This is a genomic window from Acidovorax sp. Leaf160 (genome assembly GCF_001424265.1).
Classification (GTDB): domain Bacteria; phylum Pseudomonadota; class Gammaproteobacteria; order Burkholderiales; family Burkholderiaceae_C; genus Paracidovorax.
In genome coordinates, this window is the sequence record NZ_LMOV01000026.1 from 56,030 (window position 1) to 171,372 (window position 115,343).

Below are 115,343 nucleotides of genomic sequence, written 5' to 3' on the forward strand. Positions count from 1 at the left end.
GGCGAGGACGGCCCCACCCACCAGTCGATCGAGCACGTCGCCAGCCTGCGGCTGATCCCGAACCTGGACGTCTGGCGCCCGGGCGACACGGCCGAGACCGCCGTGGCCTGGAGCGTGGCCCTGTCCAACCGCGACCGGCCCACCGTGCTGGCCCTGTCGCGCCAGAACCTGGCCTATGCCCCCAAGCGCGACCTGGGCGACATCTCGCGCGGCGCGTATGTGCTGAGCGAGCCGGCCGACGTGGGCATCAAGAAGAAGCCCCAGGCCGTCCTCATCGCCACCGGCTCCGAAGTGCAGCTGGCCCTGGCCGCGCAGAAGCTGCTGGCCACGATGAAGATCGCCGTGCGCGTGGTCTCCATGCCCAGCACCACCACCTTCGACCGCGAAGACGCCAAGTACAAGGCCAGCGTGCTGCCGGCCGGCGTGCCGCGCGTCGCCGTGGAAATGGGCTCGTCGGACGGTTGGTGGAAGTACGGCTGCGCCGCCGTGGTCGGCATCGACACCTTCGGCGAATCGGCCCCGGCCCCGGTGCTGTTCAAGCACTTCGGCTTCACGCCCGAGAACGTGGCCGACACGGTGCGCGTGGCCATCGGCGCGGCCCGGCTGAAGAAGCAACCGGCCGCCAAGAAGGCATCCGCCTGAGATCCCTCGTGCCCGCCGCGCCCGCCACGCAGCGGGCCGGCGTGGCTGTCCCCGGTTTTCAATTTGCAACTTTGGAGAGACACACCATGACGATCAAGATCGGTATCAACGGCTTCGGCCGCATCGGCCGCAACGTGCTGCGCTCGGCGGTGCAGAACTTCAGCGACATCGAAGTCGTGGGCATCAACGACCTGCTGGAGCCCGACTACCTGGCCTACATGCTGCAGTACGACAGCGTGCACGGCCGCTTCGAGGGCACCATCGCGGTCGAGGGCAACACCCTGGTCGTCAACGGCAAGAAGATCCGCCTGACGCAGGAACGCGACCCCGCCAACCTGAAGTGGAACGAAGTCGGCGCCGACATCGTCATCGAATCCACCGGCCTGTTCCTGGACAAGACCACCGCGCAGAAGCACATCGACGCCGGCGCCAAGAAGGTGCTTCTGTCGGCCCCCTCCAAGGACGACACGCCCATGTTCGTCTATGGCGTGAACCACCAGACCTACGCCGGCCAGGCCATCGTCTCCAACGCTTCGTGCACCACCAACTGCCTGGCCCCGCTGGCCAAGGTGCTCAACGACAAGTGGGGCATCAAGCGCGGCCTGATGACCACCGTGCACGCCGCCACCGCCACGCAGAAGACGGTGGACGGCCCGTCCAACAAGGACTGGCGCGGCGGCCGCGGCATCCTGGAGAACATCATTCCCTCCAGCACCGGCGCAGCCAAGGCCGTGGGCGTGGTCATTCCTGAGCTGAACAAGAAGCTGACCGGCATGTCCTTCCGCGTGCCCACCTCCGACGTGTCGGTAGTGGACCTGACGGTGGAGCTGGAAAAGGAAGCCAGCTACGACGAGATCAAGGCCGAGATGAAGGCCCAGTCCGAAGGCGCGCTGAAGGGCGTGCTGGGCTACACGGAAGACAAGGTCGTCGCCACCGACTTCCGCGGCGACACCCGCACCTCCATCTTCGACGCCGACGCCGGCATCGCCCTGGACAAGACCTTCGTCAAGCTGGTGTCCTGGTACGACAACGAGTGGGGCTACTCCAACAAGTGCCTGGAAATGGTGCGCGTGATCGCGGCCAAGTAAGCGCCTGCGCCACCCCAAGAGAAAGCCCGGAGCCGCCAAGGCCCCGGGCTTTTTTCCATGGCGCCGCTGCGCGCTGCGCGCTGCGTACTGCGTCAGAAGGACGCGTTCACCCCCAACCACAGCCGGCGGCCGTAGCTGGTCTTGTCGTAGGTGGCCGCATCCAGTTGCTTGTCGCCCAGGTTGTAGAGCGCGGCGTTGAGCGTGATGGACGGGCTCCACTGGTAGTTCACGCCCAGGTCCATGAAGGTGTAGGCCGGCACGGTCCCGGCGTTCACGGTCGAGGTGCTCTCCTTGCCGTAGTAGTGGGCCGCGCTCCACCAGGTCGTGCGCTGCGAAGCCTTCCATTCGGCGCGCAGGTTGGCCGTGTGCTGGGGCGTCAGCGTCAGCGGGGCGCCCTGGTTGGGGCCGCTCTTCTGCTCCGAATCCAGATAGGTGTAGTTGGCCTTGAAGGCCAGCGCCCGCGTGGCCTGCCAGTGGCCACTCAGCTCCAGCCCGGCGATGCGCGCCTTGTCGATGTTCACGCGGTCCATGCGGATGAAGCCGTTCCAGCGCTGGTCGGTGGTGACCGTGGACAGCTTGTTCTGGAAGTCGTTGTAGAACACCGTGGCGCCGCCCGACAGGTTGCTGCGGTTGGACCAGAGCGCGCCGATCTCGTAGTTGGTGCTGGTCTCTGGCTTCAGGTCCGGGTTGCCCAGCATGACGAAGCGGTTGCGGCGCAGGTAGGCGTAGCCCGGGATGACGGCGCGGATCTCCGGCGTCTTGAAGCCCCGCGAGACGCCGCCCTTGAGCGTCCACTGGTCGCTCGCCTGCCAGTTGGCGTACAGGCGCGGACTGCTGTGGGTGCCGTACCGGTCGTGGTGGTCCACGCGCAGGCCGCCGGTCAGGCGCAGCTTGTCGGTCAGCGACCATTCGTCTTCCACGAACACGGCCTTCTGCGTCACGTCGAACGTGCGCCGCACGCGGTCGTTGAGGCCCTCGTTCCAGTCTTCGAGCTGCGTGTGGTTCCACTGCACGCCGCCAGTCACGATGTGCGCGCCGCCCACCGGGGCGACCAGCTTGGCGTCGAAGACGCGGTTGCTGACCTCGGGCTGGCGCTCGGCGAATGCGCGCTGGGCCGCCGAGGTACCGTCGCTCAGGCCCCAGCGCGAGCCCCGCTCCCAGGCCAGCGACACTTCGGACGAAGCCCAGCCCCAGCGGCCCTTGTGGGTGACGGAGGCATGGTCGCGGTCGTTCTCCTGCTCGCGCGTGGCCCAGTTGGCGCTGGGGCCGTCGCCGTTCTTCAGGCGGGTGACGCCGCCTTCGACAAGGATCTCCTGCTGCGCAGACGGCGTGACCGCCAGCCGCGCCGTCAGGTCGCTGTGGCGCGCGCGGGTGAAGCCTTCCGTGCGCTGCACGTCGTCGTCGGCCTGCCGGTTCAGCTGGCGGCCCCAGAGCTGCAGCCCCAGCACGTCGGCCTTGAGCGGGCCGGCCAGATAGAACTGGCCCTGCGCGGCGTTGCCGAATTCGCTGTGCTGCTGCGCGGTGTAGTCCAGCCCCACCGAGCCGCCCCAGGCCTTGGGCACCTTGCGCGTGATGATGTTGATCACGCCGCCGATGGCGTCGGAGCCGTAGAGCGACGACATCGGCCCTCGCACGACCTCGATACGCTCGATGGCCGCGGCCGGCGGGATGAAGCTCTGCTCGTAGCCGCGGTTGCCGTTCACACGCGCATCGCGCAGGCCCTGGCGCTTGCCGTCCACCAGGATCAGCGTGTAGTCGCCCGGCATGCCGCGAATGGAGATGTCGGTCTCGTTGCTGCTGCCGTTGACGACCACGCCCTCCACATCGCGCAGCGCATCGGTCAGGTCGCGGAACGAGCGCTGGCGCAACGCCTCGCCCGGAATCACGCTGATGGAGGCCGGCGCCTCCTCGATCGCCTGCTCGAAGCCGGTGGCCGTCACCACCACCGCACCCAGCGTGGCCCCATCGCGCCCGTCCAGCGTCTCCGCGCCCTGGGCGGAGGCCAGTCCCGCCAGCGATGCGGCGGCCAATGCCCCTGCGATCACCTGGCGCCCTGTCGATACCTTGCGCATGAAAACTCCCTCGCTCTTGTGTTAGAAAATGAGAATCGTAATCATCAGCAACTACTGGTTTTGGACAGTTTGTGACAGCCGTTTCCGTGCCTTCCGCCCTTGCTGCAGACAGCCCGGCACCACCCCGCCTTCGTGTGCTGGTGGTGGACGACCATCCCCGCATCCGGGAACCGCTGGCCGCGTTCCTGCGCCGCCAGGGGCTGGAGGTCCACACGGCCGGTGATGCCCGCTCGGTGCCCGCGCTGCTCCAGATGCACCGATTCGACGCGGTGGTGCTGGACGTGATGCTTCCCGACGGGGACGGCAGCCGCCTGTGTCCGCAGCTGCAGGCCGAGCACGGCGTGCCAGTGCTGCTGCTGACGGCGCGTTCCGCCATCGACGACCGCATCAGGGGGCTGGAACAGGGCGCCGACGATTACGTGACCAAACCGTTCGATCCGCGCGAGCTGCTGGCGCGCATCCGCGCAGTGGTTCGCCGGCGCCAGCACCCCGGCGGCGCCCGGCCCGCGCCGGTCACAGAGCGCACTACCCTCGGCCACGCGCAGCGGTGTTTCGTCTTCGCCGGCTGGCGCTTCGATGCCGCACGCGCCAGCCTGCGCTCCCCGTCAGGTGCGCTCCGGCAGCTGGCCCACACGGAGGCCCGACTGCTGGAGGTGCTGCTGCACCACGCAAACACGGTGCTCAGCCGCGATCAGCTGCTGGACCTGACCCGCACGCAAGGCCGCCAGGGCGATGCGGCGTTCGACCGCACCATCGACCGGCAGATCAGCCGTCTGCGCGCCCGGCTGCAGGCCCCCGAGGAGGCCGACGCCCCGCTGTTGCTGCTGACCGTGCGGGGCGGCGGCTACGCGCTGATGGCGTCCGTGGAGCGCGTGGACCCGGCCCGGGGTGCCGCATGCGCCGAAAGCGCGGCGGGCCCGCATGCCTGAGCTTTCCCGGGGCGGCCCCTCGGGCTGGCGCGGGCCCGCCGCCGGGGCCGAGGCGCGCGGGGGCCCCGGCCTCGTCTGGCAATATGGCCTGCTGCTGCTCGGTGCGTTGCTCGCGTCGCACCTGATCACCATGGCGCTGCTGCAGCGCACCGGCGCCTTGATCCACCCCGTCTCCCGCGAACAGGCGCTGGCGCTGCTGGCGACCGGCTACGCCCTGGCGGCCGATCAGGCCGCGGAACACCGAACAGCGAACCGCCCGGCCCCGGGACAGCCCGGGGAGCAGCCCACCCAGAGCTCGCCGGGCACGCAGTTCTGGCAGAGCGGCATGCCTGCCGTCGCGCCCTTTGCCATGAAGCCCGAAGAGCAGCGGCTGGCCAGCGAATTGCGCAGGCGCATCGGCCTGCCGGAGACGGCGGGGGTGTGGCTGCAATTGGAGCGCGCCTCGGGCGAGGACGCCCGCGCCGGCCTGTGGAGCCTGGCGGCCTGGAAGCCGCTGCACCTGCGCTCCAGCCTGGAGCTGCCCGCACGCAGCGCGGGTGCTGGCGCAGGCGCCGACCGCGCCCACGGCGGCTGGGTCAATGCCGATCTGCGCCTGCAAGGGCGCTACGACGCGTCCACCACGCTGCTCCTCGCGCTGCCGGCCAGCATCCTGCCCGTGCTGGCCGCCGCCCTGTGGCTGGCCTGGTGGCTGGTGCGCCCGCTGCGCCAGCTGATGGCCGCCGCCGCCCGCGTGGAGTACGGACGAGCGCAGTCCCCGCTGCCGGTGCACGGCCCGCGCGAGGCGCGCGAGCTTACGCGGCAGTTCAATGCCATGCAGCAGCGCATCGCCCGCCATCGCGACACACGCACCCAGATGCTGGCAGCCATCAGCCACGACCTGCGCACGCCCGTCACCGAACTGCGCCTGCAGTCCGAACTGGTGGATGACCCGGCACTGCGCGCCGGGCTGCTGGCAAGCGTCGCCGAGTTGGAGGCGCTGGTGTCGTCCACCCTGGACTTCGCCCGCGCCGACGCGCGGGCCGAGCCTGCCGCGCCCACCGACATCGCGGCGTTGCTTCGGGAGCTGGCGCTGCGCTATCAGCGGCAGGGCCATGCGGTGACGGTGCGCGCCTGCCCGGCCGAATGGGTCTGGCCCTGCCATCCGCTGGCGCTGCGCCGCGCGCTGGCCAACCTGATCGAGAACGCCCTGCAGCATGCGGGCACCCCGGTGGAAATCTCGGCGATTCCCCAGGACCGCCCCATGCTGATGCTGCTGGTGGAAGACAGCGGCCCGGGCATTCCGCCGGCCGCCATCGGCCGTGTGCTGGAACCGTTCGGCCAGTTGGACACGGCCCGGGGCCCGGGTCGGGGCGGGGTGGGCCTCGGGCTGGCCATCGCCCGGCAGTGCGTGCATTCGCAGGGCGGCACGCTGGTGCTCGGCAACCGGCCGCAAGGGGGCCTGCGCGCGACCGTGCACCTTGCCGGCACGCCCCGCTGCGAGGACGCCGCGGCCCAAGGCGGCACGCAGCAGCGCGCGTGAATGCAGGAGTAGCAGCCCCGCAGAAAGCCGTTCCGCCCATTCGTAACCGTAAGAAACGGCCCACGGCGGGCGGGGGGCAGGGCCTACGGATATGGCTTTTTCCGGTGCCGACAATCCATCACCAACCCTGCCGCGCTCCCGTCCTCTCCCTGGTGAGAAAACGTTGGCGCTGCAGTCCGCCATATCGACATCGATTCAGGAGCCCTTCCCATGCAGACTGCCACCTTCCTCCGAACCTCTTGCGCCGTGCTGGCCCTGGGGGCGCTCGCGGCGTGCTCTTCCACGCCGCCGCCGGTGGACCAACTGGCCGTGAGCCGCTCCACCGTGAACCGCGTGGGCGCCGAGGCGAATGTGGTGGCCAATGCGCCGGTCGAGTTGCAGCGCGCCCGTGACAAGGTGGCGATGGCCGAGAAAGCCATGAACGACAAGAACTACGACATCGCCCGCCGCTACGCCGCCGAAGCCGAAGCCGACGCCCGCGTGGCCGAAACCAAGGCCGATGCCGCCAACAACGCCAACACGCTGCAGCAAGTGCAGACCAGCATCCGTGGCCTGCAGACCGAGATCGACCGCCGCGCGCCGGTCGTGGCTCCGGTGCCGCCCGCCCCAGGTGCCATGGCCGCGCCTGGCGCCATGCCCGCTCCCGCAGCGCCGATGGCACCGCCCGCTCCACCCGCACCGCCTGCTCCCATGGCCGCACCCATGGCACCCGCCGCTCCGATGGCGCCCGTCCGCTGAGGCGTTTCGCCCCAGCCCGCCGCACGCCTCGCTGCCTGCCCTTCACCTCTTTTGCCTAGAACACCATGCATCCACAACTTCGCCGCACTCCCCTGCTCGCCGCCGCCCTGCTGGCCGCCGGTCTGATGGCCGGCTGCGCCACCCGCCAGCCGCTCAACTCGGTGGAAGACGCCCGCACCGTCGTCACCCGCACCGCCAACAACCCCGACGTGGTGCGCCTGGCCCCGCTGGAGCTGAAGGCCGCGACCGACACGCTGGCCCGCGCCGACCGCGTCTGGACGGATGACAACGACGCCGCCGAAGCCAACCATCTGGCCTACCTGGCATCGCAGCGCGCCGAGATCGCCAGCAACACCGCCCGCGCCCGCCAGCTGGAAGCCGACATCAAGAAAGCGGGCACCGACGCCGAGCGCCTGCGCCTGACCCGCGAAGCCGACCGCGCCCGCATGCAGGCCGACGCCAATGCGCGCACCGCCCAGGCCGCGCAGGCGCAGGCCATGAGCGCCGAGCAGCGCGCCGCGCAGAACGAAGCCCGCGTGCGTGCCCTGGAAGCGCAACTGCGCGACATCGAGGCGCAGCAGACCGAGCGCGGCCTGCTGGTCACCCTGGGCGACGTGCTGTTCGCCTTCAACAAGGCCGAGCTGTCGCCGCAGGCGGGCCCGCGCCTGGACAAGCTGGCCAATTTCCTGCGCCAGTTCCCCGACCGCAAGCTGATCATCGAAGGCCACACCGACAGCGTCGGCGGCGACGCGTACAACCAGGAGCTGTCCGACCGCCGTGCCCAGGCCGTGCAGGGCGCCCTGGTGCAGCGCGGCGTGGCGCCCGACCGCATCACCGCCCGTGGCTACGGCAAGACCTATCCGGTGGCGGAGAACGCATCGCCCGAAGGCCGTGCGATGAACCGCCGCGTGGAAATCGTGATCGCCGACGAAAAGGGCAACCTGCGCGGCCGCTGATCGAACCCATCGCCCCGCGCGAAGCCCGTCCGGCGCCCTGCCGGGCGGGCTTTTTTTCCGGGCGCTTGCCATACTCGTCGCCATGACCCAACGCACCGACCACACCTCCACTTCCGCCTCCACCTCCGCCTCCGCCACCCCGGGGGCCCACCGGCCCGAAGCAGCCGGGCACGGCACCGCTGCCGATGTCCTGCGGTTCTGGTTCGACGAATCGACCCCGGCGCAGTGGTTCCAGAAGGACGACGCCTTCGACGCGGCCATCCGTGGACGCTTCGGCGCCCTGCTGCGCCGCGCGGCCCAGGGCGAGCTGGCCCACTGGCGTACCGGTGCGGACGGCCGGCTGGCCGAGGTGATCGTGCTCGACCAGTTCTCGCGCAACGTGCTGCGGGGCGAGCGGGCCGCCTTCGCCCAGGACGGCATGGCGCTGGTGCTGGCGCAGGAAGCCATCGCCCAGGGGCTGGACGCCGCGCTGCCGCCCGAGCGCCGGGCGTTTCTCTACATGCCCTTCATGCACAGCGAATCGGCGCAGGTGCAGGCCGAGTCGGTGCGGCTCTTCACCGCCCTGGGCAACGCCAACAACCTGGACTTCGCCCAGCGCCACCAGGTGATCGTGGAGCGATTCGGCCGCTTTCCGCACCGCAACGCGGTCCTGGGACGATCCTCCACCGCCGAGGAAATCGCCTTCCTGCAGGAGCCCGGCAGTTCCTTCTGAGGGCCGCAGGGCGTACCCGCGCGGGTTTTTCAGCCAAAACCAGTCCCCGCGCAGGCTGGATGGACATCTATTGCTATTATTTTAATAGCAAATAGACGGCACCGGCACCAGGGCCTTGCCCTGCAGGAAACGTGAAAACACTGTAAATTACTACAGTGCTCACCGAATCCAAACTCGCCATCCTCGCCGACGCCGCCAAGTACGACGCCTCGTGCGCTTCCAGCGGCACGTCGTCGCGCAACTCCGTGGGCGGGCGCGGCATCGGCTCCACCGAGGGCGCGGGCATCTGCCACAGCTACGCGCCCGACGGGCGTTGCATCTCGCTGCTGAAGATCCTGCTCACCAACTACTGCCAGTACGACTGCCTCTACTGCGTGAACCGGGTCAGCAGCAACGTGCCACGGGCGCGCTTTTCCGTGCAGGAGGTGGTGGATCTCACGCTCGACTTCTACCGCCGCAACTGCATCGAGGGGCTGTTCCTCTCTAGCGGCATCATCCAGACGCCCGACTACACGATGGAGCGGGTGGTGGAAGTGGCCCGCGTGCTGCGCGAGGAGCACGACTTCCGTGGCTACATCCACCTGAAGACGATTCCCGATGCATCGCCCGAGCTGCTGCTGCGCGCCGGCCGCTATGCCGACCGGCTCAGCATCAACATCGAGCTGCCGACCTCGGACGGGCTCGCGGCGCTGGCGCCCGAGAAGGACGGCGCGGCCATCCAGCGCTCGATGGGCCGGCTGGCCACGCACATCGACGATGCCCGCCAGGCCCGCGCCCAGCAGCAGCCGCGCGGCGTCGCCCCGCAGATCGTCTCGATGCCCGGGCGCACGCGCCGCGCCGAGGCGCCCCGGTTCGCGCCGGGCGGTCAGAGCACGCAGATGATCGTGGGCGCCGATGCCGCCGACGACCGCACCATCCTCGCCACCAGCGCCCGGCTCTACGGCGGCTACGGCCTGCGCCGGGTGTACTACTCGGCCTTCAGCCCCATCCCCGACGCCTCGCGCTCGCTACCGCTGTCGGCGCCCCCGCTGGTGCGCGAACACCGGCTCTACCAGGCCGACTGGCTGATGCGCTTCTACGGCTTCACGCACGACGAGATCGTGCCGCCCGCTGCGGCATCCGGTGGCGATGCCAACGCAGCGGCCGGCATGCTGTCGCTGGACATGGACCCGAAGCTGGCCTGGGCCGTCGCCCACCCCGAGCTGTTCCCCGTCGACCTGAACACCGCCCCCCGCGAGCGCCTGCTGCGCGTGCCGGGCCTGGGCGTGCGCACGGTGGACAAGCTGCTGTCGGCCCGCCGCGTGCGGCGGCTGCGCCATGCCGACCTGGGCCAGCTGCATGTGCCGCTGGGCAAGGTGCTGCCCTTCGTCACCGTGACCGACCACCGCCCCGCCGACCGGCTGCGCGACCCGGCCCGCCTGCGCGCGCACCTCGCTCCACCGCCGGTGCAGGCGTCGCTCTTTGCCTGACGCAGGCAGCCAGGCATGCCGCACGCCGTCACGCTGAGCCATGCGGCCGACTGGCCCGGTTTTCGCGAGGCCGCGCGCAGCTGCCTGCAGGCGGGCCTCGAACCGGATGCAGTGCACTGGGAGGTGGCCGGCGCGGCGGAAGGTGATCTGTTCGGCGGGTTGGCGGAGGGCATGCCGGCAGCGGACGGCCCAGCGGACGCCCCGGAGAACGATGCAGCCGGCGGGGTCGCACCGGTCCACCCTGAGCCTCCGGCGGATGGGGCGCCCGAAGCGGCCGCAGGCTCCGGGCCCGAATCGACCACCGCAGCGCTGCGCGTGCCCCGCGCTTTCGTCACGCTGGGCGGCCATGTGGCGCTGCACAGCGACGCCGACCGCTACGCCCTGCTCTACCGCGCCCTGTGGCGCCTGGTGCACGACCCGGCATTGCGGCACGATGCGCTCGACCCCGACCTGGCGCGCATGCAGCGCATGGCGGCGGCGGTGCGGCGCGACATGCACAAGATGCGCGCCTTCGTGCGGTTCCGGGCAGTGGACGACGGCGAGGCCGAGCCGCTGCACGTGGCCTGGTTCGAGCCCGACCACCACATCGCGCAGGCGAACGCGGCATTCTTCGTGCAGCGCTTCACGCAGATGCGCTGGGCCATCCTGACGCCCGAATGCAGCCTGCGCTGGGATGGCGGCACGCTGCGGGTCGGCCCGGGCGCCACGCGCGCCGATGCGCCGCCGCCCGATGCGGGCGAGGCGCTATGGCTGACCTACTACCAGCACACGTTCAACCCTGCCCGCCTGAAGCTGGCGATGATGCGGCGCGAAATGCCGACGCGCTACTGGAAGAACCTGCCCGAGGCGACGCTGATCGATTCGCTCGCCCGGGGCGCGCACCAACGCAGCGTGCGCATGGTGGACGCCGGGGGCACGGTGCCCCAGCGGCGCATACCGAAGACGCCCTGATGCCGCTCAAGGGGCGCCAGGGTCGCCCCATCTAGGCGCGTCCTCAGGGCAGGGCGCCGTCCACCGTGCGGATGGTCTCGCGTCCGGCCTTGTCCTTGAGGCGCCCCAGATCGTTGTCCAGCGCGCGCACCAGCTTGTCGACGGCGGCGGTAAAGGCTTCCGGTACCTTGCCGGCGTCGGCGTTCACCGCCAGGGGCGGACGGCCGGCGGCGCGGGCCTCGATGTTGCAGCGCTTGTCCGCACCGTTCGAGCGGCCGGCGTCCAGATCGGAGAAATGCACCTCCACCCGGGTCAGGTGGTCGCGGAACCGGGAGAGGCGGGCATTGGCTTCGTCCTGGATCCAGCGGTTCATGGCCTCGCTGCCATCGATGTGGTCGTCGGTCTGTACCTGTACTTGCATGGGCGGCTCCTTGTGGTTGGAACCTGCACAGTGGGGCCTGGTCCCCGCTCTTCAATTGCCGCCGGGCGACCGTTGCGTTTGCTTGCCGACCGTTGCCTTTCGCCGCAATGTCGCCCGGGGTGCCAGCCCCACGGCAGCGGCGTAACTGGCCAGCACCGCGAGGGCCGGGAAGAGCGGCGGCCACCAGAGCCCGCGCTGGAACAGCAGCCAGGAGGCCACCACCATGGCGCCGGCACCGGCCAGCGCGAACGCTCCGGCGGCGCCGGGCCAGCGCCAGCCGCCCGCCAGCAGCAGCGGCAGGCCGAGCATCAGCACGACCGGGGACCAGCCGCTGTCCACGCTGCGCAGCCGCGCGCCGGTGAGCTGGTTGTCGATCAAGGTGGCCTGCAGCTCCACGGCCGGGAAGTGCCGTTCGCCGGCCCCCAGAGCGAACGGCGAGGCGAAGAGGCCGCCGGGCACTGCGCTGCTCCGGTCTGCCGGCAGGGTGTGGCCGACGAGCACGATCTTGCCGCGGAAGAAGCCGGGCGGCAGCACGCCGGGCTCCAGCGCCTCGCGCCAGGGCCGGGTGTCGAACGTGCCCGGCGGGCCGCGGTACACGACGAATTCCGAGGGCGCTGCTGCGCGGTGCGTGCGGGCCGCACGCGCATCGGCCAGCGCGGCCAGCTTGCCGGCGAAGCTGTTGATGTGGGCATTGGCCCGGCGCACGACCCCATCGCCATCCGGCCGCACCTGGGCGTCGCCGGGCACGGCACCTGCCGCCAGAAAACGCTGCAGCGGCAGGGCGGCGGCCTGGGCGAGGGCATCCTGAGGCGCCGCCGCTGGCGCGAAGGCCAGCACCACCGACGAGGCGGCCGCGACCGACCGCTCGAAAGCGGCGTCTTCCGCAGCACCGGCGGGCTGATCGAACGCCAGGTCGAAGCCCACTGCCGCCGCGCCATCGGCCTGCAGCCGGTCCAGCAGGCGCGCATGCAGACTGCGCGTGGTGGGCGCACCGCCCGCTTCCTGGGCCGCGGTGGCCGGGTCGATGCTCAGCACCGCCACGGGCACCGCGCTGCGGCCCGGGGCGGCGAGCGCGGTGAAGGCGTCGAACACCTTCATTTCCAGACGATCCCAGGGTGAAGTCAGGCTGGCGGCCCACACCAGCAGCAAGGCCGCAGCGCCTGCTGCCACGGTGGCGCTCAGCGAGGGCAGGCGCCGCTGTCCGTCGCGCCGGGGCCGGCCCGCGCGCCCGAGGGCAGCGAGAAGGTGCATCGAGCCAGGCATGCGCACAGTATCGCGGCGCGCGCTGCAGGCCTCGCTTCGTTTTGCAACCGACGCGCCGGGTCGCCGCGCTCCTACAGGATGGATCGGCTGCGGCGGTTACAAACGACCCATGCCTTCAGTCTTGCGCAACCCCGCGCCCGGTCACCCCAGCGCTCCTGGGAGACATGCCCGCCCCTGCGGAATGCCACGCCCATGACGTCGTCGAAACGCCTCAAGATCGGCCTGTCGGCCTGCTTCTCGCACGCCGACCCGGCCCGGTCGCTCTTCACCAACAAGACGCTCCAGTACGTGGAGCAAACCATCGCGCACTGGATCATGTCGGCCGGCGCGATGGTGGTGATGGTGCCCTGCCCCACCGGTGAAACCGCGCGCGGCGACGTGACGCTGGCGCACTACGCCGAATGGCTGGACGGGGTGGTGATGCATGGCGGCGCCGACGTGTGGCCGGGCAGCTACGGCGAGGTGCCGCTGAAGGACGCCTGGCTGGGCGACCGCATCCGCGACCTGTACGACCTGGCGGTGGTGGAGGCCTTCGAGCAGGCCGGCAAGCCGATCTTCGGCGTGTGCCGCGGCCTGCAGCTCATCAACGTGGCGTTCGGCGGCACGCTCTACCAGGACATCGAGACCCAGCACCCCGGCGCGCAGCAGCACCGCAACGCCGTCACCTACGACCAGCATTTCCACGAGATCGATCTCGTCCCGGGCACGCGGCTGTCCGCGATGTACCCGCGCCAGCAGCGCGTGGTGGTCAACAGCATCCATCACCAGGGCATCAAGAACCTGGCGCCGGGCTTCGACGTGGAAGCCTGGAGCCATCCGGACGGCGTGCCCGAAGCGATCCGCCGCCGCCCCAGCCGAGGCAAGGGCTACATCGCGGCAACGCAGTGGCACCCCGAATTCCGCGCCAAGGACGCGGTGGCGCTGGACGACACGCCCATCCTGCAGGACTTCCTGGATGCGTGTTCGTTCGCCAAGCTGCGGCCGGCACCGGGCCACAGCCCGTTCCAGATTCGCAATCGTGCATCTCGGCTGCTGCGGCAGGCCCTTTTGCTCAAGCGTTGAGATATAAAAGTCGTTGAGATATAAAGCAAAGACCGCGTAGTCGGAACGGCAAGTCGTCTTGCCGACATCAAAAGGCCGAGGCAGGGTTTCCACTGTTTTTGCGACCAACGCTCGCCGAGCGGGCGTGGACGCAAGATGGCAGTCAGCCAGCGCGCAAAGCGTGGGTGGCGAGAGGATCCGTTGCTCGGTCGTGCCAGGGCAGTCTTTGCCCGAAGGTTCACCCACTGTCCTCTTCGCCAAACGCCCCGCCTTGCTGCAGGGAGCTGCTGTCGACGGCGGAAAGGCACGGGCCGAAGGGCCCGTGGGCGTAGACCGGGCCCACCCGTTCACGCTCGGCGCCTTCCGGTTTTCTTTCATCAGCCAGGAGACAGCGATGCGAGCCAGCCCGGATTCCCACTCCCCCCAACCCTCGGCCCTGGAGCCGACCCCGTCCACCCCCCTCCGCCTGCGACGCTGCGCGGCAGCGCTCACCCTCGGCGCCCTGAGCCTGGGCCTGGCGGCGCCGGCAGCGGCCATCACCGGCCAGCTCAATGCGCAGATCACGCTCACTTCGGGCTGCATCATCTTCGGTGGGCCAGGCACCGTGAGCGGCGCCAACTTCGGCACGCTCGACTTCGGCGTGCGGCCCTCCACCTTCGTCGGCACCGCCACCGCCGTGGCCACCGGCGGTGAAGGCGGCGGCACCACGCAGGTGGTGTGCTCGCCCGAGGTGTCCGCCATCAACATCGCCGTCAGTCCCGGCAACCATGCCGGACAGGGCACGTCGGGCGTGGGCCAGCGCGCCATGAGCAACGGCAGCGCCTTCCTGGCCTATGACGTCTACCAGGACCCGGGCCACACCACGCCGTATCCGCTGTCGTCCGCCGTCACCGGCATTGCCGTGCCCATCACCGGCTCCGCCTTCGTGCTGCCCATCTACGGCCTGGTCAACAAGACCACCCCCAACGCCCTGCCGGCCGGCACCTACACCGACCAGCTGCAGGTCACGCTCACCTTCTGACGCGGGGGGCGCCATGTCGAGAAGTCCTCTTGCGGACGGGAATGCGCACGCCCGTACCGCCCCCCGCCGCCCTCGCCACCTGCGCGGTCGATGGCTCGGCGCCGCGCTGCTGGCAGCGCCCGCACTGGCCGTGCCGGCCTCCATTCCCACGACGGCGCCGATGCTGGTGACGGCCTCGGTCGTGCGGGGCTGCATCGTCTCGGGCGCACCGCAGCAGACCGCCAACTTGCCGTTCGGTCGGATCGACTTCGGCACCCATCCCGCCGTGGGCGCGGCCAGCATCACCGCGCTGGCGGGCGGCGGCGGCCTGCAGGCCCGCATCGAATGCACGCCGGGCACGCAGGCCAGCATCAGTGCCAACGCCGGCCTGCACGCGCAGGGCACGCAGCGGCGCCTGTCCAACAACGCCGGGCAGTTCATTCCCTACGCGCTGGCGCTGGCCGGCGCGGCCACGGCGCCGCTGCCACCGAACACCGTGGTGGACCTGCCCCTGGGCGCCACCGCCACGGCGCTGCCCATCGTGGGCACCGCGTCGCTGCCGGGCAGCGGCTTGGCCGCCGGGCTCTACACCGACACCGTGCAGGTGACGCTGACATGGTGAGCCGCGCCACCTTTCTGGGCGGCTGGCTGCTGGCGGCCTGCGCCGGGCTGGGGGCCTGGGCGCCGCCAGCGCACGCCGCCGCTCCGCTCATGATCTGGCCGGTCGATCCGATGATCGCCGGCGGCCAGCGCGCCGTCGCCCTGTGGATCGAGAACCGGGGCGAGGAGCCGGTCAGCGTGCAGGTGCGGGTGATGGGCTGGACGCAGGACCAGGGCGACGACCAGTTCGATGCGCAAAAGGACGTCATCCCCAGCCCGCCCATCGCCGACATCGCGCCCGGTGCGCGCCAGCTGGTCCGGCTGATGGCCTTGGTGCCGGCCTCTCCGCTCTCGGAAGATGCCTACCGCGTGATCGTGGACGAACTGCCCCGGCCCGCGGGCGCAGCGCAGTCCGCCGGTGGTCCGGCGCCTGCTCCGGCGCTGGGCGTGCAGTTGCAGGTGCGCTATGCCATCCCGCTGTTCGTCTACGGCGCCGGTGCGGCGGGCCCCCGCATGTCGGCCACCGCGCTGGCCGCCCTGAATGGCGAGGCCGCGCAGCCGCTGGAGGCAAACCTGTCCTGGCGCATCGCCAGCGATGGCGACACGCACCGGCTGGTGCTGCGCAACGCCGGCCGCGCCCACGCGCGGCTCACCGCCGTTAGCTGGCAGGCGGCCGATGCTGCCCGCGAAACCGCGATCAACCCCGGCCTGCTGGGCTATGTACTGCCCGGCAGCGAACGGCAGTGGGAACTGCCCGCCCCGCCCGCAGGTCCCCTGCTGCTGAAGGCCTCCGTCAACGGGCGGCCTGCCCTGGTTCCCCGTGCAGCGCCATGACCACCCCTCCCCCCTGCTGCGCACCGCCGGCTGGCTGGTGCTGCTGGGCTGCCTGCCGCATGCGCTGGGGGCAGGCGCCCTGCCGGCGGCGGCCGCGCCGCCTGCAGCGGCCCAAGGCACCGACCCACGCGGGCCGGTCACGCTGTACCTGGAGGTCACCCTCAACGGCCAACCCGCGGGCGAGCTGATCGAAGTGACCCGGCACGGCCCCGGCCACCACGCCATCGACGCGGCCGTGCTGCGGCAGTGGCACCTGCCCGCCGACGCGCCTGACGGCACGCCGGTGGTGCTGGAAAGCCTGCCCGGCGTGTCGACGCGGTACGACGCGGCCGCGCAGCAGCTGGCCGTGCAGGTGCCGCCCGCCTGGCTGCCGGCGCAGCGGCTGCAGCCCGAGGACCGCGAGCCCCTGCAGCTGTTCGCCGGCAGCGGCTGGCTGCTGAACTACGACGTCTACGCCCAGCGGTCGCGTACCGGCCCGGTGAACGCGACCACCGCCTCCGTCTGGTCGGAGCAGCGCTATTTCGGCCCGCTCGGCATCGGCTCGAACACGGGAATCCTGCGCCATGCGGACAGCGGAGGCGGGACTTCCGGCTACCTGCGCTACGACACCCGCTGGACTCGCACCGACCCGGTGGCCGCCACCGAATGGACGGTGGGCGACATGGTGACCGGCTCCCTCCCTTGGTCCACGCCGGTGCGCCTGGGCGGTGTGCAGTGGTCGCGCAACTTCTCCACCCGGCCCGACCTGGTGACCTACCCGCTGCCGGAATTCGCCGGCCAGGCCGCCGTGCCCTCCGCCGTGGATGTGTTCGTCAACGGGTTCCGCGCCACGCGCCAGAACGTGCAGCCCGGGCCCTTCACCCTGGGCGGCCTGCCCACGGTGTCGGGCAGCGGCATCGCGTCCGTCATCACCACCGACGCGCTGGGCCGGCGCGTGAGCACCGAGGTGCCGTTCTACGTCAGCAGCCAGCTGCTGCGGCCCGGCTGGACGGACTATTCGCTGTCGCTGGGCGCCCTGCGGCGGGACTTCGGCATCCGCAACCTCGCCTACGGTCAGGCGCTGGGTTCAGGCGTGTACCGGCGCGGCATCACCGACCGCTGGACGCTGGAGGGCCAGGCCCAGGCCGGGCGCGACCTGGCGGTGCTCGGCCTGGGCACGGTGAACCGGCTGGGGCAATGGGGCGTGGCGTCGGCGTCGGCCACCCGCGGACAGGTGCGCGGCACGGATGCTGGAATAGTTACGGGAAACGGTGGGGGCTGGCAGTACAGCCTGGGCTACCAGTACGAATCGGCGCTGGGCGGCATCTCGGCACAGCAGCTGGGGCGCACGGCGGGGTACGGCGATGCCAGCACCGCCGCGCGCGACGGCTTCCGGCTGCAGCGGCGCAGCCGGCAGATCAACGCGCACCTGAACACCCGCGTGGGCAGCTTCAACCTGGGCTGGGTGGATCTGCGCGGCGCGCTGAACGAGCGCAACCGGCTGGCCTACGCCAGCTTCAGCACGTCGCTGCAGCGTGACCTGTTCCTGTCGCTGACGGCCGGCCGCACGGTGGACACGGGCGATACGCAACTGCGGATGCAGCTGACCTACCTGTTGGGCGACGACACCTCGGCGCAGGTCGCCTTCTCGCACACCGGCGGGCGCAACCAGGCGCAGGCGAGCTACCAGCGAAGCGTTCCGACCGAGGGGGGCTGGGGCTGGAATGCCAGCCGGTCGATCACCAGCGAGCGCGAGGGCCGCTACACGCAGGCCGCGGTGCAGCACCGCAGCCGCGCGCTGCTGGCCCAGGCCGGCGTGTTCGGCACGCCCGGCGCACCATCGCAGTGGGCGGGCGCTGCGGGCTCCCTGGGGTGGATGGACGGCTATGCCTTCGCCGCCAACCGCATCACCGACAGCTTCGCGCTGGTCTCCACCGAAGGCGTGCCCGACGTGGAGGTGACATATGACAACCAGCCCATGGGCCGAACGGACGAGCGCGGCTATCTGCTGGTGCCGGGCGTGACCTCGTACTACAACGGCCGCTTCGCCCTGAATGCGCTGGAAATGCCGGCCGACATGCATGTGCCGGCGCTGGAAAAGAAGGTCGCGGTGCCGCGCGGCATGGGCGCTTTCGTTTCGCTGCCGGTGCTGAAGATGCGTACCGCCACCATCACGCTGCTGGACGCCGGGGGCCGGCCGCTGCCGCCCGGCAGCGCCGTGCTGCATGAACAGGGGCAGGTGCCTTCGGTGGTGGGCTGGGACGGGGTCGTCTACCTCACGCGGCTGCACCCGCGCAACACGCTGGTGGCGCAGCCACCGGGCGGGGCGCCGCCCTGCCGGGCGGAGTTCGACGAGGCCGCCTATGCCGCCGCGCGGGATCTGCTCGTGACCTGCCTCACCGAAGCGGAAGGTGCGGGCCGCGCTGGGCCGGCCGCACCGGGGCAGCGCACATGACGAGAAGGAAGATGCAGCGGGGCGCGTGGCTTGCAGCCTGCGCCGGCGCGCTGATGGCCGGCCTGCCGGCGGCGCAGGCCGCGTGCGTGACGGCGGAAACCGGCGGCTCGCTGGGCACGGCATCGTCGTTCCGGGTGCGGCAGGGCCCGGCCATCACCACGTCGGCCCAGTTCACGCTGGGCTGCGGAGGCATCGTGCTGTCGGCGCTGGGCACGCCCACGGTGCGCGCGAAGATCACCTCGCCCACCACGGGCCTGACGCTCAAGAACGGCGCGCGGCAGATCCCCTATCGCATCACCGACCTGGGCGGGGCTTCGTACACGCAAGGCCTGCTGGTCATCAACGCGTCCGGTGCCGCCGTGCTCGGCCTGCTGAGCAACAACACGGCCAACCTGCCGCTGCGCATCGCCACCACCCTCGGCGCGAACGTGCCCGCCGGCACCTACACAGACACCATCACGGTGAACTGGGAATACGCCAACCTCTGCGAAGGTTTGCTGGGCCTGGGCAACATCTGCGTGGGCATGCCGCGCAACGGCAACGTGGACCGGACACTGACCGTGCAGCTGGTGGTGACCAACGACTGCGCCATCACCGCGCCCGACCTGCATTTCGGTTCGGCGCCGCTGCCGGGGGCCTTCAGCTCCGTCACGCAGAACCTGACGCTGACCTGCACGCAGGGACTGAACTACACGGTGGGTATCACGGCCGGTGGGGCGCCGCAGGGCGGCCGGCGGCACATGAGCTCGGGCAACAACCGGTTGGCCTACGACATCTTCCGGCCCGGCGGCGGCGTCTGGGGCACCGAGGGCGCGGCCCGCGTCGCGGGCACCGGCGTGGCCGACGGCCTCACGCCGCAGACGCTGCCCTACACCGCCACCATCTACCCCGACCAGCCGGCCGTGCCGCCCGGGCTCTACCAGGACAGCCTGCAGGTCGAGGTGCAGTTCTGAAGCGGAGGGGCCGCGCCCGGCTCAGGCGCTGGAGCCGCACACGCGCACCACGTCCGCGCCATAGGCTTCGAGCTTCTTGGCGCCCATGCCGGTGATGCCCTGCAGGTCGTCCAGCGAAGAGGGATCGCGCTCGGCGATGGCCGCCAGCGTGGCGTCGTGGAAGATCACGTAGGCCGGCAGGTTGTGCTCGCGCGCCACCTCCGCGCGCCAGGCCTTGAGGTTGATGAAGCGCGCCTGCGCATCCGGCCCCAGGTTGGCGGCGGCGGCCGGCGGCGCGGTGCTGCGGCGGGTGCGCCTGGCCGGCGTGCTGGCGGTGGATTCCCGCAGCTGCACGGCCGTCTGGCCCTTGAGCACCGGGCGGGAGCCGTCGGTCAGCACCAGCGTGTCGAAGCTGTGGCCGCTCTCCAGCATCACCTTGTGCAGGCCCACCGCGCCCGTGGCGAGCAGCTGGCGCAGCACGCCGCGCAGCTGCGGCTCGGTGTATTCCTTGCCCACGCCGAAGGTGGAGAGCTTGTCGTGGCCGAACTGCCGGATCTTCTCCGTGTCCTTGCCGCGCACGATGTCCATGATGTGCCCGGTGCCGAAGGTCAGGCCGCTCGCTTCGTGCACGCGGTAGATGGTGGACAGCAGCTTGCGCGCCGCATCCGTGCCGTCCCACACCGCGGGCGGGTTCAGGCAGTTGTCGCAGTTGCCGCAGGGCTCGGACGCCTCGCCGAAGTACCCCAGCAGCCGCACGCGCCGGCAGTCGGTGGCCTCGGCCAGGCCCAGCAGCGCGTCGAGCTTGCCGCGCATCACCTGCTTGAACTCCTCGCCCGCCGGGCTCTCGTCGATCATGCGGCGCTGGTTGACCACGTCCTGCAGGCCGTAGGCCATCCAGGCATCGGCGGGCAGGCCGTCGCGGCCGGCGCGGCCGGTCTCCTGGTAGTAGCCCTCGATGTTCTTGGGCATGTCCACGTGGGCCACGAAGCGCACGTCCGGCTTGTCGATGCCCATGCCGAAGGCGATGGTGGCCACCATCACGATGCCTTCCTCGCGCAGGAAGCGGTCCTGGTTCTCCTGGCGCACCTCGGGCGGCAGGCCTGCGTGGTAGGGCAGCGACTTCAACCCCGCATCGACCAGCGCGGCGGACATCTCCTCCACGCGCTTCCTCGACTGGCAATAGACCACGCCCGCGTCTTCCGGGTGCTCGCGCTCGATGAAGCGCAGCAGCTGGGCCAGCGGCTCCTTCTTCTCCTCGATGCGGTAGCGGATGTTCGGCCGGTCGAAGCTGCTGACGAAGTGCTGCGCATCTTCCAGCTGCAGGCGCTCGACGATGTCGGCGCGCGTCAGCTCGTCGGCCGTGGCGGTGAGCGCGATGCGCGGCACGCCGGCATAGCGCTCGTGCAGCACGGTGAGCGCGCGGTACTCGGGCCGGAAATCGTGGCCCCACTGGCTCACGCAGTGCGCCTCGTCGATGGCGAACATGGAGAGCTGCCCGCGCTGGTGCAGGCCGTCCAGCAGCTCCAGGAAGCGCGGCGTGGTCAGCCGCTCGGGCGCCGCATAGAGCATGGTGATGTCGCCGCGCGCCACCCGCCGCTCCAGATCCTGCGTCTGCTGCCAGTCGAGCGTGGAATTGAGATAGGCCGCATCCACGCCCGCCTCGTGCAGGGCACCCACCTGGTCGTGCATCAGCGCGATCAGCGGCGACACGACGATGGCCACACCCTTGCCCGCGTCGCGCCGCACGATGGCCGGCACCTGGTAGCACAGCGACTTGCCGCCGCCGGTGGGCATGAGCACCAGCGCATCGCCGCCGGTGATCACGTGCTCGACGATGGCCTCCTGCGGGCCGCGGAACTGGTCATAGCCGAAAACGTCGTGCAGGACGAAATGCGCGGGGGACAAACTAAAACACTCTCTTTTTGATAGCAATCGGCCTTGAATACATAAGCGCCGAAGGCCGATTTGGCTTGAAATCCATGGGCTTGCGACTGGGTGGATGGCCGCAGGCACGCGAGGGCGCTATTGTGCGCGCCGCGCCCGCGCTCGCCACCCCTGCGCTGGTGCCGCCAACGATTCGCAACGCCAATGGGTCGGTCCGATTATTCAATTGGACGCGTATGACTGCTGCCTCCAAGATGGATCTCAGCCCCGGCACAGGGGTACCGACGGACCTGTCAGGAGACAACGAACATGCAGCGATTCCTTCGCGCCACCCTGGCGGCCTGCGGCGTGCTGGCGGCCAGCCTGCCGGCAACAGCCCAGCAGCCTTATCCCAGCGCGCCGGTCACTCTGGTGGTGCCCTTTGCGGCGGGAAGCGGCACCGACGCCGTCGCCCGCACCGTGGGCCAGAAGCTGGCGGACCGCCTCAGGCAGCCGGTGCTGGTGGACAACAAGCCCGGCGCCAACGGCCAGGTCGCCGCGCAACTGGTGTCCAAGGCCAAGCCGGACGGCTACACGCTGTTCATGACGACCAACACCACGCACTCCGCCAACCCGGCGCTGTACGCCAACCTGAAGTACGACCCCATCAAGGACTTCACGCCCGTGGCCCGCACGGGCGAGCTGCCCTTCGCGCTGATCGTGCATCCCAGCGTGCCGGCCAGGACGATGGCGGAGTTCATCGACTACGCCCGCGCCCACCCGGGCAAGCTGAGCTACGCCACGCCCAACAGCACCTCCCTGGTGGCCATGGAGAGCATCAAGCACATCGCCCGGGTGGATCTTCTCGGCGTGCCGTACAAGTCCAGTCCGCAGGCGCTGACCGACCTGCTGGGCGGCCAGGTGCTGGCCTATGTGGTGGACCTGGGATCGGGCAAGAGCATGCTCACGGGAGACAAGGTGCGCACGCTGGGCATCACCACGGCCCAGCCGTCGCCGCTGCTGCCGGGCGTGGCCCCCATCGGGCAGACGGTCAAGGGGTTCGACCTCACGTCCTGGAACGGCATCTTCGGCCCTGCCGGCATGCCCCCTGCCGTGGTCACGCGCATCAACACCGAACTGCAAGCCGTGCTGGCCGACAAGGACACGCAGGACAAGCTGGCGCAGATCGGCTTCCAGGTCTGGCCCACCAAGACACCGGAAGAGTTCAGCCAGTACGTCGCCCAGCAGCTCACGCACTGGGGCGCGCTCATCCGGCAGGCGGGCATCCAGCCGGAATGACGAGCCCCCTTGAGCGGCGGGCCGCGTCGTGCCCCCGGCCGACGGCCGGTCGCTCCAAGAGGGCGCCCAAAGGACACACGACATGACAGATGACGCTTCCTCCACGCCCTGCGCACCACGCACCGGCCCGCTGGCCGGGGTGCGCGTGCTCGACCTCACCTCGGTCATCATGGGCCCGTTCGCGACGCAGATCCTGGCGCAGCTGGGCGCCGACGTCATCAAGGTGGAGACGCCCGAGGGCGACAACATGCGGCACGTGGGCCCGATGCGGCATGCCGGCATGGGACACATCTTCCTGCATGCGAACGCGGGCAAGCAGAGCATCGCGCTCGACCTGAAGCAACCGGAGGGGAGCGAAGCGGCGCTGCGGCTGGCCGAGGGCTGCGACGTGCTCATCAGCAACGTGCGGCCGCAGGCGTTGGCCCGGCTCGGGCTGGATTACGAGGCGGTGTGCGCACGCAACCCGCGCATCGTCCACGTAAGCTGCTGCGGCTTCGACCAGGAGGGGCCGGACGCCGCGCGCCCCGCCTACGACGACCTGATCCAGGGCGCCACCGGCATCCCGTGGCTCATGCAGCGCTACGGCGCGCCGGAGCCGTCGTATGCGCCCACCACCCTGTCGGACCGGGTCACCGGGCTGCACGCCGTCTATGCCGTGACGGCGGCGCTCTACGCCCGCGAAAAGACGGGCCGGGGGCAGGCGGTGGTCGTGCCCATGTTCGAGGCCATGGCGCAGTTCGTGCTGGGCGACCACATGGCGGGCCTCACCTTCGAGCCGCCGCTGGGCGAGCCCGGCTACGCGCGCCTGCTCACCGCCCACCGCAAGCCCTACGCCACGGCCGACGGCATGCTCTGCGTGCTGATCTACAACGACAAGCACTGGCGCAGCTTCTTCGCCGCCATCGGCGAGACAGAGGGGCTGGCCCACGATCCCCGCTTCGCCACGCACGGAGCGCGCGCCGCCCACATCGACGCCGTCTATGCCGAGGTGGCGCGCATCCTGCGCACCCGCACCACCGCCGCATGGCAGGCGCTGCTGGACGCCGCCGACGTGCCCAACATGCCGATGAACTCGCCGGCCGACCTGCTGACCAACCCGCAGCTGCGCGCCACCGGCTTCCTGCACGACACGGTGCACCCCACCGAAGGGCCCGTGCACGCCATGGGCCACCCCACACGCTGGTCGGCCACGCCGCCCGCGCGCGATCTGCCCGCGGCACCGCGGCTGGGCCAGCACACCCGCGCGCTGCTGGCGCAAGCCGGCTACACGCCGGCCCAGATCGACGCCCTGCTGTCGCAGGGCATCTGCCGCACATCCGACGGAGAACCCGCATGACCCTCCCCACCTCCCGCTACCTGGTGCGCCAGGCCCAGGTGCCCGGCTACCAGCCGGCCAATCACCACCACACCGTGAACCAGCGCCTGATCGGCCCCGAGACCGTGGGCGCGCGGCAGATGGAAGTGCTGCTCGGCACCCTGCACCAGGGCGGCGGCGCGCTGCCGCATGCGCACCCGGGCATCGAGCAGGCCTGCTACCTGCTGGAGGGCACCGCCCGCGCCGAGGTGGAGGGAGAGGCCTTCGACATGGTGCCGGGCGACATGTGCTTCTTCCCGGCCGACCGCATGCACGTGTTCACCGTGACCAGCGACACGCCGGTGAAGCTGCTGGTGATCTACAGCCCGCCCTACGGCGAATCGCCCGACAAGGTGATCCGCCCGGCTGCGAAAGGCGCGTGATGGATTTCGCCCTTTCCCCCGAACAGGAGCAGATCCAGGGTGCCATCGAGCGCGTATGCGCCCCCTTCGATGCCGACTACTGGCTCGCGAAGGACCGGGAGGGCGGCTTTCCGCACGACTTCCACCAGGCGTTGGCCGATGCCGGCTGGCTGGGCATCGCCATGCCCGAAGCGTACGGCGGCGCGGGCCTGGGCATCAGCGAGGCGGCACTGATGATGCACACGATCTCCGCCACGGGCGCGGGCCTGTCGGGTGCCTCGGCCGTGCACATGAACATCTTCGGCCTGCATCCGGTGGTGGTGTTCGGCACCGAGGAACAGAAGGCGCGTTGGCTGCCGCCGCTGATCCAGGGCCGCGACAAGGCCTGCTTCGGCGTGACCGAGCCCAACACGGGCCTGAACACCCTCAAGCTCAAGACCCGCGCCGTGCGGCAGGGCGACCATTACGTGGTGCACGGCCAGAAGGTGTGGATCAGCACGGCGCAGGTGGCCAGCAAGATCCTGCTGCTGGCGCGCACCACGCCGCTGGAGGAATGCCGCGGCACCGAAGGCCTGAGCCTCTTCTACACCGACCTGGACCGCAGCACCGTGGAGGTGCGGGAGATCGAGAAGCTCGGCCGCAAGTGCGTGGACTCCAACCAGGTGTTCATCGACGGCCTGCGCATTCCCGTGGAGGACCGCGTGGGCGAGGAAGGCAAGGGCTTCCAGTACATCCTGCACGGCCTCAACCCCGAACGCATCCTGATCGCGAGCGAAGCCGTGGGACTGGGCCGCGCGGCGTTGGCGCGTGCGGCCGGCTACGCGCAGGAGCGCGAGGTGTTTGGCCGCCCGATCGGGCAGAACCAGGGCATCCAGCACCCGCTGGCGCAATCGTGGATGGAACTGGAGGCCGCGCACCTCATGGTGCAGAAGGCCGCCTGGCTCTACGACCGGCACCAACCCTGCGGCGCCGAGGCCAACGCCGCCAAGTACCTCGCGGCCGAAGCCTGCTACCACGCCTGCGAGCGCGCCATCCTGACCCACGGCGGCATGGGCTACGCCAAGGAATACCACGTGGAGCGCTACATGCGCGAATCGTGGATCCCACGCCTTGCGCCCGTCAGCCCGCAGCTGATCCTGTGCTTCATCGCCGAGAAGGTGCTGGGCTTGCGGAAATCGTATTGACATCCCCTTGAGCGGCTGGCGTGACCGGCTCTGCGGCCATTTGAGGAGATGCCATAGGCCGGTGGGGTTCCGCGCACCGGATCGCCGGACTCACAGCGGCTGGCATGATTCCCGGCATGAAACTGCACCTGCTGCGCTACTTCGCCGTGTTGGCCGAGGAGTTGCATTTCGGCCGCGCGGCGGAGCGGCTTGCCATCACCCAGCCGCCGCTCAGCTCGGGCATCAAGGCGCTGGAAGACGGGCTGGGCGTGAAGCTGTTCGACCGCAGCAGCAAGCACGTGGCGCTCACGCCTGCGGGCCAGGCCTACCTGGCCGAGGTGCGCGTGGTGCTCGACCGCGTGGCACGCGCGGGCGACACGGCGCGCGCAGTGGCTGCGGGCCAGCGGGGGCGGCTGGACATCGGCTTCACTGGTTCGATGGTCTACCGCGACATGCCGGCCATCGTGCGGGCCTTCGGCGAACGCGCGCCGGGCATCGAGGTCCACCTGCGCGAGATGTCCTCGGGCGAGCAGATCGAGGCGCTGCTGCACCGGCAGCTGCACGCCGGCTTCATCAACGCCACCGTGGTGCCGGTGCCGCTGCGCAGCCTGCCGCTGGCGCCGGACCATTTCGTGGCCTGCCTGCCGCACGACCACGCACTGGCCGGCGCGGCCCAGGTGGACCTGCGCGCCCTGGCCGATGAGACCTTCGTGATGTTCGCTCGCGACGTGGCGCCGGCCAACCACGACAACGTGATCGCCCTCTTCCACCGCGCCGGCATCCATCCGCACACGCGCCACGTCACGCGCCAGTGGCTGACCGTGGTGGCCCTGGTGGCCATGCGCATGGGCGTGGCGCTGGTACCGGCCACGATGGCGCAGGCCGCCGTGCAGGGCGTGCGCTTCGTGCCCATCGCGCATCTGGAGCATCCCACCGTGGGGGTGCTGGCGTGGCACGAGGCGGCGCTGAATCCCGCGCTGCAGACGTTTCTGGACGTGGCGGCCGCCGCCTCGCCAAGCTCGGGCTGATCCTCACACCCCCTTAAACGAGCGGCCATTGCGGCCCGCCCGTCACCCGCGCCCGTGCTGGCCGTCCGTCAGCCGCCAGAGGCCCAGCGGGTTGGCCTGCTGCAGCGCTTCGGGCAGCAGGGCGTCCGGCAGGTCCTGGTAGCACACGGGCCGCAGGAAGCGGTCGATGGCGGAGGCACCCACCGAGGTGAACATGGCGTTCGACGTGGACGGGAAGGGGCCGCCATGCACCATGGCATGGCAGACCTCCACGCCGGTCGGGAAGCCGTTGGCCAGCAGCCGGCCGGCCTTGCGCTCCAGCACCGGCAGCAGGCGGCGGGCGAGCGGATGGTCCGCCGCTTCCAGGTGCAGGGTGGCGGTGAGCTGGCCTTCCAGCCGCTCGGCCAGGGCGATCAGCTCGTCCATGTCCTTCGCGCGCACCACCAGCGATGCCGGGCCGAAGACTTCGGACGACAGCGCATGCTGCTCCATCCAGGTGCGCGCATCGGTGGTGAACAGTGCGGCCTGCGCAGCGTTGTGCAGCCCGTCCGCAGCCTGGCCCTCGGCCACCCGCTGCACGCTGGGCGTGGCGGCCACGGCCTCCACGCCGCTGCGGTAGGCGCCATGGATGCCGGCGGTGAGCATGGTCTGTGCGTTCTTGCCCGCCAGCGCCTGGGCTGCAGCCTGCACGAAGCGGTCCAGGTCCGGTCCGTCGATGCCCAGCACCAGGCCGGGGTTGGTACAGAACTGGCCCGCGCCCATGGCGAGCGAGTCGGCGAAGCCGTGGCCGATGGCTTCGGCGCGTTGCGCCAGGGCGGCGGGCAGCAGGAAGACCGGGTTGATGGCGCTCATCTCGGCATACACGGGAATCGGCTCGGGGCGGCGGTTGGCGATGGCCACCAGCGCCAGGCCGCCCTGGCGCGACCCGGTGAAGCCCACGGCCTGGATGGCGGGGTGGGCGACCAGCGCCTCGCCGATGCTGCGGCCGGCGCCGATCAGCAGCGAGAACACGCCCTCGGGCAAGCCCTGCTCGCGCACCGCCTGCTGGATGGCGCGGCCCACCAGCTCGGACGTGCCCAGGTGGGCGCCGTGTGCCTTCACCACCACCGGCGCGCCGGCAGCGAGGGCCGAGGCCGTGTCGCCACCGGCCACCGAGAAGGCGAGCGGGAAGTTGCTGGCGCCGAACACGGCCACGGGGCCCAGCGGCACCCGGGCCAGCCGCAGGTCGGCGCGCGGCAGCGGCTGGCGCTGCGGCTGGGCGGGGTCGATGGTGGCGTGGAGGAAGTGGCCGTCCCGCACCACGCTGGCGAAAAGGCGCAGCTGACCCACGGTGCGGCCGCGCTCGCCCGTCAGGCGCGCCATCGGCAGGCCGGTTTCGGCATGGGCGCGCTCCAGCAGCGCATCGCCCAGCGCCATGATCTGGTCGGCAATGGCTTCCAGGAAGGCGGCGCGGCGCGCGAGCGGCAGCGCACGGTATTCGTCGAAAGCCGCCGCGGCCAGGCGGGCGGCACGGTCCACGTCAGCGGCCGTGCCGAAGCCGAAGACAGGCTCGGCGATCTCGGCATTCGTGGCGGGGTTGAAGGCCCCCTGGCCTCCGTCGGTGCCGGCAACCGCAGAGGCGCCGATCAGCATTTCGCCCGTCAGGGTGGTGGTAGTCATGGCTGGAACGTCATCGAAAAGGAAGGAAAGGGAGAGCCACTGGGGCATGCCGGTGGCGGCGGCACGGCCCGCGCCGGCATCTGCGTGCGGCGGGCCGGGATTCTGTGCTGGTCACATCGCCGCTTCGAGCAGCCGCGCGTAGTCGTCCGCGCTGGCCTCGCGCGGGTTGGTCTTGTGGCTGTGGTCGGCCAGCGCGCCGGTGACGATGCGCGGCGTCAGGTCGGCCGTCACCCCCATCGCGCCCAGGCCAGCGGGCAGCTGGAGCCTGCGGGACATGTCCTGGATGGCGTCCTCCACCCCCACGTGCGCCGGCAGGCCCATGGCCTGGGCCAGGCGGTCGATCTTCTCGTCGCGCACCACGGTGTCGGATGCGCGGTTGAAGCGGATCACCGCCGGCAGCAGCACCGCGTTGAGGGTGCCGTGGTGCAGGCGCGGGTCGATGCCGCCCAGCGAATGGCTCAGGCTGTGCACGCAGCCCAGGCCCTTCTGGAAGGCCAGCGCGCCTTGCAGCGACGCGCTCATCATGTTGCTGCGGGCGTCGATATTGCTCGGCTCGTGGAAGGCGGTCTCGATGTTCTTCCAGGCGCGGCGCAGGCCGTCCAGGGCGATGCCTTCGGCCGGCGGGTTGAAGCTGGGCGCTAAAAAGGTTTCGATGCAGTGCGCCACGGCGTCCATGCCGGTAGCGGCCGTCAGGCCGGGCGGCAGGCCCACGGTGAGGGAGGGGTCGCAGAGGGCGACCTTCGGGATGACGTAGGGCGAGATGATGCCGACCTTGCGGCCATCGTCCAGGATGATGATGGCGCCGCGCCCGACCTCGCTGCCCGTGCCTGCGGTGGTGGGGATCGCCACCACCGGCACCGTGGCCGCGGTGATGCGGGCCAGGCCCCCTTCGATCAGCGCGAACTGGCGCAGCGGCCCCGGGTGGCGCGCCGACACGGACACAGCCTTGGCCAGGTCGATGGACGAGCCGCCGCCCACGGCGACGATGCCGTCGCAGCCTGCCTCATGGAAGCTGGCCACGCCTTCGCGCGCCGCGGCCTCGGTGGGGTTCGACGGCGTGCCATCGAACACATGGAACTGCGGCAGGTCGTTCGCGGCGAGGATGCGCTCGATCAGCCCGGCCGCGACCACGCCCTTGTCGGTGATGAAGAGCGGCTTCTGGAAACCCAGTGTCTGGCACACCTGGGCCAGCTCGGCCGCGCTGCCCGGGCCGAAGCGGATTTCCGTCACGTAGTTGATCATCGCCATCGCTTATCTCCTGCTATCAAGATTTCTCATATTCAATTGCCGCCACCGAAAGTCTATGAATGTCTGAACGCCGAATAAACTGACTGTTATCGATACAGCTATAACTCCAAGGCAATGCAAAGCCCTTACAACCTCAATTCGGTGATGTCACGCCTGCATGCCCGGCAGCTGCGGCTGCTGATCGCCGTGGCCGAGCACGGCTCGCTGCTGGCGGCGGCGGACCACGTGGGGCTGACGCAACCTGGTGCCAGCAAGGCGCTCAAGGAGCTGGAAGCCACGCTGAACGCGCCGCTCTTCACGCGCACCAACCGCGGCCTGGTGCCCACGGAGGCCGGAACCTGCGCGGTGCGCTTCGCGCGGCTGATCCAGTCCGACATCAGCCACCTGCAACAGGAGCTGAGCGCGATCGCCAGCGGCGCGGGCGGCCGCATCGCGGTGGGCACCATCATGGGCGCGGTGCCGCTGCTCACGCGGGCGGTGTCGCAGCTGCTGGATCAGCAGCCCGACCTCTCGGTCGAGATCGTGGAGGACACCAGCGCCAGCCTGCTGGCGCTCATCGACCAGGGGCGGCTGGACGCGGCGATCTGCCGCTCCTCCGTCAGCCCCAAGCCCCATCTGTACGACTCCATCGTGATCAAGGACGAATCCCTGGCCGTGGTCGCGCACCGGGCGCACCCGGCGGCGGGCCTGCCGTCGATCACGCTGCAGGATCTGTCGGCCAGCCGCTGGGTGATGTACCGTGCCCACATGCCTATGCGCCGCACGCTGGAGCGCGAGTTCTTCGAAGAGAACCTGTTTTTTCCCACGCACCTGATCGAAACGACTTCCGCGCTCGCCACGCTCTCGCTGCTGAGCCACAACGCCAATCTGGTGGCCCTGGTGTCCGACGACGTGGCCGACTATGTCTGCCAGCACGGCATGGTCGCCCGGCTGCCGCTGCAGCTCAAATCGCGCAGCGAACCCTATGAGTTGATCGCGCGGCGCAATGCGCACCGCCATCCGGCGCTGGCGCTGCTGATCGATGCGTTGCTGGCGTTGCGCCCGCCCGCCGAAGAAGCCTTTGTGCCCGCGTGAGCCGCCGCGGTTCTTACAATTCGCCGATGCATCCGATCACCTACACCCGCGCCCAGCAACTCCCCGCCATCCTGGCCGAACGCATCGCCATCCTCGACGGCGCGATGGGCACCATGATCCAGCGCTTCAAGCTGGGCGAGGCGCAGTACCGGGGCGAGGGCTACAGCGGCCCGGACGGCGCGGGCGACCGGTTCAAGGACTTTGCGCGCGACGTGAAGGGCAATAACGAACTGCTCTCGCTCACCCGGCCGGACGTGATCCGCGACATCCACGAACGCTACCTGGCGGCCGGCGCCGACCTGATCGAGACCAACACCTTCGGCGCGACCACCATCGCGCAGGAGGACTACCACATGGCCGATCTGGCGCGCGAGATGAACCTGCAGTCCGCCCGGCTGGCCCGCGCCGCGTGCGACAAATATTCCACGCCGGACAAGCCCCGTTTCGTGGCCGGCGCCCTGGGCCCCACACCCAAGACGGCGAGCATCAGCCCCGACGTGAACGACCCGGGCGCGCGCAACGTCGATTTCGAGCAACTGCGCGCCGCCTATTACGAGCAGACCGAAGCACTGGTCGAAGGCGGCGCGGACGTGCTGCTGGTCGAAACCATCTTCGACACGCTCAATGCCAAGGCCGCGCTCTTCGCCATCGACGAGTTTTTCGAGCAGAGCGGCGAACGCCTGCCGCTCATCATCAGCGGCACCGTCACCGACGCCTCGGGACGCATCCTGTCGGGCCAGACCGTGACGGCCTTCTGGCACAGCGTGCGGCACTCGCGGCCGCTGGCCATCGGCCTCAATTGCGCCCTGGGTGCCACGCTGATGCGCCCCTACATCCAGGAGCTGAACCGGGTGGCGGAAGACACCTTCATCAGCTGCTACCCCAACGCCGGCCTGCCCAACCCGATGAGCGACACCGGCTTCGACGAGACGCCCGAGGTCACCAGCCGGCTTGTCCACGAATTCGCCGCCGAGGGCCTGGTGAACATCGTGGGCGGCTGCTGCGGCACTACGCCGGACCACATCGCCGCCATCGGCCGCGCCGTGGCGCCCGTGCCCGCGCGCCGGCTTTTCTACCCGGAAGCCGCCTGACCGGCCACTGAACGCGCCGGCTGCGGCTTCCGGTTCGGTCGGCCGGCCGGCCGGCCGCAGCGTCGGACAAACGCGCTGACCGGGAACGGCGCACTTCCTACTGCCCGCCTTGGCCGGTGGCATTACGATCCGCCGTCTTCCACTTCGGCGGCCTCCCGTGCGGTCCTTGCGCGTTCAACTGTTTCTGTTCTGGGGCTTTCTGCTGGCCGCGTGCGCCCTGGTCGCCGCCGTGATCGTGGTGCTCTACCAGACCGGCTCGGGCGCGCAGGTGGCGGCCAGCCAGTCCCACGCCACCCGGGCCTGCGAGGACATCGCTACGCGCTATGCCAAGTCGGTGCCGGCGGCAGCGGCCGACACACCCCAGGTCGATCTGCTGCGCGTGCTGCTGCATGTGGTGCTGCTGGAGGTGCCGCAGGTGGAAGGCGGCGTGTGGCGCGCCAGCAGCGGCATGCTGGCCTATGCCTACCCCACTTATGAAGGCAGCAGCGCCAAGGTGGACGTGCCCGCGGCGGAAGAGCCGCTGATCGTGCAGACGGCGCGCGAGGCCGCGGGCGCCGCGCGCCCCACCGTGAACCTGGTGCGCGGCAGCCGCGAGGTGCTGATCGTCGCCGCCTGCCCGCTTGCGGCGCACCCCGGCACCGCCGTCTGGACCATGACGCGCGCGCATTCCGGCGCCATCGCCGCGCAGAAAAGCCTGCGCATCGGCATTGCCGTGCTGGCGCTGCTGGTGGTGGCCTCGGGCGCCTGGCTGGGCTGGATGCTGCTGCGCGGCCTGCGGCAGGTGCGCCAGCTGGAGAGTGCTTTCGCCAACGCCCAGGAAGACACCGTGCCACGGCTGGAGCGCACCGGCATCCGCGAGCTGGACCGCATCGTCGACGGGTTCAACGGCTACGGCGTGCGTTTGCAGGACGCCCGCGCCCGCCTGAAGGAAGCCATGGCGCAACGCCACCGCGACCTGCGCCTGACCGCGCTGGGCCGCATGACGGCCTCCGTCGCGCACGAGATCCGCAACCCCATCGCGGCCATGCGGCTGAAGGCCGAGAACGCACTGGCCGCACCCCCCGCCCGCCATGCCGACGCCCTGGCCGCCATGGTCACGCAGATCGACCGGCTGGAAGGACTGGTGCAAAGCCTGCTGGCGCTGGTGCAGCCGCTCCACCTGCAACCCCGCCGCGTGGCGCTGGGCGACTGGCTGCGCGAGCGGCTGGAGACGGCCGGCCCTGCGGCCCAGGCGCGTGGCGTGCGGCTGGCGTGGCACGGCGACGTGTCCGGCGAGGCCGTCTTCGACCCCGTGCATGCGGCCCGCGCCATCGACAACCTGCTGGACAACGCCGTGCGACATGCCCCGGACGGGGGCGAAGTCGTGCTGTCGGCCGCGGTGGATGCCGCCCGCTGCTGCTGCACGCTGACAGTGGAGGACGATGGCCCGGGCGTTCCCGAAGCCCTGCGCCCGCAACTGTTCGAGCCCTTCGCCACCGGCCGCGCCGACGGCAACGGCCTGGGCCTGGCGCTGGCGCGCGAGGTGGCGCTGGCCCATGGCGGCGATCTGCACTACGCGCCCCGCCATGCCGACGGCAGCGGCGGCGCCCGTTTCATTTTGGAGCTGCCATGGCGTGCCTCTTAGTCGTCGACGACGATGCGGCCTTCCGCGATTCGCTGGTCGAAACCCTTCACAGCCTGGGCCACGAAGTCCATGCCGCGAGCAGCGGCGCCGAGGCCCTGCGCCGGGTGGAAAGCCACCGTTACGGCGCCATCTTCCTGGACCACCGCATGCCCGGCATGGACGGGCTGCAGACGCTGGAGGCGCTGGCCGCCCGCGTGGCGCAGCTGCCGCCGGTGCTGGTGCTGACGGCCTATGCCAGCGGCTCGGGCACCATCGAAGCCATGCGCCTGGGAGCCTTCGACCACCTGACCAAGCCGGTGAGCCGGGCAACGGTGGTGCAGGTGCTGGAACGTGCGCTGCGCTCGCATGCCGAGGCCGATGGGTCCGCCGCGCCGGCAGCCGCCCCGGCCGGCGCGGCCGATGACGGCGAGCTGATCGGCATCAGCGAAGCCATGCGCGAGGTGCACAAGCGCATCGGCCTGGCCGCCGCCAGCGAAGCACCGGTGCTGATCGAAGGCGAGACGGGCACCGGCAAGGAACTGGTGGCCCGGGCCCTGCACCGCCATTCCCGGCGTGCCCGCCAGCCGTTCGTGGCGCTCAACTGCGCCGCCATCCCGAAGGAGCTGCTGGAAAGCGAACTCTTCGGCCATGTGAAGGGCGCCTTCACCGGGGCGGTGGCCGACCGGCCCGGGTGCTTCCGGGCAGCCGACGGCGGCGTGCTGCTGCTCGACGAGATCGGCGACATGGCGCTGGACGTGCAGGCCAAGCTGCTGCGGGCGCTGCAGGAAGGCGAGGTCACGCCGCTGGGCAGCCACCGGCCGGTGCGGGTGGACGTGCGCGTGCTGGCCGCCACCCACCGCGACCTGGCCGCCGCCGTGCGCGACGGACGGTTCCGGGAAGACCTGCGGTTTCGGCTGGACGTGCTGCACATCGTGCTGCCGCCGCTGCGCGAGCGGCTGGCCGACATCGTGCCGCTGGCCGAGCACTTCCTGCGCCGCGCCGCCGCGCCGCAGACGCCCCAGCGCCTGTCGGCCGACGCGGCCCGCGCGCTGCTGGACCATCCCTGGCCCGGCAATGTGCGCGAGCTGCGCAACGCCATGGAGCGCTGCCACGCCCTGCACCGCGGGCCGGTGGTGTCCGCCGCCGATCTGGACCTGCGAGACGCTCCCGCGTTCGCCGAGCCGGCAAGCGGCGGGACGGGCGCCCTGCCCGCGAGCTGGCTGGACGGGTCCCTGCCCGAGGCCGTCGCGCGCCTGGAGCGGCTGATGCTGGAGCACGCGCTGAAACAGGCCGAGGGCAACCGCTCGCTGGCCGCGCGCCAGCTCGGCATTCATCGCCAGCTGCTCTACAGCAAGCTGACGCAATACGGGCTGGGCTGAGGAGCAGAAGAACAAGAAGGCTAAGAAGGAGAAGAAGGAGTGGGCATGCTGGCATATCCCCATTCCGCTGCGTCAGGCGTCGCTTTCACGGTCACCGCCGGAGGCGTCCGGAAACCAGACAGGCTGTCGCCGTTTCATTCGCAACGCCAGCGCACCGCATTGCGCAAGTGCTTGATTCATAAGGAATTGATACCTGGCACGGGAATTGAGACGTCTTCTGCGTCACAACCCTCTGAAGGATGATTGCCATGCAGAAGACTCTTCACCCCCTGGCTCGCGCCGCAGCGCTGGGCGCCGCCCTGCTGGCCGGCGCAGCCGCCCAGGCCCAGCCCGCCGTGCCGCCCGCCCCCGCCGTGGTCGTGCAGCCCGCGCCGATGGACCAGGCCACCGTGAGCGGCACCGTGCAGCGCTGGCTGGTCAACCCCAACGGCGAGGCCGACGGCCTGCTGTTGCAGGACGGCACGCAGATCGCCTTCCCACCGCATCTGTCGGCCACGCTCACGTCGTGGCTGCGGCCGGGCGACAGCGTCCAGGCCACCGGCTGGAACCGCAAGGACATCGGTGTGCTGCGCGCCACCACCCTGCAGTCGCAAGGCCGCGTGGTGCAGGACACGCCGCCGGCCCCCGGCCAGCGCCCCCTGCCCGCCCCGCGCGAGGCCCTGACCGCACTGCAAGCCGATGGCCGCGTGGCCCGCGTGCTGTTCAACGGCCGCGGCGACGCGCACGGGCTGCTGCTGGAAGACGGCACGGTGGTGCGCTTTCCGCCGCACAACGGCAGCGCCGTGATGCCGTTGCTCAAGCCGGGCGCCACCGTGTCGGTGCGGGGCTGGGGCACGCGCAATGCGCTGGGCACCGGCATCGAGGCTGCGCAACTGGGCGCCAACCCCAACAGCCTGCAGGACATGCTGGGCGGCCCCGCCGGCGGTCCCGCAGCGGGCCCCGCTGGCGCCCCGCCGCGCCTTCCCTGAACGCCGGGCGCCCTGCCAGGCAGTCCACCCTGATGAATTCTTGAACCCCATTTCAACGGAACCACCATGAGCAAACCCCAGGAACAAGCCACGGAACGCTGGTCTCTCGAAGGCCGCTTCCAGCATCTGCTGCACAGCCCGCGCGGCGAAGTCGAAGGCGTGATGATCGACGTGGAGGGCATTCCCGTGCAGTTCGTGTTCGACAAGCACGCCCACGACCCCGGCACCCGGGCCTTCCAGGCGCTGACGGCCGGCCAGACAGTGGTGGCCGAGGGCACCCTGATGGCGCCGCCACCGAAGGGCGAGGCGCCGCACGAGGTGTTCGCTTTCGAGCAGCTCGTCTCCATCGACGGCACCGCCTTCACCCCCGACGCGGCGGAACGCGAGGTGCGGGGCCGCGTGGCACGCATCCACCATGCGCGCCACGGCGAGCCCAACGGCGTGGTGCTGGACACCGGAGACTTCATCCACACCCGCCCCGACGGCTATGCGCAGTGGGGCGCAGGCCTGGAAGTGGGCGCCGAAGTCACCGCCGCCGGCCCTGCACGCCCGCTGCAAGGCGGCGCCGCGGGCCAGGTGATCGAGGCCCGCACCGTCAACGGCCAGCCGCTGGCCGACAAGCCAGCACGCTGACCCCCAGGACCCCCAGGACCCCCAGGACCCGCAGGACCCCCAGGACCCGCAGGCCCCAGAACCCACAGGAGTCGCCATGGCCACCACCACCGCTGCCCGCACCGCCCCCGGCACCCCCGCTGACCCATCCCTTCCAGCCGCCAGGGCGTCGCTGAGCGCCCTGGCGTGGATGGCGTTCTTCATGGCGGACGTACGCGACGGCCTGGGGCCGTTCCTGGCGACGCACCTGCAGACCCAGCGCATCGACCAGACCATGATCGGGCTGGTGCTGTCGGCCGGCGGGCTGGCCGCGATGGCGGCGACGCCCATCGCCGGCGCCTTCGCCGACCGCTCGCGCGCCAAGCGGGCGCTGGTGGCGGTGGCGGCGCTGGTGGTGCTGATTGCCAGCGCGCTGGCGTTCTCCACCCGCTCTCCGGGCGTGCTGATCCTGTCGCAGGTGCTGACCGGCGTGGCCGGGGCGGTGCTGGCGGCGGCGTTGGCGGCGCTGACCCTGGGCCTGGCCCGCAGCAGCGGCCTGCGGCACCAGACGGGCCGCAACGAGGCGTTCAGCCATGCCGGAAACATCGTTTCCGCCCTGGGCGCCGCGGCCTTCGCCCACTGGCTGGGCGCGCCCTGGATGCTGGTCGTCATGACCGCCATGGCCGTGGGGGCATGGGCCTGCCTGCTGCGCATCCGCCCGGGCGACATCGACCACGTCGCGGCGCGCGGCGGCGATGCCGATTCGGCCGCGACTGCATCCAACGACCCTCGCTCCGTGGCGCCCGAAGGGCTGCGCGCCTTCCTCGGCCAGCGTGCGCTCTGGTGCTTCGGGCTGACATGCGCCCTCTTCCACCTGGGCAATGCCGCCATGCTGCCGCTTCTGAACCAGCGCCTGGCGGCCACCGTGCCCGACTCGTCGCCACTGCTGTGGACCGGTATCGCCATCGTCGTCGCGCAGCTCACCATGGTGCCGGTGGCGCTCTGGGTGTCGCGCAGCCGAAAGTGGGACCTGCAGGTCTTCGTCTACATCGCCATCCTGGCATTGCCGGTGCGGGGCGTGATCGCCTGGGCCATTGCCGACTCGTGGGCCAACATCCCGGTGCAGGTGCTGGACGGCATCGCCGCGGGCGCCATGGGCGTGGTCACCCCGCTGATGGTCGAGCGCTACGTACGCGGCAGCGGTCGCTACAACACCGCCCTGGGCCTGGTCATGACCATGCAGGGCATGGGCGCCGCCCTGAGCCCCGCCGTCGCGAACACGGTGGTGGGCTCCGGCGGCCACTTCGGCCTGGCCTTCGGCGTGCTGGCGGGCTGCGCCCTGCTGGCTCTGCCGGTTTTCTGGGCCGCGCAGCGCTCCGCCGGCAACCCGCACGGCACCCCGGCCGGCCAGACGACGCCCGCCGCCCCGGCTTGACGAGGGGCCACCCGCTGCCTGCGGGCGCGGTGCGGATGAGGGGCGATGTGCCTGCGCCACGGCGTGGCTGGCGCTGCGGCGCGCAAGCAGGCACCATGCAGGCGGAGGAACCGCCCATGCCCGACCTGCCCGACCTGCCCGACCTGCCCGACCGCCCCGATCCGCACCCCGGCGGCAGCTTGCCCGGCGCCCCTTGCCGGAAAGCCGCCCCGGCAGCCGCCCACCGCTCCATCCGCCCTGCGGCACGGCGCTGCATGGCGGCAGGTGCCGCCGCCGTGGCGCTGTGGCTTGCCGGCTGCGCCACCTCGGGCCCGATCACGCCCGAACAGCCCGCCGCCGGCAGCCCCAGCGCGCAAGACGAAGCCCTGCGCGCCCGCTATCCCGCCGACCTGCAGGCCTGCCGGAGCTACGCCGGCCAGGCCGGTGTGGTGCAGGATACGCTGGACGGCATGGTCGAAGGTGCGCTGGTGGCCGCCGCGCTGGTCTGGGGCCTGGGCCGCAGCAGCGACGCCGTGCAGGACTGGGCCATCGGCGGCGCGCTGCTGGGGGCAGGCCAGCAGGCGGTCCGATCCGAAGAGCGCCGCCGCCACTGGATCGCGGCCTGCATGGCCCAGCGCGGCCATGTGCAGGGCGCCCCATCGCTGGTGCTGGAGCCGCCTGCGCCCGTGCCAGCGCCGCGGCCCTTCACTCCACCACGCGCCACGGGGGTGGACACGTTCAACGCGGAGCGGCTGGCGCGGGAGCAGTCGTGCAGCGCTCAGCCGCTCGCCACCCTGGTTGCCAAGGGCCCGGGGTTCGAGACCTACAGCCTGCCCTGCGCCAACGGCGATGCGCTGGCGGTCCGCTGCGAGTTCGGCAATTGCCGCGTTCTTCGTTGACGGGCGCGCACCCCATCAGCCCGGTTTGAGCGCAATCCGCCGGTCCGTCCACGTTTCCTGCGGTGGCGACGCGCAGCCTGACGCGCAGGCCCGGGTGTTGCGCGGTCGGCACGGCAGCCGGCTCCATCAAGCCAGCTGCAGGTACACCAGGCCCTGCTCGATGCGCACGGGGTAGGTGCGCAGGCCCTGCGTGAGCGGCGCGCACAGCGCGCTGCCGTCGCGCACGTCGAAGCGGCCCTGGTGCAGCGGGCACTCGATCTCGTGCCCTTCCAGAAAGCCGTCGCACAGCCGCGCGTTGCCGTGGGTGCAGAGGTTGTCGGTGGCGAACACCTCGCCTTCCACCGAGTAGAGCGCCACGTCGCGCCCGCCGACGGTCACGCCCACCACGTCGTCTTCGGGCACCTCGTCCAGCGCGGCGGCTTCGGTCCATGGGGTATCGATGGCTGTCATGGCGTGGGTCCTCGGATCAGATGGGGTAGATGATGGAATTCAGGATCATTTCGCTGTCGTAGATGCATTCCTTGCGGGCGAAGCGCAGCCCGCCCGGCGTGCGCACCACCACGTCGAGGTAGCGGCCCACGTTGAACACCGTGGAGGGCTCCGACAGCTTGGTGCGGAACACGGCGTAGTTCGCCTCGCACTCCCAGCGGCCCTCGCCGGCCGCGCGCACACGCGGCGCGCCGATCACATGGCGCTGGTAGTAGGGGTCGTGGAACAGCGTCTCGCGGATGCCGTAGACGCGGTCCTTCAGCATGCCCTGGCTGTCGAACGAGAGCGTGGCGAGCGGCAGGCCGCGCTCATGGTTCTCGCGCGGCTGCAGGCGGTAGACGCAGTCTTCGGTGAAGAAGCCCGGCCAGCGGTCCCAGTCGGCGGCGTCCAGCGCCGAGGCGTAGTCGGCGTAGAGCTGCTGCAGCGCGAAGAAATCGGAGAAATCGATGGCGGGCGTGCCGGCGGTGCCGGCCGCGATGGTGGTGTTCGTGGCGATCGTGTCCATGGCCTCAGTCCTCCTTCTCCATCACGCCGCGCCAGTATTCGTACATGCCGCGGATCAGCGTCTCGGTCACCATGTGGTCGGTGTCGCCCACCCCGTGGCCGCCCAGTTCCACCAGCGCGCGGTGGAAGGGCTTCTGCTCGAAGCCCTGCTGCGAGAACTCGATCACCTCGCCGTCGTCGGCCGACACGAAGCCCGCCGGGCCGAACAGGTTGGACTGGCGCAGGCGCCGCTCGGTCATCTCGTCGGTATCGTCCTCGTAGCCGAAATGCGTCCACACGAAATCGAAGGCGTCGTGGCCCACGGGCTGGATGTGGCGCGTGGAGACGCTGTTGACCTGCTGCTGCAGGATCACGCTGGGGAACAGCGTGGTCATCACCGCCGTCGGCCCGCCCCACCAGGGCTCGGGCACGATGTCGAGAAAGCGCGGGTCTTCCAGCTGCATGCCGGCCTTGAAGCTGGAGACGTTGGACACGTCCGACGCCTGCTTCTTGGCCTCGCCGCGCGTGGACACCATGGCCGCATGGCGGTGGCGCGCGTCCATCTTCAGCTCGGACTTGTTGTCCGCCCGCCAGAGGCCGAAGGTGACGAACCAGGTGTGCAGCAGGCCGGGGTGGTACGGGTCCTTGATGTTCTCCTGCATCAGCTTCCAGTTGCCCGGAATGCGCTGGCGGTTGTAGCCGAGGATCTTCAGCTGGCGGCCGTTGAACATGCGGTCGAAATAGCCCAGGATCACCGGGCCCATGAAGTCCTCCAGCGATTCCACGTCGTGGTCGAACGAGGCGAACACCACGCCACCGCGCACGGCCACCTTGAGCCGCGTGAGGCTGTGCTCCTCCAGCTTGAAATCCGCCGGCATGCCGCCGTGCACCTTGCCGTCCTGCTTCACGCCGCGCCGGAACGGCACGCCCTGCAGCGCGCCGTCGAGCTTGTAGTTCCACTGGTGGTAGGGGCAGACGAACTCCTTGCGGTTGCCGTGCCGCTCGCGGCAAAAGCGCATGCCGCGGTGCGCGCAGACGTTCTCCACCACGTGCAGCTGCATGTCCTCGCCGCGCGTGAGAATCACCGAGCGCTCGCCGATCGCCGTGCGCTTGAAGTCACCGGGGTTCGGTACCTCGGCCTCCAGGCCCACGTAGCACCAGTGGGCGCGGTAGAAGAAGCGCTCCAGCTCCCGCTGGTACACCGACTCGCTGGTGTAGGCGGCGAAGGGCACCCGGTGCGTGCCCGGGCCCTCCCATGTCGGGTGCAGCGGGAAGATGGCGGGGGTGGCGTGGGGTGTCGTACTCATGTCGCTGTCTCCTTGAGAATTTTTCTTGGGCTGACGAAAGGAAGCGGGCCGTGGCACACGGGTTCAGGGGGTGCTGGCGTAGAAGGCGTCCGCGTACAGGTGTTCGGGCGCGATGCCGCGCTGGCGGGCGAGCAGCGACACGGCCTCCACCATCGGCGGCGATCCGCACAGGTAGGCGCGCCAGCCTTCCAGCGAAGGCCAGTCCTGCGCGATGGCGTCGGTGACCAGGCCCGCGCGCTGGCCCGGCGCGGCGTCGACCGCGGCCACCACGGCATGCACCTGCAACTTCGGATGCCGCTCCTGCAGCGCGGCGAGCCACTGCAGGCCATAGACGTCGCGCACAGACCGCGCACCGGCATAGACGTGGATCGGATTGGGCATGCCCGCCTCCAGCGCGCCGCGCACGATGGACAGGATCGGCGCCAGCCCCGTGCCGCCCGCCACGCAGAGCATCGGGCCTTCGTACTTGCGGCGCAGGTAGGCCGAACCCAGTGGCCCGCTCACGCGCACTGCATCGCCCACCGCCAGCACGCTGGCGACGTGGGTGGAGACCAGCCCGCCTTCGACCAGACGCACGTGGAATTCGAGTGCGTCGTCGTGCGGCAGCCCGGCCATCGAATAGGGACGCACCAGGCCCGGGCCGAACTGCAATTGCGCGTACTGCCCCGGCGAGAAGTCCAGCGGCTTGGCCGGCTTCAGAAGCAGGCGGCGGATGTCGTGCGTGAGCGTTTCCACGGCCGTCACCGTGGCCTTGAGCGTGCGGGCGGTGTGCACCACCACCTCGTCGGGCTCGGGGATCTCGATGGTGCAGGACTCGCTCAGCACCGTCTGGCAGGCCATCACGTACTGCGCCTCGCCCTCGCCCCCCAGCGGCGGCATGCGCAGCGCCTGGCCGGAATCCAGCACCTCGCCCGCGACCACCTTGCAGCGGCAGGTGCCACAGCGGCCGGCCATGCAGCTGTACGACACGGGGATCAGGTGCGTGCGGAGCACTTCCAGCAGGTTGGCGCCGGGCTCCACGGGCAGGACGCGGCCCAGCGGCTCGATATGCAACTCCATCGGGGACTGTCTCCAGGTTTTCGTTATGGCCCCGATCATTCCTGCGATCCACCCATCAGCCAATAGAATGGCATGAATACATCGCATCACTCGGATGAATAAAGGTGCAGCGTGGAACTGGAAGACATCGACCTGAACCTGCTGGTGGTGTTCCAGCAGCTGCTGGTCACCCGCAAGGTGTCGCAGGCGGCCGAGAACCTGAGCCTCACGCAGCCGGCGGTGAGCAACGCCCTCGCGCGGCTGCGGCGCCTGCTGGGCGACGAGCTGTTCCTGCGCACGGCGCACGGCATGCAGCCCACGCCCTACGCCGACCAGCTCGCGGAATCGGTGTCGTACGCGCTCGCCATGATCCACGGCGCGCTGAACCACAAGCTGGGGTTCGACCCCGCCACCAGCCGGCGCGTGTTCAAGGTGGGCATGACGGACATCGGCGAGATCTACTTCCTGCCGCGCCTGCTGGAGCGCCTGGCCCAGGTGGCGCCCGGCGTGCGGCTGACCACCGTGCGCAATTCAGCGACCGATCTGAAGGACGCCATGGAGGCCGGCAAGGTGGACCTCGCCGCAGGCCTGCTGCCGCAATTGAAGGCCGGCTTCTTCCAGCGCCGGCTTTTCCGCCAGCCCTATGTGTGCCTTTTCCGCCAGGGCCACCCGCTGCACAAGCGCCGCCGCATCGGGCTGGAGGATTTCGCGAAGGCGCAGCACGTGGTGGTCGTCTCCGAAGGCACGGGCCACGGCAAGGTGGACGAACTGCTCGAACGCATGGGCGTGGCCCGCGACGTGCGCCTCACCGTCCCGCATTTCGTCGCAATCGGCCACATCCTGCAGGCCACCCAGATGGTCGCCACCGTGCCCGAGAAGATGGCCCAGAGCATGGCCGAGCCCTTCGGGCTGGCGTATGCGCCCCACCCCGCCAAACTGCCGCAGGTGGCGATCAACCTGTTCTGGCACACCAAGTACCACCGGGATCCGGGGAACCAGTGGCTGCGGGGGCTGATAGTGGAGATGTTCGCGGAGAGCGACTGAGCCCGCTTCGGCCGGTGTGAGCGGCTAGCGGCCGCGACGAGCGCTAGGACAGCCCCCACTCCCGCAAGCGCCGGTACAGCAGCCCGCGCGACACTCCCAGCAGGCGCGCAGCGCGCGAGATGTTGCCCTCGCACTGCGCCATCGCCTGCTCGATGGCGCTGCGGCTGGCGGCTTCCAGCGATTGCGGACGGCCCGCCGTCGCATCGGCCGGAGCAGCGCCGTTGCCCGCCTCCTGCGGGCCCTCCCAGGGCACGGCGTCGCGGTCTTCCCTCACCGCTGGCACGTCTTCGCGCTCATCGAGATGCGCCTGCACCCACAGGGTCAGCCCGGTCGGCAGGCAGTGCGGCCGCGCCTCCCCGTGGCGGGCCAACGCCAGCAGGTGGCGCAGGGAGAGACCGAACACCTCCTCCGCCGCGAGCCCTTCCTCTGGACGACGCGCCCGATCGAGCAGTTGGGCACCCACCCCGTTGAACCAGCACACATGGCCGTCGCCGTCCACGGCGGCCAGCCCCTCCAGCGGTGTGTGGAACATGCTGCGGCTGACCTGGAAGCGCAGCAGCAGGTGCAGGTGCGCCGTGCCGACGAGCAGCCGGTTCTCGATGCTGGTCGCGTACAGGTGCGCCATGGCGGGCGCATCGAAGCGGAACGGCCCCGCCTCGCTGCTCAGGTCGAGCATGGCCACCGTGCGCCCCCGGGCGTCGCGAATGGGCGCGGCCGTGCAGTGCAGCGAGGCCATGCAGCGAAAGAAGTGTTCGCCCCCACGCACATGGCAGACCTCGCCGATGCGGGTCGCGACGCCGGGCGCGCCCGTGCCGATGGCGTCTTCGGCGATGTTCACGCCCACCCGGGCCGCCGACAACAGCACCGGGCCGTCGCCCGCGGTGGGGCGCGAGGTCATCAGCACCACCCCCTTGCTGCAGGTGAGGACGGCACGCGCCTGGCTGCCGGCGATCACGGCTTCCAGCTCGGCGATGGGGTCCTGCGCGGCTTCGAGCAGCGCGCGGTTGTGGGTGAGCAGGGTGGCTATCCGGACCTTGCTGACCGGATCGAAGCTGATCGTCTCGCCCGGATCGCGGTGCGCGCCCAGGCAGCGCTCCCACGACTGCACCACATGCTCGGGCACCAGGCCGGCAGGACTTTCTCCACGCTCGAAGTACCGCTCGCGGGCCAGCATCACCCGATCCTGGCGCGTGGCATAGAAGGGATTGGACAGCGGCAGGGTGGAGGGCGGACGGTGCATGCGGCGGCGCTCTGGAAATGGGGCGATGTTGTTCCGAGGCGGTACAGAAACGCCCCCGGGTAAATCCGAGTGTTGCTGCGATCGAAGGCCTTTTCTATCGTTGGCGTCCATGGCGCCGCAGGCTGCCGGCGCCGCCCCCTGCACACGGCAAGCAGACCATACGGAGGACACCCCATGATGAAACCGCGGCTCCCAGCCACCCTGTTGACCATTGCGATGACGCTGACCTTGCCGGGCGCAGGGTTCGCCCAGGCACCAGCCCCCGCCAAGGGATCGCCAGAGCGCCCGCGCAACGCCGTGGCGCAAGTGGACGGCCGCTTCATCGAGGCCAATGCGCGCACCACCCGGGACTGGCCCAGCTATGGCCTGGACTATGCCGAGACGCGCTTCTCGCGGCTCCAGCAGCTGGACACGGCCAACGTGAAGCGGCTGGGCCTGGTCTGGTCCTACGACCTCGAATCCACGCGCGGCGTCGAGGCCACGCCGGTCATCGTGGACGGCGTCATGTACGTGACGGCCAGCTGGAGCGTGGTGCATGCCATCGACGTGCGCACGGGCAAGCGCCTCTGGACCTACGACCCCGGCGTGGACCGCTCGATCGGCTTCAAGGGCTGCTGCGACGTGGTCAACCGGGGCGTGGCGGTCTACCGGGGCAAGGTGTTCGTCGGCGCCTTCGACGGCCGCCTGGTCGCCCTCGACGCCGCCACGGGCACGAAGGCCTGGGAGCAGGACACCATCATCGACCGCAGCCGCCCCTACACCATCACCGGCGCGCCGCGCGTCATCAAGGGCAAGGTGTTGATCGGCAACGGCGGCGCCGAGTACGGCGTGCGCGGCTATGTCACCGCCTACGACGCCGACACCGGCGCGCAGCAGTGGCGCTGGTTCACCGTGCCGGGCGACCCCTCCAAGCCCTTCGAGAACGACGCCATGGCCCAGGCCGCGAAGACCTGGGACCCGGCCGGGAAGTGGTGGGAATCGGGCGGTGGCGGCACGGCCTGGGATTCCATGGCCTTCGACCCGGAACTAAACCTGCTGTACATCGGCACGGGCAACGGCTCGCCCTGGGCGCACTCCAAGCGCAGCCCGGCCGGCGGCGACAACCTGTATCTGGCCAGCATCGTGGCGCTCAATCCCGACACGGGCGAGTACGTGTGGCACTACCAGGAGACGCCGGGCGACAACTGGGACTACACCTCCACCCAATCGATCATCCTGGCCGACCTGAAGATCGCCGGCAAACCGCGCAAGGTGCTCCTGCATGCGCCGAAGAACGGCTTCTTCTTCGTGATCGACCGCACCAATGGCCGATTCATCTCGGCAAAGAACTTCGTCGACGTGAACTGGGCGAGCGGCTACGACCAGAACGGCCGGCCCATCGAGCTGCTAGCGGCCCGCGACGGCAGCAAGCCTTATGACGCCATTCCGGGACCCTTTGGCGCCCACAACTGGCACTCCATGTCATTCAGCCCTGCCACGGGCCTGGCCTACCTGCCGGCGCAGCATGTGCCGCTGACCCTGCAGGACAACAAGAACTGGACGTTCAACGGCGACTCCAAGTTCGAGCCCCACAGCGGCATCGGCTGGAACACGGCCAAGTTCGTCAATACAGAGCCTCCCAAGAGCACGCCGTTCGGCCGTCTCATCGCATGGGACCCGGTGGCGCAGAAGGAGCGCTGGCGCGTGGAGCAGGTGTCGCCCTGGAACGGCGGCACGCTGACCACGGCGGGCAACCTCGTGTTCCAGGGAACGGCCGACGGGCGCTTCGTGGCCTACGACGCGCGCAATGGCAAGAAGCTCTGGGAGAAGCCCACCGGCACGGGCGTGGTCGCGGCTCCCGTCACCTACGAGGTCGATGGCCGGCAATACGTCTCCATCGCCGTGGGCTGGGGCGGTGTCTATGGCCTGGCCGCACGCGCCACCGAGCGCAAGGGCCCCGGCACCGTCTACACCTTCGCGCTGGACGGCAAGGCCGAGGCGCCGGCCTTCGTCGCCTACCAGCAAGGCAAGCTGCTGCAGGGCGTGCCCTACGACAAGAAGCTGGTGGCCGAGGGCACGGCGCTCTACGTGAGCAACTGCGCCTTCTGCCACGGCGTGCCGGGTGTGGATCGCGGTGGCAACCTGCCCAACCTGGGCTATCTCGATCCGGCCTACATCGAGCATCTGGACAAGTTCATCTTCAAGGGCCCGGCCACCTCGCGCGGCATGCCCGACTTCACCGGCAAGCTGAGCATGGACGACGTGGAAAAGATCAAGGCCTTCATCCAGGGTACCGCCGACGCGATCCGCACCAAATAAGCCAAGCCCTTCCGGCGCTCCGCCCCCCATTCGCCGAACGCCCCGGCGGGTCCCGCCGGCCCCATGCCAGCGGGGGGCGGCCTCCTTTCCCTCCACCCTTTCCCTTCCACACGCCACGGAGCACCCTATGGACCTCAGCGACATCCACCACCTGCTCAGCGAACGCGCCAGCGCCTTCCTCCAGCGGGGCACGCACGATCTCTTCATCGACGGCCAATGGAGCGCGGCGCACAGCGGCCAGCGGCTGACCACCGTCAACCCCGCCTCCGAAGCCGTGATCGCCCAGGTCGCCAATGCCTGCCCGCAGGATGTGGACCGGGCGGTCCGCGCAGCCCATCGCGCGTTCCATGAAGGCCCCTGGGGACGCATGCGGCCGGTGGACCGGGAGCGGCTGATGCTGCGGCTGGCCGACCTGATCGAGACCCATGCCCAGGCACTCGCCGAGGTCGAGTCGCTGGACAACGGCAAGTCGGCCGCCATCGCCCGTGCGGTGGACCTCAACATGGCGATCGACTCCTTGCGCTACATGGCGGGCTGGGCCACCAAGATCGATGGCCTGACGCGCGAACACAATGTGCCCTTCGCGCCCGACGCACAGATGTTCACCTACACCCGGCGCGAACCGGTGGGGGTGGTGGCCGCAGTGGTGCCGTGGAACTTCCCGCTGCTCATGGCCCTCTGGAAGATCGGCCCCGCACTGGCCGCCGGCTGCACCATCGTGCTCAAGCCCGCGGAGCAGACACCGCTGACCGCGCTGATGCTGGCGGAACTGGTGCAGGAGGCAGGCTTCCCGCCCGGCGTGGTCAATGTGATCACGGGCGATGGCCCGGGCACCGGCGCGCCCCTGGTGTCGCACCCCTTGGTCAACAAGGTCAGCTTCACCGGCTCCACCGAAGTCGGCAAGCTCATCGGCCATGCCTGCATGGACAACATGACACGCGTCACGTTGGAGCTGGGCGGCAAGTCGCCCGTCATCGTGCTCGACGACTGCGACCCGGCCACGGCGGCGGCCGGCGCGGCCAATGCGATCTTCTTCAACCACGGCCAGGTCTGCTGCGCGGGTTCGCGGCTGTACGTGCACAAGAAGATGTTCGACCGTGTGGTCGCCGACGTGGCCGACCATGCTGCCAAGCTCACGCTGGGCCATGGCCTGGACCCCGGCGCCCAGATGGGGCCGCTGGTGTCGCAAGAGCAGATGGAACGCGTGTGCGGCTACATCGACATCGGCCGCAGCCAGGGCGCCGAGGTGGTGACGGGCGGCGGCCGCGCCGGCCAGCGCGGCTACTTCGTGCAGCCCACGGTGCTGACCGGTGTGCAGCCGGACCATCGCGTGGCGCGCGAGGAGATCTTCGGCCCGGTGCTCGTGGCCATGCCCTACGACGACCTCGACGAAGTCGCTGCCCGGGCCAACGACACGCCCTTCGGGCTGGGTGCCAGCATCTGGTCCAACAACCTGTCGAAGGTGCACCGGTTGATCCCCAAGATCCAGGCGGGCACCGTCTGGGTCAACTGCCACAGCACGCTCGACCCGGGCATGCCCTTCGGCGGCTACAAGCAGTCGGGCTTCGGCCGCGATCTGGGCCGTGCGGCGCTGGACAGCTACCTGGAGACCAAGTCGGTATTCATCCAGCTTTGACAGGCGTGGCGCACTGCGTGCCGGGCGGCAGGCTGCGTGGGAGCGGAAAGCCATCTGGCGGAGCACCGTGGCGCCGGCCCGTGGCCCCGCCGAGAACGCGGTGCCGCCGTGCGCCAGCGGCACCGTTCGCTTGCCACGTTCGTGCCGTGGCCACCTGCCTCGCCTTTGGCTAGGCAGGCCCGTCACGCCCGGGCCGACGGCCCTCGCGGCAGCTCCAGGCGCGCATCGAGCCCGCCTTGCGGGCGGTTGGCCAGTTGCAGCCGGCCGCCGTGCGCCCGCGCCACGGCATCGGCGATCGCGAGGCCCAGCCCGAAACCGCCCGAGTCCGCATTGCGCGAACCCTCGGCGCGGTAGAAGGGCTCCAGCACATGCGGCAGATGCGCCGCGGCGATGCCGGGGCCGTCGTCGCGAACGGTGACGACCAGCAACCCGGGCGCCTCCTCGATGTGGACCGCTGCGTTGCCGGCATGGCGCAAGGCGTTCTCCAGCAGGTTCTGCAGGCAGCGGCGCAGGCTTTGCGCATAGCCGGGCAACGGCGCCTGCGCCGCGCCATGCACCGCGATGGCCACTCCCGTGGATTCGTGCAGGTCCTGCACCAGGCTGCCCACCAGGGCGTCGATGTCCACACTCTGGCGCGGGCCGGGGGTGTCGGCGCCGCGCAGCACGTCGAGCGTGGCGGTCACCATGCTCTCCATCTCCTGCAGATCGGCGCGGAACTTGGTGCGCAGCGATTCGGGCTGCAGCATCTCGGCGCGCAGCCGCAGCCGCGTGATCGGGGAGCGCAGATCGTGCGAGACGGCGGCGAGGAAACGCGTGCGCTCGGCCACGCCCTCGGCGATGCGCTGCTGCATGGCGTTGAAGGCCTGCGCGGCCTGGCGCACTTCGCGCGGGCCGCGGGTGTCGAGCGGCGGGCTCTGCAGGTCGCGCCCCAGCGCGTCGGCGGCGCGGGCCATGCGCGCCAGGGGCCGCATCGCGATGCGCACCGCCAGCAGCGCCACGGCCACCACCACGGCGATGCGCAGCAGGTAGATGCGCAGCACATAGTCCGCCAGTGCCGAGTAGGGCCGCACGGCGTAGCCCGATTCGCCCTCGCGCGCCTGCAGCCGCAGCCACTGGCCGGCGCCCAGGCCGAGCAGCAGGTGCACGTGCGCCTCGGGCTCGCTCGCCGTCAGCAGCGCGCCGGTGGCGGCGCTCTGCCCGCCGTCGCCGCGCAGTTCCACCGACAGGAGGTGCAGCGGCACGGGCGCGCCCGCACGCCGGTCCAGCACGTCGGCCACCATCCGGCGCGCCGCCGCATCGGGCACGGCATCCGCTGGCACGGCAGCCGCCGCCAGTGCTGCCGCTTCGTCGTCGCCGACCAGGGATACGCGGTAGTGGGCCGAGTCCAGCGTGCGCACCGCCGCACCGCGGTCCGGGAGCTGCAGCGACGCCAGCAGCGTGAACGTGTCGGCTGCGCGCGCCGCCACCACGCGCAGCGGCACCTCCAGCAGCTGGCCGCGCCGCATGTCCCACCAGATGGTGCCGGTGAGCGCCTGGGCGGCCAGCATGCCCGCCACCAGGATGGCGACGATGCGCCCGGTGAGCGTCTGCGGCCAGAGCGCGCGTCCAGCCCGCTGCCGCAGGCGGTGCAGCCAGCCCCGCTGCGCGGGCGCCGGCGGGGGTGCGGTGCCGCGCTGGCCCGGGGGGCCTGCCTGGCCGCTCATGGCTGCGGCTGCGCCACCACGTCGCAGGCCAGCTGGTAGCCCGCGTTGCGCACGGTGCGGATCAGGCGCGCCTGGCGCGGGTCGTCTTCCAGGTGCTGGCGCAGGCGGCTCACGCACACGTCCACGGCGCGGTCGAGCGCCGAACGCTCCTTGCCGAAGGCGTGTTCGGCCAGGTAGTCGCGGCTGAGCGTGCGGTGCGGGTTCTGCGCGAGCGCCTGCATCACCCGGAAGTCCGACTGCGCGAGTGCCACCACCACTCCGGCGGGCGACACGAGCTGGCGCGCCCGCCCGTCCAGGCACCAGCCGGCGAAGCGCAGCGTGGCCGCCAGTTCGGGCTCATGCAGGTGCGCGGGCACCTGGCGCGCGCGCCGCAGCACCCCGTTGATGCGGGCCAGCAGCTCGCGCGGATCGAAGGGCTTGGGCAGGTAGTCGTCGGCACCCATCTCCAGCCCCAGGATGCGGTCGAGCAGCGCCCCGCGCGCCGTGAGCATGACCACCGGGATGTGCGTGCGTTCGCGCAGCGCCCGGCACAGCGCCAGGCCGTCGGTGCCGGGCAGCATGAGGTCGAGCACCACCAGGTCGGCCGTGTGCCGCGCCAGCCACTGCCACATGGCCTCGCCCTCGGCCACGGCCGCAGGCCGCAGGCCGGCCGCGCGCAGGTAATCGCACAGCAGCTCCCGGATCTCGGCGTCGTCGTCCACGACGAGGATGCGTGCGCCTCCCGTGCCCGCTGGCGCGTTCATGCCGGCCCGCCGCAGGTGCGGATTTGTAATGGAATATGTTGGACGCCCGCTCTGCAACATGGCATTGCATGCGGACGCCGGGCCGGGGCCCGATCGGTCGATTGGCTCACTAGAGTGCAAGGCTTCATCAATAGGAACGATTTGCATTCTAGTTTTCCCGCCCGCCTGACGCGGCCTGTGCCATGACCTCCCTGCCTGTTTCCGCCTCCCCGCCGCCCCTGGTGCGCCGCGCGCTGCTGCGCGCCTGCACGGCTGGCGCGCTCTGCGCCGCCCTCTGCCTTCCTGCCCTGGCCGCGCCATCGCCAGCGCCAGCGCACACCGTCGTCGACATCGTCGGCCGCACGGTCACGGTTCCCGACAAGGTCGAACGCATCCTGCTGGGCGAAGGCCGCTTCCTCTACGCCCTGGCGCTCATCGAAGGCGACCAGCCACTGGCGCGCATCGCCGGCTGGCAGGGCGAGCTGCCCTTCGCCGACCCCAACGGCTATGCGGACTACCGCCAGCGCTTCCCGGCGATCGACCGCATCCCGGTGATCGGGCGCACCTCCGAAGACAGCGTGAGCTCGGAGCAGAGCGTCTCCACCCGCCCCGACATCGCCATCTTCGGCCTGGGCGGCCACGGCCCGGGGCGCCAGAACGCGCTGGTGAAGGAGCTGGAGAAGGCCGGCGTGCCGGTGGTGTTCATCGACTTCCGCGCGCAGCCGGTGCAGCACACGCCGGCCAGCATGCGCATCCTGGGCCGGGCGATCCATCGCGAGGCAGCGGCCGAGGCCTATGCGCGCTTCTACGAAGAGCATCTGCAGCGCGTGCGGTCGCGCGTGCAGGCGATCCCGCCCGCCCAGCGCCCGCGGGTCTTCGCCGAGCTGCTGGCCGGCGTGTGGGACGGCTGCTGCCACACGGTCGGCCAGGGCAACATGGCCGAATTCATCGAGGCCGCGGGCGGCGTGAACGTGGCCGCCGGCAAGGTGCCCGGCGCCATCGGCGATCTGCACTTCGAAGCGCTGATCGCGGAGGACCCCGGGGTCTACATCGCCACCGGCAGCCGCCCGCAGGGCCACCGACTGATGCTCAGGGCCGGCGCGGGCGTCGCACCGGCCGAGCTGTCGGCCAGCCTGCAGGCGCTCACGGCGCGCCCGGGTTTCGAGGTGCTGTCTGCCGTGCGCCAGGGCCGTGCCCACGGCCTGTGGCACAACTTCTACGACGCGCCCACCAACATCCTGGCCATCGAGGCCATGGCCCGGTGGTTCTATCCCGACCGCTTCGCCGACGTCGATCCGCAGGCCACGCAGGACGAGATCAACCGCCGCTTCCTGAAGGCGCTGCCGCTGCACGGCGCCTACTGGGGCGATCTGCAGCCCGCCGCCGGAGCCGCGGTCCGATGAACGCCATAGCAGGCTTGCAGGGCGCCACCGCACCGGCGGTTCCACCGCTCCACACCACATCGCAGGCATCGCTGCAGCAGGCCTACCGGCGGCTGGCCGGGCTGCGCCTGCTGGTACTGGCGGCACTCGCCACCGGCATCGTGGCCGCGCTGCTGCTGGACTTCACGACCGGCCCGTCGGGCCTCTCCCTCGCGCAGCTGGGAGAGACATTGCTGGACGCGGCCCATGCGCCGCCCGCGCTGCGCGTGATCGTCTGGGACATCCGCATGCCCTATGCGCTGATGGCCGTGGCCGTGGGCCTGGCGCTGGGCCTGGCCGGGGCGGAGATGCAGACCGTGCTCGCCAACCCGCTGGCCAGCCCGTTCACCCTGGGCCTGTCGTCGGCCGCGGCCTTCGGCGCCGCGCTGGCCATCGTGCTCGACTGGAGCCTGCCCGGCGTGCCCGCGGCCTGGGCGGTGCCCGCCAATGCCTTCCTGTTCGCGATGGCGTCGGCGCTGCTGCTCGACCTGGTGGCGCGCTGGGGCGGGATGAGCGCCACCGGCGTGGTGCTGTTCGGCATCGCGCTGGTGTTCAGCTTCAATGCGCTGGTATCGCTGCTGCAGTTCGTCGCCACGGCCGAGGCGCTGCAGGGGCTGGTGTTCTGGACCATGGGCAGCCTCTCGCGCGCCACCTGGCCCAAGCTGGCGGTGCTGGCCGTGGCGCTGGCCGTGGTGGTGCCGTTCTCGCTGGCCAACGCCTGGCGCCTGACGGCCCTGCGGCTGGGCGAGGACCGCGCCGCGAGCTTCGGCGTGGACGTGCGCCGGCTGCGCCTGGGCGCGCTGCTGCGCATCAGCCTGCTGGCCGCGCTGTCGGTGGCCTTCGTGGGCAGCATCGGCTTCATCGGGCTGGTGGCACCGCACATCGCGCGCCGGCTGGTGGGCGACGACCACCGCTTCTACCTGCCGGCCGCGGCCCTCACCGGCGCGCTGGTGCTGTCGCTGGCCTCCGTCGCTTCCAAGACGCTGATCGGCGGCGTGGTCATTCCCGTAGGCATCGTCACGTCGCTGGTGGGCATTCCCTTCTTCCTGGCCATCGTGCTGCGCACGCGGGGGCGCGCATGAGCGCCGGGCTGCACATCGCGGACCTGAGCGTGGCCTATGGCCGCCGCCGGGTGATCGGCGGCCTCACCCTGGCCACGCTGCAGCCGGGCACCGTGACGGCGGTGCTGGGGCCCAACGGCAGCGGCAAGTCCACGCTGCTGCGCGCCCTGGCAGGGCTGGTGCGCTCGGGCGGCAGCGTCAGCCTGGAGGGCCAGGCGCTCGAGCGCGCCAGCCTGGCCGAGCGCGCGCGCCGCATCGTCTACCTGCCCCAGGCGCTGCCGGCGGCCGTGCACCTGCGCGTCATCGAATCGCTGCTGGCCGCACGCAATGCCTCGCCCCACGACGCACGCGCCGGCGACGGCCTGCGCGCCGAGGGCGCCGTGCAGGAGGGCGCCGTGCTGCTGCAGCGCCTGGGCATCGATCACCTGGCCATGCGGCACCTGGACGAGCTCTCCGGCGGGCAGGCGCAGCTGGCCGGCCTGGCCCAGGCGCTGATCCGCCAGCCGCAGGTGCTGCTGCTCGACGAGCCGCTTTCCGCGCTCGACCTCAACCACCAGTTCCATGTCATGTCGCTGGTGCGCGAGGAAACCGCGCGCCACCGCATGGTCACGCTGGTGGTGCTGCACGACCTGGGCATCGCCCTGCGCCATGCCGACCGCGTGCTGGTGCTGCGCGACGGCCAGCGCATGGCCGACGGGCCGCCGGCCGAAGCCATCGACCCGGCGCTGCTGGCCCGCGTCTATGGCGTGCAGGCGCGGGTGGAGCGCTGCTCACGCGGGCTGCCGCAGGTCATCGTGGACGGGCTCAGCACCCGCTGACTGCCTCCGGCAGACGCCGATGGCCTTGCGCCCCGTCTTTCGTTCTTTCTCTTCGTCCCCTTTCCCCGTCCCATCAGGAGTCATCCCATGTCGTCACCGATCTCCCGCTCTCTCCTTCTGCGCTCGGCGCTCGCCGCAGCGGCACTCGGCGCCGCATCCTTCGCCGCAGAGGGCCAGCCAGGCCACGCCCATCACCCGGCCGCCACGGCAACGCCAGGCCCGTGCGAAGCGTTCATCGAAGGCCAGCCCGGCAAGCGGTTCAGCACGCAGGAAATACGGGTCAGCAGCCGCTGCGACCTGTTCACCGTGCACCTGGTCCACACCGGCCGAAAGCCCTGGCAGCAGGCCGGCCACAACTGGGTGCTGGCCCGCTCCGCCGACATCGACGCCGTCATCGCGAGCGGCATGCAGGCCGGGCCGGACCGGGCCTGGGTTCCGCGCGGCGACGCGCGCGTGATCGCGGCCACGCAGATGCTGTCGGGCGGAGAACACGCATCGGTCAGCTTCCCGGTCGCACGGCTGAAGGCCGGCGAGCAGTACACCTACTACTGCTCGTTCCCCACCCATGCCGAACCCATGCGGGGCCAGCTGGTGCTGGTGGACGCAGCCGTGCCGGCCGGGCCGTCGCTGGCCGCGGCTCAGAACCGGTAGCTCACCCCGGCCGTCACCACCAGCGGATCCAGCCGCACCTTGGCATGCGCGGGCGCCCCGCCCAGCGCCGGCAGCGTGCCTGTCGCGGTCGTCTTGAGCCAGATCTTCTTGGCATCGACGAAGAAGCTCCAGCGCGCATCGATCGGCACCTCGAAGCCGGCCTGCAGCACCGGGCCGACGCCATTCTTCACATCCAGGTTCGACACGAAGCCGTCGCGGGATTCGAGCACCAGGGTGTAGTTGATGCCCGCCCCGATGTAGGGGCGCACGGGGCCGTCTTCCCAGAGCTGGCGGCGCACGGAAAGGACGGCGGGGCCGTATTTCACCTTGCCGAGCGTGCCCGCGCCGGCCAGGGTGCCGGTGCCCTTGAGGGCGGTGGTGGGCGGCAGGCCCAGGGCGATTTCGGCGCTCCAGCCCGGGTGGAAGTCGTAGATGGCGCCGAAGGCGAGGCTGTTGTTGGAATCCGCCCGGGCGTCGGCGCCGGGCACCAGCTGGCCGCCGGCACGCACTTCGGCCGAGGTGCTGAAGCCGATGTGCGCGGCGCCCGCATAGATGCGCCAGGGGGACGGTGCGGACAGGTCCGCCGACGGCGTGCGCGATGTTGCAGCCTGTGCGGCCTGTGCGGCCTGTGCGGGTGGTTGCGGCTGCGTTGGTGCTTGTGCCTGGGCGGACGGCGCGGCGATGAGGCTGCCGGCCGTGGCTGCGGTGGCGAAGGCCGCAACGGCGACGCGTGAGGGGCGTGCGATGGCTTGCATGGTGTCGTCTCCTGAAGGGTGTCGGTGTCATGCCGTGCGGCTCAGTCCCGCCCCGCGCGCTCGATGCCGCGCGCGAAGCCTTCGGGGTCGGTGAACAGCGCCTCGTGGCTGCCGCCCGCCTCCACGTAGCGGAACAGGCCGAGCCGCTCCGACAGGCGCGGGTGCCAGGGCAGGCTCTGCGGCAGCGCGGTGTCCTCCCGGCAGTTCAGGTACGACTTGCCCAGCGCCAGCGCGGCGGTGGGCTGCGCGAGGGCGATGGGGTCGGTCAGGCAGCGCAGCGGCTGCGGGTGCAGCAGCGCATAGGTGCTGCGCGCCAGCTCCGCATCGGCGTCGTTGATGAAGGATTCGCGCCAGACCTCGAACGGCAGCTGCACTCCGCCGCCGTTCGCGGCAGCGATGTTTTCGAACATCGCGCGGTAGTAGGGCGGCGCCATGTCGGCGAGCGATTCGCCGGGCAGCGGCACGAAGGCGTTCACGTAGACCAGCCGCCGGATGCGCTCGGGCACGCGGTCGGCCGCGCCGGAGAGCAGCATGCCGCCGTAGCTGTGGCCGACGAGGCGCACGTCTCTCAGGTCGTTCGATTCCAGGAATTGCACCAGCCCGTCGATCGCGTCCTGCAGGCCCAGCGGGGCCGTGCCGTCGCCGGGGCGGTTGCCCGGCAGCGTGGGGCAGTGCACGGTGTGGCCGCGCGCCCGCAGGTGCCCGGCCGTGGCCTCCAGCGTTTCGCCCGTGTGCCAGGCGCCGTGGACCAGTACGTAGGTGTCCGCCATGTCGTTGTCTCCTTGTGTGGTGGGAGACCCATGGTGGCCCGGCGCTGGGGCCGCGGATGGCCGATGCGTGCCAGCGTGGCGGACGCTGGATGCCAGGCGGACGGGTTCAGCGGCGCGCCGCTGCGCCCACCACGCCCGCGCACCGCTCCTGCGCGGGCGTGCGACCGCACCACTGCCGGCAGGCGCGCGCGAAATGCGATGGGTCCAGGAAGCCCGCGCGCCGCCCGATCTCCGCCACCGTCAGGTGCCGGTGCGAGGGCGTATGCAGCATGCGCTGGGCCACGGCCATGCGCTCGCGCAGGAGCAGCACCGCGAAGGTGGTGCCGCCCGACGACAGCGCGCGGTGCAGCGTGCGCAGCGAGACGCCGACATCATGGGCCACGTCGGCGGCGGTGAGGCCGGGCTCGCAGAAGCGCTCGCGCACGCACTGTTCGATGCGCTGCAGGAGGCCCGGGCGCGGCGGCTCAGGCGGCACCGCGCCGCAGGCCAGCGACAGCAGGCCGCCCAGGTGCTCGGCCTGCAGCGCGCCCAGCCGGTCGGGCGTCTCGGCCTGCAACTGGTTCACATAGGCGCTCAGCACCCGGCCCCAGCCGGCGGAGCCGTCCACGCGGCGGCCCAGCCACGGGTCGGCGGCGGGTAGCCAGGTGTCCAGCCAGCCGATCGGGATCTGGATGGAGACGGTGTCCACCACGTCCGGGAAGTCCAGCAGGTAGCAGCGGCGCGAATCGACCAGGGCCAGGTCGCCGGGCAGCAGGCGCGCGGCGCCGGCGTCTGCCTGCGCGACGTGGCAGGGCGCGGAGTCCTTGCAGAGCAGGTAGTAGAAGTTGTCGCCGTCACTGCGGCGGATGGCCTGCTGCGTGCGGCGCACGCGCTGCCCGCTGCCGCTCACTCGGTTGATGCGCAGGCCGCCGCAGGGCATGGAGGTGAGCGTGGCCGAGAACGCGTGGCGCTGGCCGGGCTCGACCTCCATGTCGAGGAAGCAGTCGCAGACGGCGCCGACCCAGTAGTCGGCCCGCTGCGCGGGGGGAACGGCGTCGGTGGTCCAGGTGCGAAGGCCGTCGTGCATGGCGTGTCCGGTGCGGTGGGCCGCTGTGGGAATGTCTTTGCCAGGGATGCTATGCCGGCTCGGCAGTGGGCGGCCTCCGGGCCATCCCTATCACGTCGCCATCACGTGCCGCGCCGCACGCGCCCCAGCAGCAGCACCGCCACGGCCGCCATCACCGCGGGCACGGCCGCCACCAGGATGATGGAGGACGGCGCCCAGGCCGCGGCCAGCAGCGCGCCGCCCGCCAGCGGGCCGACGATGGCGCCGATGCGGCCCACGCCCAGCGCCCAGCCCACACCGGTGGCGCGGATGTGGGTGGGGTAGATGGCGGCGGCCAGCGCGTTGCAGCCGATCTGCGCGCCCATCACGCCGAAGCCCGAGAGCGCGGCGCCGGCCAGCAGGCCCGTGAGGTTCTGCCCGCTGAAGGCGATCAGCGCGATGAAGCCGGCCGAGGCGGCGTAGGCCGCGCCCAGCACGGTGTAGGCGCTGAAGCGGTCGATGAGCCGACCCAGCACGAGCGCACCCACCACGCCGCCCAGGTTGAGCATGGCGGTGGAGAGGATGGCCTTTTCCAGCGGCAGGCCGGCGCTTTTCAGCAGCGTGGGCAGCCAGTTGACCAGGAAGTACATGACCAGCAGGTTCATGAAGAAGGCCAGCCAGAGCAGCACGGTGGTGTGCAGGCGGCCATGGCGGAACAGCTCGAAGACCGAGAAGCCGGCCTGCACGCCAGCCGCCTCGCCGCGCAGCCCGGCCATCACCGTGGCCGGGTCTTCGCCGGGGTAGGCGCTGCGCGCGATGGGTTCGTAGCGCGCAGGCGCCGCGCCGCTGGCGGCCAGGTAGCGCAGCGATTCGGGCAGCAGCAGGGCCAGCACCGGCAGCAGCAGCAGGGGCAGCACGCCGCCCAGCACGAACACCGAGTGCCAATCGAAACGCGCGATGAGCCAGCTGGAGATGAGCCCGCCCAGCGTGGAGCCCAGCGGGAAGCCGCAGAACATCACCGTGACCAGCGTGGCGCGCAGGCGCTGCGGCGCGTATTCGCTGGTGAGCGCGATGATGTTGGGCATGGCCGCACCCAGGCCCACGCCGGTGATGAAGCGGTAGGCCAGCAGCTCGTTCATGCTGGTGGCCCACGCGGTGAGCAGCGCGAACAGGCCGAAGATGAATGTGGACAGCAGGATCACCTTCTTGCGGCCCCAGCGGTCGGCCACCGGGCTGAGCAGGAAGGCGCCGGCCATCAGGCCGAACAGGCCCGCCGCGAAGATGGGGCCGAACTCGGACGCCTTGAGGCCCCAGTCTTCCGCGATGCGCGGCGCCACGTAGGCGATGGACTGGGTGTCGAAGCCGTCGAGCATGGCGACGATGGCGCACAGCAGCGTCACGCGCAATTGCAGCGGCCCGAAGGCGGCGCGGTCTGCCGCCGGAATGCCGGCGGCCATGGATGGGGTCATTGTGTCTCTCTCCATTTTTTTGGGGGATGGAAGGCCCGGCCCGCCGGTGCCGGGTGGTGTGTCCCACCCTGGCCAACGGATCTCAGGCCCCGTGGGGCTGCCGCGTCAACTCATGGCTGGTAGTCCGGCTGCGCCTGCGGCCGTGCCGCGATGAAGGCGGGGTGCTGCTCGGCATGCGCGTGCACGGCCATCACGCGCGCATAGGGGGTGAGGTCGCATCCCGCGCGCAGGGCGTTCGCCACCTGGGGCACCAGGCACACGTCGGCCAGCGTGGGCGCGTCGCCGAAGCACCAGGGGCCCGGGCCGCCATGCCGCACCAGCAACTGCTCCACGGCGGCAAAGCCCTCGGCGGCCCAGTGGGCGTACCAGGCGTCCTTCTGCGCCGCGCTCAGGGCCAGCGGGCCCTGCAGGTATTTTAGGATGCGCAGGTTGTTCACCGGGTGCATGTCGCAGGCAATCACATTCGCCAGCTCCAGCACGCGGGCGCGCAGGCGGGGCTCGGTCGGGATCAGCCGGGGCTCGGGATGGCGCTGGTCCAGGTAGTCGAGGATGGCCATGGACTGGCCCAGCGTGAAATCGCCGTCCACCAGCGTGGGCACGACGCGTGCGGCGTTCAGTTCGGCATAGTCCGCCGCGCGGTGCTCGCCGGTGCGGATGTTCACGCCGTGGTAGTCGGCCGGCAGCCCCTTGAGCGCCAGTGCGATGCGCACCCGGTACGAGGTGGAGCTGTTGAAGAAGCTGTAGAGCTGCATGGCGGAGCCCATCGATCGTCAGACCACGTACACCACCAGCTCGCCCAGGCGCTCCACGCCCACCACCATGCGGTCGCCGCGCACCACCGGGCCCACGCCTTCGGGCGTGCCGGTGTAGATCAGGTCACCCGGCTCCAGGCGGAAGTACGTGGAGAGGTCCGCGATGGTTTCGGCCACCGACCAGATCAGGTGCGTGACGTCGCTGCGCTGGCGGTCCGCGCCGTTCACGGTGAGCCAGAGGCCGGCCTGCTCGAAATGGCCCACGTCGCTGGCGCGGTGGATCGGGCCGATGGGCGCGGAGGCATCGAAGGCCTTGCCGATCTCCCACGGGCGGCCCGCCTGGCGCATCTCCATCTGCCGGTCGCGGCGGGTCATGTCCAGGCCCACGGCATAGCCCCAGGCATGCTCCAGCGCCTGCTCACGCGGGATGTCGCTGCCGGCCTTGCCGATGGCGACGACCAGCTCCGCCTCGTAGTGGAAGTTGTCGGTGCGCACCGGATACGGCAGCCGCAGCGTCTCGCCATAGGCCACCGGGATGACCGCATCGGCCGGCTTGCAGAAGAAGAACGGCGGCTCGCGGTCCGGATCGAACCCCATCTCCCTCGCATGGGCCGCGTAGTTGCGCCCCACGCAGTACACGCGGCGCACGGCGAAGGCATCCGGCGTGCCCACGACAGGCACGGCCACAGTAGGAGGAGCAGGGAAAACGAAGGCCATGGTGTTTTTCTTTCTGGGAATGAATCGTTCAAAGGGGAAGCAGGGTCACGTTCGCAAGCGGTCCACAGAGCCTTTAAGGCAAGGCGCCGCATCGCAGACAGTGGCAGCGCCACGGCAAGTTGCGGCAACGCCGCCGGAGAGGCCCTGTGGACCGCGCCCCGTCACATGCGGTGTTCGCGGTGGAGCCCGAGCGCCACCTGCACGGGCCGGTCGGAATAGCTGAACAGCACCGCGTCCTGCGTGGCGGCCAGCTGCACCGGCGCCCACGACGGGGCGACGAAGGTGTCGCGCGGGCCGAACTGGAAGGTGCTGCCGCCGATGCGCGCCGTGCCCTGCCCTTCGACCACGCTGAACACGGTGGCGTCGGTGCTGCGGTAGGTGCGGCCCTGGAAGCCCGAGGGCAGCAGCTGCAGGAAGGTGGCCATGGTGGGCATGGGCCAGCCGCCGGTGGCGGGGTTCACGTAGCGCAGCTTCACGCCGTCCCAGGCATCGAGCTCGCCCTGGCGGAACAGCCGGTCCAGCGCCTCGCGGCTGCGGTCGTAGGGGTAGCTGAAGATCGGCGAGGTCGAGGCCGAGTCCGCCGCGCGGTGGCGCACGGGCGCCATGTTGTGGCCGAAGGTGGCGAAGCTGTGGCCTTCGGCGCGGTTCACCGGCTGCACGGCCTCGGGGTAGTTCTCGGCGAAGCCCGCGTCCAGATGGCCGATCAGGGGAATGTCCAGGCCGTCGAGCCAGACCACGGGCTCGCCGCCCTCCTCCACCCCGGGGTTGCCGTGGTCGTGCCAGGTCCACGACGGGGTGATGATGAAATCGCCCGGGTGCATGGTGGTGCGCTCGCCGTTGACGGCCGTGTAGGCGCCCTGGCCTTCCACGATGAAGCGCAGCGCCGACTGCGTGTGGCGGTGGCTGGGCGCCACTTCGCCCGGCAGGATCAGCTGCAGCCCCGCGTACAGCGTGGAGGTGATGCTGGAGCGGCCGGCCAAGCCCGGGTTCTCCAGGATGAGCACGCGGCGCACGGCCTCTTCGGCGCTGATGACCTCGCCGGCCTGCATCACCAGCGGGCGCACGTCGTCGCATTTCCAGAAGGCGGGCACGGCCTGCGGGCGCGGCTCGCGCGGCACCAGGCTGTGCAGCGATTCCCACAGCGGGGCCATGCCGTGGCCGGCGATGCGGTCGTAGTACGCCTGGCGGTCGGCGGTGATGGTGGGTCGAGCAGCCTGGGTGGCGGTGTCCATGCGTTGTCTCCTGCGAAGGGCGGACGGTCGATGCCGTCTTCGGTCCTGGAACGGGCATTCCAGGGGGCATGGAGAAATTATTGGACCGCAGCGATACTCCGTAAAATCATTTATTGGTCTTATCCATAGCTTTTTGGATATACCTCTTCAGGATGGACCGACCCATGGACTGGACCCACCGCCTGCGGCTGCGCCAGCTGCAGATGCTCCTCAGCCTCGCGCAGACCCGCAACATGAGCCAATCGGCGCAGCAGCTGCACACGGCGCAGCCCGCGCTCTCCAAATGGCTCAAGGAGCTGGAGGACGACCTGGGCATGGTGCTGTTCGAGCGGCACGCGCGCGGCCTGCGGCCCACGCCCCAGGGCGAGGCCCTGATCGCGCATGCCCGCCGCATCGAGGCCCACCTGGACAGCGCGCGCGACGACATGCAGGCCCTGCGCGACGGCGGCAGCGGACTGGTGGTCGTGGGCACCTCGGGCGCCTCGGCCTCCGACGTGGTGCCGATGGCCGTGCTGCGCCTGCTGGAGTGGCTGCCGCGCGCGCAGATCCGCCTGGCCGAGAGCACCATGAACGTGCTCATGCAGCAGCTGGCCCACGGCGAGCTGGACGTGGTGGTGGGCCGGTCCGCGCCCGAATTGCACGATGCGCACATCCAGGCCGAGATGCTCTACATGGAGCCCATCCATCTGGTGGTGCGCCCGCAGCACCCGCTGCTGGCCCAGCGCGCCGAAGGCAGTCCGCTGGAATGGGCCGACCTGATGGACTGGCGCTGGCTGGTCTGGCCGCGCGGCACGCCCATCCGCCACGCGCTGGACAGCGCCCTCGCCGCCGCCGGCCATGCGCTGCCGGCAGGCAGCGTGGAATCGAACTCCGTCACCATCAACCTCACCCTGCTCGGCCACAGCGACATGATCGGCCTGGCCTCGCACCGCGCGGCGCTGCGCTTCTCGCAGATGAACGCGCTGCGGGTGCTGCCCGTGCGGCTCGCGGGCTTCGGCTCGGTGTCGATGTACTGGCGCGCCAACACCACCGACCGCACGGCGGTGGCGAGCATGCTGCGGGCGCTGCGCGAAGTGGCGGGGCCGGTGTCGTGAGGGCGGCGTGCGGCCGGCAGCGCGCGCCGGGGCGATTCCGCACGGCGGCGTGACGCCGGATTCCGCTGTACGGGCCGGGCCCGATCTGGCGGGTCGCCCATGGGCCAGCGCCGCCCTCCGGCATCGATCCGCGAAGGCCTTCCACAGGGCGCGCAAGGCAGCATCGGCCCTCCGGTAATGACAGCCCCGCTCTCCGCCCCCCGGGCGGCAGCCAGGCCCACCGTAGGGCCGCCGCGCGGCGCCCCGCTGGGTGGCACGCCGCGCCAGTCTCCCGCAAAATCGACCGCACATGCCCTTGCCGCCCCACCACCCCAGCCCCCTTCCCACCCCTGACGAAACGGCCGCCGCCCCTGCCGCCGCGCGCACCGCGTCCGCCGCCGAGGCGGACGCTGCGGCCGAGCTGCAGCGCAGCGCCGCCCAGCGCGCCTCGCTCTCGCCGTTCGGGCCGCTGTCGGTGCCGGTGTTCCGCATGCTGTGGATCACCTGGCTCACGGCCAACACCTGCATGTGGATGAACGACGTGGCCGCCGCCTGGCTGATGACCACGCTGACCACGTCGCCGGTGCTGGTGGCCCTGGTGCAGACGGCGTCCACGCTGCCCGTCTTCCTGCTGGGCCTGCCCAGCGGGGCGCTGGCGGACATCCTGGACCGGCGCCGCTACTTCATCGCCACGCAGTTCTGGGTGGCCGCCGTGGCGCTGGTGCTGTGCGTGGCCATTCTGGCGGGGGGCATGACGGCGCACCTGCTGCTGCTGCTCACCTTTGCCAACGGCATCGGCCTGGCGATGCGCTGGCCGGTGTTCGCGGCCATCGTGCCGGAGCTGGTCAGCCGCGAGCAGCTGCCCGCGGCGCTGGCGCTCAACGGCGTGGCGATGAACGCGTCGCGCATCATCGGCCCGCTGCTGGCGGGCGCCATCATCGCCAGCGCGGGCAGCGCGTGGGTGTTCGTGCTGAACGCGCTGCTGTCGGTGATCGCGGGCTTCATCATCATGCGCTGGAAGCGCGCGCCCTCGCCCAACCCGCTGGGGCGCGAGCGGCTCTCCAGCGCCATGCGCGTGGGGGTGCAGTTCGTGCGCGAATCGCCCCGCATGCGCGCCGTGCTCTGGCGCATCGCCGTGTTCTTTTTGCATGCGACCGCGCTGCTGGCGCTGCTGCCGCTGGTGGCGCGCGACCTGGACGGTGGCGGCGCCGGCACCTTCACCCTGCTGCTGGCCTCGATGGGCGCGGGCGCCATCGTGGCGGCGCTGTTCCTGCCGCGGCTGCGCCAGGCAATGGCGCGCGAGACGCTGGTCGGCCGGGGCGCGCTGCTGCAGGCCGCGGCCACCGCCGTGGTGGCCGTGGCGCCGAATGTCTACGTGGCCGTGCCGGCCATGGTGGTGGGCGGCGCCGCCTGGATCACCACGGCCAATTCGCTCACCGTGTCGGCCCAGATGGCGCTGCCCAACTGGGTGCGGGCGCGTGGCATGTCGATCTACCAGATGGCGCTGATGGGCGCGACGGCCGCCGGCGCGGCGCTCTGGGGCCAGGTGGCGTCGATGACCAGCGTGCACGCCAGCCTGCTGATCGCCGCGGTGACCGGCGCGGCGGGCATGCTGTTGGTGCAGCGCGCCGCGGTGGACCGCAGCCTGGAGGAAGACCTGAGCCCCTCCACCGCGTTCAAGACTCCGCAGGCGGCCACCACGCCGCAGGCGGGCCTGCGGCTGGTGGTGTCGATCGAATACTTCATCGACCCGGCGCGGGCGGCGGAATTCCGGGCGGTGATGCAGGAAAGCCGGCGCGCGCGGCTGCGCCAGGGCGCCTTGAGCTGGGCGCTGCAGCACGACATCAGCGACCCGCGCCGCTACGTGGAGCGCGTGGTGGACGAGTCGTGGACCGAGCACCTGCGCCGCTTCGGCCGCGCGACTGCGTCGGACGTGTCGCTGCGCGACCGCAAGTTCGCCTTCCACACCGGAGAGAACCCGCCCGTGGTGTCGCGCTACGTGGTCGAGGGTGAGTGACGTTTGCTATTGTTTTAATAGCACAGTGTGCTTGATTGACGGGCGCGAGAGACCGTTTTCGCTCTGAATTCCCGCCGCCGCAGCACGGCTGCGCGGGAATGAACGATGCACATCGCCTCAGGCCGTGCCGACCAGCAGCACCTGCAGCCCGGCTGCGCCGTACACCGCCCGGGCGCGGAAACCCGGCACGACGATCTGGCCGAATTCGCCCTGCACGTCCTTCGCGCGGATCACGGTGAGGGTGTCGCCCACCTTGGGCGCGAAGCCGGCGCGGAAGGCGATCACCAGCGTGCCGCCCAGCACTGCCGTGCCCGGCGTGGCGATGGCGCCGGCATCGGCCGAGCCCAGCTGGGCCTGCAGCGTGCCCGCCGCCGTCTGCGCGTAGCCGCCCTGCAACTGCACGGTGCTGCCCGCGCCGCCGACGGCCAGCGTGCCGCCGCCCACATACACGGCGCCCGTGCCCAGGGCCTGGGCGCTGTCGGCGCGCAGGGTGCCCGCCACCAGTTCGGTGCCGCCGCTGAAGCGGTTGGTGCCGGCCAGGGCCAGCGTGCCGCTGCCGCGCTTGGTCAGCTTGCCGGCGCCGGCGATGTCGTTGCGCCAGACGTCCAGCGCGTGAAAGCCGCCCAGGCTGGCGTCCATGCTCACGTCCACGTCGCCGTTGAAGGCGCCGTAGCCGTCGCCGGCGGCCAGCAGGTTCAGGCGGCCGAAGCCTTCGGCGTCGTCCATGGTCGGGTAACCCGATGGCAGGGCGGTGGTCTTGAGCACCACGCGGCGCTGCGCGTCGCTCAGGTAGGGCTGGCGCGTTTCCAGCAGCACTTCGGCGCCCTTGGGCACCACCGCCGCACGGGTGGTGTCGCCCGTCTGCGCAAAGCCGAACACCAGGCGGCGGCGGTAGTTGCTGCGGTTGGCGGCCGCGTCGGCGAAGCGGTCCTGCGCGGTGGCCTGTGAATGGGCGAAGGCCATCAGGGCTTCGGGCGTGGCCGCGCCGGTGGCCTTCATCAGCGTCTGCTGCGCCTGGGCGCGGGCGGCCTTGCGGGCGTCGGGGCTGGTGGCGGCGATGTTGCCCAGCGCCGAGGCCTGGCCCAGCAGGCGCCCGCCGATCACGTCCATCGGCGAATGCATGCCGGCGACGATGCGCATCTCGCCCAGTTCCAGGCCGCGCGCGAGCATTTCCTGGAAGCGTTCGGGCACCAGGTAGGCCATGGCGACGGCGTTGCGCACGGCTTCGGCCGAATGGCCGCTCGGAAAGCCGCCGTCGGTGGCCGGCGTGCCGCTCTTGGCCGGCTCCAGCGTGGGCGCCACCTGCACGCTGCTGCTCCAGCGCCAGGGGCGGGCGTATTTGTAGAAGCGCTTGGCGGGCTCGGTGGAGGCGTTGTTGCCCATGCTGTTCACGAAGTCGATCGCCAGGCCGAAGTCGGCATTGGCGCTGCCGCCCACGCCGGTGTTGTTGCCCTGGTCGTCGTAGCGCACCGTGCCGGCGTCGGCCGGGATGCCGGTGATGGTGGTGCTCTGGCGCGCCGCCTGGCGCCAGGCGGCGGTGAGCGGGCCCATGCCGTCGGTCACGCTGTAGTTCTTGCCCCGCCGGTCGTCGTAGTAGGCGGCTTCGGCCTGCGCGGGCGTGCGGGCGGCGGTGGTGCGCACCACGAAGCCCACGTTCTCGGCCTGGAAGGCCGCGCTCTTGACGGCGCCATCGGTGGCGTCGCCGGGAATGCCGGACCACTTCGAGGCGGCAACGGCCGGGAAGCCATCGCGCGCGGGGGCCGTCTGGCCGGCATCGACCAGGCGGGTGCTGGGCTCCCACAGGTCGAGGAAGCCGCTCAGCACGCGCACGCCGGCATTGGTGTCGACCGTGGCGTAGCGCGCATCGCCGCGCTGGTTGGTGGCGGCGTTGTCCACGAACGCGGGCACGGCCGGCACCGGCGCGGTTTCGGCAAAGCCCAGGCCCGCAGGCGCTGCGGGCAGGGCTGCGCTGTCACTGCCGCCACCGCTACCGCCGCCGCACGCGGACAGCGCCAGCAGCGCGGGCATCAGCGCCACGCGCAGCGCGCGGACGGCCAAGAGCGACACCGCCGATTGCGCGGGGCGCGACTCAGCGGAGAAAAGAGAAGCCGAAGAAGGCATGAAAGGCCACCGTGGGGACAAGCAAAGGGAGGCACCTTAGTGGGGCTGCGTGACCCGTCCGTGACAACGCGCGCCGCGCCCCGCAGGCCGCATCACGCCACCAGCCGATTCATTCCCAGCGCCTCGCATGCCGAATCGGCGGGCGCTGCTGCACCGCTTTCTTCTGCTGCCGCGCCCTCACACCGCGAAGCTGCGCCGCAGGACGCCGTGGAGCACGGTGCGGAGCAGGGGCTCGACCGCCTGCGCCCGGGCCTGGGCCTGCCCCGGCGGCTGCGCCGGGTCGGGTGCGGCAGACGGGGCGGTCGCTGCCGGGCCAGGTGGCTCGCCCGGCCGCAGTGCGCGCGCCAGCGCCTCCCAGTGGGCCGCGACCGTCCCGGTGATCTCGGCCCGCCAGCGCGCGGCCAGGTCGGGCGCGTCGTCCTGCGGCACGCGCGCGTGGTGGGCGATGACGAGGTAGTGCGTGCAGGCCGTTTCCACCGCCTGGCGCAGCACCTCGCCTGCGGTCTGCTTCTTGCGCAGCGCCCCCAGCGCCCAGGCCGTGGTGCCCGCCAGCAGCGCGCCCAGGGCCGTGCCTGCGCCCAGCGTCAGCCCGCCCGTGCCGATGTCGATCAGCGCCCCGGCCTTGGCGCCGGCGGCGGCACCGGCGGCCGCACCGGCCGAGGTGCCCACCGCCAGCGCCACACGGTCCCTGCGGTCGGCGGCGGGGGCCGCCACGGCACCGGGCTGCGCAGCGGCGCCCGTGGCGGCCGCCGGCGGCAGGCCGTGCAGTTCGCGCAGCGCCGCGTCGAGCGTCTGCAGATGCGCGGCGTACCGCGCGGCGGCTTCATCGCCGGAGCCGAGGGCACCGCAGGCCGCCACATGCCGCGCCACCGCCTGCAGCGCGCGGTCGAAACGATCGGTGTTGTGCGCCTGCCAGGCCTGGCGCACGCGTTCCAGCGCGGCGCGGCGGTCCGGTGGCAGCAGGGGCGCCAGGCGGTCGAACAGCGCCGGCTCCAGCACCCAGCTCTCGCCCCACTGCGCCCACGGCAGCAGGGTGTGGGGCGCGCCGTGCCAGGCCGGCGGTACGGGCGCGTCGGCCAGCAGGACGACGGCATCGACGGGCGCGCCAGCGCTCTCGGCGCCCATCGGCGCGCCGCCCGTGCCATCCGTGCCACCCGTGCCGCCAGCCCCTGCGGGCAGCGGCGGGGGCTCGGCAAAGCGCAGGGTGTCGGCGCCGCCGCCTTGCGCATGGCGGGCCGCCAACGCGCGGGCCGCCTGGGCCTCTGCAGCGCTGGCCCCCACCAGCCCGATGCGCCAGTCGATGGGCAACGCAGCGCGCAGCGCGTCGAAGCTGCCCTCGCCCGGGTCGAGTTGCAGCGCGCGCACCAGCCGGCCTTCGCGCCAGCGCGCCCAGGCGGCCAGCGCCAGCCGGGGCAGCACCACGACGAGCAGCAGCAGGCCCACGTACATCCAGACCCAGCGGCTGCCTTCTGCGCCCGTGCCGGCGAAGTTCTGCGTGGCGGCGATCTCCTGCGGCGAGAAGGGCTGCAGCCCGAACAGCGCGGTCAACGGCCAGAACAGCACGCTGGTGATGGCGTGCACCTGGGGCACGTCGAGAAAGGTGCTCTCCCAGCCGAACTGGTAGCGCACCACCAGCCCGCGCAGCAGCAGCGACAGCGCGATGCCCGCGCCCCAGGCCGCCGCGCACAGGTGCAGCACCCGCGCCAGCCGCTGGCCGAACAGGGCCGCCGTGGCGGTGAACCAGCGGCGCTGGAAGTCGGCCGCCACGCGTGCCGCGAGGCGACGGGGGCGCACACCCGGTGCCGCCTGCCCGCCCGCCAGCAGGGACCGGGCCCAACCCCGCAGCGCCATCGGCAGCTCGGTGGGCGGCACTGCCGCTGCGCTGGCCGGTGGCTGCGGCGCAGCAGCCCGGCGCCGCAGCCCGCGCCAGGCCAGCAGCGCGTAGAGCACCAGATTCCATCCCAGCACCAGCAGCAGCGGGGGCGAGAGCAGATCCACCCGGTGGGCGTTGGCGATCCGGTCGATCGCCAGCCCCGCCAGCAGCGCCGCCACGGGCAGCAGCCGCCCCAGCCAGCGCAGGCGCACGCTGGGCTGGGCCAGCGCGGCGATGGCGGGGTCGCGGCCCCCGGCGCGGTCCACCAGGGCCTGCGCACGGGCCTGCACCACGTCGCCCACCTGCAGGCGCTCCACGCCGCGCTGGCGGGCGCCCGCCACGGCCTGGCGCAGGGCTTCGTCCAGCTCGGGCGGGCTGACGGCGCCGGCCTGCTCGATGGACTGCGCGAGCAGCACGGCGCGCAGCTGGGGTTCGGTCACGGGCAGGCTGTGGGACACGTTGCTCACCTTTTGATAGCTAACAGCGCTTGATGCATGAGCGCCAGAGGCTGATTTGAGCTTGAATGACTGCGGCAGCGCGCGGGCGCTCGAAGGAAAGCGGTCACTGCTCGCGCTGCGCTTCTATCGCGGCCAGAGCACCCAGAGCCGCAGGGCCTGCTTGAGCCGACCGGCGATGTCGCCAGCCTCGGGCCCCCAGCCGGTGAAGTAGTCGGCGCGCACGGCGCCCAGGATGGCGCTGCCCGTGTCCTGCGCCATCACCAGCCGCTGCAGCTGCGTGGTGGGGCCGGTGGAGGCCAGCCACACCGGGGTGCCGTACGGAATGCTCTGGCGGTCCACGGCGATGGAGCGGCCGGGCGTCAGCGCCACGCCCTGCGCGCCCTTGGGGCCGAAGCCCGCATCCAGCGCGCCGAGCGGCTCTTCGCGGAAGAACACGTAGCGCGGGTTGGCCCACAGCATCTCGTTGACGCGGCCGGGGTTCTGCAGCGTCCAGGCGCGGATGCCGGGCCAGGTGGCGTCGCGCACCAGACCCTGGTCGAGCAGCCAGCGGCCCACGCTCATGTAGGGCTGGTCGTTGGTGCCGGCGAAGGCCACCCGCACCAGCGAGGTGGTGCCGTCGCTCTCCAGCATGCGCAGCCGGCCCGAGCCCTGGATGTGCAGCACCATCGCCTCGACCGGGTCGCGCACCCAGCCGATGACGCGGCCCGCGAGCTGCGCCTGGGCCTCGGGCGAGGACTCGATCTGCTGGCGCGTGTACCAGGGCTTGCGGGCGCCCAGGGTGGCCGGCGGGCGGTAGAGCGGCACCGTGTAGCCGTTGCCGGGCACGCGGGCGGCGTCGAGATACGGCTCGTAATACGCGGTGAGCAAGCCATCGGCATTGCCGCCCGGCGCCTCCACCCGGTAGGGCTGCAGGCGCGCGCGCATCCAGGCGCGCTGCTCGTCGGGCGTGCCGATGGACAGGCGCCGCACGTCGCCGCACAGCGGGGCGAAGGCCGGGGCCGGCCGCTCGCAGTTCTTGATCCAGGCGTTCCAGGCCTCGGTGGTGCTGTCCTGCTCGAAGCCGGGCAGCTCGTCCCACGACACCGGCACCCAGCGGCTCTTGGGCTGTGCCAGGGTGCCAGGCACGGCGGCGGCCGGCGCGGCAGGCACGGTGGCAAAAGGCGGCGGGGGCGGTGCGGTGGTGGCCGCAGGGGCATCGGTGGGGGCGGGCGGCCGGGTGGAGCAGGCCACCAGCGTTCCTACAATCAGCGCCGTTGTCACCAGGCGCAGGAGACGGAATTTCATGGGACTGATTTTGCTTGAAGCCTTGCTCGCGCTCGTGGTGCTGGTGGCGATCGTGTGGTGGACGATGTTCTCGGGCCGCCGCCGTGGCGAGCTGGAGATGCCGCCGGAGCGGGAGCCACAGCCGCCTCCACCGCCCGAGCCACCCGCGCCGGCCCCACCGCCGGCGCCGCCCGGGGGGGTCTGAACACCGGCAGATCACCTCGGCTGGGAAACGCTGTGCTCCTACAGCCTTGCCCGGCACCCCTTGCTACTGTGTGAGCCCTCCCCTCCAAGCCCCCGGGCCGAGCAGGGAAACCGACCTCACATTCATCCAAGGAGTCCGCCATGCGCCTGCGCCATCCCATCCTCGTTTCCGCCACCGCCGCCGTCGTCCTGCTGGCCACCGGCTGCGCGAACATGACCGACACCCAGCGCCAGACCGCCACTGGCGCGGGCGTGGGCGCTGCGGGTGGCGCCGTGCTGGGCGCCGTGACGGGCGGCAACGCCGGCACAGGCGCGCTGATCGGCGCGGGCGTGGGTGCCCTGGGCACCTACATCTGGTCGCAGCACATGGAGCGCCAGAAGCAGGACATGCAGCGCGTGACGCAAGGCACTGGCGTGGTGGTCACCCAGACGCCTGACAACCAGCTGAAGCTGGACATTCCGAGCGACATTTCGTTCGCCGTGAACCGTTCGGACATCCAGCCCAACTTCGCCCCGGTGCTGGAACGCTTCGCCGAAGGCCTGCGCAACAACCAGAACGCCGAAGTGCGCGTGGTCGGCTTCACCGATTCCACCGGCAGCGACGCCATCAACAACCCGCTGTCGCTGGACCGCGCCACGAGCGTGCGCAACTATCTCACCGCCCGTGGCGTGAACGGCAACCGCGTCCAGGTGGAAGGCCGCGGCTCGGCCCAGCCGATCGCCAGCAACGAGACGAGCGACGGCCGCGCACGCAACCGCCGTGTCGAGATCTTCGTGGGCGAGCGCCAGCGCGGCTGATCTGCGCCTAGCGCCGGTTGAAAAGGGACAGGCCATTGGCCTGTCTTTTTTTTGGGTGGGCGCGACGCCTTCGCTCAGTGCAGCGAGCGCAGCAGGTTCGCCAGCTCCACCGCCGACTTGACCTGCATCTTGTCGAAGACGCGCGAGCGGTGCACCTCGACCGTGCGCACGCTGATGTCGAGCTGGTCGGCGATGAGCTTGTTGGGCAGTCCTTCCACCACCAGGCGCATCACGTCGCGCTCGCGCTCGGTCAGCTCGGCCACGCGGTCCTGCAGCTGGTGCTGGGCGCGGCGCTCCTGCAGGTGGCTGGCCGACTGGGCCAGCGCGGCCTGGATGCGGTCCACCAGCAGGTTGTCGGAAAACGGCTTTTCGCAGAAGTCGAAGGCGCCGCGCTTGACGGTGGCCACCGCCGTGGGCACGTCGGCGTGGCCGGTGAGGAAGATCACCGGCATGGCGGCGATGTCGCCCCGCTCGGCCAGCTGGTCGAAGAGGGCCAGGCCGCTCATGCCGGGCATGCGCACGTCCAGCAACAGGCAGCAGGGCTGGCGCTGCGGCGGGCGCGTCTGCAGCATGGCGGCGAACGATTCGGCGCTGTCGTACGACTCGCTGGGCACGCGGCGCGAGCGCAGCAGCCAGGCCAGCGCCTCGCGCACGCCCGCATCGTCGTCGACGATGTACACGGTGGCGTTGGAGACAGGTTCCATGGATCGGGGGTCGGAAATCGGGAATCAGGGATCAGCGGGTGGAGGCCGGCCCGGGAAGGGCCGCGGCTCCTGCGGCGGCGGTTTCTGCCGGCGCCGCGGGCAGCGTGAAGGTGAACACCGTACCACGCGGCTCGCGCCGCGCATGCCCGAGGAAGCCGCCGTGCTGCTCGACCACCGTGCGGCACAGCGAAAGCCCCAGGCCCATGCCCTCGGCGCGGGTGGTGAAGAACGGGGTGAAGAGCTGCGCGGCGACGTCCTCCGGAATGCCCACGCCGCAGTCGGCCACGGTGAATTCGATCCAGCCGCGGCTGGCGTTGGATGCGGCGCGCGCCACCCGCAGCTCCAGCACGCGGGGGTGTATGCGGGCGTCGTCCATGGCCTGCATGGCATTGCGCGCCAGGTTGAGCAGCACCTGTTCGACCATGGTGCGGTCGCACAGCGCGGCGGGCAGGCCGGCTTCGACGGCCACCTGCACCTGCACGCCCAGCTTGCGGGCCTGCAGGCGGATGAGCGGCATCACGGCGTCGAGCAATGCCTGCGTGGTGACCATCTCGCGGCTCTGGTCGCGCCGGCGCACGAAGTCGTGCACGCTCTTGATGACGCGGCCGGCGCGCTCGGCCTGCTGGGCGATGCGCTGCATGGCGGTACGCACCTCGCGCAGGTCGCCCCGCAGGGGCTCGGGCAGCGGCGGCTGGTGCGGCGACTCGGCCGCGCCATCGGCCACCGGCTCCAGCAGGTTGAGCGACCCGCTGGCATAGCTGGAGATGGCGGCCAGCGGCTGGTTCAGCTCGTGGCTCAGCAGCGATGCCATCTCGCCCACGGTGGCCAGGCGGGCGGTGGCCTGCAGCCGGTCGTGCGAGGTGCGCGAAAGCTCCTCCACCCGCCGCTGCTCGCTCACGTCGAGGAACGAGCCCATCCAGCCGGTGTGCAGGCCCTGGGCGTTGATGAGCGGCGCCTCGTAGATCATCACCGGAAAGCGCGTGCCGTCCCGCCGCATGAAGACCGATTCGTATCCCTCGCGCGGCGGCACCTGCTGGCCCGACAGGCGCACCTGCTGGCGGGCGCCGTATTCCTGCGCCAGCTCGGGCGGCCAGTAGGGCAGCGGCGCGCCCTGGCCCACCAGCTCCTGCGCGGTGAAGCCCACCATGTCGCAGAACGCCGGGTTGACGTAGGTGATGCGGCCCTGCAGGTCGCGGGCGCGCAGGCCGATCACCAGCGAATCCTCCATGGCCTTGCGGAAGGCCAGCGCGTCGCCCAGGTCGCGCTCGGCGCGCAGGCGCCGCCGGTTGTCGCGCACCAGCACCACCATCACCGTCACCAGCGCCACCGACATCGCCGTCACCAGCGCCGTCAGCACGTTGGGGAACACGCTGGGCGCGCTGTGCCAGCTGCCCATGCGCAGCATCAGCGCCGTGCCCGGCAGGTCCAGCAGCTGCTGGGCCTGGAACATGCGCGAGCCGCGCCGCGTGGCGCCGACCAGGGCCAGCCGCGTGCCGTCGGGCTCGGTGAAGGACACCTCCTGCCCGCGCTGCAGGCTGGTGGCGACCACGTCCACCAGCACGTTCTGCAGCGCGTAGGTGGCGGTCAGAAAGCCGGTGTAGCGGCCGTTTTCCAGCAGCGGCACGCACAGCTCCATCATCTCGGAGCCCATGCCGTCGCTCTGCGGCTGGAAGTAGCTGCCCGAATACGAGGCCGCGCCGATGCGCCGCGCATTGGCGCAGGCGAGCGCGATGTCGGACTGCGCGGCCGCCCGCGTCTCGGGGTCGGACGGGACCACGCGGTAGGGCGTCTCGACATGCGCGCGCACGCGCAGCTGCGTGTCGCGCCACTCCACGCGCACCAGCTCGCGCCGCAGGCTCAGCAGGCCGGCGGCGCGGTGCTCCCAGGAGGCCAGGTCCGGATCGCCGGACTGCAGCGCCTGCAGGCTCTGCAGGTTGTGGCTGAAGGCGGTGCGGATGTCGGCCACCGCGTCGGCCGTGTCCCGTTCGAGCTTGCTCTGCACCTGGCTGGCTTCGTAGCGCCCGGCCAGCCAGACCAGCGTGATGAGCATGGCGCCCACCAGGCCGACCAGCAGCGTCCAGAGCGACCAGCGCCTCCAGGCGCTATGCCAGCGGCGCCAGGGCTGCGGCGGGGTGGCGGGCGCGGCGGTGGAGGGGTCGGCGGAGGTGGTGGCAGTCGAGGGCGTCACTGCAGCACGCGGTGATCGAGCGCGGGCAGTTGCTGGCGCACCTGCCGCAGGTAGGCGGGGTCGATCTCGCCGCAGACCACGCCCGCCCCTTCGGCGCGCTGCGCCAGCACGGCGCCCCACGGGTCCACCAGCATGCTGTGGCCCCAGGTGCGGCGGCCGGTCTCGTGCGTGCCGCCCTGCGCGGGCGCCAGCACGTAGGCCAGGTTTTCGACGGCGCGGGCGCGCAGCAGCACTTCCCAGTGCGCCTGGCCGGTGGTGTGGGTGAAGGCGCTGGGCACCAGCAGCAGGTCGGCGCCGGCGCTGGCGTGCTGGCGGTACAGCTCCGGAAAGCGCAGGTCGTAGCAGACCGACAGGCCCACGCGCCACACGCTGCCGTCGCGCGCCGTGAGGTCGAACCGCGCGGTGTCGGCGCCGGCTTCGATCACATGCGCCTCGTCGAAGAACTCGCGCCCGTTGTCGAAGCGGAACAGGTGGATCTTGTCGTAGCGCGCCACGCGCTCGCCCGCAGGGTCGAACGCCAGGCTGGTGTTGCGCACCTGGGTGGCGCTGCCCGACTGCAGCGGCAGGGTGCCGCCGACCACCCAGATACCCAGCTCGCGCGCGGCGGTCGACAGCATGCGCTGCAGCGGCCCGTCGCCCAGCGGCTCGCGCAGCGCCAGCTTGTCGGTGTCGCGCGCGCCCATGAAGCCGAAGTACTCGGGCAGCACGGCCAGTTCCGCCCCCTGGGCGGCGGCCTCTTCGAGCAGGCGGCGGGCCTGGGCCATGTTGTCGTCGGGGCGCGGGCCCGAGACCATCTGCAAGGCGGCGACTTTCATGAGGCGTCTCCGGAAGGGGGCGTGGTGGTGGTGGGCGCGGCGTCCGGCCTGTCGCCCGGGGCGGCGGGGCGGCGGCGGGTCATGCGCTCGATGCGCGGGTCGTCCCAGGTGCCGTCGATGTGGAACTGCTGCGTGGCCGCCTGGATGAGCGGGCCGCGCAGGAACACCTGGGCCAGGAAGCTGCCCAGGCCGATGACGGGATTGATGGCGGTGGCGACCAGGGATGCCGTCATGGCGTTGATCTCCGGCACCACCACCACGTGCAGGTCCTGCGTCTCGCGCGCGATGTCGGCCCGCCCTTCCATCAGCACGGCGGCGTTCACGCCCTTCATCTGCAGGTTGTTGGTGATGGCCACGCCCTGCTCGATGCGCACGTCGCCGCGCACGAAGTCGAACGCGAAGCCTTCGCTGAACACGTCGCGGAAGTCCAGCGTCAACCGGCGCGGCAACGACTGCAGGCTGAGCACGCTGAGCAGCTTGGCGAGGCCCGGCTCGGCCTTGAGGAACTGGCCCGATGCCATGTCCAGGTGTACCAGGCCGGACATGGAGGGGTAGTCGGGACTGATGGGCGCGCCCGTCCAGGCCACCTGTCCGTCCAGCCGGCCCTGGCCGCGGCGCAGCACGCCGTCCATGCCGAAGCGGGCCAGCAGCTCGCCCGAGTCGCGGATGTCGAGGCGGAAGTTCATCACCGTGCGGCGCACCGGCTCGGCCGTGCCGGGGCCGGGCACGCGCGCCCAGCTGCCGCTGGAGGTGAAGGTGGCCTCGGGTGCCACCAGGTTGAATTTGGCGAGCTGCCACTCGCGCGCGTTGCCCTCGCCCCGGTTCTGCGCTTCGATCTCGATGCGCCCCAGGCGCCGGCCGCGCAATTCGAAGTCCTGCACCACGATGTCGAGCGACGGCAGCGTGCCGGGCTGGGGGGAGTCGCCCAGCAGCATGTCGTCCACCTGCGTGGCGGCGGCCTGCGGAATGGCCAGCCGCGAGAGGCGTGCGAAGAGCAGGCCCTGGGACGCTTCGGCCCCGGCCCCCGAGCCCTGCCGGTATTCGAAATAGCCGTTCAGTTCGGTGGCGTCGATGTTGGCGCGCCAGATGGGGCCGTCGCGCGAACCGCCGGCCACCACCCGGTGCAGCGTGCGGCCCTGCCGGGTGATGGTGTCTGCCCGCAGCGCGATGACGGTGGGCAGATAGTCCTGCATGGCGGCTGCGGGGGCCGCGTCGGCCGCCGAAGCAGGCGGCGTTGCCGTGGCGGCGGCGGTCGCCGTGTCGGCGGCGGAGGGGGCCGGCGCCGCCCCCAGCAGCCGGGCCTGCCAGGCATCCACGTCGACCTGGTGCAGGCGCACGTTGGCGGCCACGCCCGCTGCCGGCAGCGGGGGCGTTTCCTCCGGCCCGAGCCCCAGCGCGATGGCGCCGCGCAGCACCTTCGGCTGCGGCCCGCTCACGTCGCGCACATAGCGCACCGAGCCCACGCCGCCCAGGTCCACCACCAGTTCGTCATGCAACGGGCCCGTGGCCGCACCGCCGGCACCGGCACCGGCACCGGCACCGGCACCAGCACTGGCCCCCACTGATTCGGGCGTGAGCCGGTTCTGGAACCGCACGGGCAGGGTCGTTTCAGCCGGCTTGCCCAGCGGTGCGGGCACGGCCAGTGCCATGCCTTGCAGGCTGGTGGAGACCTGCACCTCCGGCACGCCGCGGCGCACCCCCACGGCCACCGTGTACGGTGTGCTGCCCGAGGCACTGCGCGCGATCTTCGCCAGCGCACCCAGCTCGGTCGCCTGCTGCAGCCCCTGGGCGGTGGCCACGCCTTCGGCGCGCACCTCGACGACCGCAGGGCTGCCGGGCGCGTTGGCAGGCGGCTGCATGCCGCCGTCGAAGCGCACGTCGCCGCCCAGCGCACGGCCCTGCACGCCGGCCAGGGTGAACCCGCTTTCGGTGAACTGCACGGCCCCCTGGGCGCCTTCGACCCGCGGCGTTTCCGGCGTGAAGCGCACGTCGTTGCCCGCCAGCGTGACGGCGCCGCGCACCTTCGAGGCATCCATGTGCTCGATCGGCAGGCTCAGGTCCAGCTGCAGCGCGCCCGGCCCGGTGGCGCTGGCCTTGGCCAGCGCGCCGCCGGTCAGCTCGCCGATGTGCGAGCTGCGCACCAGCGCCAGCATGTCGGCGAGCGGCCCGCGCACTTCGGCCGACACGCCCACCACCGTGTGCGCCAGGTTGGGGATGCGCACGTTCACCTTCTGCGCGCGCACCTGCGGGCTGCCGACGAACGTGCCGGCGGCGTTGCGCACGCTCATGCTGGAGCGCTCGAAGACCAGCTCGCCGCTCAGTCCCGTGAGGGCCGGCCACGGCAGCTGCTGTGCGTGCTGCAGCGACGGGGGGACGTACGCATAGGTCACGCCGCGCACCTGCGCCGCGATGCGGAACTCGCCCTGGCCCGGCTGGTTGAACGGCATGTGGTGCAGGTCGCCCTTCACGCGGAACTGGACCTGGCTGGCGGTGCCGGCCGTGACGGCGTCGCGCACGTAGTGGCGCGTGGCCTGCGGAATGACCTGGGGCAGGTAGCGGTGCACCCGCGTGCCATCGGCGCGCTGCAGGGTGCCCGAGAGGTCGAGCACGCCGGGCGCATGGCCCAGGTCGTCGGTGTGCCAGTTCGCCCGCGCCTCGCCCGCCGCGTCGGCATTGGCGAAGCGCACGTCGCTGGCCTGCACCGCCAGGCGCTGGCCGTCGCGCTGCCAGCGCACGGCCGCACCCAGCTGCTGCACCGGCACCAGCGGGTCTTCGAAGACGCCCGGCAGCAGCAGCGCGCCGTCGGCCACGGCCAGCGTAGCGTTGCCGCCCGCCTGGTTCAGATCGAATTCGACCGTGGCACCCCGCACCCCCGGCACGCGGGCGGCGGCCACCGCGTCCGCGCCGAGGGGCGCCGCCAGCGCCAGGCCGGAGACCTTGCCGCGCGCCTGGTATTGCTGCGGCGCCGCCAGCGGCCCGCGCCAGCTGGCCTGCACCGCCTCGACCCTGCCTTCGGGCGCATAGGTGGCGAGCGCGCGGTGCGCCGTGTCCCCCAGCGGCAGGCGGCTGGCGATGTCGGTCAGCGCGGCGAGATCCAGCCGGTCGGCCTGCAGCTCGCCGTGGTCCTGCCCGCCTTGGTCGCCGTGGGTGTGGCGCAGCGTCAGGTTGCCGCCCGGCCAGCGCAGGCCGTCGTCGGTCAGGAACTGCAAACCCTGCGTGGACACCTCGAACCCATCGGCAAAGCGCCGCCCGCCGATGCGGCCGGCCACGGTGCGCAGCGCCAGCGGCTCCAGCTGCGCGCCCAGCGTGGTGCTCACGCCCGCCAGCGCCACGTCGGCGGTGCCGCCCGACAGCTGGCCGCGCTGCACGTCGGCCCAGGCGCGCACGGCGCCGTGGCCGCCGGTCACGCGCGCGCCCACGTCCACATACTGGTTCAGGCGCGACACGTCCACCCGCGTGAAGTCGGCGAAGAGCTGGCCGCTCCACTGCTGCCAGGCACCGCTGTGCGTGGCCAGCAGGGGCGCGCGGAACTGCCCGCGCAGGCTGAAGCGCTCGCCCCACTCGGGCGGCGGCGTGGCGTCCAGCCGCAGCGCGTGGCGCCAGCGGCCGTTGCGCAGCACCAGGTCGACATCGCTCAGCGCCAGGGGCGGGGCGCCGCGCAGCGCATCGCTCCAGCGCACCGTGCCGCCGCGAATCGCCAGCTCGGGTTGCGAGAAGAGCCAGTCGGCCCCCTCGGTGCCGGGTGCGGCGTCCGGCGCGCCGTCGCTGTCGCCCAGCGCCAGGCCCGCGACGAAGATGCGGCCGTCCGCCTCGCGGCGCACGTCCAGCTCGGCGCCTTCTACATAGAGCTGCTCGAAGCCGAGCTTCAGCAGCGAGCGCGGCGACACGGTGGCGATCACGCGCGGCAGCTGCAGCGCCGGGCGGCCCTGGGCGTCCAGCAGGGCGACGTCACCGAGTTCGATGGCGGGCAGCAGCCCGTTGGAGCGGGCGCTCAGCGAGCCGATCTGCACGGGAACCCCCAGCGCCCGTCCGGCATGGCTTTCCAGCTGCGGACGGTATTCGCCGATTCGCGGCACAATCCAGCCATGAAGCCCGCCCCAAGCGGCTGCCAGCAAGACACCGAAGGCCAGCAGCAGCCCCAGCGACCACCGAGCGAACACCGCAACGCATGTCAGAAGGCGTGTGGGGCGTGGTGGCGTCTCGGCGTTCATGGCGGGTGTTGTCGGTGTCAGGAATTATGACCCGCGCCCTTCCCTCGGGTTCACGGCCGGAGCGTGTCGTTGTGTACGACGGCACGCCTTCCCGCACGGCCCCGACGCCCCTTCGCTCCGCCTTCTGACACCTTCTCCCATGCAGCCGTCTTCGCCACCCGCCGGCCCGGGCATAGCCGACCATTCGCGCTTCCTGCAGCGCCTGCACCGCCGCTATGCGGACGAATTCCCCCTGCTGCCGGCGGGCCTTCCGACGCGCGACACCATGGCCGAGGCGCTGGACGCCCTGGCCGCCCGCGGCCACGACACCGGCGCTGCGCTGCGCATCCTGCGCCAGCTGGTGCTGGAGCGGCTGATCCGGCTCGACTGCGAGCAGCAGGCCCCGCTGGACGACGTGACCCGCGCCATGACCTGGCTGGCCGAGCTGGCGCTGGACCGGGCCTGCGTGCAGGCCCGCGCCGAGCTGGACGCGCGCCACGGCGCGCCCCAGGGCCCGGACGGCGGCCCGGTGGAGCTGTGGATCATCGGCATGGGCAAGCTGGGCGCGCGCGAGCTGAACGTGTCCAGCGACATCGACCTGATCTACGTGTACGAACACGACGGCGAAACCGCCGGCAACGAACAGGGGCGCGGGCGCATCTCGCACCACGAATACTTCGGCCAGGCGGTCAAGGCCATCTACAACCTGGTGGGCGACACCACCGAGCACGGCTTCGTCTTCCGGGTCGATCTGGCGCTGCGGCCCAACGGCAACTCGGGCCCCGCCGCCGTGTCGCTGGCCGCGCTGGAGGAATACCTGCAGGTGCAGGGCCGCGAGTGGGAGCGCTTCGCCTGGCTCAAGAGCCGCGTGGTGGCGCCGCGCGAATCCGTCATCGGCGAGCCCGTGCAGGCGCTGCGTGGCGTGGTGCTGCCCTTCGTCTTCCGCCGCTACCTGGACTACAGCGTGTTCGACGCGCTGCGCTCGCTGCACCGCCAGATCCGCGACCATGCCGCCAAGCGCAGCGCCGGCCACCCCGAACGCGCCAACGACGTGAAGCTCTCGCGCGGGGGCATCCGCGAGATCGAATTCATCGTGCAACTGCTGCAGGTGGTGCGCGGCGGGCAGTTCCCCGAGCTGCGCTGCCGCCCCACGCTGGAGGCGCTGCAGCGCATCGCCCGCGCCGGGCTGATGCCCCAGGAGACGGCCGACGCGCTGGCCGCCGCCTACACCTTCCTGCGGCAGGTGGAGCACCGCATCCAGTACCTGGACGATCAGCAGACCCATGTGCTGCCCACGCGCGACGACGACCTGGCCTGGATCGCCCAGACCCTGGGCCTGGGCAGCTGCGCCTTCCTGCACCAGCTGGACGCGCACCGCGAACTGGTGGCGCAGGAGTTCGACACCCTGCTGGGCGGCGCGGGCAAGAAGCAGTGCAGCAAGGGCGGCTGCGGCGGCCCGCGCGCCGGCACCCCGGCCCCGCCCGAGCTGGAAACGGTGCTGGGCCAGCTGCCGCCCACCGTGCGCGCCCGCGTGGCCGAATGGCGCACGCACCCGCGCGTTCAGGGCCTGAGCGACGAGTCGCGCGACCGCCTGCTGCGGCTGGTGCAGCGCACCGCCCGCTGGCTGGCCGACGGCCAGGTCAACGAAGACGCGGTGGTGCGCCTGATCGGCTGGCTCGAATCGCTGCTGCGGCGCGACGTGTACCTGGCGCTGCTGCTGGAGCGCCCCACGGTGCACGAGCACCTCTTGCACCTGCTGGGCGCCGCCCAATGGCCGGCGCGCTACATGCTGCAGCACCCGGGCGTGATCGACGAACTGGCGGGCGAGGCCCTGCTGTCCGAACGCTTCGTGCCGGAAGACTTCGAGCACGAGCTGGCGCTGCGCATCGCCTCGCTGCAGACCACGGGCGAGGACGACGACGAGACGCTGCTGAACCTGCTGCGCCGCGCGCACCACGCGGAAACCTTCCGCACCCTGGCGCGCGACGTGGAGCGCCGCATCACCGTCGAGCAGGTGGCCGACGACCTCTCGGCCCTGGCCGACAGCGTGCTGCGCGTGACGGCCCGCTGGTGCTGGAGCCGCCTCAAGAACCGCCACCGCGAGGTGCCGCAGTTCGCCATCATCGGCTACGGCAAGCTGGGCGGCAAAGAGCTGGGCTACGGCAGCGACCTGGACATCGTCTTCGTGTTCGACGACGACGACGACCGCGCGCCCGAGGTCTATTCGGCCTTCGTGCGCAAGCTGATCAACTGGCTGACGGTGAAGACCGCCGAGGGCGACCTGTTCGAGATCGACACGGCCCTGCGGCCCAACGGCAATTCCGGCCTGCTGGTGACCAGCTTCACCGCCTACGCCAACTACCAGGAACGGCGCGGCAGCAACACCGCCTGGACCTGGGAACACCAGGCCATGACGCGCGCCCGCTTCCTGCTGGGCACCGAAGACCTGGCGCCGCCCGGCACGCTGCCGCCGCTGCCCCTGGGCGACGGCGCGGCCCTGGTCGGCACCGGCCGCCACCTGCGCGAGCGCTTCGACGCCGTGCGCGAAGCCGTCATCACCGCGCCGCGCGACCCCGCCTCGCTGCGCGAGGAGATCGTCACCATGCGCGAACGCGTGCGCGCCGCGCACCCGGTGCCGGCTGGCCAGTTCGACGTGAAGCACAGCGTGGGCGGCATGGTGGACGTCGAATTCGCCATCCAGTACCTGGTGCTGTCGCAGTCGGCCGACCACCCCAGCCTGCGCGAGAACCGGGGCAACATCACCCTGCTGCGCCGCGCCGAGGACGCGGGTTTCCTGCCGGACGGCGTGGGCACCGCCGCCGCCACCGCCTACCGCACCCTGCGCCAGGTGCAGCACCGTGCCCGCCTGAACGAGCAGCCCACCCGCGTGGACCCGGCCACCCTGCAGGCCGAGCGCGAGGCGGTGCTGGCGCTGTGGCGGGCGGTGTTCGGCGGGTGATCTCGACGGCTGATTCGACGTCGATTCAAGCCAAATCGGGCTCCCGCGCTTGATACGCAAGCACTTTATGCTATTAAATATATAGCAAACGGCGTTGCCGAACGGTGCGGCTGCTGGCCGCCCGTGCCGCACCTCTCTGCCGGGGGCGGTGTGCTGCGTTGTCCACCTTCGCAGGAGTTGCGGCGATGGCGCCCGCAGTGGTCCGCGCAGCGTGGAGATGGTGGAAACCGCGTCAGCGCCGCCCTTGCGCGCAATCCGCATATCCATGCGCCGAATCCTTTGCAGCGCGAAAGCGCCGCCGGGTCTTAAATCTGGGCCATCAACCCGCCGCGATGGTCGCGCCGGGCATTGGAACCAGAAGGAACCCATCCCATGACCCGCCCCTTCAAAGTCGTCGCCGTCTCCGGCAACGTGCAGCGCCCCTCCCGCACCTTGGTGCTGGTCGAGGAGCTGATCGCCGCGATCGGCGACGTGCTGCCCATCGAGCCGCACACCATCGAACTGGGCCCGCTGGCGCCGCAGATCGGCGGCGCGCTCTACCGCAGCCAGCTGCCCGCCAGCGTGGAGGCGGAACTGGCCGCCATCGAATCGGCCGACCTGCTCATCGTGGCCAGCCCCGTCTATCGCGGTTCCTACACCGGTCTCTTCAAGCATTTGTTCGACTTCGTGCATCAGGACGCCCTGATCGACGTGCCCGTGCTGCTGGCCGCCACCGGCGGCAGCGACCGCCACGCGCTGGTGATCGACCACCAGCTGCGCCCGCTGTTCAGCTTCTTCCAGGCGCGCACGCTGCCCATCGGCGTGTACGCGTCGGAGCAGGACTTCACGGGCTACGCCGTCGGCAGCGCGGGGTTGAAGGCGCGCATCGCGCTGGCGGCGGAGCGGGCGGCGCCGTTGGTGGGTGTGGCGCCCGCCACCGCAGCGCAAACAGTGCCCGCGCTGCGACTGGCCCGGGCCGCCTGAAGCACGGTGAATCCAGTCAAGGTACAGCCAACCTTACACTAACTCGGCAAGCTCCAGACCGCGCAACGGCTGGCGGCGGTCCGCACGGACTGGACGCGGCCTCAAAGGCCGCTTTCGTTGAACAGCACGGCGTCAACTCCGTTATGCAACGCAGTCGCTCACCGAAACCTGCGGCGTCACCGATATGGACGTGGACTGAAGCGGCGCGGCCGACTGTGAGGACAAGGTCCGTACCTGAAGCCGCCCCTATGAAACCCTGAACTTGTCGGCCATCAAGGAGCTCTTCACCGAGTTCTACCTGGCATCGCCCCGCAGCGCCCTCCGCACCGCCGCCGGCTACACCCGCAACCCAACCCGCCCCTGTCCGCATGGCGGCGACAACAAGGCCAGCGCCACCGAGGAGTGGTACATCCTGGAAGCCTACGGCACCCTGCAATCTCGCCTCTGGGCCGCCGAAGCCCTGGCCGACGCCGCCGGCGCCGAACTGGCCCGCCTGCTCCATGCCGCCGACCGCGACAGCGTGACCGCCCAGCAGCGCGGCGAAGCAGCCGTGCGCGTGGCCGCCGCCAAACAGGTCGCCGTGGATGTGGGGTTGGAGATCGGCAACCGGGTGTTCGAAGTGACCGGGGCGCGCGCTACCGCGAATACGGTGGGGCTGGACATCTTCTGGCGGAATATCCGCACGCATTCGCTGCACGACCCGGTTGCTTACAAGCGGCGGGAGGTGGGGGAGTATGCGTTGTTGGGGAGGGTGCCGGAGGCGAGTTGGTATACCTGAGAGTGCGTTCCCGGTAAGGTCCACGGGGCGGGAGGTCCGTGGACCTCAGAGCCGAATCAGTGGCTGATTTCGAACAAAAGGAAAGCCCACCAAGTTCACCCAAAGGGCTGCTGAAGGCTGGGAGCGGAAGTCGGTGGCCGGATGAGGGCCGGCAGCTTACCATCCTGAGCTGTCCTTCAGACAAGACCCGCAAAGCCGTTATCTGACGATTTACAAAGCCCTCAGGGCATGGCCCAGCTCTGTGCGCAGGCGATAGCGTTTTTAATGAATTCGCTCATGGACCTGATCCAGCAATCGTGTGGCGCGCAACACACAGCGAGGGCTACAAGCCCCTTTTCGCATTTTTCCAAATTTAGACCGTACGCGCTGGATGTGGCATGCGGGTTGGTGCGGGGTACAGTACGTTAGCCGTATAAAAGCGTTTCAGCACGACATCACAAGGTCGAACATGACTACTCATCTGCTCTCACAGCTCACACTGCCGGATCGATACGAACGACTCGAAAAGCATCTCGGCACTGATGTTGCCAATCTCTTGATTGCACCCGCCGGACCAAACGTCGATAGTCTTCGCGCACTCGCGAACGAGGTTCTGACGCGCGATGAGGGTGTCCTTGTTCCGCTGGCGGGTCAAACCGGCGTAGGGAAAACAACGTTCGTGATGAATGCGTCGCAGTGGCTCCCAGCGCTCTATGGGCCAACATGTCCCTACGACGGGGAACTTTCATTTGATGGCTTGGTTAGTGCTGTCAAAGATTTTGTCAAAACACTTCCAGCAAACAATAAACGCATTATCCCGATCAATATTGACCACCGCGAGAACGCGCCCCCTACCGATACAGAGCTAGCCGCAATAAAACGATTCCTCCGAACAAACGCTGGCAACGTTCCATCAATCGTCTTCTGGCCAGAAACCAGCATCGCAATCGCAGAGGCGCTCTCCAGACGCTATGTGGAAATCGCTGGAGAGACGGCAATAGAACTCCCGCTTGTCTGCGAAGGCCCACCACAAGAAACTTGGCAAGACACCGCAAAACACACTCTTACGCTGTCAAACCACATGAACAACCTCGAAGAACTTGGGGTCGATCCTGCCGACTACATACCGCGAGAGTTCTTTACTCTCGGCAGTTTTCTTCGGCGCATCTCTCACGATTTCAATTCGAGGATTCAGGCCCTGAAGGCTGAGCTGGAGAAGCCTGTTTCCGTGCTCATTGTGTTTGCGAGTGAAAGCGCTGACCCGGGTGTTCTTACCCAACTGACCTCACCTTCCAGATATGGTCTTCTCGATGCTCATGCGCTGGTATCTGTGACTTCACAAAGCGAGATCGGGAAGTGGTGGTCTACACGGCGAGGACTACTTACTAGGGCAATCGTTCAGCTAGATGCACACGCGCTTTGCCTCGCTCCAACTGCTGCCGCGTCCTGTATCAGGAACTTTTCTAGCTCAATGGAATTGTTCGACACTGCTGGCTACAAGCGATACGGCCCTGCTCGTGGGGTTCGTGACCTTAGTCGCTCCGACCTCGGGAAGATCATTTGTGAAGTCGAGCTGTCTAGGTTTGAAGCTCGCGGCACCCCGGGGGAGGATGCTGCTGCTGCCTTTCAACTTCTTGCAGAGGCAGGTTTTAACCTCGGCAAAGACAAGAATCTTAACCACATCATGAAGGCAGCCGTCGAGGCGATCCTAAAAGACACCGAAGTCCCCTTTGTAAATGCAACGTCAGAGCAGAAACTTCCCTTCTGCGGGCTGATTCCCGACAACGCGATCTATTTCGAAGACCGAGTTCAGTGCATTGAATATACATGGAGAAAGGGTGACTTCTTGGCTTCTAGCAACCGATCAACAGTTGCGCAATATATTCTAAACAAGCTGCAGAGCTATGCACGGCAACTTGGGTGGACTATCGACTGAATCACCTAACTATTCGGTCAAATAGACGTGACAGTTCGCTTCCGCTGCACAGCCGACCTAGACAGTGAAGGCGGTAAGGCAGCAACGCGTACATAGCGCGCACAAGTGCGTCTAAAAATTTCGGAAGTCGAGCCGCTAAAAGGCGTGCAGCGGAGAAGAAGGTGAAACGGGCGCATCAGCAGCGGGTCACCCAACAGATCCCGCATATCGATACGCCGATTCCTTCGCACCACACCGCAGCGTCCCGGTCTCCAATCGCGGCATGACCGCAAGACCCGCACTGCAACAACCCCTTCCCGACATCCCCACCAACGTGGCACGCATCGCCTCCGATGCCGAAGCCATTGCCGCCGCACACCGGCTGGCGGCTGAATTCGCGCCCGGTGCCGCCGAACGCGACCGCGAGCGGCGCCTGCCCTGGGACGAGCTGACGCGCTGGTCGGCCAGCGGCCTGGGCGCCATCACCGTGCCGCGCAGCCATGGCGGGGCGCAGGTGGCCTACGCCACGCTGGCCGAGGTGTTCGTGATCCTCAATGCGGCGGACTCCTCGCTGGGGCAGATTCCGCAGAACCATTTCGGCGTGCTGGGCGTGCTGCACGAGCTGGGCACGCCCGAGCAGAAGCAGCGCTTCTATGCCGAGGTGCTGGCCGGCCGGCGGCTGGGCAATGCGGGGCCGGAGCGCAAGGCCGATGGGGCCGCCACCGTGCTGCAGGGCGCCACGCGGCTGCGCACCACGCCGCAGGGGCAGCTGGTGCTGTCGGGCAAGCGCTTCTATTCCACGGGCGCCCTCTTCGCCCACCGCATTCCCGTGCGCGCCACCGACGACGCGGGCCGCAGCGTGCAGGTGTGGGTGCCGCGCGAGGCGCCGGGCCTGGCCGTGGTGGACGACTGGGACGCCTTCGGCCAGCGAACCACCGCCAGCGGCACGGTGGTGTTCGACGAGGTGCCGGTCGATGCGGCCGATGTGCTGCCGCTCTGGCAGCTGGCCGACCGGCCGGGCCTGTACGGCCCCACGTCGCAGCTGATGCAGGCCGCCATCGACCAGGGCATTGCCGAGGCGGCGGTGGCCGACGCGCAGCGCTTCGTGCGCGAGCGCGCCCGGCCCTGGGTGGATTCGGGCGTGCAGCACGCGCACGACGACCCGTATCTCATCGCCGATGTCGGCCGCCTGCAGATCGACCTGCACGCCGCGCGCGAGGTGCTGCGGGAAACGGGCGGGCTGTTTGACGAACTGGCCGCGCGCGCCGCAGCCGCCGGTGGCTTCACCGCCGAAGACAGCGCGCGGGCATCGGTCGCCGTGGCCGAGGCCAAGGTGCTCACCACCCGCATCGCGCTGGAGGCCAGCGAAAAGCTGTTCGAGCTGGCGGGCTCTTCCGCCACGCGCGCCGCGCACCACCTGGACCGCCACTGGCGCAATGCCCGCGTGCACACGCTGCACGACCCGGTGCGCTGGAAGCTGCACCTGATCGGCAACCACCTGCTGAACGGCGCGCTGCCTCGCCGGCATTCGTGGAACTGACTTCGCGCGCTCCCAGCCGCCACCGACTACCAGAACGACTTCGACACCGATGAGAGAACCGACAGCCATGTCCCTGCTGCTCCCCGAACCGCCCGCCAGCGCACTTGCCACCCCGGCCCCCGTGCCGCCGGCGCAAGCCTCGCCCGCCCCGGCCCCGGCCGGCACGCCGCAGCGCGTCGCCAGCGACGCCGAGGCGCTGGCCGCCGCGCAGCGCTTCGCCGACCGCATCGCGCCCGATGCCGCCCGGCGCGACCGCGAACGCCTGCTGCCCTGGGCCGAGCTGGACGACTTCGTCGCCAGCGGGCTCTGGGCCATCGCCGTGCCGCCTGAATACGGCGGCCCGGGCGTATCGGCCGGCACGCTGGCCGAGGTGATCGCCCGCGTGAGCGCGGCCGACGGCTCGCTGGGCCAGATTCCGCAGAACCATTTCTATGCGCTGGAGGTGCTGCGCGTGGGCGGCAGCGATGCGCAGAAGCGCTTCTTCTACGGCCGCGTGCTGGCGGGCGAGCGCTTCGGCAACGCGCTGGCCGAGATCGGCCACAAGGACTTCCAGCGCCGCACGCGGCTGGTGCCGGATGGCGATGGCGGCTTCCGTGTCATCGGCCGCAAGTTCTATTGCACCGGCGCGCTGTATGCGCACTGGATTCCCACGCTGGTGGTGGCCCAGGAGGCCGACGGGCGCGAGGTGACCTGGCTGGCCTTCGTGCCGCGCACCGCGCCGGGCGTGCGCATCACCGACGACTGGGACGGCTTCGGCCAGCGGGTGACGGGCAGCGGCTCGGTGGAGTTCGACGACGTGCGCGTCGAGGCCGAGTGGGTCGTGCCCTTTCTCGCCTCGTTCCAGCGGCCCACCACCATCGGCCCGCTGGCGCAGCTGCTGCACGCGGCCATCGACCTGGGCCTGGCGCGGGGCGCGCTGGCCGCCACGCTGCCCTTCGTGCGCGATCACGCCCGGCCCTGGATCGACGCCGGGGTGGACCGTGCGGCCGACGACCCGCTGCTCATCCAGCAGCTGGGCGACACCGCCGTGCGCGTGCGCGCCGCCGAGGCCCTGGTGCGCCGCGCGGCCCGCTTCGTGGATGCGGCGCAGGCGGACGCCACCGAACAGAGCGTGGCCCAGGCATCCGTCGCCGTGGCCGAGGCGCGGGCACTCACCACCACCGCGTCGCTGGATGCGGGCACGCGGCTCTTCGAGCTGGGCGGCACCTCCGCCACCACCGGCCGGCAGGGGCTGGACCGCTTCTGGCGCAACGCCCGCACGCACACGCTGCACGACCCGGTGCGATGGAAGTACCACGCCATCGGCAACTACCACCTCAACGGCCGCATTCCGCCGCGCCACGGGGCGCTCTGAATCCGCCTTTCCCCTCACACCCACGCAACGCCCCAGCACCGACATGAAGCCACTCCGTCTGCTCCGTACCTTTTTCGCCTTCGCCTTCGCCTTCGCCGGTGCCGCCGTGCTCGCCGGCAGCGCCCTGGCCGCGCCGCTCAAGATCGGCGTGGTGCCGGGCATCTTCGCCGACTCGGTCGAGCTGGCCGCGAAAGAAGCCAAGGCCCAGGGCCTCGATGTGCAGGTGGTCGAATTCACCGACTGGACCACGCCCAACGTGGCGCTGGATGCGGGCGACATCGACCTGAACTACTACCAGAACAGCAACTACCTGGCCAATGCCGTGCGCAGCAAGGGCTTCGACTTCGTGAGCGTGCAGCCGGGCATCCTGTCGTACCTGGGTCTCTATTCCACCCGCCACAAGACGCTGGCGGACCTGCCCGACGGCGCCCGTGTGGCCATCGCCAGCGACCCGGTGAACATCGGCCGGGCGCTGCGCCTGCTGCAGCATGCCGGGCTGATCACGCTGCGGCCGGACACGGGCCTGCTGGGCACGCAGGCCGACATCGTGGCCAACCCCAAGCGGCTGCGCTTCATCGAGGTGGAAGGCCCGCAGCTGGTGCGCGCCACGCAGGACGTGGACCTGGCGCTGGGCTACCCCTACTTCATCATCCCGTCGAAGGCGTTCGATGCCAGCAAGGGCCTGGCCTACACCCGCTACGAGGACGATTCCTGGGCCATCCAGTTCGTCGCCCGCAAGGACCGCGCGGCCGACCCGCGCATCGCGCAGTTCCTGGCCGTCTACAAGACCTCCAACCCGGTGCGCCAGGCGATCCAGCGCTTCTACCTGAACGACGCCGGGCTCTACCGCCTGGCCTGGCTGCCGCGCTGAAGGAGGCACCGCCATGACCCAGCAGCGCCCCCATATCCTGCTCAACGCCTTCAACATGAACTGCGTGGGCCACATCAACCACGGCCTGTGGACGCACCCGCGCGACCGCAGCACCGACTACCGCACGCTCGCCTACTGGACCGATCTGGCGCGCACGCTGGAGCGGGGCCTGTTCGACGGCCTGTTCCTGGCCGACATCGTGGGTACCTACGACGTCTATCGCGGCAACGTCGAGGTGCCGCTGCGCGAATCCATCCAGCTGCCGGTGAACGACCCGCTGCTGCTGGTGCCGGCCATGGCCGCCGCCACCCGGCACCTGGGTTTCGGCGTGACGGTGAACCTGTCGTATGAGGCGCCCTACCTGCTGGCGCGGCGCTTTTCCACGCTGGACCACCTGACGAATGGCCGCATCGGCTGGAACATCGTCACCGGCTACCTGGACAGCGCCGCCCGCGCCATGGGCCAGCCGGCGCAGCTGCCGCACGACGAGCGCTACGAGCGCGCCGACGAGTACCTGGACGTGCTCTACCAGCTGTGGGAAGGCAGCTGGGAAGACGGCGCCGTGCGCCGCGACAAGGCCGCGCGCGTGTTCGCCGACCCGGCGCGCGTGCACAAGGTGGTGCACCACGGCCGCTACTTCGACGTGGAGGGCCACCACCTGAGCGAACCCTCGCCGCAGCGCACGCCGGTGCTGTTCCAGGCCGGCAGCTCGGGCCGGGGCCAGCAGTTCGCGGCGCGCCATGCCGAATGCGTGTTCATCTCGCCGCCGAACAAGGCGGCCGCACGCCAGACGGTGCAGGCCCTGCGCGAGCAGCTGGTGCGCGCCGGCCGCCGGCCGGACGACGTGAAGGTGTTCGTGGGCGCGGCGGTGGTGACGGGCCGCACCGAGGCCCAGGCGCGTGAGAAGCACGCCGACTACCTGCGCTACGCCAGCCGCGAAGCAGGCCTGGCGCACTTCGCGGCCAGCACCGGCATCGACTTCGCGCAGTACGACCTGGACGCGCCGGTCGACTATTCGCCCGGCAACGCCATCGAATCGGCCAGCCGCACCGCGCAGCAGCAGGGCTGGACGCGGCGCAAGCTGCTGGAGCTGTTCGCGCTCGGCGGCCGCTACCCGGCCATCGTGGGCGATGCGCAGCAGGTGGCGGACGAACTGCAGTCCTGGGTGGCCGAGACCGGCGTGGACGGCTTCAACCTGAGCCGCACCGTGGTGCCCGAGAGCTACGAGGACTTCATCGAGCTGGTGGTGCCTGAGCTGCAGAGCCGGGGCGTCTACAAGACCGCGTATGCGGAGGGCACGCTGCGCAGCCGGCTCTTCGGCGAAGGCGACCGGCTGCCGGCGCGGCATGCGGCCGAGGCGTTCCGGCGCCGGGCCGCAGCCCCGGCCCACGGCGCGGCGACGACGACGGTTCCCACCCAACGACCTGCCCTGGAGGCCCAGCCATGAAGCCATCGCTCATTCCCTGCCGCCGCTCCTTGCTCGCAGCCGCGATGGGCTGGCTGGCGACGGCAGCCCTGGCGCAGGCGCCCGCCGCGCCGCTGCGCATCGGCGTCACACCCGGCTCGCTGGCCGATTCCGTGCAGGTCGCGGCGCAGGAGGCCCGCCGGCAGGGGCTGGACGTGAAGGTCATCGAGTTCACCGACTGGACCGCTCCCAACACCGCGCTGGCAGCCGGCGACATCGACCTGAACTACTTCCAGCACCAGGCCTTCCTGGACAACGCCATCCGCGAACGCGGCTACGCCTTCACCAGCGTGGCCACCGGCCTGCTGCCCAACATCGGCCTCTATTCGCTCCGGGTGCAGCGCTTTGCCGACCTGAAGGAAGGTGCCCGGGTGGGCGTGGCCAACGACCCGGTCAACCAGGGGCGCGGCCTGCTGCTGCTGGAAAAGGCGGGACTGATCCAGCTCAAACCCGGCGTGGGCGCGCGCGGCAGCGTGAACGACATCGTGGCCAACCCGCGCAAGCTGCGCTTTTCCGAAATCGAGGGCCCGCAGCTGGTGCGCGCCATCGACGACCTGGACCTGGCGCAGGGCTACCCCGCGCACTACGTCAACGCCGGCAAGCCGCAGGTGGCCGGCAGCGCGCTGCTGTATTCGGGCATCGACGACCTGGCCTACGCCATCCGCTTCGTGGCGCGCAAGGACAACGCGCAGGACCCGCGCATCCAGCGCTTCGTGCAGATCTACCAGGACTCTCCCGCCGTGCGCTCGCAGATCCGCCAGTCGTTCGCGGGCAATGAGCGGCTCTACAGCCTGCCGTGGCTGGTCCAGGCGGCTCCGCCATCACCCCGTTCGCCCTGAGCCTGGCCTGTATGGCCCTGTGCCCTGGCTTCGACAAGCTCAGCCCGAACGGACTTTCATCCATTCCTCCGCTCCACTCCATTTCATTTCATTTCATTCCATCCTGCACCATGACCTTCCGCCGCCTGCTTCTCACCCCCCTCATCGCCCTCGCCGCGTGGGCCGCCCTGCCCGCCCACGCCGCCGACAGGCTGCGCATCGGCGTGCTGCCGGGCGTCTATGCCGACGCCATCGCCGCCGCCATTCCCGACGCCCGGGCGCAGGGCATCGACGTGACGGCCGTCGAATTCACCGACTGGACCACGCCCAACGTGGCCGTGAACGCGGGCGACCTGGACCTGAACTTCTTCCAGCACCAGCCCTTCCTGGACAACGCCATCCAGAAGAACGGCTTCAAGCTGGCGAGCGCCGGCACCAGCTTCCTGGCCAACATCGGCCTCTATTCGCTCCGGCACAAGGCGGCCGCCGACGTTCCCGTGGGCGGCAAGGTGGCGCTGGCCAACGACCCGGTGAACCAGGGCCGGGGCCTGCTGCTGCTGCAAAAGGCCGGGCTGATCACGCTGAAACCCGGCGTGGGCTTTCTCGGCACGGTGGACGACATCGCGCAGAACCCCAAGAAGCTGAAGTTCGTCGAGGTGGAGGGCCCGCAGCTGGTGCGCGTGACCGGCGACGTGGACATCGCCCAGGGCTACCCGCATTTCATCGTGGCCTCCAAGGCGTTCGACCCGTCCAGCGGGCTGGCGTACTCGGGCATCGAGGACGCGCGCTTCGCGATCCAGTTCGTTGCCAGGGCCGACCGCACGAAGGACCCGGTGATCCAGAAGTTCGTGAAGGTGTTCCAGAACTCCGCCGCCGTGAAGGCCGCCATCGACCGCGCCTTCGCGGGCGACAAGCGGCTCTACGTGCTGACCTGGACGCAGCAGCCATGAGCGGCGGCGTCCACACCCTTTCGCCGGCCTCCCTGTGGCGCAGCGGCGCCGGCCAGACGCCGCACCGCACGGTGGCGCAGGCCGGCCCTGCGGCACCGGCCGCCGTGCAGGGCCCGCCGGCCCGCACCGGCTCGGTGGTGTTCGACGGGCTGGGCAAGGTGTATGCCTCGTCCGCCGGGCCAGTGGCGGCGCTGGAGGGCATCAGCCTGGAGATTCCCGCCGGCAGCGTCTTCGGCATCATCGGGCGCAGCGGCGCGGGCAAGTCGAGCCTGCTGCGCACCATCAACCGGCTGGAATCGCCCACGGCGGGCCGCGTGCTGGTCGATGGCGCCGACATTGCCGCGCTGGACGACGATGGCCTGGTGGCGCTGCGCCGGCGCATCGGCATGATCTTCCAGCACTTCAACCTGCTGGCCGCCAAGACGGTGTACGACAACGTGGCGCTGCCGCTGCGCGTGGCCGGCTGGCGGCCTGCCGCCGTGCACCAGCGGGTGGAGGAGCTGCTGGCGCTGGTGGGCCTGCAAGACAAGCACCGCACCTACCCGGCGCGCCTGTCGGGCGGGCAGAAGCAGCGGGTGGGCATCGCCCGGGCGCTGGCGACGGGGCCGGAGATATTGCTGTGCGACGAGGCGACGTCGGCGCTGGACCCGGAAACCACGCATGCCATCCTGCAGCTGCTGCGGGACATCAACCAGCGCCTGGGCATCACCGTCATCCTGATCACGCACGAGATGAGCGTGATCCGCGAGATCGCCGACCAGGTGCTGGTGCTGGAGCAGGGCCGCATCGCCGAGCTGGGCGAGGTCTGGCAGGTGTTCGGCGCGCCCCGCCATGCCGCCACCCGCGCCCTTCTGGCGCCGCTGCAGCACGGCCTGCCGGGCGACCTGCAGGCGCGGCTGCGGCCGGAGCCGCCGGCGCACGGGGGCTTCCAGCGCGTCCTGCGGCTGGGCTACACGGGGGCGGGCGGGCTGGAACCCGACTTCGCCCGCATCGCGCAGGCCCTGCACAGCCCCGTCCGGCTGCTGCAGGGCGGCGTGGACCGCATCGCCGGCCACCCGCTGGGCCGCCTGATCGTCGCGCTGCCCGGCTCCGTGCCGCTGCCGGCGCTGTCTTCCCTGGTGCAAGGGCCTGGCGCCATTGCCCATTCCATCGAGGTGATCGGCCATGTCGCTGACGTTGAGCATTCCCTTTGAGCGCTACACCCAGGCCCTGGCCGACACGCTGGCGATGGTGGGCGCCTCCGCCGCCATCGCCTTCGTGGCGGGCATTCCGCTGGCGGTGCTGCTGATCGTGACCGCGCCGGGCGGCTTCCTGGCCTCGCCGCGCACCCACCGGGTGGTGGGCAGCGTGGTCAACGGTTTCCGGGCCACGCCCTTCATCGTGCTGCTGGTGGCGCTGATTCCATTCACCCGGCTCGTCGCGGGCACCACCATCGGAGTGTGGGCCGCCATCGTGCCGCTGGCCATCAGCGCCACGCCGTTCTTCGCGCGCATTGCCGAGGTGAGCCTGCGCGAGGTGGACCCGGGCCTGATCGAGGCGGCCCAGGCCATGGGCTGCCGCAAGTGGCACATCGTGCGCCACGTCTACCTGCCCGAGGCGCTGCCCGGCATCGTGGGCGGCTTCACCATCACGCTGGTGGCACTCATCAGCTCGTCGGCCATGGCCGGCGCCGTGGGCGCGGGCGGCCTGGGCGACCTGGCCATCCGCTACGGCTACCAGCGCTTCGACACGCAGGTGATGCTGATCGTCATCGCGGTGCTGGTCGCGCTGGTGTCGCTGGTGCAGTTCGGCGGGGATCGGTGGGTGCGCTGGCTGCGCAGCCGGTGAGCCCGGGCGGCCTGGGGCGCTGACCGGCGAGCGATGGGAAAAAAAGGGCTGCCGCGGCGGCCCCTTCTGTCGTCTTGGCAGGAGAATTTCAAGCCAAAACAGCCATTCGCGCTTATTCCATAAGGGTTTAATGCTATTTTTTTGATAGCAATCTGGCGGATGAAAACACAAGTCAAACAAACGTTTGATTTGTTGTGCTTTAATCACGCCGCCATGGCCCGAGCCCCCTCCACCGACGACACCGCCCCCACCGACGCCCTGCCGCCCGCCCGCGAGCGCCTGCTGCGGGCCGCGCTGCGGTTGTTCGCCGAACACGGCTACGCCAAGACGTCCATTCGCGCCATCGCCCAGGCCGCGCAGGCCAACGTGGCGGCGGTCAGCTATTACTTCGGCGACAAGGCGGCGCTGTATGCGGCGCTGTTTTCCGAATCGTTCGGCCAGATGCAGCCGCTGATCGAGGCCTTCACGCGCGAGGGCCTCAGCCTGCGCGAGGCGCTGCAGGTGTACTTCGAGGGCGTGCTGGAGCCGCTGCAGCATGGCGAGATGGCCCGGCAGTACGTGCGCCTGCACATCCGCGAGGCGCTGGAGCCCACCAGCCAGTGGGAGGTGGAACTGGAGCGCGACGTGCGCCGCCCGCACGAGGCGCTGGCCCGGCTGCTGGCCGCGCACCTGGGCGCGCCGGTGGACGACGACGACGTGCACCGGCTCGTTTTTTCCATCACCGGCCTGGCCTTCCAGGTCTGGTGCCAGCAGGAAGTGGTGGGCGCGCTGCGCCCGCAGCTGCTGACGGCCCCGGGCGCCGTGCCGGCCTGGACGGCGCGCCTGACCGAATACGCCCTGGCCCTGGTGGCCGCCGAAGCGGCGCTGCGCCGCGCACCGGGCCCCCTTTCCGGCGCTGACGGCGCCGCCCCCGCACCATGAACGCACGCTGCTTCACCCGACCCGCCCGATCCACCACCCGCGCCCTGCTGGCGCTGGCCCTGCCGCTCTGGCTGGGCGCCTGCACGCTGCCCCGCCCCGCCGCCGAGGTGCCGGCCCCCGTGCCGGCCGGCTGGCAGGCGCCGCTGCCCCACCAGGGCCGCGTGGCCGACCTGGCCCGCTGGTGGGAACAGGCCGGCGACCCGCTGCTGGTCGAGTTGATCGGCGCGGCAGAGGACATCAGCCCCACCGTGGCCCAGGCCCGCTCGCGCATCGTGCAGGCCCGCGCCACGCAGACGGCCGCCCGCGCGGCGCTGCTGCCCACGCTGGACGGGCAGGCCACCGCCAGCCGGGGCGCCAATGAAAACGTGGGCGGCCTGGCCACCACAGCGCAGGCCAACCTGCAGGCGGGCTGGGAGATCGACCTGTTCGGCGGCAACGCCGCGGCCAGCGACGCGGCGCGCGAGCGCCTGTCGGGCGCGGGTGCGCGCTGGCACGAGGCGCGTGTCTCGGTCGCGGCCGAGGTGGCGCAGCAGCTCAGCAGCTGGCGCCAGTGCACGCGCCAGCTGGCCGTGGCCGAATCGGACGCCCGCTCGCGTGGCGAGACGGCGCGCCTGTCAGCCGAGAGCCAGCGCGCCGGCTTCACCGCCCCGGCCACCGCCGCCCTGGCCGACGCGAGCTTCGCCGATGCCCGCGTGCGCGCCGCGCAGCAGCGCATGCAGTGCGAGATCGACGTGAAGACGCTGGTGGCGCTGACCGGCCGGCCCGAGCCCGAGCTGCGCGCCCGGCTGGCCGCCGCGCCCGCGCCGCGCACGCCCGATGCGCTGTTCGCCATTCCCGACCTGCCCGCGCAGACCATCGCCCAGCGGCCCGACGTGTACGCGGCCGAGCGCGAGGTGGCCGCCGCCAGCGCCGAGGTGGGCAATGCCCGCGCCCAGCGCTATCCGCGCCTGACGCTGGGCGGCTCGATCGGCCGCGGCACGGTGCGCACCGGCGGCGTCGAGGTGTCGAGCAACACCTGGTCGATCGGCCCGGTGGCGCTGTCGGTGCCGCTCTTTGACGGCGGCCGGCGTGCCGCGCAGGTGGACGCCGCCAGCGCCCGCTACGACGAGGCCGTCGCCACCTACCGCGCCACCGTGCGCCAGGCGGTGAGCGAGGTGGAACAGGCGCTGGTGCGGCTGGACAGCACCGCCGCCCGCAGCACCGACGCGCGCCGCGCCGCCGAGGGCTACCGCCGCTCGTTCGACGGCACCCAGGCGCGCTGGCAGGCAGGCCTGGCCAGCCTGGTGGAGCTGGAGGACGCGCGCCGCACGGCCCTGGCGTCCGAAACCGCCCTGGTGGCGCTGGAGCAGGAGCGGATGGCGGCGTGGATCGCCCTCTACCGCGCCGCCGGCGGCGGCTGGGACGGCGTGCCGGACGCGGCACGCTGAGCCGGCGCGCATTTTCTTTCTGATTTTTTCGATCTGACCGTACGAACGGAGCCGCTTCCATGCCGCGCAAGACCTTCAAACCTTCCGTGATCGTTCTCGCCCTGGTGGGCATCGTGGGCGTGCTGGCTGCGGCCGGCGCCTTCTTCGCCAACCGCCCCGCCGACGCCGCCAAACCCGAGGCCGCTGCCGCCGCCGCCGAGCACGCGCCGCGCCCGGCGCTCGCCGTCACCGTGACGCAGCCGGTGCGCTCGGCCATCGAGCTGCGCCTGCCGGCCAACGGCAACATCGCCGCCTGGCAGGAAGCCGTGGTGGGGGCCGAGAGCAACGGCCTGCGGCTGACGGAAGTGCGCGTGAACGTGGGCGACGCCGTCAAGAAGGGCCAGGTGCTGGCCACCTTCGCGGCCGAGACCGTGCAGGCCGACGTGGCCCAAGCCCGCGCCAGCCTGCTGGAAGCCCGCGCCAGCGCGGCCGAAGCAGCAGCCAACGCCGAGCGGGCGCGCACGCTCACCCAGTCGGGCGCTTTGAGCGGCCAGCAGATCCAGCAGTACGCCACCGCCAGCGAAACCGCGCAGGCGCGGGTGGAGGCGGCGCAGGCCGCGCTGAACGCGCAGCAGGTGCGGCTGCGCAATGCGCAGGTGCTGGCGCCCGACAGCGGCGTGATCTCGTCGCGCACGGCCACCGTGGGCGCGGTGGTGAACGGGGGCGCGGAGCTCTTTCGCATGGTCACGCGGGGGCGGCTGGAATGGCGCGCCGAGGTCACCTCGTCCGACCTGCCGCGCATCCGCCCCGGGCAGAAGGCCACCGTCACGGCGGCCAGTGGCGCGCAGGTGCAGGGCACCGTGCGCATGGTGGCGCCCACGGTCGATCCGCAGACGCGCAACGGGCTGGTCTATGTGGACCTGCCCAGCCATCCGGACATCCGCGCCGGCACCTATGCGCGGGGCGACTTCCAGCTGGGCGCACGGGAGGCCCTCACCGTGCCCCAGGCGGCCGTGGTGGTGCGCGATGGCTTCAGCAGCGTGTTCGAGGTGGCGCCGGACGGCCGCGTGGCCATGCGTCGCGTGCAGACCGGCCAGCGCGTGGGCGACCGGGTAGAGGTGGCCTCGGGCCTGGCCGAAGGCGTGCGCATCGTGGAGCGCGGCGGCGCCTTCCTGAACGACGGGGACCTGGTGCGGGTCGAGGCGGCGCCCGCCGTGCCGGCTGCAGCGCCGAGTTCAGCACCAAAACAGGCTCTAGCGCCCGTTCCATCAGCGCAGCCAGCTATTCAATAAGGAGCAAACGATGCCTTCGTTCGCCCCCCGCACCGCCATCCGCCGCGCGCCGCCCGGCGCGTGCAACGCCCCCGCCGCCCAGAGGCCGCAGCCATGAACCTGTCCGCCTGGTCGATCCGCAACCCCATTCCGGCCGCGATGCTGTTCGTGCTGCTCACGCTGGCCGGTCTGCTCGCCTTCCGGTCGATGAAGGTGCAGAACTTTCCCGACATGGACCTGCCGGTGGTGATGGTCACCGCCGCGCTGCCGGGCGCCGCGCCCGGCCAGCTCGAATCGGACGTGGCGCGCAAGATCGAGAACGCCATCGCCACCACGCAGGGCCTGAAGCACATCACCACCACGCTGGTGGATGGCACGGCCACCATCGCGGCCGAATTCCAGCTGGAAAAGCCCGTGCAGGAGGCGGTGGACGACGTGCGCTCGGCCGTGAGCCGGGTGCGGGCCGACCTGCCGGCCGACCTGCGCGACCCCATCGTCGCCAAGCTGGAGCTGTCGTCCCAGCCCATCCTCGCCTTCGCCATCGCGTCCGACCGCATGGATGCCGAGGCGCTGTCGTGGTTCGTGGACGACACGCTCACCCGCCGGCTGCTGGCCGTGCCGGGCGTGGGCGCGGTGGGCCGCGTGGGCGGGGTGACGCGCGAGGTGCGCGTGGCGCTGGACGCGCTCAAGCTGCAGGCGCTGGGCGCCACCGCGGCCGACGTGTCGCGCCAGCTGCGCGCGGTGCAGGTGGAGAGCGCGGGCGGCCGGGCCGATCTGGGGAGCGCCGAGCAGCCCCTGCGCACCATCGCCACGGTGCAGACGGCCGGGGAGATCGCCGCGCTGCAGATCCCGCTCTCGCGCGGCGGGCACGTCCGCCTGGACCAGGTGGCGACGGTGAGCGACACGGTGGCCGAGCAACGCTCCGCCGCGTTGCTGAACGGCCAGCCGGTGATCGGCTTCGAGGTGTCGCGCAGCCGGGGCGCGAGCGAGGTCGACGTGGGCGCGGGCGTGCAGCGCGCGCTCGACCAATTGCTGGCCGAGCACCCCGACCTGAAGCTCACCCGCACCTTCGACTTCGTGCGCATCGCGCAGGACGAGTACGACAGCTCCATGCGCCTTCTGTACGAAGGCGCGATCCTGGCGGTGGTGGTGGTGTGGCTGTTCCTGCGCAACTGGCGCGCGACCATCGTGTCGGCGGTGGCGCTGCCGCTGTCGGTCATTCCGGCCTTCATCGGCATGCAGATGCTGGGCTTCTCGATCAACATCATCACGCTGCTGGCGCTGTCGCTGGTGGTGGGCATCCTGGTGGACGACGCCATCGTGGAGGTGGAGAACATCGTGCGCCACCTGCGCATGGGCAAGAGCCCGTACCAGGCGGCGATGGAGGCAGCCGACGAGATCGGCCTGGCGGTGATCGCCACCACCTTCACGCTGATCGCCGTGTTCCTGCCGACCGCCTTCATGAGCGGCGTGGCCGGACGCTTCTTCAAGCAGTTCGGCTGGACGGCGGCGCTGGCGGTGTTCGCCTCGCTGGTGGTGGCGCGGCTGCTGACGCCGATGATGGCCGCCTACCTCATGAAGCCGCTGGTGGGCCAGGAAAAGGAGCCGCGCTGGCTGGCCGCGTACATGCGCGCCTCGGCCTGGTGCCTCAGGCACCGCATCGTCACGCTGGCCGGCGCGCTGGTGTTCTTCGTCGCTTCGCTGGCGCTGATCCCGCTGCTGCCCTCGGGCTTCATCCCGGCGGACGACAACGAGCAGACGCAGGTGACGCTGGAGCTGCCGCCCGGCACCAAGCTGCCCGAGACGCAGGCCGTGGTGGCGCAGGCGGCCGAGCGGCTGCGCGGCGTGGGCCACATCGAGAGCATCTACACGGCCATAGGCGGCGGATCTTCGGGCGCCGATCCGTTCGCGGGCTCGGGCGCGAGCGACCCGCGCAAGGCCACCATGACGCTGCGCCTGGCGCCGCGCGGCGAGCGCCCGCGCAAGCAGGCCATCGAGCAGCAGCTGCGCACCGCGCTGGAGGGCCTGCCCGGCGTGCGCGTGAAGATCGGCCTGGGCGGATCGAACGACAAGTACGTGCTGGCGCTGGCCAGCGAAGACCCGCAGGCGCTGGCGACGGCCGCCCGTGCGGTGGAGCGCGACATCCGCACCATCCCCGGCATCGGCGGGGTGAGTTCCACCGCCAGCCTGGTGCGCCCCGAGATCGCCGTGCGGCCGGACTTCGCCCGCGCCGCCGACCTGGGCGTGACCAGCAACGCGATTGCCGAGACGCTGCGCGTGGCCACCGTGGGCGACTACGACCAGTACCTGCCCAAGCTCAACCTGGCGCAGCGGCAGGTACCCATCGTCGTGCGCCTGAACGACGCCGCCCGTCAGGACCTGTCGGTGCTGGAGCGCCTGACGGTGCCCGGCGCGCGCGGCGCGGTGCGGCTGGGCGAGGTCGCCACGCTGGAGGTGGCGGGCGGGCCGGCCGTCATCAGCCGCTACGACCGCTCGCGCAACGTCAACTTCGAGATCGAGCTGGGTGCGCGCGGCCTGGGCGAGGTGACCGACGCCGTCAAGCAGCTGCCCGCCGTGCGCGGCCTGCCGGCCAGCGTGCGCCTGATCGACGTGGGCGACGCGGAGATGATGGGCGAGCTGTTCGCCAGCTTCGGCCTGGCGATGCTGACCGGCGTGGTCTGCATCTACATCGTGCTGGTGCTGCTGTTCAAGGACTTCCTGCAGCCGGTCACCATCCTGATGGCCCTGCCGCTGTCGCTGGGCGGCGCCTTCGTGGGCCTGTTGATCGCGGGCAAGAGCTTTTCCATGCCCTCGCTGATCGGGCTGATCATGCTGATGGGCATCGCCACGAAGAACTCCATCCTGCTGGTGGAGTACGCCATCGTCGCCCGCCGCGAAGGCATGAGCCGGCTGGACGCGCTGCTGGACGCCTGCCACAAGCGCGCCCGCCCCATCATCATGACCACGCTGGCCATGGGCGCTGGGATGATGCCCATCGCCCTGGCGCTGGGCGAGGCCGACATGAGCTTCCGTTCGCCCATGGCGGTGGCGGTGATCGGCGGGCTGATCACCTCCACCATCCTGAGCCTGCTGGTGGTGCCGGCCGTGTTCACCTACATCGACGACTTCGAGCAGTGGTTCATGCGCACCGTGCTGCGGCGCAAGGGGCATGGCGAGGGAAGCTCTGCATGAATCGAGCGGCAAGTGGGCGCTGCGGATCGGGAGGGGCTGCAAGGCGCAAACCGTAGCCATAGCGGGGCTATGGCGAGGATTTGCAACGCCGCAGACTGCCCGAATCCGCAGATGCACACGGCGGGGTGATTCGTGCAGAGGCTCCCCAGGGTGCGCGGGGATAATGCAGGCTTCTCCACCCCCACCGCACGAGGCACGCCATGGCACGACCGCAGCACCAGCCGCACCTGACGGCGGACGACTACCTGGCCTGGGAGGCCACCCAGGAAGAACGCCATGAGTACCTGGACGGCGAGGTGTTCGCCATGGCGGGGGCGGAAGACCGGCACGTGATGGTGGCCGGCAACCTCTACATGGCCTTGCGCAATCATCTGCGCGGCGGCCCCTGCAAGACCTATATGAGCGACATGCGGCTGCACGTGGCCGCCTCCAACGCCTACTTCTACCCCGACGTACTGGTGACCTGCGACGCGGGCGACCATGCGAGCCGGCTGTCCAAGTCCCAGCCGACGCTGGTCGCCGAGGTGCTTTCCACCGGCACAGCCAGCTACGACCGGGGCGCCAAGTTCGCCCATTACCGCCACATCGGCCGGCTGGCCGAATACGTGCTGATCGACATCGACCGCCGCGCCACCGACGTCTACCGCAAGGGCGCGGACGGGCTCTGGGTGCTGCACCCGTTCGCGGGCGAGGACACCGTGGAGCTGGCCAGCGTGGCGCTGCGGCTGCCGGCGGCCGAGCTGTTTGCCGACCTGGAGCCAGACGCGGTTTGAATTTCGGAAGAAAAGTGGCCCTGGCGCTTGCCGCATCAGGGTATGCAGCTACATTTTTGATAGCAAACCGCCTGGCAGGCCGTGACCTGCGGCGGGGCGGCCCGCAGACTTCGTGACGGCGCCGATCCCTCACTTTGCGCTGGACGCCGCCACGTTGGCACGGCATGTGGATGCCGCGGCCCACGCGCGCGGCCTGGCCGTGTTCAGCCGCCGGCAGGTGGTCGAATCCTGGCTCCATTACGACGCTGCCGCTGCCCCCGGCCACCGCTGGCAGGTGCGGGGCGCCGTGCGGGGCAGCCGCCCCGAGCCCTACCAGGCCAGCGCCACGGTCACGCTGGGCCCGCAAGGGCGGGTGCTGCGTTTCTCCAGCGCCTGCACCTGTGCGGCGGCGGTGGATTGCAAGCACACGGTGGCGCTGGTGCTGCAGGCGGCGCGGACCGGCCCCGCCCCCAACTCCCGTCAGGGCGAGCCTGCCGCCGCTGCGCCGGCCCCTCTGTCATTGCCTGCACCCGTGCGGGCTGCCGATCACGCGGTGCAGCAATGGCTGGCACGGTTCGATGCGCCAGTGCCGCCCGCCACGGAGCAGACCGTCTTCCTGTTGCATGCGGACGGCCCCACGCCCTGCTTGTCGTGGGGCACCGCGCGCCGCCTGCAGCGCGGCGAGGGCTGGACGCAGATCAAAACGCCGTACGGCCTGCCGCCCGCGCCCGGCGGCGTGCCGGATGCCGCGCAGGAATGCGTGCAGCTGATCGGCGCCCTCGGCAGCGCCGCCTATGGCCGCGGGCTTACCAGCCACCAGGCGCCGGTGCACGGGCACATGGGCCTGCTGGCACTGCGGCTGGCCGCACAGACCGGCCGGCTGTTCCTGGCCGGCGCGCCGGGGCGCATCGAGGGCGAGCCCCTGCGCTGGGGCGAGGGCCGCGTGCTGCAGTGGCGCTGGACCGACGCTGCCCCCCTCGGTGACGCCGGCGCCGAGCCGCGCTGGCAGCTGTCCGCCCGCGTGATGGAGGCCGCAGACGGCGGCGAAGGCGCCAGCGCCGCCGCCGTGCTGCCCGGCCCGCCGCCCTGGTACCTGGACCCCGCCGCCCGGCGCTGCGGCCCCGCCGTGGCGCCCGGCATGGCCGACGACCAGCTGGCACTGCTGCTGGCCGCGCCGCCCATCGCGCAGTCCACCTTCGACCAGGCCCCTGCCGCCTTGCTGACCCGGCTGGCCGGGCTGCCCCTGCCGCCCACGGTGGCACCGGTCGCGCTGCGCGAAGGCATCACGCCCACGGCCTGCCTGCACATCGGGCCCGTGCCGCGCGCCCTACAAGCCGCGCTGGGGCTGCTCTGCGCCACGCTCACCTTCGACTACGGCGGCCTGCGCGGGTACTGGCCTTCCGAAGACGCCTGCGTGCTGCTGGGCGACACGGGCCACCGCGCAGCGCTGCAGCGCGACCTGCCCGCCGAGCGCGCTGCGCAGGCCGCACTCGGCCGCCGGGGTCTGCGCGATGACGGCACGGGCCGCCACCACCTGCCGCCCGCCGACGCGGGGGCCGCGTCCACCTGGCGCGACTGGGCGGTGGAGGATTTCGCCGACCTGCGCCACGCCGGCTTCTGCGTGACGCTGGACGATGCCATGCACGGCTTCATCCAGCACGCCGGTGCGCTGGAGATGCGCCTGACCGATGCGCACGGCGGGCTCGTGCAGCGGCCTGCGGGCGTCGCCGCCGGCGCCGCCATGGCGGGCGGCCCGGCCAGTGCGTGGTTCGGGCTGTCGCTCGGCATCGAGATCGGCGGCGTGCGCGAGAACGTCCTGCCCTGGCTGCCTGGGCTGCTGGCCCAGCTGCAGGCCACGCCGGAGGGCGCGGCGCTGCCCGAATGGGTCTGGCGCCAGCGCGAGGATGGCGGCTTCGTGCGCCTGCCGTCGGCACCCCTGCGGCCCTGGCTGCAGGCCCTGCTGGAGCTGGTGGACGAACGTCCGCCGGAAGGCGACGTGCTGCGCCTGTCGCGGCTGGAGGCCATTCGCCTGGGTGCGGCGCTGGCGGACGACGCAGCAAGCGAGGGCACGCAATGGGCCGACGCGGCCCCGCTGGCCCACCTGCTGGGCGCGCTGACCGGGCGCGAGGCGCTGCCCGAAGCCCCCCTGCCCCAGGGCCTGACGGCCACCCTGCGGCCGTACCAGCGCGAAGGCCTGAACTGGCTGCAGCTGCTGCGCGCCCAGGGCCTGGGCGGCATCCTGGCCGACGAGATGGGGCTGGGCAAGACGCTGCAGCTGCTGGCGCACATCCTGGTGGAAAAGCAGGCCCTGCGGCTGGACCGGCCCGCCCTGGTGGTGGCGCCCGTCAGCCTGCTGGGCAACTGGCAGCGCGAGGCGGCCCGCTTTGCGCCCGCGCTGCGCACCCGGGTCTGGCACGGCGCGGGGCGCAAGTCATCGGCCGGGCCGCTGCAGGAGGCCGACCTCGTCATCGCCCCCTATTCCCTGCTGCAGCGCGACCGTGCCGTGTGGCTGGGCCACGCCTGGCACCTGGCGGTGCTGGACGAGGCGCAGCACATCAAGAATGCCAGCACCCAGGCGGCGCAGGTGGCGGCGGGGCTCGACGCCCGGCACCGGCTGTGCCTGTCGGGCACGCCGCTGGAAAACCACCTGGGCGAGCTGTGGAGCCTGTTTCACTTCCTGATGCCGGGCTTGCTGGGCAGCCGGGCGGCGTTCGACCGGCGCTTTCGCACGCCGGTCGAGCAGCACGGCGACCCCGCGCGGCTGCACCAGCTGCGCCGGCGCGTCGCCCCCTTCCTGCTGCGCCGCACCAAGGCCGACGTGGCCGGCGACCTGCCCCCGAAGGTGGAGAACGTGGTCACGGTCGCCCTGGCCGGCCCGCAGGCCGACCTGTACGAGACCGTGCGCCTGGCCACCGAAAAGACCGTGCGGGCCGCCCTGGCCGAGCACGGCCTGGCCCGCTCGCAGATCCAGGTGCTGGACGCCCTGCTGCAGCTGCGGCAGGTGTGCTGCGACCCGCGCCTGCTGGCCGGCCGGCTGGCGTCGGCACCCAGTTCCGCATCAGCCAAATTCGACTGGCTGATGGAGCGGCTGCCCGCGTTGCTGGCGCAGGGCCGGCGGGTCCTGGTGTTTTCGCAGTTCACCAGCATGCTGGCGCTGATCGAAGCCGGCCTGAAGGAACGGGGCCTGGCCTGGACGAAGCTCACGGGCCAGACCCGGCAGCGCGACCGGGCCATCGCCCGGTTCACCGAGGGCGAGGTGCCGCTCATGCTCATCAGCCTGAAGGCGGGCGGCACCGGCTTGAACCTGCCGCAGGCCGACACCGTGATCCATTACGACCCGTGGTGGAACCCGGCCGCGCAGGAGCAGGCCACCGGCCGGGCCCACCGCATCGGGCAGGAGCGGACGGTGTTCGTCTACCAGTTGGTGGCCGAGGGCACGGTGGAGCAACGCATTCTTGCGCTGCAGGCCCGCAAGGCCGGGCTGGCGGAGCGGCTCTACGGGGGAGCCGCCGGCGGGCCGGAGGCGTTCTCGACCGAGGGCCTGACCGAGGGCCTGACGGAAAGCGCCGTGGCCGAGCTGCTGCGCCCGCTCGACTGACGGGTTCGCCGCGTCGGGCGAAAGGAGGGGCGCGGTGTGAATGGGTCGAACTGGCGGGGTTTGCCCCCAGTCGTCGAACCAGCGCAAAGCCCGGCCGCACGGGATAATGCAGCGCTCCATGAACCTCGTTCCTCTGAACATCGACAGCATCCAGCTCGGCCAGCCGCTGCCCTTCGTGCTGCGCGACTCGGAGGGGTTGCTGCTGGCCCAGAAGGGCTATGTCGTCCGTACCCGTGCCGAACTCGACGCGATGCTGGCCCGCGGCCTGCAGCTGTGCGTGGACACCGCCGAATCCGGCGACAGCCACCGGGCCTACGTGGCGCAGCTGCACCGCATGCTCAACACAGACCAGGCGCTGGGGCAGATCGCGGCGGTGAAGCTCACAGCCGGCAGTGCGCCGGCCAAGCCCGAGCGGCCCGCAGCGCCTTCCGGCCGCATCGACTGGGGCGAAACCCAACTGCGGGCGACGCAGCTGCTGCGCTCGCCCGCAGCGGCGCCGGATTTCCCGGCGCGCCTGCAGGCACTGCATGCCGACCTGGCACGCCAGGTGGAGACCCAGCCCGACCCGACGCTGCTGGCGCTGATGCATCTGGCGGCCCGCGAGATCCGGATGTACAGCGCCACCCACGCCATGCTGGTGTCCTGCATCGTCATGCTGGTGGCCCGCGAAACCCTGCGCTGGCCGGCGGAGCGCGTGCAGACGCTGGGGCTGGCGGCGCTGTCGATGAACATTTCGATGACGGCCCTGCAGGACCAGCTGGCCCTGCAGACGCAGCCGCTGACCTCCGAACAGATGAACGCCGTGGACACCCACGTCGACCGTTCGGTGGCGCAGCTGCGCGCCCTGGGCGTGACCGACGCGGTCTGGCTGGAAGCCGTGGCCGAGCACCACCGGCGCGCGCCCGGCCCACTGGCCGGGCGCACCGAGGGCCAGCAGATGGGCCGGCTGATCCAGCGGGCCGACACGTTCAGCGCCCGCATGTCGCCGCGCTCCACCCGCAACCCCATGCCGGTGACGGCTGCCCTGCAGGCCAGCTACCACGACGAGAACCAGAAGGTGGACGAAGCCGGCGCGGCCATGGTGCGTACCCTGGGCATCTACCCGCCGGGTGCCTACGTACGGCTCGCATCGCAGGAAGTGGCGGTGGTGCTGCGGCGCGGTGCCAGCGCCACCACGCCCCGGGTGGCCGTGGTGCTGAACCAGAGCGGCATGCCGACGGGCGAGCTGATCCCGCGCGATACCCGGCAGCCCGCCTGGAAGGTGGTGGCGCCCGTGGCAAGGCACGACGTGCGGGTGCAGGTGCGGCTGGAGCGCCTGCTGCTGCTGGCCGAGCGCGGCTGAGAACCTGCCCATCTCGCAGGGGACGGGGCCGCTGCGCCTGCCGCCACGCAGGGCGGCCGGAACGAGAGCCAGGGCCCGCTGCCGGCATGACCGGCGCCCGGGTTCCTCAGCGCGGAACCATTGCAGCCCCCGGGCTGCCATGCCACGATCGGGCGCTGGGACCTGATCCGTCGTCCGGTTCGCACCGTAGAAGCTGCCAAGCTCCCGATCGTCCGATCACAGAGGAACACCACCATGCGCCGCATCCACCTTGCTGCTGCCCCGTCCTTCGCCCACGGCCTGGCGCTGTCGGCCCTCACCGCCGCCGCAGCGGCATGCGCCGGGCCGGCCGCCCTGGCTGCCAATGCCGCGAGCCCGGTGCGCGCTGCTGCCGCCCCGGTCCCTGGCACCGCCCCTGCCACCGCCACCGCCGTCTGCCCGGCGCTGCTGAACCACCGCTTCGACCGGCTGCAGGACGAGGCGCCCCAGTCGCTCTGCCAGTACGCGGGCAAGGTGGTCCTGGTGGTCAACACCGCCAGCTACTGCGGCTTCACCGGCCAGTACAAGGGGCTGGAAGCGCTTTACGCCAAGTACCGCGACCGGGGGCTGGTGGTGCTGGGGTTCCCATCGAACGACTTCGCGCAGGAGGGCGGCAGCAACACGCAGATCGCCGAGTTCTGCGAGAACACCTTCGGCGTGAAATTTCCGATGTTCGCCAAGAGCGCGGTGCGCGGCAGCGATGCATCGCCCTTCTACCGCCAACTGGCGGAGCAGGCCGGCCAGGCGCCACGCTGGAACTTCCACAAGTACGTGGTGGGCCGCTCCGGCACCGTGGTGGGCAGCTTCGGCAGCTCGGTCGACCCCATGAGCAAACCGGTGGTGGATCTGGTAGAGCAGCAACTGTTGGTAAAGCCGTGAGCCAGGCGGCCCTTCGCGCTTTCAGGCTATCGATTTCGCCTTATCATTTGTACCTGACGACAGGTTTACAAAAGTTTTAAAATTTCTCGGGTTTCCACGGAACTTTTAAAGCCAAACCTTAGTCAATGAAGTAAGTAACGCGCACTTCATGGTCACCACATTGATTACTGTTGCGAAGCCTTTCAGGCCTGCGGCCTGACTGAAACCCCGGAGCGCTTCTCCTCCCTCCCTCTCTTAATTCGTTTCGGGACGCTTCGCAACTTTTTTATGCCAAGAAAAACGCCGCCTGGTCATCCAGGCGGCGTTTTTTGTTGGGGCCGCCGAAGCGACGCGTCAGCGCGGCAGGGTTTCGGCGAAGCTCGGGCGCAGTGCCAGCTTGTCGTGCAGGCGCGCCAGCGCCGGGTGGTCGCCGCGCCAGTCGATCTGGGGAAAGCGGAAGTCCAGCCAGCCGAGCGCACAGCCCACGGCAATGTCCGACAGGCTCAGGTGGATGCCGCTGCAAAAAGGCTTGTCGCCCAGGCCGTGCGCCATGGATTGCAGGCCGGCGCGCACCTTGCCCAGCTGGTAGTCGATCCAGGCGGTGCTGCGCTCGCCCTCGGCACGGCCGTCCCAGATGGATTCGAGCCGCGCCAGGATGGCCGCGTCCATGACGCCGTCGGCCAGGGCCTCCCAGGTCTTGACCTCGGCGCGCTCGCGGCCTTGGGTGGGAATCAGCCGGCCCACGGGCGAGAGGGTGTCGAGGTATTCCACGATCACGCGCGAATCGAACACGGCTTCGCCGCCGTCCATCACCAGGCAGGGCACCTTGCCCAGCGGGTTGGACTGGCCGATGCTGGTGCCCGGCGCCCACACATTCTCCTCGATGAAGCGGTAGTCGAGCTTCTTTTCGGCCATCACCACGCGCACCTTGCGCACGTAGGGACTGGAATGGGATCCGATGAGTTTCATGGGGTGCAGGATGAGGGCCTGGGGTGAGTGCCGGACAGGCGAAAGAGAGACGCGGCGAAGGCCGGCCGCTGATTCTAGGGGTTGCAGCCCGCGGCGTCTGTCGCTTGCCCGCCGCACTGCGCCGCTTGTCGGACGGCCCCTACAATTGCGCGCCATGAGCCTGTCTACCATCACCGCCCTTTCGCCGCTCGACGGCCGTTACGCCGCCAAACTCAGCCAGCTGCGCCCGATCATGAGCGAGCACGGCTACATGCACCGCCGGGTGCAGGTGGAGGTGGCCTGGTTCATCGCGCTGTCGGACGCCGGCTTCGAGCAGTTCAAGCCGCTGACCACCGGCGCGCGCGCCTACCTGCTGGGCCTGGTGAAGAACTTTTCCGAGGCCGACTCGCAGGCCATCAAGGACATCGAGAAGACCACCAACCACGACGTGAAGGCGGTCGAATACTGGATCAAGTCCAAGTTCGAGGCGCGGCCCGAGCTGGAAAAAGCTGCCGAGTTCGTGCATTTCGCCTGCACCAGCGAAGACATCAACAACACCAGCCACGGCCTGCAGCTGCGCTCGGGCCGCGACCAGGTGATCCTGCCCGGCCTGGACCGCGTGGTGCTGAAGCTGCGCGAGATGGCCCATGCCTTCGCCGACGTGCCCATGCTGAGCCGCACGCATGGCCAGACGGCCAGCCCCACCACCGTGGGCAAGGAGCTGGCCAACGTGGTGGTGCGCCTGCAGGCCGCCGTGGACCGCATCGCGGGCGTGAAGATCATGGCCAAGATGAACGGCGCCGTGGGCAACTACAACGCCCACCTGTCGGCCTGGCCCGACTTCGACTGGGAAGCCTTCAGCAAGAAGGTCGTCGAGACGCCCGAGCCGCTGGGCCTGGGCCTCACCTTCCAGCCGTATTCCATCCAGATCGAGCCGCACGACTACATGGCCGAGCTGTTCGACGCCATTGCCCGCGCCAACACCATCCTGGTGGACCTGTCGCGCGACATCTGGGGCTATGTGTCGCTGGGCTACTTCAAGCAGCGCCTGAAGGCCGGCGAGATCGGCTCCAGCACCATGCCGCACAAGGTCAACCCGATCGACTTCGAGAACGCCGAGGGCAACCTGGGCCTGGCCAACGCCCTGCTGCGCCACCTGTCCGAGAAGCTGCCCGTGAGCCGCTGGCAGCGCGATTTGACGGACAGCACGGTGCTGCGCAACATCGGCGTGGCGATGGGCTATGCCGCGCTGGCCTACACGTCGCTGCTGACCGGCCTGAACAAGCTCGAGCTGAACCAGGAAGCGCTGGCCGCCGACCTGGACGCCAGCTGGGAAGTGCTGGCCGAGCCGATCCAGACCGTCATGCGCCGCTATGGCGTGCAGGGCGCGTACGAAAAGCTCAAGGAGGTCACGCGCGGCCAGGTGGTGACGGCGGAGGCGCTGCACGCGCTGATCAACGGCCTGGAGATTCCCCAGGCCGACAAGGACCGCCTGCTGGCCATGACGCCCGGCAGCTACACCGGCAAGGCGGCGGAGCTGGCGCGCCGGGTCTGACGCGCGCTCCCCGTGCCACCGCGCCGCCGGGGCGCGGATCTTCTTTCCAGCCAAATCGGCTGCCAGCGCTTGGTATTCGGGCGCTGGCAGCTATCATTTTGTGAGTGATTCGCCCCCATGGCCATCAAGTCCACCATCTTCAAGGCGAACCTCGCGATCGCCGACATCGACCACGGCTACTACGCCGATCACGCGCTGACGCTGGCGCGCCACCCCAGCGAGACCGACGAACGCATGATGGTGCGCCTGGCCGCCCTGGCGCTGAACGCCTGGCAGCTGCAGGCCGTGTGCCAGGGCGACGGCACGCTGGCCTTCGGCGCGGGTCTCTCGGACCCGGAAGACCCGGATGTGTCGATCACCGACTTCACCGGCCGCAAGCGCCTCTGGATCGAGGTCGGGCAGCCGGAAGACAAGCCGCTCGCCAAGGCGTCGTCGAAGGCCGATGCGGTGCTGGTCTACTGCTTCCACCATGCCGCCGAGGTCTGGTGGAAAGGCATCCAGAACAAGCTGACGCGGCAGGACAAGCTGCAGGTCTGGCGCATTCCCGCCGAAGCCTCGCAGGAACTGGCCACGCTGGCGGAACGCAGCATGCAGCTGCAGGCGACGGTGCAGGAAGGCGCCCTGACGCTGAGCAGCACGCAGGGCAGCGTGCATGTGGAGCCGGTGCGCTGGAAGTGAGCGGGCCGGGGCCGGCGGGCGGGGCTGCGGCGTGCCGGCGGACGGCGCTCGGATGTGCGGCCTTCCGCCCTACAGCCTCCATGTTTCAAGCCTTTTTGCCTTCAAGCGCTTGATTCATCAGGGCTAATTGCTATCAAAAGAATAGCAAATCAGTTCGGCATCAGCGTGCCGCAGTGCCAGCACTGCTCGAATCCGCCTTCCACCTCTTCGCCGCAGACGCATCGCCAGTGCCGCTGTGGCAGGTCCTGCAACGCCTGCAGCAACTGGCGGGCGCGCTCGGCGTGTTCGCCGTGTTCCAGCCAGATCTCGGGCAGGCATTCGCTGGGCGGCAGGTGCCCGGCGGCAGCGCCCAGGTACTGGCGCTGGACGGACGCAGGCATGCCGGCCTCGCGCAGCAGATCACTCCACAGCGTGGCGATGGCGATGTTCGGTGCCGTGGTCAGGCGCTGCATGCGAAGCTCTTGGAACGGGCTGGAAGAAGGATCAGTTCACCATAGCCGCAGCCCGCTGCCGAGTAAAGCGGCGGAGGGCGTCAACCCTTCCCACCCCCACCCGTGCCCGAGCGGCTTTCCGCCGCCCGCTCCGCGTAGCGATTGAAACGCCATGCCGACCCTTCCAGCGTGATCCGCCGCCAGACCACGCGCTTTTCCACGGGCGTCATGCCCAGCCAGTGCTGCACCTCGGCGAAGCTGCGGCCACAGCCCTTGCATTGCTCGTCGCCCTGGCTGGTCGAGCAGATGGCGATGCAGGGTGTATCGGGCGTGGTGTCGTACCAGTGCAGCCAGGCCTGCCGTGCAGCAGGCGTGAGAGCGCCGTCGTCCACTTCTTCCTGGTGCCGGTAGACCATGAGCGCGTAGACCTCGGCCAGGGCCAGGAGCTCCGGGCACAGCGCGGCCCCCTCGGCATGCGCGGGCGGGCGCCGGGCGCGCCAGTAGTTGATGGCGGCTTCCACATCGGTGATGTGCAGGCGCGCCGGCGCGACTGAGGACGAGGTGGACAAGGCGGACGAAGGGGGCGAAGGGAGCGAGGGGGAAAAGGCCATGGGTGCGCGCAAGGGGGGCCGATCATACCGTCGGCCCGGGGCGCACCGCCTGGGCCGGCCCGGGCGGCCTCGACCACGAAGCCGCTTTTATTTTGATAGCGCGCCAGCCTGCAACGACGCGCGCCATAGCGGTCTTTTGCTTCCCATCTCAGGGCAACCCCGGGGCGGACGCTGCTTGCCGCCATGTAAAAGGCTGTGTTCCAATGCGGGCTTCGAAGGGGAGTAGCTCCCCACCATCCGGTTTCTGGCCTGCACGGGCCGCCACTGGCCTGGTATTCGGTCCTGTCGTCAGTACGAAGCGCTCAGCTTCCGGCAGGCCGGGTCGGGTGTGCAGCCTGTCTGGTGCTTCCAGCCGCGCGCATGCCCTGCCGAGCAAGACCTTTGATGGGCCCCATGGGGGCTGATCAAGGCCGACCTCCCTCTTCGACGCACCGCGCCACCGCGGGCGGCCTGCCTGATCGAAGTCCCCGTTGCCCATGGAACGCCGCAAGGCGGTCCTGATCTTCGGCAGGGCTCGACGCCGCAGGGGCGGCGAGTCCTTCCTTTTCGTTTCGGTTTTTTACACGACGTTTGAGGGAATTTATGGACTTCTTGACATCGCCCGAGTTCTGGGTGGCGCTCGGTCAGATCATCATCATCGACATCCTGCTGGGTGGCGACAACGCGGTGGTGATCGCGCTGGCCTGCCGCAAGCTGCCGGCCGCGCAGCGCACCAAGGGCATCATCTGGGGCACGGCGGGTGCCATCGTGCTGCGGGTGGTGCTGATCGCTTTCGCGATGACGCTGCTGAACCTGCCGTTCCTCAAGTTCGTCGGCGCCATTTTGCTGATCTGGATCGGCGTGAAATTGCTGGCCCCCGACGAGGAAGCCCACGGCGACGTGGCGGGCAGCGACAAGCTCTTTGCCGCCATCAAAACCATCATCGTGGCCGACCTGGTGATGAGCGTGGACAACGTGATCGCCATTGCCGGCGCCGCCCAGAACGCGGGCGAGCATTCGCTGCTGCTGGTGGTGCTGGGCCTCTTGATCTCCATTCCGATCATCGTCTGGGGCAGCCAGCTGGTCATCAAGCTGATGGAGAAATTCCCCATGATCATCACCATCGGCGGCATGCTGCTGGGCTGGATCGCTGGCGGCATGCTGGTCACCGACCCGGCCTTCACCAACCCCGACCGCTGGACCTGGGCGCCCAAGTGGGGCACCCTGGACGCGCAGGGCATGGCCGTGATCTCCGACACGCTCTACTGGACGGCCCACATCGCCGGCGCCCTGCTGGTGCTGGTCATCGGCAAGCTGATTGCTGCCCGCCGCGTCAAGGCCGGCGTGGCTGGCGGCCACTGACCCCGGCAAGGAGCGGAACCATGCGGCCCACGGGGAACCCTGCGGCCGCACGGCGCTCCCACCTGGCGTGGGCGGTGTGCGTGCCGCCCACCTACCCACGCTCCCGCGGCTTGCCAATGCGCCGCCTTTCCGCCTGTGTGTCTGTCTGTCTGTCTTTTCGGCTGCTTATTGAGGACTTCCCCATGAACAAGATCATCGTGTACGTGGACGACGCAACGCATGCGCAGCACATCCTCGGGCCCGTGTCCGCCCGGCAGGCGGGGGACGGCGGCGCCGCTGGCAGCACGCACTGGATCCTGGTGGCCTGCGCGCCGCGCATGACGCACCGCATCAGCAAGTGGGTGAGCCACAGCGCCCGCGAGAACTGGCGCGCCAAGTGGGCCGACAAGCTGTTCGCGCAGGTCGTGCCCTGGCTGCGCGCGGGAAGCAGCCAGCACACGGTGTCTACCGTGCTGGCCAAGGGCCCGCTGCCGGAACTGCTGACGCAGCTGCTGGCCGAGCACGGCACCGGAACGCAGGTGATGGATGCACGCCGCCCCAAGCAGGAGGCTGCCGTACCCGTGGCTGCGCCCGCCGCCGCCGCACCGGTGTCCGTCATCGTGACCAAGAAGCCCTCGCGCAACTGGTCGCTGCCCGGCTCGCTGGCGAGCATCGCGGCCATGCTGTTCCTGGTGGCCGAGTAAGCGGCATAGAAAGGGGCGCCCCCCCCTGGCGACGCCTGCTTCGCTTCACGCACACGTTGGCGTCACGTCCACGTCCACGTCTACGGCTACGTTCATGGGCTTAGGGGCCCGAGTCGCATCGGTTCATCTTTGTCCGAGCGAGCGAACTGAAGTCTTTCGACCCATCCAGCGGCAACCCGACGTGCCGATAGGCCGACAGGCTGACAGACCGGTCCGGCCGTCGTTTTTTGCGCTTGCCGCTGACCAGCCGCTTGGCGCCGCCGGCTGCTATCCTTTCGCGCATGAAACTGCTTTTCAAATGGCTGCTGAGCGCAGTCGCCCTCCTGTGTGTGGCCTACATCTACAGCGGCGTGGAAGTGCGCAGCTTCCCCGCAGCGCTGGGGGCGGCCTTCGTCATCGGCCTCTTCAACGTGGTGCTGCGGCCGATCCTGGTGGTGCTGACCCTGCCGGTCACGATCCTCACCGTGGGGCTTTTCCTCTTCATCATCAACGCGCTGATGTTCTGGGCAGCGGCCAGCGTGCTGGGCGACGCCTTCCAGGTGCGCGGCTTCACGGCGGCGCTGATCGGTTCGCTGATCTATTCGGTGCTGGGGCTGGTCATCGAGGCAGCCCTGGGCGGGCTGTTCGCCAAGAAGTGAATCCCTGGGAATGAATGCGGTGCCCGGTACAGCTCCGTACTGACTGCGGGCTGCCGTCTGGGCTGCACAGTGTTTTGGCGCCGGGCGTCCGACCCGGTCAGTTCAGGCCCGCGCCCCAGGCCGCCTGACGCCGTCAGCGCTCCGCCGCCTGCTCCTTGAGCTTGGCCTGCATGTCCCGCAAGCGCGTGTCGATGATCGACGCTTCGATGTAATCGGCCGCAGCGGCGCTTTTGCGTGACAGATCCTGCCCGGCCTTGAAGCGGTCCACCGCCGCCGCATAGTCATAACGCGCGGCCTGGGCCTCCGCCTCGGCGCGCACAGCACGCAGCGACTGCCCCTGCTGCTGCCACACCCCAGCCAGCAATTGCCAGATGCCCGCGTCGCGCGGGTGCGACGCGACCCAGTTCTGCAGTGGCCCGGTCATTTCGGCCGAGGCCCCCGTGCGCAGCAGCGCCTGCGTGCGGAGCACCAGTTCCGGCCGACCCGTGCCGCCCGGCGCCGCGTTCTGGTCCCTGGACTGGCGGGCGCCCGACGCCACAGGCGCCGAGTCACCCAGACCCAAGTCGGCCGCCGTCAGCGCGGTGCGCGATGCCGCCGCAGTCACAGGCCGGGGCGCGAGCCGCAGTGCCGCCGCTGGCGCATCGCCCGCTGCCATGTCCACTTCGGCGGCCAGCAACCGGGCCTGCCGCATGGCCGGCGCATCGCTCTGCACGGCCTCGTCCAGCCCCTTCAGTCCATCGCGGGCCTGAGCCACGTCCTGCAACTGCACGGCGCTCAGCACGGCCGCGTACCA

95 protein-coding genes (2 of these 95 running past the window's edge) are annotated in these 115,343 nt (G+C 70.8%); 64 read left to right on the forward strand and 31 right to left on the reverse strand.

What is annotated here, in order from left to right; genetic code table 11:
• Both tkt and gap read left to right on the forward strand, forming a co-directional pair.
• Positions 1-642: the final stretch of a transketolase gene (tkt, locus tag ASF94_RS16730; protein ID WP_056669006.1), read on the forward strand. It extends 1,452 nt beyond the left edge of the window; only the last 642 of its 2,094 coding nucleotides appear in the window; its start codon lies beyond the left edge, outside the window; the stop codon is at positions 640-642.
• Positions 643-728: 86 nt separating this feature from the next.
• Positions 729-1,730: a type I glyceraldehyde-3-phosphate dehydrogenase gene (gene gap / locus ASF94_RS16735; protein ID WP_056669009.1), complete on the forward strand. Its 1,002-nt coding sequence runs from the start codon at positions 729-731 to the stop codon at positions 1,728-1,730.
• A 92-nt stretch (positions 1,731-1,822) separates the two neighbouring features.
• Here the strand turns inward: gap and ASF94_RS16740 are convergent, their stop codons facing one another.
• Positions 1,823-3,802, reverse strand: a complete 1,980-nt coding sequence (locus ASF94_RS16740) for a TonB-dependent receptor domain-containing protein (RefSeq protein WP_056669012.1) — start codon at positions 3,800-3,802, stop codon at positions 1,823-1,825.
• 86 nt (positions 3,803-3,888) lie between these two features.
• On the opposite strand from ASF94_RS16740, the gene ASF94_RS16745 reads away from it, so the two are divergent.
• The 7 genes from ASF94_RS16745 to ASF94_RS16775 all read left to right on the forward strand — a co-directional run bounded on the left by ASF94_RS16745 (position 3,889) and on the right by ASF94_RS16775 (position 11,076).
• Positions 3,889-4,731 carry a response regulator transcription factor gene (locus ASF94_RS16745; RefSeq protein ID WP_056669015.1) on the forward strand — a complete coding sequence of 281 codons (843 nt, stop codon included), beginning with the start codon at positions 3,889-3,891 and terminating at the stop codon, positions 4,729-4,731.
• Positions 4,724-6,250 (forward strand): ATP-binding protein, encoded by a 1,527-nt coding sequence (locus ASF94_RS16750; protein WP_056669018.1) that lies wholly within the window; start codon positions 4,724-4,726, stop codon positions 6,248-6,250. Before ASF94_RS16745 ends, ASF94_RS16750 begins: the two co-directional genes overlap by 8 nt.
• A gap of 210 nt (positions 6,251-6,460) precedes the next feature.
• Positions 6,461-6,988 (forward strand): DUF4398 domain-containing protein, encoded by a 528-nt coding sequence (locus ASF94_RS16755; protein ID WP_056669021.1) that lies wholly within the window; start codon positions 6,461-6,463, stop codon positions 6,986-6,988.
• Between the two features lie 65 nt (positions 6,989-7,053).
• Entirely contained in the window at positions 7,054-7,944 is an 891-nt protein-coding gene (locus tag ASF94_RS16760) for an OmpA family protein (protein WP_056669024.1), read from the forward strand.
• Between the two features lie 82 nt (positions 7,945-8,026).
• The gene (locus ASF94_RS16765) at positions 8,027-8,656 is read left to right on the forward strand and encodes a DUF924 family protein (protein ID WP_082493366.1); all 630 of its coding nucleotides are present in this window, start codon (positions 8,027-8,029) and stop codon (positions 8,654-8,656) included.
• A gap of 155 nt (positions 8,657-8,811) precedes the next feature.
• The gene (locus tag ASF94_RS16770; RefSeq protein WP_056669027.1) at positions 8,812-10,125 is read left to right on the forward strand and encodes a putative DNA modification/repair radical SAM protein; all 1,314 of its coding nucleotides are present in this window, start codon (positions 8,812-8,814) and stop codon (positions 10,123-10,125) included.
• A 15-nt stretch (positions 10,126-10,140) separates the two neighbouring features.
• Positions 10,141-11,076: a TIGR03915 family putative DNA repair protein gene (locus tag ASF94_RS16775; RefSeq protein ID WP_056669030.1), complete on the forward strand. Its 936-nt coding sequence runs from the start codon at positions 10,141-10,143 to the stop codon at positions 11,074-11,076.
• Positions 11,077-11,119: 43 nt separating this feature from the next.
• Here ASF94_RS16775 and ASF94_RS16780 read toward each other — a convergent pair whose 3' ends face one another.
• Together ASF94_RS16780 and ASF94_RS16785 are read right to left on the reverse strand one after the other, a co-directional pair.
• Complete coding sequence (locus ASF94_RS16780; protein ID WP_056669033.1) at positions 11,120-11,476, reverse strand: HPF/RaiA family ribosome-associated protein; 357 nt, start codon at positions 11,474-11,476, stop codon at positions 11,120-11,122.
• 51 nt (positions 11,477-11,527) lie between these two features.
• Positions 11,528-12,727 carry a CHASE2 domain-containing protein gene (locus ASF94_RS16785; protein WP_056669036.1) on the reverse strand — a complete coding sequence of 400 codons (1,200 nt, stop codon included), beginning with the start codon at positions 12,725-12,727 and terminating at the stop codon, positions 11,528-11,530.
• Positions 12,728-12,931: 204 nt separating this feature from the next.
• Here ASF94_RS16785 and ASF94_RS16790 point away from each other — a divergent pair, with 204 nt between their 5' ends.
• From ASF94_RS16790 to ASF94_RS16815, 6 genes are all read left to right on the forward strand, one after another.
• Positions 12,932-13,801, forward strand: coding sequence for a gamma-glutamyl-gamma-aminobutyrate hydrolase family protein (locus ASF94_RS16790; RefSeq protein WP_056669039.1), 870 nt, complete (start codon positions 12,932-12,934; stop codon positions 13,799-13,801).
• A gap of 373 nt (positions 13,802-14,174) precedes the next feature.
• Entirely contained in the window at positions 14,175-14,801 is a 627-nt protein-coding gene (locus tag ASF94_RS16795) for a spore coat U domain-containing protein (RefSeq protein ID WP_056669392.1), read from the forward strand.
• A 13-nt stretch (positions 14,802-14,814) separates the two neighbouring features.
• Positions 14,815-15,402, forward strand: a complete 588-nt coding sequence (locus ASF94_RS16800) for a spore coat protein U domain-containing protein (RefSeq protein ID WP_082493368.1) — start codon at positions 14,815-14,817, stop codon at positions 15,400-15,402.
• Positions 15,396-16,214: a molecular chaperone gene (locus tag ASF94_RS16805; protein WP_156382572.1), complete on the forward strand. Its 819-nt coding sequence runs from the start codon at positions 15,396-15,398 to the stop codon at positions 16,212-16,214. Before ASF94_RS16800 ends, ASF94_RS16805 begins: the two co-directional genes overlap by 7 nt.
• Positions 16,201-18,648 carry a fimbria/pilus outer membrane usher protein gene (locus ASF94_RS16810; RefSeq protein ID WP_235505408.1) on the forward strand — a complete coding sequence of 816 codons (2,448 nt, stop codon included), beginning with the start codon at positions 16,201-16,203 and terminating at the stop codon, positions 18,646-18,648. The genes ASF94_RS16805 and ASF94_RS16810 overlap by 14 nt, the downstream gene beginning before the upstream one ends.
• Positions 18,645-19,601, forward strand: coding sequence for a spore coat protein U domain-containing protein (locus tag ASF94_RS16815; protein ID WP_056669046.1), 957 nt, complete (start codon positions 18,645-18,647; stop codon positions 19,599-19,601). Before ASF94_RS16810 ends, ASF94_RS16815 begins: the two co-directional genes overlap by 4 nt.
• Positions 19,602-19,622: 21 nt before the next feature.
• Here the strand turns inward: ASF94_RS16815 and recQ are convergent, their stop codons facing one another.
• On the reverse strand, positions 19,623-21,485 hold the full coding sequence (gene recQ, locus ASF94_RS16820) for a DNA helicase RecQ (protein ID WP_056669049.1): 1,863 nt from the start codon (positions 21,483-21,485) through the stop codon (positions 19,623-19,625).
• A gap of 288 nt (positions 21,486-21,773) precedes the next feature.
• On the opposite strand from recQ, the gene ASF94_RS16825 reads away from it, so the two are divergent.
• The 5 genes from ASF94_RS16825 to ASF94_RS16845 all read left to right on the forward strand — a co-directional run bounded on the left by ASF94_RS16825 (position 21,774) and on the right by ASF94_RS16845 (position 26,649).
• Positions 21,774-22,742, forward strand: coding sequence for a tripartite tricarboxylate transporter substrate binding protein (locus ASF94_RS16825; protein ID WP_056669053.1), 969 nt, complete (start codon positions 21,774-21,776; stop codon positions 22,740-22,742).
• A gap of 82 nt (positions 22,743-22,824) precedes the next feature.
• Entirely contained in the window at positions 22,825-24,078 is a 1,254-nt protein-coding gene (locus ASF94_RS16830; RefSeq protein WP_056669056.1) for a CaiB/BaiF CoA-transferase family protein, read from the forward strand.
• A complete protein-coding gene (locus ASF94_RS16835) occupies positions 24,075-24,479 on the forward strand; it encodes a cupin domain-containing protein (RefSeq protein ID WP_056669059.1) in 405 nt (134 codons plus the stop codon). Before ASF94_RS16830 ends, ASF94_RS16835 begins: the two co-directional genes overlap by 4 nt.
• Positions 24,479-25,642, forward strand: a complete 1,164-nt coding sequence (locus ASF94_RS16840; protein WP_056669062.1) for an acyl-CoA dehydrogenase family protein — start codon at positions 24,479-24,481, stop codon at positions 25,640-25,642. Before ASF94_RS16835 ends, ASF94_RS16840 begins: the two co-directional genes overlap by 1 nt.
• A gap of 116 nt (positions 25,643-25,758) precedes the next feature.
• Positions 25,759-26,649: a LysR family transcriptional regulator gene (locus tag ASF94_RS16845; RefSeq protein ID WP_056669065.1), complete on the forward strand. Its 891-nt coding sequence runs from the start codon at positions 25,759-25,761 to the stop codon at positions 26,647-26,649.
• 42 nt (positions 26,650-26,691) lie between these two features.
• Here the strand turns inward: ASF94_RS16845 and ASF94_RS16850 are convergent, their stop codons facing one another.
• Together ASF94_RS16850 and ASF94_RS16855 are read right to left on the reverse strand one after the other, a co-directional pair.
• On the reverse strand, positions 26,692-28,287 hold the full coding sequence (locus tag ASF94_RS16850; RefSeq protein ID WP_056669069.1) for an aldehyde dehydrogenase (NADP(+)): 1,596 nt from the start codon (positions 28,285-28,287) through the stop codon (positions 26,692-26,694).
• 111 nt (positions 28,288-28,398) lie between these two features.
• Positions 28,399-29,535, reverse strand: a complete 1,137-nt coding sequence (locus ASF94_RS16855) for an iron-containing alcohol dehydrogenase (protein WP_056669072.1) — start codon at positions 29,533-29,535, stop codon at positions 28,399-28,401.
• A gap of 114 nt (positions 29,536-29,649) precedes the next feature.
• Here ASF94_RS16855 and ASF94_RS16860 point away from each other — a divergent pair, with 114 nt between their 5' ends.
• The 8 genes from ASF94_RS16860 (at position 29,650) to ASF94_RS16895 (ending at position 38,554) form a co-directional block, all read left to right on the forward strand.
• Positions 29,650-30,609, forward strand: a complete 960-nt coding sequence (locus tag ASF94_RS16860; protein ID WP_082493369.1) for a LysR family transcriptional regulator — start codon at positions 29,650-29,652, stop codon at positions 30,607-30,609.
• Between the two features lie 26 nt (positions 30,610-30,635).
• On the forward strand, positions 30,636-31,700 hold the full coding sequence (locus tag ASF94_RS16865; protein WP_056669075.1) for a homocysteine S-methyltransferase family protein: 1,065 nt from the start codon (positions 30,636-30,638) through the stop codon (positions 31,698-31,700).
• Between the two features lie 157 nt (positions 31,701-31,857).
• Complete coding sequence (locus tag ASF94_RS16870) at positions 31,858-33,324, forward strand: sensor histidine kinase KdpD (protein ID WP_082493370.1); 1,467 nt, start codon at positions 31,858-31,860, stop codon at positions 33,322-33,324.
• A complete protein-coding gene (locus tag ASF94_RS16875) occupies positions 33,309-34,682 on the forward strand; it encodes a sigma-54 dependent transcriptional regulator (protein ID WP_056669079.1) in 1,374 nt (457 codons plus the stop codon). Before ASF94_RS16870 ends, ASF94_RS16875 begins: the two co-directional genes overlap by 16 nt.
• Before the next feature lie 248 nt (positions 34,683-34,930).
• Positions 34,931-35,650 carry a hypothetical protein gene (locus ASF94_RS16880; RefSeq protein WP_056669407.1) on the forward strand — a complete coding sequence of 240 codons (720 nt, stop codon included), beginning with the start codon at positions 34,931-34,933 and terminating at the stop codon, positions 35,648-35,650.
• Positions 35,651-35,716: 66 nt separating this feature from the next.
• The gene (locus tag ASF94_RS16885; RefSeq protein WP_056669082.1) at positions 35,717-36,283 is read left to right on the forward strand and encodes a hypothetical protein; all 567 of its coding nucleotides are present in this window, start codon (positions 35,717-35,719) and stop codon (positions 36,281-36,283) included.
• A 76-nt stretch (positions 36,284-36,359) separates the two neighbouring features.
• Positions 36,360-37,676, forward strand: a complete 1,317-nt coding sequence (locus tag ASF94_RS16890; RefSeq protein ID WP_235505409.1) for an MFS transporter — start codon at positions 36,360-36,362, stop codon at positions 37,674-37,676.
• A 116-nt stretch (positions 37,677-37,792) separates the two neighbouring features.
• Complete coding sequence (locus ASF94_RS16895) at positions 37,793-38,554, forward strand: glycine zipper family protein (RefSeq protein ID WP_235505410.1); 762 nt, start codon at positions 37,793-37,795, stop codon at positions 38,552-38,554.
• Between the two features lie 126 nt (positions 38,555-38,680).
• Here ASF94_RS16895 and ASF94_RS16900 read toward each other — a convergent pair whose 3' ends face one another.
• The 4 genes from ASF94_RS16900 to ASF94_RS16915 all read right to left on the reverse strand — a co-directional run bounded on the left by ASF94_RS16900 (position 38,681) and on the right by ASF94_RS16915 (position 41,892).
• On the reverse strand, positions 38,681-39,004 hold the full coding sequence (locus ASF94_RS16900; RefSeq protein WP_056669088.1) for a non-heme iron oxygenase ferredoxin subunit: 324 nt from the start codon (positions 39,002-39,004) through the stop codon (positions 38,681-38,683).
• A gap of 16 nt (positions 39,005-39,020) precedes the next feature.
• Positions 39,021-39,548 carry an aromatic-ring-hydroxylating dioxygenase subunit beta gene (locus ASF94_RS16905; protein WP_056669091.1) on the reverse strand — a complete coding sequence of 176 codons (528 nt, stop codon included), beginning with the start codon at positions 39,546-39,548 and terminating at the stop codon, positions 39,021-39,023.
• A 4-nt stretch (positions 39,549-39,552) separates the two neighbouring features.
• Positions 39,553-40,833 (reverse strand): aromatic ring-hydroxylating dioxygenase subunit alpha, encoded by a 1,281-nt coding sequence (locus ASF94_RS16910; RefSeq protein ID WP_056669094.1) that lies wholly within the window; start codon positions 40,831-40,833, stop codon positions 39,553-39,555.
• Positions 40,834-40,896: 63 nt separating this feature from the next.
• Complete coding sequence (locus ASF94_RS16915; RefSeq protein ID WP_056669097.1) at positions 40,897-41,892, reverse strand: 2Fe-2S iron-sulfur cluster-binding protein; 996 nt, start codon at positions 41,890-41,892, stop codon at positions 40,897-40,899.
• 111 nt (positions 41,893-42,003) lie between these two features.
• Between ASF94_RS16915 and ASF94_RS16920 the strand changes: the two genes are divergently transcribed.
• Positions 42,004-42,915 carry a LysR family transcriptional regulator gene (locus ASF94_RS16920; protein WP_056669100.1) on the forward strand — a complete coding sequence of 304 codons (912 nt, stop codon included), beginning with the start codon at positions 42,004-42,006 and terminating at the stop codon, positions 42,913-42,915.
• A gap of 43 nt (positions 42,916-42,958) precedes the next feature.
• Here the strand turns inward: ASF94_RS16920 and ASF94_RS16925 are convergent, their stop codons facing one another.
• On the reverse strand, positions 42,959-44,155 hold the full coding sequence (locus ASF94_RS16925) for a helix-turn-helix domain-containing protein (protein WP_056669103.1): 1,197 nt from the start codon (positions 44,153-44,155) through the stop codon (positions 42,959-42,961).
• Positions 44,156-44,329: 174 nt separating this feature from the next.
• Between ASF94_RS16925 and ASF94_RS16930 the strand changes: the two genes are divergently transcribed.
• Together ASF94_RS16930 and ASF94_RS16935 are read left to right on the forward strand one after the other, a co-directional pair.
• Positions 44,330-46,453, forward strand: coding sequence for a PQQ-dependent dehydrogenase, methanol/ethanol family (locus ASF94_RS16930; RefSeq protein WP_056669107.1), 2,124 nt, complete (start codon positions 44,330-44,332; stop codon positions 46,451-46,453).
• A gap of 127 nt (positions 46,454-46,580) precedes the next feature.
• A complete protein-coding gene (locus tag ASF94_RS16935) occupies positions 46,581-48,089 on the forward strand; it encodes an aldehyde dehydrogenase family protein (RefSeq protein ID WP_056669110.1) in 1,509 nt (502 codons plus the stop codon).
• A 182-nt stretch (positions 48,090-48,271) separates the two neighbouring features.
• On the opposite strand, the gene ASF94_RS16940 is transcribed toward ASF94_RS16935, so the two are convergent.
• Positions 48,272-49,792, reverse strand: a complete 1,521-nt coding sequence (locus tag ASF94_RS16940; protein ID WP_082493371.1) for an ATP-binding protein — start codon at positions 49,790-49,792, stop codon at positions 48,272-48,274.
• The gene (locus ASF94_RS16945) at positions 49,789-50,535 is read right to left on the reverse strand and encodes a response regulator (RefSeq protein WP_056669114.1); all 747 of its coding nucleotides are present in this window, start codon (positions 50,533-50,535) and stop codon (positions 49,789-49,791) included. The genes ASF94_RS16940 and ASF94_RS16945 overlap by 4 nt, the downstream gene beginning before the upstream one ends.
• A gap of 182 nt (positions 50,536-50,717) precedes the next feature.
• Between ASF94_RS16945 and ASF94_RS16950 the strand changes: the two genes are divergently transcribed.
• The 4 genes from ASF94_RS16950 (at position 50,718) to azu (ending at position 54,465) form a co-directional block, all read left to right on the forward strand.
• A complete protein-coding gene (locus ASF94_RS16950; protein ID WP_056669118.1) occupies positions 50,718-51,917 on the forward strand; it encodes an ABC transporter substrate-binding protein in 1,200 nt (399 codons plus the stop codon).
• Positions 51,914-53,017 carry an iron ABC transporter permease gene (locus ASF94_RS16955; protein ID WP_056669120.1) on the forward strand — a complete coding sequence of 368 codons (1,104 nt, stop codon included), beginning with the start codon at positions 51,914-51,916 and terminating at the stop codon, positions 53,015-53,017. The genes ASF94_RS16950 and ASF94_RS16955 overlap by 4 nt, the downstream gene beginning before the upstream one ends.
• Positions 53,014-53,814, forward strand: coding sequence for an ABC transporter ATP-binding protein (locus ASF94_RS16960; protein ID WP_056669123.1), 801 nt, complete (start codon positions 53,014-53,016; stop codon positions 53,812-53,814). The genes ASF94_RS16955 and ASF94_RS16960 overlap by 4 nt, the downstream gene beginning before the upstream one ends.
• 87 nt (positions 53,815-53,901) lie before the next feature.
• The gene (azu, locus tag ASF94_RS16965) at positions 53,902-54,465 is read left to right on the forward strand and encodes an azurin (protein ID WP_056669125.1); all 564 of its coding nucleotides are present in this window, start codon (positions 53,902-53,904) and stop codon (positions 54,463-54,465) included.
• On the opposite strand, the gene ASF94_RS16970 is transcribed toward azu, so the two are convergent.
• The 7 genes from ASF94_RS16970 to gtdA all read right to left on the reverse strand — a co-directional run bounded on the left by ASF94_RS16970 (position 54,453) and on the right by gtdA (position 61,184).
• Positions 54,453-55,220, reverse strand: coding sequence for an OmpW family protein (locus ASF94_RS16970; protein WP_082493372.1), 768 nt, complete (start codon positions 55,218-55,220; stop codon positions 54,453-54,455). The genes azu and ASF94_RS16970 overlap by 13 nt on opposite strands.
• Before the next feature lie 41 nt (positions 55,221-55,261).
• The gene (locus tag ASF94_RS16975; RefSeq protein ID WP_056669128.1) at positions 55,262-55,990 is read right to left on the reverse strand and encodes an alpha/beta fold hydrolase; all 729 of its coding nucleotides are present in this window, start codon (positions 55,988-55,990) and stop codon (positions 55,262-55,264) included.
• 106 nt (positions 55,991-56,096) lie between these two features.
• Complete coding sequence (locus ASF94_RS16980; RefSeq protein ID WP_056669133.1) at positions 56,097-57,056, reverse strand: helix-turn-helix domain-containing protein; 960 nt, start codon at positions 57,054-57,056, stop codon at positions 56,097-56,099.
• Between the two features lie 101 nt (positions 57,057-57,157).
• On the reverse strand, positions 57,158-58,483 hold the full coding sequence (locus ASF94_RS16985; RefSeq protein WP_056669136.1) for an MFS transporter: 1,326 nt from the start codon (positions 58,481-58,483) through the stop codon (positions 57,158-57,160).
• A gap of 110 nt (positions 58,484-58,593) precedes the next feature.
• Positions 58,594-59,235, reverse strand: a complete 642-nt coding sequence (gene maiA / locus ASF94_RS16990) for a maleylacetoacetate isomerase (RefSeq protein ID WP_056669418.1) — start codon at positions 59,233-59,235, stop codon at positions 58,594-58,596.
• An 18-nt stretch (positions 59,236-59,253) separates the two neighbouring features.
• Complete coding sequence (locus ASF94_RS16995) at positions 59,254-59,952, reverse strand: fumarylacetoacetate hydrolase family protein (protein ID WP_056669139.1); 699 nt, start codon at positions 59,950-59,952, stop codon at positions 59,254-59,256.
• A 161-nt stretch (positions 59,953-60,113) separates the two neighbouring features.
• Positions 60,114-61,184 (reverse strand): gentisate 1,2-dioxygenase, encoded by a 1,071-nt coding sequence (gene gtdA / locus ASF94_RS17000; RefSeq protein WP_056669142.1) that lies wholly within the window; start codon positions 61,182-61,184, stop codon positions 60,114-60,116.
• Between the two features lie 164 nt (positions 61,185-61,348).
• Between gtdA and ASF94_RS17005 the strand changes: the two genes are divergently transcribed.
• Together ASF94_RS17005 and ASF94_RS17010 are read left to right on the forward strand one after the other, a co-directional pair.
• On the forward strand, positions 61,349-62,278 hold the full coding sequence (locus tag ASF94_RS17005) for a LysR substrate-binding domain-containing protein (RefSeq protein WP_056669145.1): 930 nt from the start codon (positions 61,349-61,351) through the stop codon (positions 62,276-62,278).
• Positions 62,279-62,567: 289 nt separating this feature from the next.
• The gene (locus ASF94_RS17010) at positions 62,568-64,274 is read left to right on the forward strand and encodes an MFS transporter (protein ID WP_056669148.1); all 1,707 of its coding nucleotides are present in this window, start codon (positions 62,568-62,570) and stop codon (positions 64,272-64,274) included.
• 117 nt (positions 64,275-64,391) lie between these two features.
• Here ASF94_RS17010 and ASF94_RS17015 read toward each other — a convergent pair whose 3' ends face one another.
• The 3 genes from ASF94_RS17015 to ASF94_RS17025 all read right to left on the reverse strand — a co-directional run bounded on the left by ASF94_RS17015 (position 64,392) and on the right by ASF94_RS17025 (position 70,076).
• On the reverse strand, positions 64,392-66,302 hold the full coding sequence (locus tag ASF94_RS17015) for a phosphatase PAP2 family protein (protein WP_056669421.1): 1,911 nt from the start codon (positions 66,300-66,302) through the stop codon (positions 64,392-64,394).
• Between the two features lie 270 nt (positions 66,303-66,572).
• Complete coding sequence (locus tag ASF94_RS17020; protein ID WP_235505411.1) at positions 66,573-68,726, reverse strand: DUF2868 domain-containing protein; 2,154 nt, start codon at positions 68,724-68,726, stop codon at positions 66,573-66,575.
• Between the two features lie 123 nt (positions 68,727-68,849).
• Positions 68,850-70,076: a murein transglycosylase A gene (locus tag ASF94_RS17025; RefSeq protein WP_082493373.1), complete on the reverse strand. Its 1,227-nt coding sequence runs from the start codon at positions 70,074-70,076 to the stop codon at positions 68,850-68,852.
• On the opposite strand from ASF94_RS17025, the gene ASF94_RS20960 reads away from it, so the two are divergent.
• Complete coding sequence (locus ASF94_RS20960) at positions 70,009-70,194, forward strand: hypothetical protein (RefSeq protein WP_082493374.1); 186 nt, start codon at positions 70,009-70,011, stop codon at positions 70,192-70,194. The two genes, ASF94_RS17025 and ASF94_RS20960, sit on opposite strands and share 68 nt — an antisense overlap.
• 140 nt (positions 70,195-70,334) lie before the next feature.
• Positions 70,335-70,991 carry an OmpA family protein gene (locus tag ASF94_RS17030; RefSeq protein ID WP_056669154.1) on the forward strand — a complete coding sequence of 219 codons (657 nt, stop codon included), beginning with the start codon at positions 70,335-70,337 and terminating at the stop codon, positions 70,989-70,991.
• A 74-nt stretch (positions 70,992-71,065) separates the two neighbouring features.
• On the opposite strand, the gene ASF94_RS17035 is transcribed toward ASF94_RS17030, so the two are convergent.
• Genes ASF94_RS17035 through ASF94_RS17050 form a run of 4 tightly spaced genes read right to left on the reverse strand, consistent with a single transcriptional unit; the run spans position 71,066 to position 78,909 of the window.
• Positions 71,066-71,695: a response regulator transcription factor gene (locus ASF94_RS17035; protein WP_056669157.1), complete on the reverse strand. Its 630-nt coding sequence runs from the start codon at positions 71,693-71,695 to the stop codon at positions 71,066-71,068.
• 31 nt (positions 71,696-71,726) lie between these two features.
• On the reverse strand, positions 71,727-73,883 hold the full coding sequence (locus ASF94_RS17040; protein ID WP_056669160.1) for a nitrogen regulation protein NR(II): 2,157 nt from the start codon (positions 73,881-73,883) through the stop codon (positions 71,727-71,729).
• Complete coding sequence (locus tag ASF94_RS17045) at positions 73,880-74,698, reverse strand: carbon-nitrogen hydrolase family protein (RefSeq protein ID WP_056669163.1); 819 nt, start codon at positions 74,696-74,698, stop codon at positions 73,880-73,882. The genes ASF94_RS17040 and ASF94_RS17045 overlap by 4 nt, the downstream gene beginning before the upstream one ends.
• Complete coding sequence (locus ASF94_RS17050; RefSeq protein ID WP_056669166.1) at positions 74,695-78,909, reverse strand: YhdP family protein; 4,215 nt, start codon at positions 78,907-78,909, stop codon at positions 74,695-74,697. Before ASF94_RS17050 ends, ASF94_RS17045 begins: the two co-directional genes overlap by 4 nt.
• Positions 78,910-79,048: 139 nt before the next feature.
• Between ASF94_RS17050 and glnE the strand changes: the two genes are divergently transcribed.
• From glnE to ASF94_RS17145, 20 genes are all read left to right on the forward strand, one after another.
• Entirely contained in the window at positions 79,049-81,847 is a 2,799-nt protein-coding gene (glnE, locus tag ASF94_RS17055) for a bifunctional [glutamate--ammonia ligase]-adenylyl-L-tyrosine phosphorylase/[glutamate--ammonia-ligase] adenylyltransferase (RefSeq protein ID WP_056669169.1), read from the forward strand.
• A gap of 372 nt (positions 81,848-82,219) precedes the next feature.
• On the forward strand, positions 82,220-82,810 hold the full coding sequence (gene msuE / locus ASF94_RS17060; RefSeq protein WP_056669172.1) for an FMN reductase: 591 nt from the start codon (positions 82,220-82,222) through the stop codon (positions 82,808-82,810).
• A 262-nt stretch (positions 82,811-83,072) separates the two neighbouring features.
• Positions 83,073-83,588 carry a hypothetical protein gene (locus ASF94_RS17065; RefSeq protein WP_056669175.1) on the forward strand — a complete coding sequence of 172 codons (516 nt, stop codon included), beginning with the start codon at positions 83,073-83,075 and terminating at the stop codon, positions 83,586-83,588.
• Between the two features lie 448 nt (positions 83,589-84,036).
• Positions 84,037-85,503 (forward strand): hypothetical protein, encoded by a 1,467-nt coding sequence (locus ASF94_RS21390; RefSeq protein WP_156382573.1) that lies wholly within the window; start codon positions 84,037-84,039, stop codon positions 85,501-85,503.
• A 262-nt stretch (positions 85,504-85,765) separates the two neighbouring features.
• On the forward strand, positions 85,766-87,022 hold the full coding sequence (locus ASF94_RS17070; RefSeq protein ID WP_056669178.1) for an SfnB family sulfur acquisition oxidoreductase: 1,257 nt from the start codon (positions 85,766-85,768) through the stop codon (positions 87,020-87,022).
• Between the two features lie 67 nt (positions 87,023-87,089).
• Positions 87,090-88,376, forward strand: a complete 1,287-nt coding sequence (locus ASF94_RS17075; protein WP_082493376.1) for an SfnB family sulfur acquisition oxidoreductase — start codon at positions 87,090-87,092, stop codon at positions 88,374-88,376.
• Between the two features lie 43 nt (positions 88,377-88,419).
• The gene (locus tag ASF94_RS17080) at positions 88,420-89,247 is read left to right on the forward strand and encodes a MetQ/NlpA family ABC transporter substrate-binding protein (RefSeq protein WP_056669182.1); all 828 of its coding nucleotides are present in this window, start codon (positions 88,420-88,422) and stop codon (positions 89,245-89,247) included.
• 13 nt (positions 89,248-89,260) lie between these two features.
• Positions 89,261-90,694 (forward strand): LLM class flavin-dependent oxidoreductase, encoded by a 1,434-nt coding sequence (locus ASF94_RS17085; protein WP_056669185.1) that lies wholly within the window; start codon positions 89,261-89,263, stop codon positions 90,692-90,694.
• Positions 90,695-90,738: 44 nt separating this feature from the next.
• Complete coding sequence (locus ASF94_RS17090; RefSeq protein ID WP_082493377.1) at positions 90,739-91,551, forward strand: MetQ/NlpA family ABC transporter substrate-binding protein; 813 nt, start codon at positions 90,739-90,741, stop codon at positions 91,549-91,551.
• Positions 91,552-91,661: 110 nt separating this feature from the next.
• Positions 91,662-92,480, forward strand: coding sequence for a MetQ/NlpA family ABC transporter substrate-binding protein (locus ASF94_RS17095; protein ID WP_056669190.1), 819 nt, complete (start codon positions 91,662-91,664; stop codon positions 92,478-92,480).
• A complete protein-coding gene (locus ASF94_RS17100; protein ID WP_056669194.1) occupies positions 92,477-93,673 on the forward strand; it encodes a methionine ABC transporter ATP-binding protein in 1,197 nt (398 codons plus the stop codon). The genes ASF94_RS17095 and ASF94_RS17100 overlap by 4 nt, the downstream gene beginning before the upstream one ends.
• Positions 93,645-94,307: a methionine ABC transporter permease gene (locus tag ASF94_RS17105; RefSeq protein ID WP_056669428.1), complete on the forward strand. Its 663-nt coding sequence runs from the start codon at positions 93,645-93,647 to the stop codon at positions 94,305-94,307. The genes ASF94_RS17100 and ASF94_RS17105 overlap by 29 nt, the downstream gene beginning before the upstream one ends.
• A 213-nt stretch (positions 94,308-94,520) precedes the next feature.
• Positions 94,521-95,228: a TetR/AcrR family transcriptional regulator gene (locus ASF94_RS17110; RefSeq protein ID WP_056669198.1), complete on the forward strand. Its 708-nt coding sequence runs from the start codon at positions 94,521-94,523 to the stop codon at positions 95,226-95,228.
• Positions 95,225-96,655, forward strand: a complete 1,431-nt coding sequence (locus ASF94_RS17115; protein WP_082493379.1) for an efflux transporter outer membrane subunit — start codon at positions 95,225-95,227, stop codon at positions 96,653-96,655. Before ASF94_RS17110 ends, ASF94_RS17115 begins: the two co-directional genes overlap by 4 nt.
• A 59-nt stretch (positions 96,656-96,714) precedes the next feature.
• Entirely contained in the window at positions 96,715-97,926 is a 1,212-nt protein-coding gene (locus tag ASF94_RS17120; protein ID WP_056669200.1) for an efflux RND transporter periplasmic adaptor subunit, read from the forward strand.
• Positions 97,927-98,019: 93 nt separating this feature from the next.
• Positions 98,020-101,097 (forward strand): efflux RND transporter permease subunit, encoded by a 3,078-nt coding sequence (locus tag ASF94_RS17125; RefSeq protein ID WP_056669202.1) that lies wholly within the window; start codon positions 98,020-98,022, stop codon positions 101,095-101,097.
• Positions 101,098-101,297: 200 nt separating this feature from the next.
• On the forward strand, positions 101,298-101,870 hold the full coding sequence (locus tag ASF94_RS17130; protein WP_056669204.1) for a Uma2 family endonuclease: 573 nt from the start codon (positions 101,298-101,300) through the stop codon (positions 101,868-101,870).
• A gap of 112 nt (positions 101,871-101,982) precedes the next feature.
• Positions 101,983-105,447, forward strand: coding sequence for an SNF2-related protein (locus ASF94_RS17135; protein ID WP_156382574.1), 3,465 nt, complete (start codon positions 101,983-101,985; stop codon positions 105,445-105,447).
• Between the two features lie 118 nt (positions 105,448-105,565).
• The gene (locus tag ASF94_RS17140; RefSeq protein WP_056669432.1) at positions 105,566-106,789 is read left to right on the forward strand and encodes an HD-GYP domain-containing protein; all 1,224 of its coding nucleotides are present in this window, start codon (positions 105,566-105,568) and stop codon (positions 106,787-106,789) included.
• Positions 106,790-107,023: 234 nt separating this feature from the next.
• Positions 107,024-107,686, forward strand: coding sequence for a glutathione peroxidase (locus tag ASF94_RS17145; protein ID WP_082493380.1), 663 nt, complete (start codon positions 107,024-107,026; stop codon positions 107,684-107,686).
• Between the two features lie 333 nt (positions 107,687-108,019).
• Here ASF94_RS17145 and ASF94_RS17150 read toward each other — a convergent pair whose 3' ends face one another.
• Entirely contained in the window at positions 108,020-108,634 is a 615-nt protein-coding gene (locus ASF94_RS17150) for a glutathione S-transferase N-terminal domain-containing protein (RefSeq protein WP_056669209.1), read from the reverse strand.
• A 154-nt stretch (positions 108,635-108,788) separates the two neighbouring features.
• On the opposite strand from ASF94_RS17150, the gene purB reads away from it, so the two are divergent.
• Both purB and ASF94_RS17160 read left to right on the forward strand, forming a co-directional pair.
• Positions 108,789-110,168, forward strand: coding sequence for an adenylosuccinate lyase (gene purB / locus ASF94_RS17155; protein ID WP_056669210.1), 1,380 nt, complete (start codon positions 108,789-108,791; stop codon positions 110,166-110,168).
• Between the two features lie 117 nt (positions 110,169-110,285).
• Complete coding sequence (locus ASF94_RS17160; protein ID WP_056669211.1) at positions 110,286-110,846, forward strand: YaeQ family protein; 561 nt, start codon at positions 110,286-110,288, stop codon at positions 110,844-110,846.
• A 149-nt stretch (positions 110,847-110,995) separates the two neighbouring features.
• Here the strand turns inward: ASF94_RS17160 and ASF94_RS17165 are convergent, their stop codons facing one another.
• Both ASF94_RS17165 and ASF94_RS17170 read right to left on the reverse strand, forming a co-directional pair.
• Positions 110,996-111,298 (reverse strand): putative signal transducing protein, encoded by a 303-nt coding sequence (locus tag ASF94_RS17165; RefSeq protein ID WP_056669212.1) that lies wholly within the window; start codon positions 111,296-111,298, stop codon positions 110,996-110,998.
• Between the two features lie 80 nt (positions 111,299-111,378).
• On the reverse strand, positions 111,379-111,888 hold the full coding sequence (locus tag ASF94_RS17170; RefSeq protein ID WP_082493381.1) for a DUF3717 domain-containing protein: 510 nt from the start codon (positions 111,886-111,888) through the stop codon (positions 111,379-111,381).
• 582 nt (positions 111,889-112,470) lie between these two features.
• Here ASF94_RS17170 and ASF94_RS17175 point away from each other — a divergent pair.
• The 3 genes from ASF94_RS17175 (at position 112,471) to ASF94_RS17185 (ending at position 114,550) form a co-directional block, all read left to right on the forward strand.
• A complete protein-coding gene (locus ASF94_RS17175; protein ID WP_056669214.1) occupies positions 112,471-113,229 on the forward strand; it encodes a TerC family protein in 759 nt (252 codons plus the stop codon).
• A 182-nt stretch (positions 113,230-113,411) separates the two neighbouring features.
• Positions 113,412-113,912: a hypothetical protein gene (locus ASF94_RS17180; protein ID WP_056669216.1), complete on the forward strand. Its 501-nt coding sequence runs from the start codon at positions 113,412-113,414 to the stop codon at positions 113,910-113,912.
• Positions 113,913-114,193: 281 nt separating this feature from the next.
• Entirely contained in the window at positions 114,194-114,550 is a 357-nt protein-coding gene (locus ASF94_RS17185; protein WP_056669218.1) for a phage holin family protein, read from the forward strand.
• Positions 114,551-114,683: 133 nt separating this feature from the next.
• Here ASF94_RS17185 and ASF94_RS17190 read toward each other — a convergent pair whose 3' ends face one another.
• Positions 114,684-115,343, reverse strand: partial view of a M48 family metalloprotease gene (locus ASF94_RS17190; RefSeq protein ID WP_056669220.1) — the 3' end only. The gene runs 987 nt beyond the window's last position; only the last 660 of its 1,647 coding nucleotides appear in the window; the start codon falls outside the window, past its right edge; its stop codon occupies positions 114,684-114,686.

Coding starts and splice junctions, on each gene's coding strand:
- ASF94_RS17145 (WP_082493380.1), top strand. CDS start 107,024: ATGCGCCGCATCCACCTTGCTGCTGCCCCGTCCTTCGCCCACGGCCTG.
- ASF94_RS17180 (WP_056669216.1), top strand. CDS start 113,412: ATGAACAAGATCATCGTGTACGTGGACGACGCAACGCATGCGCAGCAC.
- ASF94_RS17050 (WP_056669166.1), bottom strand. CDS start 78,909: ATGAACGCCGAGACGCCACCACGCCCCACACGCCTTCTGACATGCGTT.
- ASF94_RS16815 (WP_056669046.1), top strand. CDS start 18,645: ATGACGAGAAGGAAGATGCAGCGGGGCGCGTGGCTTGCAGCCTGCGCC.
- gap (WP_056669009.1), top strand. CDS start 729: ATGACGATCAAGATCGGTATCAACGGCTTCGGCCGCATCGGCCGCAAC.
- ASF94_RS16945 (WP_056669114.1), bottom strand. CDS start 50,535: ATGAACGCGCCAGCGGGCACGGGAGGCGCACGCATCCTCGTCGTGGAC.
- ASF94_RS16975 (WP_056669128.1), bottom strand. CDS start 55,990: ATGGCGGACACCTACGTACTGGTCCACGGCGCCTGGCACACGGGCGAA.
- ASF94_RS16985 (WP_056669136.1), bottom strand. CDS start 58,483: ATGACCCCATCCATGGCCGCCGGCATTCCGGCGGCAGACCGCGCCGCC.
- ASF94_RS17030 (WP_056669154.1), top strand. CDS start 70,335: ATGCGCCTGCGCCATCCCATCCTCGTTTCCGCCACCGCCGCCGTCGTC.
- ASF94_RS16825 (WP_056669053.1), top strand. CDS start 21,774: ATGCAGCGATTCCTTCGCGCCACCCTGGCGGCCTGCGGCGTGCTGGCG.
- ASF94_RS17140 (WP_056669432.1), top strand. CDS start 105,566: ATGAACCTCGTTCCTCTGAACATCGACAGCATCCAGCTCGGCCAGCCG.
- ASF94_RS16790 (WP_056669039.1), top strand. CDS start 12,932: ATGACGTCGTCGAAACGCCTCAAGATCGGCCTGTCGGCCTGCTTCTCG.
- purB (WP_056669210.1), top strand. CDS start 108,789: ATGAGCCTGTCTACCATCACCGCCCTTTCGCCGCTCGACGGCCGTTAC.
- ASF94_RS16895 (WP_235505410.1), top strand. CDS start 37,793: ATGCCCGACCTGCCCGACCTGCCCGACCTGCCCGACCGCCCCGATCCG.
- ASF94_RS17165 (WP_056669212.1), bottom strand. CDS start 111,298: ATGCAGCGCCTGACCACGGCACCGAACATCGCCATCGCCACGCTGTGG.
- ASF94_RS16795 (WP_056669392.1), top strand. CDS start 14,175: ATGCGAGCCAGCCCGGATTCCCACTCCCCCCAACCCTCGGCCCTGGAG.
- ASF94_RS17090 (WP_082493377.1), top strand. CDS start 90,739: ATGGGCTGGCTGGCGACGGCAGCCCTGGCGCAGGCGCCCGCCGCGCCG.
- msuE (WP_056669172.1), top strand. CDS start 82,220: ATGACCCGCCCCTTCAAAGTCGTCGCCGTCTCCGGCAACGTGCAGCGC.
- ASF94_RS16765 (WP_082493366.1), top strand. CDS start 8,027: ATGACCCAACGCACCGACCACACCTCCACTTCCGCCTCCACCTCCGCC.
- ASF94_RS16885 (WP_056669082.1), top strand. CDS start 35,717: ATGAGCAAACCCCAGGAACAAGCCACGGAACGCTGGTCTCTCGAAGGC.
- ASF94_RS17015 (WP_056669421.1), bottom strand. CDS start 66,302: ATGCCCGCGCTGCTGGCGCTGTCCGCGTGCGGCGGCGGTAGCGGTGGC.
- ASF94_RS16915 (WP_056669097.1), bottom strand. CDS start 41,892: ATGGAGTTGCATATCGAGCCGCTGGGCCGCGTCCTGCCCGTGGAGCCC.
- ASF94_RS16950 (WP_056669118.1), top strand. CDS start 50,718: ATGACCTCCCTGCCTGTTTCCGCCTCCCCGCCGCCCCTGGTGCGCCGC.
- ASF94_RS17075 (WP_082493376.1), top strand. CDS start 87,090: ATGTCCCTGCTGCTCCCCGAACCGCCCGCCAGCGCACTTGCCACCCCG.
- azu (WP_056669125.1), top strand. CDS start 53,902: ATGTCGTCACCGATCTCCCGCTCTCTCCTTCTGCGCTCGGCGCTCGCC.
- ASF94_RS16980 (WP_056669133.1), bottom strand. CDS start 57,056: ATGCACGACGGCCTTCGCACCTGGACCACCGACGCCGTTCCCCCCGCG.
- ASF94_RS17110 (WP_056669198.1), top strand. CDS start 94,521: ATGGCCCGAGCCCCCTCCACCGACGACACCGCCCCCACCGACGCCCTG.
- glnE (WP_056669169.1), top strand. CDS start 79,049: ATGCAGCCGTCTTCGCCACCCGCCGGCCCGGGCATAGCCGACCATTCG.
- ASF94_RS16875 (WP_056669079.1), top strand. CDS start 33,309: ATGGCGTGCCTCTTAGTCGTCGACGACGATGCGGCCTTCCGCGATTCG.
- ASF94_RS16970 (WP_082493372.1), bottom strand. CDS start 55,220: ATGCAAGCCATCGCACGCCCCTCACGCGTCGCCGTTGCGGCCTTCGCC.
- ASF94_RS16785 (WP_056669036.1), bottom strand. CDS start 12,727: ATGCACCTTCTCGCTGCCCTCGGGCGCGCGGGCCGGCCCCGGCGCGAC.
- ASF94_RS16800 (WP_082493368.1), top strand. CDS start 14,815: ATGTCGAGAAGTCCTCTTGCGGACGGGAATGCGCACGCCCGTACCGCC.
- ASF94_RS17120 (WP_056669200.1), top strand. CDS start 96,715: ATGCCGCGCAAGACCTTCAAACCTTCCGTGATCGTTCTCGCCCTGGTG.
- ASF94_RS16740 (WP_056669012.1), bottom strand. CDS start 3,802: ATGCGCAAGGTATCGACAGGGCGCCAGGTGATCGCAGGGGCATTGGCC.
- ASF94_RS16840 (WP_056669062.1), top strand. CDS start 24,479: ATGGATTTCGCCCTTTCCCCCGAACAGGAGCAGATCCAGGGTGCCATC.
- ASF94_RS16860 (WP_082493369.1), top strand. CDS start 29,650: ATGCAAAGCCCTTACAACCTCAATTCGGTGATGTCACGCCTGCATGCC.
- ASF94_RS16750 (WP_056669018.1), top strand. CDS start 4,724: ATGCCTGAGCTTTCCCGGGGCGGCCCCTCGGGCTGGCGCGGGCCCGCC.
- ASF94_RS17115 (WP_082493379.1), top strand. CDS start 95,225: ATGAACGCACGCTGCTTCACCCGACCCGCCCGATCCACCACCCGCGCC.
- ASF94_RS16830 (WP_056669056.1), top strand. CDS start 22,825: ATGACAGATGACGCTTCCTCCACGCCCTGCGCACCACGCACCGGCCCG.
- ASF94_RS17085 (WP_056669185.1), top strand. CDS start 89,261: ATGACCCAGCAGCGCCCCCATATCCTGCTCAACGCCTTCAACATGAAC.
- ASF94_RS16880 (WP_056669407.1), top strand. CDS start 34,931: ATGCAGAAGACTCTTCACCCCCTGGCTCGCGCCGCAGCGCTGGGCGCC.
- ASF94_RS17160 (WP_056669211.1), top strand. CDS start 110,286: ATGGCCATCAAGTCCACCATCTTCAAGGCGAACCTCGCGATCGCCGAC.
- ASF94_RS17070 (WP_056669178.1), top strand. CDS start 85,766: ATGACCGCAAGACCCGCACTGCAACAACCCCTTCCCGACATCCCCACC.
- ASF94_RS16910 (WP_056669094.1), bottom strand. CDS start 40,833: ATGAGTACGACACCCCACGCCACCCCCGCCATCTTCCCGCTGCACCCG.
- ASF94_RS16940 (WP_082493371.1), bottom strand. CDS start 49,792: ATGAGCGGCCAGGCAGGCCCCCCGGGCCAGCGCGGCACCGCACCCCCG.
- ASF94_RS17010 (WP_056669148.1), top strand. CDS start 62,568: ATGCCCTTGCCGCCCCACCACCCCAGCCCCCTTCCCACCCCTGACGAA.
- ASF94_RS17185 (WP_056669218.1), top strand. CDS start 114,194: ATGAAACTGCTTTTCAAATGGCTGCTGAGCGCAGTCGCCCTCCTGTGT.
- ASF94_RS17035 (WP_056669157.1), bottom strand. CDS start 71,695: ATGGAACCTGTCTCCAACGCCACCGTGTACATCGTCGACGACGATGCG.
- ASF94_RS17105 (WP_056669428.1), top strand. CDS start 93,645: ATGTCGCTGACGTTGAGCATTCCCTTTGAGCGCTACACCCAGGCCCTG.
- ASF94_RS21390 (WP_156382573.1), top strand. CDS start 84,037: ATGACTACTCATCTGCTCTCACAGCTCACACTGCCGGATCGATACGAA.
- ASF94_RS16835 (WP_056669059.1), top strand. CDS start 24,075: ATGACCCTCCCCACCTCCCGCTACCTGGTGCGCCAGGCCCAGGTGCCC.
- ASF94_RS16755 (WP_056669021.1), top strand. CDS start 6,461: ATGCAGACTGCCACCTTCCTCCGAACCTCTTGCGCCGTGCTGGCCCTG.
- ASF94_RS17150 (WP_056669209.1), bottom strand. CDS start 108,634: ATGAAACTCATCGGATCCCATTCCAGTCCCTACGTGCGCAAGGTGCGC.
- ASF94_RS16995 (WP_056669139.1), bottom strand. CDS start 59,952: ATGGCCTTCGTTTTCCCTGCTCCTCCTACTGTGGCCGTGCCTGTCGTG.
- ASF94_RS17175 (WP_056669214.1), top strand. CDS start 112,471: ATGGACTTCTTGACATCGCCCGAGTTCTGGGTGGCGCTCGGTCAGATC.
- ASF94_RS16845 (WP_056669065.1), top strand. CDS start 25,759: ATGAAACTGCACCTGCTGCGCTACTTCGCCGTGTTGGCCGAGGAGTTG.
- ASF94_RS16775 (WP_056669030.1), top strand. CDS start 10,141: ATGCCGCACGCCGTCACGCTGAGCCATGCGGCCGACTGGCCCGGTTTT.
- ASF94_RS16905 (WP_056669091.1), bottom strand. CDS start 39,548: ATGGACACGATCGCCACGAACACCACCATCGCGGCCGGCACCGCCGGC.
- ASF94_RS20960 (WP_082493374.1), top strand. CDS start 70,009: ATGGGACTGATTTTGCTTGAAGCCTTGCTCGCGCTCGTGGTGCTGGTG.
- ASF94_RS16865 (WP_056669075.1), top strand. CDS start 30,636: ATGCATCCGATCACCTACACCCGCGCCCAGCAACTCCCCGCCATCCTG.
- ASF94_RS17005 (WP_056669145.1), top strand. CDS start 61,349: ATGGACTGGACCCACCGCCTGCGGCTGCGCCAGCTGCAGATGCTCCTC.
- ASF94_RS17170 (WP_082493381.1), bottom strand. CDS start 111,888: ATGGCCTTTTCCCCCTCGCTCCCTTCGCCCCCTTCGTCCGCCTTGTCC.
- ASF94_RS17045 (WP_056669163.1), bottom strand. CDS start 74,698: ATGAAAGTCGCCGCCTTGCAGATGGTCTCGGGCCCGCGCCCCGACGAC.
- ASF94_RS16900 (WP_056669088.1), bottom strand. CDS start 39,004: ATGACAGCCATCGATACCCCATGGACCGAAGCCGCCGCGCTGGACGAG.
- ASF94_RS16960 (WP_056669123.1), top strand. CDS start 53,014: ATGAGCGCCGGGCTGCACATCGCGGACCTGAGCGTGGCCTATGGCCGC.
- ASF94_RS16890 (WP_235505409.1), top strand. CDS start 36,360: ATGGCCACCACCACCGCTGCCCGCACCGCCCCCGGCACCCCCGCTGAC.
- ASF94_RS16805 (WP_156382572.1), top strand. CDS start 15,396: ATGGTGAGCCGCGCCACCTTTCTGGGCGGCTGGCTGCTGGCGGCCTGC.
- ASF94_RS16760 (WP_056669024.1), top strand. CDS start 7,054: ATGCATCCACAACTTCGCCGCACTCCCCTGCTCGCCGCCGCCCTGCTG.
- ASF94_RS17100 (WP_056669194.1), top strand. CDS start 92,477: ATGAGCGGCGGCGTCCACACCCTTTCGCCGGCCTCCCTGTGGCGCAGC.
- maiA (WP_056669418.1), bottom strand. CDS start 59,235: ATGCAGCTCTACAGCTTCTTCAACAGCTCCACCTCGTACCGGGTGCGC.
- ASF94_RS16925 (WP_056669103.1), bottom strand. CDS start 44,155: ATGCACCGTCCGCCCTCCACCCTGCCGCTGTCCAATCCCTTCTATGCC.
- ASF94_RS16850 (WP_056669069.1), bottom strand. CDS start 28,287: ATGACTACCACCACCCTGACGGGCGAAATGCTGATCGGCGCCTCTGCG.
- ASF94_RS16955 (WP_056669120.1), top strand. CDS start 51,914: ATGAACGCCATAGCAGGCTTGCAGGGCGCCACCGCACCGGCGGTTCCA.
- gtdA (WP_056669142.1), bottom strand. CDS start 61,184: ATGGACACCGCCACCCAGGCTGCTCGACCCACCATCACCGCCGACCGC.
- ASF94_RS17130 (WP_056669204.1), top strand. CDS start 101,298: ATGGCACGACCGCAGCACCAGCCGCACCTGACGGCGGACGACTACCTG.
- ASF94_RS16780 (WP_056669033.1), bottom strand. CDS start 11,476: ATGCAAGTACAGGTACAGACCGACGACCACATCGATGGCAGCGAGGCC.
- ASF94_RS17080 (WP_056669182.1), top strand. CDS start 88,420: ATGAAGCCACTCCGTCTGCTCCGTACCTTTTTCGCCTTCGCCTTCGCC.
- ASF94_RS17125 (WP_056669202.1), top strand. CDS start 98,020: ATGAACCTGTCCGCCTGGTCGATCCGCAACCCCATTCCGGCCGCGATG.
- ASF94_RS16855 (WP_056669072.1), bottom strand. CDS start 29,535: ATGGCGATGATCAACTACGTGACGGAAATCCGCTTCGGCCCGGGCAGC.
- ASF94_RS16930 (WP_056669107.1), top strand. CDS start 44,330: ATGATGAAACCGCGGCTCCCAGCCACCCTGTTGACCATTGCGATGACG.
- ASF94_RS17095 (WP_056669190.1), top strand. CDS start 91,662: ATGACCTTCCGCCGCCTGCTTCTCACCCCCCTCATCGCCCTCGCCGCG.
- ASF94_RS16935 (WP_056669110.1), top strand. CDS start 46,581: ATGGACCTCAGCGACATCCACCACCTGCTCAGCGAACGCGCCAGCGCC.